Genomic DNA, 108,257 nt, shown 5'->3' with positions numbered 1-108,257 from the left:
ATTGGTGTGCCGTAAGCGCATATGTGCGCTTATGGAGTCGGAATGGTGTAGGAGTGAGCTCGAACGTTAGCTGTAAGCGCAACTATGCTCTTACAGCAGCCAAATAACCCGAATTGGTGTGCCGTAAGCGCATATGTGCGCTTATGGAGTCGGAATGGTGTAGGAGTGAGCTCGAACGTTAGCTGTAAGAGCAAGTATGCTCTTATAGCAGCTAAGTAACTTGAATTAGTGTGCTGTAAGCGCAAATATGCTCTTATGGAGTTGGATTGCCGTAAGAGTGAGCTCGAACGGAGGCTGTGATCGCACACATGCGTTCTTTTGTATGAGTATTGATACAGCCTGCTTAGAGTTAGCTCAGCTCATATCGTTAATGCTTTTTGTTCAATTGGCTCAGGATTTGATCCTGAATCTGATCGTCGTCTCTAATAATGCCGGCACCAGCCATCAGTATATAAATGATGCCGCCGAAGAACAAGGCGCTCAAGATGACAATGTAAGTCATGGGAACTCACTCCTTTCTGCATCTATTAGACTCGTTCCAGCGCTTCTGCGAAGGCGGAGATGCCAGAGGCGATCTCTTCTGCCTTAGGCTTTGCATAGCTGAAGCGAACGTATCCGGGCTCGGAGCCATACACACTTCCGGGAACAAAAACAACGCCTCGTTTGATTGCTTCCTCAAGCAATTTGCCGTCATCAGCGGGATGTTTGATCCTGCACCATATATTCAAGCCCCCAACGGGAGGGGAAAAGGTGATTTTCTCCTGCAAGCTATCGGTTAAAGCGTCTACCATAAAACGTTGTTTTTGGTTCAGTGATTCTCGCAGCATCTGGAGATGAATATCGAACTCCCCTGAGGAGAGAAGCCTCTCAGCTGTCCATTGCGCTACGATACTGAGGCCGAAATCCATCTGCTGCCGAGCATCGGATAATCGCTCGACGACGGATTGTGGCGCTACCAGCCATCCGATTCTAAGTCCAGAAGCGGCTATTTTGGACAGAGAGCCGATGTACAGCACAATGCCGTCTTGATCCATCGCTTTGAGCGGTGCAGGAACAATGCCTTGGAAGCCCGTCAGACTGAACGGATCATCTTCCACGATTGGAATGCGAAGCTCTGCGGCAATGGCCAGCACCCTTTTCTTTTTGACATCGCTGAGCGTCGTGCCAGTCGGGTTCTGGAAGTTAGGATTCAAGAAAACCATTCGGATGCGATGTTTGCGGTACAAGGCAATGATGTCCTCGGGATCGATTCCGTCCGAGTGGACGGGCAGCCGGAATATGCGCAAGCCTGCGGATTGAAACATCGGCAAGGAATACGTATAGGATGGGTCCTCGATCGCGACGGCATCGCCAGGCGACAACAGGCATTGTGTAATGAGATATAAAGACTGCTGCGAGCCGGATGTTACAAGCATAGAGGACTCTGATGTACGTATGCCTTGATCTCGCAGCAATCTGCCCGCAATCGCTTGTCGCAGCGTGAGAAAGCCCTGTGGATCATCATAGCCGAGATGCTCACCGAATGATTCCTCACGCAGTATACGGCTGACGATCTGATTAGGGAATAAATCAGACGATAGCTCACCGCTTGCGAAGTTGATTATGGCTGATTCATACTGTGTAACTTCCCTGATTCTTCGCATGAGTGGAAGATTGGGAAGAAAGGTACCGCCATCTGTATATAAGCGCCAATTCGGCGTATGCACCTGAGAAACGCCCCACTTGGTCATGCTGACGCGAGTGCCGCTGCCAACTACGCTTTCCACTAAGCCTGAAGCACGCAGCTCTTCATAGGCTTGCATAACAGTGCTACGATTGACGCCAAGCTGCTCCGCAAGCTTGCGCTCAGAGGGCAGAGAACTGCCTGGAGGGAGCTGCGCGTACGAAATGCCGCGTTCGATATGATCAACGATTTGCTGGTACAAGGGTATCGGGGCAGAACGATCTGGCTTCCACATATCCGGTTCATCCTTTTTTGCTGAAAATTGATTATTGAGTTGCTAACTTAACGGTAACGGACTTCGCTGTGCTTGTACAGAACCAATTGGAAGGAATCCAGCCCATCCAATTCTGGAACAAACGAAATGCTGAGCTATGTGTTATGATGGATTGAAATAGACAAGCAACTGAGCTGCGAGAGGAGATCTACTTATGATGTACGAGCATATTGTTTCCTTCAAATTCAAGGAAGAGTTGTCACAGAATAAAGAAGCTGAGCTTCTAGATGCTCTGTTCGCCCTGCAAGCACAGATTCCAGGCATCGTCCAATTGACGGCAGGCCGTAACGAGACGTTGGAAACGGGCAACATTCAAGGCTATATGCTGGGACTTCGTGTAACCTTTAGCGATCAGCAGTCATTGCAGGATTACGGACCTCATCCCGCACACCAAAGCTTTGTGGCGATGCTTGATGGGCTGATTGATAATGTGATTGTCATTGATTACGAAATCGGGTAATGAAAGCAAGGACGTCCGGTTCCAGAAAATGATGCAGACAGGGTGAATCAAATGGCGGAAAAGGAAGAACTGGTGCGGTTCGGAGTCTCTTTCCCAGCACCTCTGATCGTTCAATTCGATCGGTATATTGATGAACAGGGCTATACGAATCGTTCGGAAGCCATTCGAGATATGGCAAGGCGAGCATTGCTGGAGCCTTCCCGCATGAGTGGACAGGAGCATGTGGCGGGTACGATCGTACTCGTCTATGATCACCATGTCAGCGATTTGCCAATTGTGTTAATGGAAGTACAGCATCGTTTTCACCATGACATTATTTCGAACATGCATGTTCATTTGAATCATGATCAATGCTTAGAGGTCATCGTAGTAAGAGGCGAGCTGATGCGGCTGCGTGAGCTCCATCAGCAGATTCAGGCGCAGAAGGGCGTTATTTATGCAGACCTGTCTGTAACCTATGCGGATAAGCATGATGTTACTAAGGAGCATAAGCATACCTAAGGATCATATATTGCGGCGGAATAGGCTCTGCTGCAAGTTGGCTGTTCGATGGAGATTACCTTGCAGTTCGGGAACGGACTTGCGAGGTAGTCTCTATTGTTTTGTCTATCGTTCGAATTCTATTATGAATGGATGATATTCAGCCGGAAACGTGTTACAATATCCCATATTCGTGTTACTAAACATGACATTCCGGGAGGTCCTCATGGGAAAACGTTTCGTTGGCATTATTTATGCAGCTCTTATTCTAATCATTGCAGCAGGCTGCAGTACGACAAAGCCGGATATCAGTACGACCAAAAGTGATTCGCTCATCGTGGCCATTGGATCGGAGCCTGATACCGGCTTCGACCCGACAAAAGGCTGGGGGCGCTATGGTTCTCCGCTCTTTCAGAGTACGCTGCTAAAGAGGGATGACGATTTGAAAATCGAAGGTGATCTGGCGACGAGCTATGAAGTAAGCGAGGATGGCAAAACATGGACGGTGAAGCTTCGCTCCGATGTTACATTCTCTGATGGAGAGCGGCTAACGTCGGAGGACGTAAAGTTTACATTTGATACGTCTGCGAGCAATGGCTCTGCTATTGATCTAACGAATCTTGCGAGTGTATCTGCCGGCCCTGATGAGGTCGTTTTCCAGCTCAAAGAACCGCAATCAACGTTTATCTATTATTTAATTACAACGGGTATTGTACCTAAGCATGCTTATAGCGCAACTTATGCTGAACAGCCGATCGGATCTGGTCCTTTCACATTTGTACAGTGGGATCGCGGCCAGCAGCTAATCGTGGAAGCGAATGAGACGTATTATGGGAGCAAGCCTTCATTCAAGAAGCTGACCTTTCTATTCTTGAACGAGGATGCAGCCTTCGCTGCGGCTAAAGCGGGCAGTGTTGATGTTGCTTATATCCCGTCAGCATTCAGTAAGCAGCAAGTGGCAGGCATGCGGCTTGAAGCGGTGAAGTCCGTTGATAACCGCGGCATTGCTTTCCCTTATGTCTCAACTGGAGGTCAAACCGATAAAGGCTATCCAATCGGCAATGACGTTACTGCCGACAAAGCGATTAGGCTTGCGATAAATACGGTGATTGATCGTGAGAAGCTGGTCGAAGGTGTGTTGGAGGGTCATGGTTCACCTGCCTATACCGCAAACGATGGTCTGCCTTGGTGGAACGAGGACACGAAGTTCCCAGATCATGATGCTAAAGCTGCCGCCACTATTCTACAGGCTGGCGGTTGGTCTGACAGCGATAAGGACGGTGTTGTAGAGAAGGACGGACTTAAAGCTGAATTCACTCTTTTATATCCTGCAGGAGACGTGACTAGACAGTCGCTTGCACTCGCAGCGTCCGAGATGGTGAAGGAAGCAGGTATTCAAATCAACGTAGAGGGCAAGAGCTGGGATGAACTGGAGACGCTCATGCATGCAAATGCTGTAATGCTCGGATGGGGCAGTCATGATCCGCTTGAAATGTACAATTTGTATAGCAGTGATTTCGGTGGCGTGGATTATTATAATACAGGGTATTACAGCAATCCCGCGGTGGATGAGTGGTTTGAGAAGGCACTCAATGCCCGTACGGAAGAGGAAGCGATCGGCTTCTGGACGAAAGCGCAATGGGATGGTCAAACCGGACTCAGCGCGAAAGGGGATGCGCCTTGGGCTTGGCTGGTGAATATCGACCATCTCTACCTCGTAAAGGATGGGCTCGATATTGGCAAGCAGCGCATTCAGCCGCATGGTCATGGTTGGCCGGTAACGGATAACATTGCAAGCTGGAGCTGGAAATAGCAGCAGAAAGAGGTTCATGCATGTTGCAAAGGTTGGCAGTCTTTACGGGTAAAAAAATAATACGCTTGTTTCTGCTGCTAGCCACAGTAAGCATCATCACCTTCGCCCTTGTTGCGATGTCACCGATTGATCCTGTGCAATCGTACATCGGTGCCGATGTGATGCGTGTCGGAACAGAGCAAAGGGCGGAGATTGCCGCATATTGGGGACTCGACAAGCCGTTCGCTGAACGCTTCATAAAGTGGGCAGGAGCTATGCTTCAAGGGGATATGGGAACCTCCATGATCTACCGCGAGTCTGTTACTAAGATCATTGCAGAACGATTCATACATTCTGCCTTGCTGATGGCCTTCGCATGGAGCTTATCAGGTGTCATTGGATTCGCGGCAGGTGTTGTTGCAGCGCTGAAGAGAGGCTCTTGGATTGATCGCGCGATTACAAGCTATTGCTATACGCTCGCCTCAACGCCAGCATTTTGGGTAGGGCTGCTGCTCATGATGGTTTTTGCTGTCTGGTTAGGCTGGCTGCCGATTGGTCTCGGCGTGCCTGCGGGCATGCTCGCGGGCACCGTTACAGCAGCCGATTATATCAAGCATATGATTTTACCCGGCGTCACGCTTAGTGTAGTAGGCATCGCACCTATTGCGCTGCATACAAGGCAGAAGCTGATTGAAGTTATGGACAGCGATTATATATTGTTCGCAAGAGCAAGGGGAGAGAGCGGAGCAAGCTTGTTTTTCAGACATGCCCTGCGCAATATTGCGCTGCCAGCTATTACCCTTCAATTCGCATCTTTCGGTGAATTGTTCGGAGGCGCTGTGCTCGCAGAGCAGGTGTTTTCTTATCCGGGACTCGGTCAAGCGACTGTAGAGGCTGGGCTGAGAGGCGATGTGCCGCTGCTGATGGGACTGGTGCTGTGCAGCACGCTGTTTGTGTTCACAGGCAATGCCTTGGCAGATTTCTTCTACCAAATGGTTGATCCAAGGCTAAGGCTTCAGAAGGAGGCTCAGAGATGAATAGAACCTCTACATTATATCATGATCGAAGGCACCGACGCTGGAATGAACGGAGCCGTACATTCATCTCTGCGATCTTAGCTTTAATTCTACTTGCAAGCATAGGTATCGGCAGTTGGCTCTTAGGCAGTTCGGGCCTCTCTGTCCAGCTTGAGAACCGTAATCTAGCACCTTCCTTCCTGCATCTATTCGGGACGGACTGGCTCGGCAGAGATATGCTGTCTCGTACGGTGAAGGGCTTATGGCTGAGCATTCGCGTTGGCCTGCTAGGCGCGGCATGCAGTGTAATCATCGCTGCCGCAATGGGATTAATGGCTGCGACGCTGGGCCAAACTGCTGATCGTATCATCAGCTGGCTCATTGATGTTTTTCTAAGCGTGCCTCATCTAGTAATGCTCATTCTGATTGCCTTCGTCTGCGGAGGCGGTCTCAAGGGCATCGCAATTGGCATTATGCTCACGCATTGGCCAAGTCTAGCACGAATTATTCGGGCAGAAGCACTGCAGTTGATGTCAACGGATTACGTGCTCGTAGCAAGAAAGCTGGGGAGCTCCCGCTTCACCATAGCGATGCGCCATTTGGCGCCGCATTTGCTGCCGCAGCTGCTCGTTGGGCTGCTTGTGCTGTTTCCGCATGCCGTGCTGCATGAGGCGGCCATTACGTTCCTCGGACTTGGCATGTCGCCGCATCAGCCTGCGATTGGCATCATTTTATCAGAATCGATGCGTTATTTATCTACTGGCATGTGGTGGCTTGCTGTATTCCCAGGGTTAGGTCTGCTCTTAACCGTCCGCGCATTCGACAAGCTGGGCAATCATTTGCGTCAGCTTGTTGATCCTAGGCATACCCATTTGTAACATGCACTGATTCACGTAGCAAAGCTTAATGGAAAGGAGGAGACTCAATGCCGCTATTAGAGGTACAGCAATTATCGATTGCATTCCAGCAGTATACCAAGGGCAGCAGGCAGCAAATGGTTACTGTCATGGAGGAGCTGGATTTGGCGATTAATGAAGGTGAGATTGTTGCAGTTGTAGGCGCAAGCGGCTCCGGGAAAAGTTTGCTTGCCCATGCAATTATGGGTATTTTACCTGCGAATGCCTATATATCCGGAAGCATACGCTACAACGGCGAGCAGCTGGACGAAGCCAAGCTGAAGTCATTGCGCGGGAGTGAGATTGCACTGGTCCCGCAGTCGGTGAGCTACTTAAACCCGCTCATTCGAGTGGGCAAGCAGCTTCAGACGAATAAGGACAGCATAGAACAGCACAGCGAGCGAAAAGGACTATTTGAGCGTTTTCGACTTGGCGAGCATGTTGCACGGTTATTTCCTTTCCAGCTCTCGGGCGGCATGGCGCGCAAGGTGCTCGTATCAACCGCGGCGCTTAGCCGTACGCGACTTATTATTGCAGATGAGCCGACGCCGGGCATGCATCCGGATGATGTTGCGGAAGCGCTCAAGCAATTCAAGCAGCTAGCGGCCGAGGGATGCGCCGTATTGTTAATCACGCATGATATAGAGGCGGCCATTCGTATTGCAGATAAGGTAGCTGTATGCTACGCCGGATCGATTATTGAAATCGCACCTGCAAGTGATTTCTCAGGCGCGGGCAATGAATTGAGGCATCCTTACAGTCAAGCCTTATGGCGAGCATTGCCGCAGAACGGATTTATTCCGATTAGTGGGACACAGCCATCCATGGGTCTTGGTTTGCAGGGCTGCTTGTTCGCTGATCGCTGCAATAGAGCAGTCGATGCATGTAAAGTGAGTCGGCAAGAGTCCAGACAAATAAGAAGCGGAATCGTGAGGTGTATGCATGCAACTTGAAGGAAGAGCATTAAGCTGGCGATACGGGAATGGACCATGGCTGTTCCAAAACTATTCGATTACGATTCAGCCAGGTGAGGTTGTCGGATTAATAGGACCAAGCGGCTGTGGTAAAACAACACTCGGAAGGCTGCTGGCGGGCTATTCGAAGCCGCTGACAGGTGAAGTTAAAGTGCCAGGTAGAGCTCGAAATCATACCGGCTATGACCCTGTCCAATTGATATTCCAGCATCCAGAACGAGCGGTTAATCCAAGATGGCGAATGGCCAAGACGTTGACTGAGGGCTGGTCTCCGGATACCGAATTGCTTGAATCGCTTGGTATAAAAGAAGAATGGCTGCAGCGTTATCCCAATGAGCTGTCGGGGGGAGAGCTGCAGCGCTGCTGCATAGCTAGAGCACTCGGTCCAAATACGCAATTTCTAATCGCGGATGAAATGACAACGATGCTCGATGCCGTAACACAAGCTCAGATCTGGCATACTGTTCTGCATCATGCAAGCGTTCGCCAAATCGGCTTGCTGGTCATCAGCCACGATCATGCGCTTGTAAGCCGAATTTGTACACGCACCCTTACTTTCGGTTGAATGCCGCGGCGGAGTGAGCCGCTGCGGCAACTGATTCCTACATTAATCCTGCTTCTCCACTAGCCGTCTCAGCTTTGCTTCGGTCGAAGTTTCTGGCGCTGGCGTATACACGCTGCATCTCAAATCCGCGTTGCCCTGAACCTGGAACGACGTCAGGTGAAACAGCATTTTCCCCGCCTTCGCATGACGGAACTCCAGCAAGACATCGGGCGCTGAGCTTACCTGACTTTGCTCCCATAGGTATTGAAACTCAGGATGGCTGTCCTTCATTTCCTCAATAAATCGTTCGTACCAATCATCCTGTACATATTGACCATAGTAAGCGCGGAAAATAGCAAGAAACCCGCCTACGAAATGCTCCCAATTGCCGGCTAGCCGTCGCAGTTCCTTTCGTGCGAACAACAGCTTGATCATATTGCGCTGCTCGGCAGGAAGAGAGTCGAAATCCATAAACACATGCGAAGCCGCCGCGTTCCAGCCGACGATCTGACAGCGCCGATCCGAAATAATCGTAGGACAGAATCTGAGCTCCTGCAAAATATGCTTCAAAGAGGGGGAAAGCTCGAATTGCTCCTCGGCCGCATGAGACGCCATATGGCTGGTTTCCATGGCTAACGCATATAAATATTTTCGCTCATCCTCATTCATCTGCAATGCTCCCGCAACACATTCGAGCACCGAGCTGGACACCTTGATATCTCTACCTTGCTCCAGCCACGTATACCAGGTTGAACTGACGCCGGCAAGCTGCGCTACCTCTTCACGTCGCAGGCCAGGTGTTCTTCGGCGCGAGCCGGAGGGGAAGCCTAGAGCCTCTGGAGACAGCTTCGCGCGTTTTGACTTTAAAAACGCGGATAGCGCTTGCAGCCGTGTTTCTTGGTTTATCATCGAGAGCAGCCTCGCTTTCACGTTATAGTAGTACTTATTATACTAGTATAACTGACAACTTGTAATAGGATATTAACTATGACAAACTACTATTTAACAAGCAGAAACGAAGGAGGAAATGGCATGGAGCGAGTCGTCATAACAGGAATGGGCGTTATATCTCCGCTTGGAAATGATGTTGAGTCATTCTGGAGAGGTTTAATTAATGGCGTATCTGGTATTTCACAGATTGATGCCTTTGATACGAGCAAGCATAAATCAAAAATCGGAGGTATCGTGCGAGATTTTAATGCGGAGGCGCTATTCGGCCGAAAAGATGCCCGCAGAATGGATCGCTTCAGCCAATTCGCCGTAGCTGCAGCCGAGCAGGCGCTCGCAGACGCTGCGCTGTCTATGACAGATACAGACCGCGAGCGCGTAGGCGTTTACGTTGGATCGGGAATAGGCGGAATTCAAACCCTGCTGGAGCAAGCATCAGTCTTGCATGAACGAGGACCTGATCGTGTAAGTCCAACGCTAGTTCCAATGATGATCGCCAATATGGCCGCTGCTATGATTAGTATCAGACTTGGCACACAAGGACCATCCATGGCGCCAGTGACGGCTTGTTCAATAGGCAATACAGCGATAGGCGAAGCCTGGAGGCTCATTCGCTCTGGCAGTGCGGATGTTGTCATCGCCGGCGGCTCAGAAGCGGCGATTACCGATATTTCGCTGGCAAGCTTCAGTAATGCGACCTCTGTATCGACACGGAATGACCAGCCGAATGAGGCCAGCCGTCCATTCGATGCTGGACGTGATGGATTTGTTATGGCAGAAGGAGCGGGTATTCTAGTTTTGGAATCTCTATCTCACGCACAGCGTAGAGGGGCGCGTATACACGCTGAGGTTATCGGATACGGTGCGAGCTCTGATGCCTATCATATGGTCGCGACACATCCAGAGGGTACAGGTGCTTATCAAGCGATGAGAACAGCACTGCGTGAAGCAGGTATTGAGCCAGATGAGATCGATTTGATCAGCGCACATGCAACAAGCACCGAAATTGGTGATCGTTCGGAGACCGCCGCGATCAAGAAACTGTTCGGTGAACGGGCTTACCGCATTCCGGTGACAGCGAACAAATCGATGACCGGTCATATGCTGGGAGCGGCCGGCGGTGCTGAAGCCATCGCATTAGTGAAAAGCATGCAGGAGGGCATTGTTCCTCCGACTATTAATCAGCATGAGCCTGACCCGATATGCGATTTGGATTATGTGCCGAATAAGGCGCGAGAGATGAATGTCGATATTGGAATGTCCAATTCATTCGGCTTCGGCGGTCATAATGCGGTCATTATTTTGAAAAAATATACAGAATAAAAGCATTGGAATAAGCAGTTTGATTATTCTTCAATCGGACATAGCCTGGCTCTGGATGATGCGGAGAAACTGTTTTTAGAATAAACCTATAATAGACCGCCGCAGTGGAGCACTTCAAACGGCTTCTGCGGCGGTCTGTTTTTATAGTAACGTTTCACCATCGACAGCAGAGGGTAAAAGGTACGTAACCTATGTAGGCGTAGGCGATAAGGCTTGCTGCAACCGGAAGATTAGTAAGCCAGGCCTATTCAAATGAGAGAAGAAGGTGCGCGTATGGCTAGACATAACCGCTTTATCCGTTGGTGTATCACGATTATATTAATGCTCATTATTGTTTACTTGGGGTCGCGTGTCGATTTTATATTCAGGCCAATATTCTCGTTGTTCAGCATGATTATTATCCCACTGATGCTGGCGAGTTTTTTCTATTATTTGCTGAGGCCTCTAGTCAATGTGATGGAACGCCACAAGGTTAACCGGACCTTGGCTGTTTTGCTTATTTATTTGGCTTTCGCCGTCATCACGGTAGGCTTCAGCATCATTGTCTGGCCTTCATTGCGCACCCAATTGGTGAACTTAGTTGAGAATGCACCAAGCTTATTCACTACCTTGAGCGAGCAGGTAGCTGAGCTTGAGCATAACGGCTTCATCTCAACGTTTCTGCCGGAGAATTCGAATCCACTCTCCAAGCTGACTGAATATTTGAATCGGGGCTTTACACTTCTAACCGATTATTTATCAGGCATGTTTACGTTTTTTTCTAATTTCGCGATTGTATTAATTACATTCCCTATCTTATTATTCTACATGCTGAAGGAAGGCGGAAAGTTCGGAGAGCAGATTGTCCGCTTTATTCCGAAGCGGTTTCGAAGTGACGGGACTGAGGTGATGGGGGATATTGACCATATGCTCAGCAATTTCATTGTGGGTCGAGTGATTGTGAATGTTGCGCTCGGCATACTGATGTATATCGGATTCCTATTTATTGATTTGCCCTATGCCTTGTTACTGACGGTTGTTGCCGTTATTCTGAACTTTATTCCTTTCATCGGATCATTCCTGTCTTCCGTACCAATCGTTATCATTGGTTTTATTGAGTCACCTTCAATTGCGATCTGGTCGATTGTTATTATTACGATTGCTCAGCAAATTCAAGATAATCTGGTCGCCCCTTATGTGTTCGGCAAGCAGCTTGATATTCATCCGCTGACAACCATTATATTGGTTCTCGTCGGTGGTGATATTGCGGGAATATTAGGTATTCTGCTCATTATACCGGTCTATATGATTCTAAAAATCATATATCGCAAGGTGTATGATCTGTTTTTCAGAGAGCAATGGGAAAATGCCTAACATAAATATGACATAAAGGATGCGTATTGCGGCTTCAGTTGGTATAATGAATTCGGCTAAGGCTAATATAGCGAAAGTACGGTGGCTGGAAGATCATGGGGACTAATGGGTTGCAAGGAAAACGAATCGTTATTGCCGGTTCACGGAAAACCGATGAGATGAGTTTAATTATAGAAAAGCAGGGCGGTATTCCAATTACACGTTCTCTGCAAGGTTTAACTATGTTCGAGGAGGAACAGCTTGAGGAGCCTCTGCGGACATTTGCGGCTGATGGAGCAGACTGGGTCATTCTGACGACAGGTATGGGATCAGACAGCTTGGTTGGGGCTGCGGATAAGTTAAGCATCGGTGATGCGGTAAGAGAAAGATTGTCTGAGGCTAGCATTGCGACAAGGGGCTACAAAACATCTGCCTTTATGAAGCGAGCTGGACTGAAGGCAATCGTCAGTGACGATGACGGCACGATGCATGGGCTAATGGGGAATTTGGATAAGTTCGACTTTACAGGTCAGCGAGTATGGATTCAACTGCATGGTGAACCAGCTCCGGAGCTGGTTCGTTTCTTAGAGGAGAAAGGCGCTGCTGCTGTCGTTTCGGTGCTGCCTTATAGACATGTCCCGCCTGAATCAGATACGTTAGCTTTATTAATGAAAGAACTCTTCGATGCAGCAGTGGATACGATTTGCTTCACCACGGCTGTACAAGTGCATTATTTGTTCCGGCATGCTGCACAATCGGGCACCAAGGAGCAATTGCTTGAAATCTTCGAGAATCACGTTGTTGCGGCAGCTGTCGGCAAGGTTACGGCTGAAGCGCTGAGCGAATACGGTGTTAAACGTATCGTTGTGCCAGAAATCGAACGAATGGGTGCTCTTATCATCGAGATCGTTCGTTATTATGAGCAGTTGTAAAGGCTGTTTTTGCAGCATAAGAGACTTATGTAAGCAATAAAAAATGATGAAAGCCTTTCCTTTTTAATAAGGAAAGGCTTTCATTTGTATATGGATATTTTGATTGACTGCTGTTCAAAAGGCTGATTATAATAGCTTTATATATAATTAGTTAAGCTAACTTACTAATTAGGAGGGGTGTTATTTAGAGGTATGCAAAAAGGAGATTCGCAATATATAAGAGGGTTAAATGACCAATTTATATTGGATATTATTTTTCGTCAAGGGCGAATATCAAGAGCGGAGGTCAGCCGGATCGCGGAGCTAAGCAAGCCAACGGTATCGACGTCGGTTCAAAGACTAATGGATAAGGCATTAATAAAGGAAGTAGGCCGAGGGGAGAATGCACAGGGACGCAAAGCGACGATGCTTGAATTTAATTATTCTGCTTATTTCATTTGCGGTATTGAATTGAACGATCGCCTAGCACGCATAGCGTTCTCACGTCCAGACGGTTCACTGCTCGATTATGAGGAGCTCGAATTAAATCAGATGCAGCCAGAGCTGTTTTTGCAAGTATTGCGTGAGAAGGTAGAGTGGATGGTTTCCCGGCATGGTGCGGATTGGAGCAAAGTTCCTTATGTTTCTGTCGCACTTCCCGCAGTCATCGTTCCTGAGTCAGGAGAAGCGTCACTAATCGTAACGGATTTAGCGGCGTATGAGCATGCTTTCTCCCGAGAGTCGCTTGAACGAACGTTTCCAGCTCATGTACTGATCGAGAACGATGTTAATTTAGCGACAATGGCTGAGAAAAGCAGCGGAGCAGCTGCTCGAAATTCTCATTTCGTTTACTTGTCCATAGGCTCTGGCGTTGGTGCTGGACTGGTGATGAATGGATATTTGGTCAGAGGTCTCGGCGGTGCAGCAGGTGAAATTGGGCATATGAGGCTGGGTAGAGAGGGTCGCGTTGAAGAGCTATTGTCTTCGGAAGGCTTGCTTAAGCTTGCAGCGAAACAGTTAATGGACAACGAACAGCCGTCTATGCTTCGCGGACATACTACGCTGACAACTGTTAGGCTATTCGATGCTGCCCGATTCGGCGACGAAGCGGCTCTCTCGATTATCGCAAGCTATTGTGAGCAGCTTGCGATGGCCATTCATAATTTAACGACCATTCTGGCACCAGAGCTGATCGTTCTAGGAGGTGAGATTGGGCAGCATGCGGATGTGTTGATTCCGGTGCTGGAGAAGCTGGTAGACCCGCTATTCCCGATCCGACCAGTACTTACTGGTTCAGCTCTGGGCGAAACGGCAGTGGCGTTGGGTGCTGTCAACATCGCTGTGACAAAAGCTTATGAGCAAATCAGAAATGAAATAGGACAACTATAAATAGAAAACATACAAATAGAGAAAACATGATGGGGTCAAGCCAATATACAGAAAAGGAAGATCAACTTCATGGATAAGTCATTGGCGTTGGATTCGCCGGTTGTTAAAGGAGAGGCGAGAGCTGTACTGTTAAAGCTTCGCATGCTGTACTTATTTACAGGATTAGCAGGAGGAATGTTCAACCCGTATTTAACCACCTTGTTTGTACACCAAGGCATGTCAGCCGGTGATGTTGGCGTTATGATGGCAATAGGAACGTTATTATCGATTATCGTTCAACCGATATGGGGGCTGATGGTGGATCGATTCCGTCAGACGAAGCTTGTGCTTATTCTCAGCATTTCAGTGCCGTCTATTCTTGGCTATTTCTATAGTGTCAAACTATTTGCCATTATGGTGCTGGTCTATACGATTTCAATTATATTTCAAGTGACACAGAGCCCAATCGCTGACTCTTACGCGGTTACGGCAGCACGGAACGCCTGTACCTCTTACGGCACGATTCGCAGCTTAGGAAGCTTGGGGACGGCACTTGGAGGATATGCCGGCGGGCTTTATTTATCACATTTCGAGATTACGCAATTATGGATGCCATTCCTCTTGTTTAGTACGGCAGGTGCGATCACTGTATTATCCATTGCAGGTCAATCCGAAAATTATAAGTCGGCGGTATCACTGTCCGAAGGATTCAAGAAACTGCTCAGCAACCGCAATTTTGTTATTTTTCTAGTTGCCTGTTTTTTTGTGAATCAAACGTTGACGGCATATAACTCTTTTTTCGTGTTATCTTTTCAACAAGCTGGGGGAAGCTATTCTATGGTGGGAGTGGCACTGCTATTAGCATCCATGACCAATGTTCCTTCTATGCTGCTAGCCGCCAAGGTAGTGGGCAGAATTGGGCGCGAAAAAACACTTGTACTCGCAGCGCTTGCTTATGCACTTCGCTGGGCGATTCAGTGGCTGTTTCCAATACCCTCGGTCATGATCGGTATTCAAGCTTTGCATGGCTTGTCCTTCGGTTTGTTTTATGTGGCCGCTGTTGAGTATGTAGCAGCAGCATCTGGCAAACAGATGCAGGCAACGGGGCAAAGCTTGTTTAACATGGTTTTTGTCGGCTTAGGCGGAATTGTCGGCAATCTGTTGAACGGTTATCTATTCCATGCAGGTGGACCCGAAATGATGTATTTGGCGTGTACAATCAGTGCCTTAATCGGGGTAGTCATGCTATATTGGGTGAATAAGAGAGCGAGCAGTCTCGTTTAATGGCTTCGATTGGTTCATTTGATGACCTTGCGGCTGGCCGCTCTCGATTGATGAAAGAGTCGGCGCGGGGGGATGAGATGAGAAGGAATTGGTCTAGCAGGATGATGTTTTCTTATTTCCCCATATTTTTATTGACGGTTTCAATACTTATTTTCTTATCCTTTCTTATCGTAGGTGAGCTATCCCGCTCGGAGACGAAAAAAGCGAATGAAATCTCAACAGGGTATATCGTCGATACGGTGCAGCGTTCACTTGTCGAAATAGAACTTTCGGTGCTCCAGGAGATGGAGACGAATAAGGTGTATGACGATTTTTTGAGCGGCTTCAATCAGGCGGAGGACAGCAGCAGATTGTACGATACGGTTCAAGAAATGAAAGGCATGCTGGATCGGAATAACTTAATTGACTCGATTTATTTGTACCGTGCGCTAGATGAGAAGGTGTTGACATCAAGTGGTTTGAAGGCGCTGGATTTATTCGCAGACCGCAAATTTCTGGAGCAAGCCTTGCTTGACCACAAATCGTCCAGTTGGAGTGCAGTTCGCCCCTTTCAGCAAAAAAACGCTGATGCCTCCATCCGGGTCATCAGTATGTATAAGCTGCTGCCGATCCCATTCGGCGCCGAAGGAATCGTTGTCGTTAATATTAATATGCATGGCATTGAGCGCATGATAGACGATATGACGAACAATCAAATATCGTTTATGCGAATCGTCAATGAAAAAGGCGGTTTGGTTTATGCGGCACACGGTGAACAAGAGCTGAATAGTGATGTGTTAACACGCATTCGTTCGGAGAATACGGGTTGGGTTTTTGAGAGCGGCATTCGGGCAGGACAGCTGTTCGCTTGGGTATCTGTCGTGTCATATATATGGATAATTGTGGGTATAATAACGGTGTTGCTAGGCACCATATATATCATATACATTACACGGAAAAATTACCGGCCGATTCAAGTGATGATGAATCGGATTCAGGCGCTGCAAATCCAAGGAGGAAATGTAGCGGCGAACAGCGAGCTGGTCGTCATTGATCACGCATTAGAGAAGCTGATCGAGCAGACGATGCACTATGAGCAGCAGCATCATGAGAATTTACTCGTACAGCGAAGGCAGCTATTTCTAGATTTGTTAGAGGGTGAAAGGCTCGCCTCATTAGCGGACAGATTGCTTCAATTAGAAGCGATGCCGATTGAGCCGGGCAAGCTGGTGTTTATAGCTGCAGAAATCAATCAATATGGGGATTTCCGCAAAAACTATTCGCTAAAGGATCAGAACATGCTGAAATTTACGCTCATGAACCTATTCCAAGAGTTTACGGAGGAGGATATGATGCACAGCTGGTCCGAATGGATTAGCGGAAGCCGAATGGGCGTCATTATCGCATGGGATCATACTTCGAGCGTGAACAAAGAAACACTCAGAACGCTTGCAGATAATGGACTTAGGTGGGTTAGCGACAATTTGGGGCTTTCACTGGCGATTGGCGTTGGCGCTATTGTTGACGACTGGGAGACCATTCCGGTATCCTGCCAAGCGGCGAATGCAGCTCTGCAGCACAAGCTGTCGCTCGGACAGGATATGGTTGTCATGAGTGAGGAGCTTCCTGACAAAACAGCGATGCAATCCTATAAGTATTTGCAAGTATTCAGTGAAATTGTACGTGACTTCCGAGTTGCGGATGAGAGCTGGCGTACGAAGCTCGATAGCGTGTTCGAATCCTTCCAGAAGGATTCTATGAAGGACGAGCAGATTCGAATGCTGCTGCAAGCACTGATGCAGATGCTGGAGCGGGAAATCGGAGATTTATCGGATAATATTCGCAAATCGTTCGATGGAACGAGCATGCGTTTCTATGAAGCAGAGCTAGAAGAGACATCTACTTTATCCCAAGTACGAGAAGTTCAGCTCAACTGGCTGACTGAGCTATATCGGATCTATGTATCCGTGAATGAAACCAAAAGCTATCGCGCCATGATTAGCGAAATGAAAGTTTATATTGAAGAAAATTTCGCAAATCCGGATTTGTCACTAAAGCATTTGAGTGATCGGTTCCAAATCTCCGGCAAATATGCGAGTTATTTGTTCAAGGAAGAGTTCGATATGAAATTTATTGATTTCCTTATGCAGCTTAGAGTGCAAAGAGCGGAATACCTGCTTGCAGGAAGCAGTAGTCCCATTCAAGATATTGCGCTTCAGGTAGGGTATGCTAACTCCATTACGTTCGGAAGGGTATTCAAACGAATCGTTGGTGTCACACCAGGTGATTATCGCAAGCTCAAGATGAAACCGGAGCAATAAAGCTAACATGAATATAAATAAAACGTCCGTGAAAATACCTGAAAAGGTAGGTCAACGGACGTTTTTCTTTGTAAAGGTATATGAAAATCGTTTGCTTTTGCGAAAATCGTTTATAATGTCAGGTAAAATTACATAAAAACACAGAAATTTCGATGCGAATCTAGTTTATTGTTCGTTTTTCGAGTTTCATGTAATAATAGGTGACATCAAGACGCTGCGGTGAAGGTTGCAGAAGTCGATGATACAAATACTCATATAGAGAAGGGTTTGGGTGAATGGTTATGGAGAGAAACCGTTTTGGAAAGTTGGCACGTATGGGAGTCGCGGTTACAGTAATCTCTAGCGTATTATTAACGGCTTGTTCATCTAAGAATGAATCGCCAAGCGCAGAAGGCGGCAACGCCGCAAGTAAGCCTTCTACATTAAAAGTAGAGCTGTTCGATCGCGGCAATACACCAGCAGGCTATACGATTACGAATAGCTATTTGACGAACTTGGTGAAAGAAAGATTCAGTGTACCAAACAACATCGATGTTCAATTCGTACCCGTTCCTCGTTCGGAAGAAATTCAGAAGCTTAATGTATTGATGGCTAGCGGAACGGAAGTGCCGGATATTGTGTTCACCTATGACTCTGGAACTTTCAATCGATATGCTGAGCAAGGCGGTCTGACAGAACTGACGGATCTAATTAATGAGTATGGACCTAATTTAAAGAAGTTTCTAGGCGAGGATACACTAGCTTACGGACAATATAACGGAGAACAATTCGCTGTTCCTGGAAGACGTCTCGTTCTAGGCAAATATGCTTCCTATGTCCGTCAGGACTGGTTGGATAAACTGGGGTTGCCAGCACCACAAAACAGCGATCAGCTTTACGATACTTTGAAAGCATTCAAGGAGAAAGACCCTGGCAACACAGGTGGCAAAGTGATTCCACTAGGCATGACCATTGCTTCTGCGCAATATGAGCCGCTATTGTGGTCGTTCATCGAGCCGCTTACAGAAGAGCAAAAATATACATTGACGCAACAGCTTGGTTCCAATGACTTCCCGACTCTGCTGCCGGGTTTCAAGAACGCGCTGCAATATATGAATAAGCTATACAATGAAGGCTTGATCAGTAAGGATTTCGGCCTTGATAAAGATAAGAAGCAGCTTTGGGAAGATGTACAAAGCGGACGTGTAGGCTTCTATAGTGAAGATGCGGGAGAGCTGTACTTTACACAAAACAATACGTACAAGAACCTGCAAACAAATGTCCCGGGTGCGGTTATGACTCCACTGGATGCATTCGCAAATTCGGAAGGCAAGTTCGCTAAGCCAACGTATGCGCCGAACGGGATGTATGTCATGATTCCGAAATCAAGCACACATGCAGTTGAAGCGATCAAATATTTGGATTGGATGGCATCGGGCACGAATTTGTTCGACATCCAGTTCGGTATTGAAGGCGAAAACTTTACGCTCGTAGACGGTGTTCCAATTGTTAAACCAGACGCTGCACAGGAAGCGATCGACAAAATTTACAATTTCGGAGACTTTGCTGTAATCGTTAACGGTAAATTTGCCGGTGATGACAAGAAAAACACGGATGCTTATATTGCACAGACGCCTACAGAATATCAAGCAGCAATGCGTAAATCGGTTGAGATTTCGAACACAGATCCGATTGCACCTGTTCGCTTCGACCATCCAATCGCTGCAGAATCGAAATATGGCAATGGTTTGGCTGACAAGTTCCAAGAGTTCATCGTGAAAGCGACGATGGTGAAAACCGATCAGTTCGAGGCTACTTACACTGCGATGATGAAGGATTACATGGCTAGCGGTGGGCAAGCAATCTTGGACGAGCGTATTGAAGCATACAAAAAAATGAGCTCGAAATAACAAACGTAATGCATCTTGCGAGGTGGAAGGGATGAGCCGATCATTCCTTCCGGCCACGTATTTCAGTAACAAGGAGGATTAGTGGCCATGAGAAACATGTATTTGAAAAGAAATTGGCATCTCTATATTTTGTTGGTATTTCCACTAGCTTATTTTTTCCTGTTCAAATATGGTCCTATGTACGGTGTTCAGATCGCATTCAAAGACTTTAATTTCTTCCAAGGCATTTCCGGAAGTAAGTGGATTGGGTTTGAAGCATTTAGGGAAGTGTTCCAGAATCAAGATTTTTTCGATGCGCTGCGTAATACCATCCTTTTGAATTTTCTCGATCTGCTCATTTCCTTCCCGGCTCCGCTTCTGCTAGCCATTATGCTGTATGAGCTGAAAGCGGCTTGGTTTAAGAAAATGGCGCAAACGGTATTATATATTCCACACTTTATATCGTGGGTTATTATTGGCGGTATTGTGCTGCAAGTATTCGGGACACAATCAGGGTTCATTAATAATCTGCTTGAAGCGATGGGGCTTGGCCAAATTCCGTTTCTGACGGATAAGAAGTATTGGTTGTTTACTTATCTGGCAGTAGGTGTCTGGCAAAGTGCGGGTTGGGGTACGATTCTCTACTTAGCCGCACTTACTGGTATTAATAAAGAGCTGTTCGAGGCTGCAGAGGTCGACGGCGCGAATCGTTTCAAACGAATTTGGCATATTTCCATTCCTGGTTTGAAGACAACGATTGCAACGCTGCTTATTATCAGCCTCGGCAATATGATTTCAATCGGCTTTGATCGACCATTTATTATTGGTAATGTCGCCGTTCGAGATTATTCGGATGTGCTAAGTACATTCGTATATCGGATCGGGATGGAGTCTGGTCAAATAACGCTGGCTACAGCGGTTGGCTTATTCCAAGCACTTGTAGGATTGATCTTCCTGTTAGGCGCCAACTATGCTTCGAAGAAGCTGGCAGATGAAAGTATTATTTAATACAGCTTGAGGAGAATGGAGGAAAACCAACATGAGTGAACGTTCTTCAAACCGTATAATAGATACGGCTAATATTATTTTTATTATCGTTACGATGCTGCTATGTTTAGCGCCATTTATACACATTATTGCGATTTCCTTGAGCTCGAACAGACCGATCATGTCTGGGGAAGTATCCTTCTTCCCAGTAGAGCTTACCTTCGAGGCATACAGCAAGGTATTCTCGGATATGTCGATGATTCGTTCACTTGGCTTTACAGTTGCACTGACTGTATTGTCCACTGTATTATCAATGATAATGACGATTGCAGTTGCTTATCCGCTTTCGAAGAAGGAGCTCAAGGGCCGTAAGCTGTTTATGCTCATTATCGTTATTACGATGTTTTTCACAGGCGGTATGATTCCAGAGTATATCCTGGTTCGTGATTTCCACTTGCTTGACAGCATGTGGGCGCTCATATTGCCAGGTTTGATCAGTCCGTTCTATATGATCATTCTTATTTCATTCTTCAATAATATTCCGAAAAGTTTGGAAGAAGCGGCAGGCATTGACGGCAGCAGCCATCTAGGTACCTTGTTCCGAATTATTCTTCCGTTATCACTGCCAGTTATGGCAACACTCAGCTTGTTCTATGCGGTAGGTCGTTGGAATGGTTTCCAAGATGCGCTTATGTACATTACGAGTCCAGAGCTTTATCCGCTGCAGCTTAAGCTGTATCAGATGATACAGCAGAACCAAGTGCATGATCTTATGCAGATGGAAGGCATGACAGCCGCAACCGTGCTGCCTGAGAGTTTGAAAGCAGCCAGCGTCATCTTCTCGACGCTTCCAATTCTAATTGTTTATCCGTGGCTGCAGCGCTACTTTATTAGCGGAGTTATGGTCGGCGCGGTTAAAGGCTAACACGTAGAGAGAGGTGTCACTTGAATGAGCCAGAGCATGCTGAGCCAGCTTTCTGAGCAGGCAAAGTATTTGGTAGATCAATCCATGGCCCATATGGACCAACTATATGATAAAGATGCTGGTATGCTTAGAGATGTTGAGGAGTCCCAGCGGCATAATACTCGCGGAAGCGGTCATTATGCGGTAGGCTTGCTGCTTCGCAATGAGCCGGGCGATCTGGAGCGGGCCTGCATATTGATAGGCAAGGTTCTAGATATGCAGTTCGACGATCCGGATGAAATTTATCATGGAACATTCCGCGCCGCGCCGGAGGCAGCACTGCCATGGAAAGGAACGCTTCCTTGGAAAGAACTTGGAGCGGGCATTGGCTATACAGCGGATGAAAAGGTACTCTCACCCGTATGGAAAACCTACGATCCGAACTGGCGGGAGTTTATTGCCTGTACGTTCGCGGTTATACTGGAGCAATTCGAGGAACTGCTGCCTGCAGAGCTGGTAGGACGGATGGATGCCTCGATGGAGAAGGCAATCGTGGGCTCCATTGAGCGCAGATTGTCAGGTGCGATTCCGATGAACTCTAACATCGAGCTCATGCATATTTTCGTCACGCATTATTTCGGCCACCGACTTCGCAACAAGAACTGGCTCGTGCATGCATCGCAAGAAGCGATCGCCTTTCATTCTGCATTCATGGAATACGGCTCGCTCGCGGAATTCAATACAACGACCTATTATGGCGTTGATATTACCGTTCTCGGATTATGGCGCAAGTACGCGAAGTCAGATGAGATGAAGCGCATCGGAAGCGAATTAGAGAAAGGGCTGTGGGAGAGTATCGCGCTCTTCTATAATCCGTATTTGCAAAATTTATCGGGTCCGTTCGCGCGCGCATACGAAATGGAGATGCTCGGCCATAGCTCGATGGGTGTTTTCCTCTACCTTGTGCTTGGCAAAGGTTATGAGTACCTCGCAGCGATTAACTGTGAATCTGAGCATGATCCGATTATTGCACTTGTCGGTGTAAACGTACCTGAATATGTGAAGCCTTTATTAGAGACATTCCAAGAAAATAGACTGGCTGTAGCTAAATTTCGCGAGCTGTGCGAGCGGGATCTGCCCGAAGAACAAGGACATATTTGTACAGCGAAGGCATGGATAGAGAAGGATCTTATGCTTGGTGCCATGTCCGGCAGCAAAAACACGAATGGCCAAATGCATCCAGCTACGATTCACTGGTGTACGCAAAACGGACAAAAGTATTATTTGCGGCTGCTTAAACGTGATTCTGGCGGACACTGGAACACACACTCCAGAGGCATCACGTTCGAAGCAAATGTGAGAGAGAATGAGCTTGACGTTCAGGTAAGCCTGCAGACGCAGCAAGCGACTGACATTTATTTCGAAATTAGCGGCGGACCTCTTGATGTGAATGATGTAACAGCAGAGAAGTGGTCACTGCCAGGTCTCTCTCTTCAGGTGGATTCGAACGCTCAAGCGCCTGTCATCCAGCAAGTCGGGTCTATGATTGAGGTTGTTTATGCCCATCAGCCTGATCGGTCAGATAGCCAAATGAGCTTCAAGCTGTCGGTTGTTGGCAGATAAATAAGCAAAAGCCTGCAAGCCAGTTCTGCTATTAAAGCAGACTGAATTGCAGGCTTTTTGTGTTTTTTAACAGGTTGATCATGGTTTTACCCTCATCTACAGCATATGATCCAGATGCTCAAGAGGTCTGACGAGATTATGCTTCATAAGCCGGGCAGCCTCCTCCGCGTTGCGCGATTCAAGAGCGTTTATGATCGCCTCATGGTCTTCGGCTGCTGCCTTCGATTCCCAATTCGGACGTTTGAAAAAAATATATTTATACCGCCTAATATGCATTTGCAGGGATGAGCAGAACGTCGAAATATGCTGGTTGTTCGCGATATGCAGAATGGTTTCATGAAATTCCTCATCCAATTCCATTGCTTCGTACAGCTGTTCCTTCTTCACGCTTTCACCGAAACCTGCATTAATAGCCCGCAGCTGCTTGATATGCTCAGGTTGAATATTTGCTGCAGCCAGTTCTGCTGCCAAAGCCTGAAGCGCTGTAAGCGGTGCATAAAGTTTAATAATATCTTCCTTCTCGAGCGTCGTAACTCGAGTCTCTTTGCCTGGAAAGGTCTCAATTAATCCTTGAACCTCAAGCAGTTGAAAAGCTTCCCTGATCGGTGTGCGGCTGACGCCAAGCGCTTCGGACAACTCGGAATCGTTAAGCTTCTCCCCCGGCTGCAGCGTGCCGTCAATAATCCATTTCTGCAGTTGGCTGAGCGTACGCTCTTTGGCGGAGAGTCTGGCAGGGGAGGTATAGTCTGTTGGAATAGGCAACGAAAGACACTCCTTTATAATGGCTGAACCTAATAATTAGAAGGGGAAATGACTATATCTAATATATCGCAACATAGGTGAATGGCGCAATCAGAGGTATCAGTAAAACAACGGTTGCTTTTAATGGCATAAGGAAATATAATATGCGATATATCACATATCGCAATTGTTTACTTCATGAAAAGGAGCAAAAATGATGTCTAGCCGTCAAGCCTCTCTATCTGTGTCACCGTCCGTCATGAAAACGATTTATCCTTTATTGTTTGCGATCAGCTTCGTGCATTTGATTAATGATACGATTCAATCGGTCGTTCCCGCCTTATTTCCAATTTTGAAGGATTCTCTCTCGTTAAGCTTTGCACAAATTGGCCTCATTTCGTTAATGATTAATTTGACTGCCGCTCTGTTGCAGCCTGTAGTTGGTATTTTATCCGATTCCCATCCTAAGCCAATGCTTCTGCCGATCGGCATGCTGTTCACGCTGGGAGGTGTGGCGGCGCTTGCTTATGCAAGTGAATTCTGGATTGTGATGATTGCTGTTATGTTTATCGGAGTCGGATCAGCTGTTTTTCACCCAGCTTCAGCGCGTGTTTCATATTTGGCCTCTGGAGAGAGGAAAGGAACGGGACAGTCGATCTTTCAATTCGGCGGCAATATCGGGCAATCGCTTGCACCTGTAATGACAGCACTGCTATTCGTACACACAGGCCAGCGCGGAGTCATTTGGTTTGCCTTGGCCGTAATGATCGGCATCGTCATTCAGTTCAACGTCGCCAAGTGGTATGGAGGGCAGCTTGCGCTTGAGCCTTCGAGAAATGTGAGACAAGCGGTTAAGGCTGTCTCAGAGCTGCAGGTATCGACCGGGAAAGTGATATTTGCAATTACGATTCTAATGATTCTTGTTTTTTCGAAAAACGTGTATATTGCAGCGATCAGCAGCTACTATTCGTTCTATGCGATTGCTCATTTCGGTCTATCCGTCAGCGGGGCACAAATCGTGTTGTTCGTGTTCCTTGCAGCGAATGTTATCGGTCTGCTCCTTGGTGGTATGCTTGCGGATAGGTTTAGCCGGCGCAGCTTAATCTGGTTCTCGATACTCGGAACAGCACCGTTTGCGCTGCTGCTTCCATACGCCAATTTAACTTTTTCGATTATATTGATCTTCTTTGCAGGTCTCATTCTGGCTTCTGCATTTTCCGTTATATTGGTCTATGCGAATGAATTGCTGCCAGGCAGAGTAGGGCTTGTATCGGGCGTTTTTTTCGGAATGGCATTCGGACTTGCTGGCATTGGTTCTGCTGTTCTTGGCAATTTGGCAGATGAAATGGGCATTGAATTTGTTATTCGCTGTACCTCCTATTTGCCTTTGCTCGGTATGCTGACCATTCTGCTGCCTTCGGACCGGAAGAGCCGGTCAAGCAAGTAAGCCGTGTGGAAATTATCTATTGGACAATTTCCGCGTTGTCCTCGCCCACATACAATAAGGGGGAGAGCCTAATCGGTGCGGAGGGGGAGTAGCGCGGTGAGTAAGCGGACTTTAATGGTCGTATCGCTTGTCATTTACGTATTGCTAGCCGTCTTGTTCGTGATCTTGTCTATTCTTCATTAAACACATAATCAAGCAAGGGCTGCCTCCGGGAGTAGAATGTTCTACTGGAGGCAGCCCTTGCTTATTCGAACTGGTTAAGTGGTGCAGGTTTTACTTGTGCCAGCTTCGTTTTGCGATAGTCCTTAGGTACGACACCTTTCGATTCGCGGAAGATGCGAGAAAACGTTTTGTAGGAGCCATAGCCTACCTCGAGCGCAATCTCTGCAACACTCATTTCGGTAGAGACAAGCAGGCTGCAAGCATGTCTGAGCCGCAAATCATGAAGGAAGTGGACAAAGGTTTGTCCGGTTGTCTGCTTGATCACCTCACTGATTCGTGAAGTGCTGAGCGAGAATCGGCTGGCTAGATCAGAGAGCGCGAGCTCATCCTGATAATGGCGGTGAATATAGTGGATAATGGGCCATATTGAAGCGCTTGAGCGTGAAGCGAGCAGGGAGGAACTGGCGGCTGGCGAAGCGCTGCGCCGATACCGGTCAAATAGGATAAGAATTTCTTTGAGCTTAATATGGAGCATTGTGCGGCGCCAGGGCTCCTTGCTCTGGTATTCTTGATACATCTCCTCTATGAGGCGGCTCATCCGCTCCATGTCTTCTCCACTAAGTTGTATAAAAGGAGGCCATGCGTTCTGCTCGTTCAAGCCCAGTAGGCCGTCCTCTTGTCCAGGCTCCATGAGCAGGTCCATGCTGAACATACAGTTATAGAGAACGAGCGTGCTGCCGGGTTCGGTGAACAGCTCATGCACCTGATAAGGCAATACGAACGTAAACGTGCCGGGAAGCATTTGATGCCTTGTTTCATTAATCGCTTCCGAGCCCCTGCCTTCTATCACAAATGAAAACTCTAGGAAATCATGGCGATGCGGCCGATAACCATGGTATAGGCGGTTCATGCTGATATGGAGGGGTGATGCTGTATTCATATTTGGATACGTTTTCAAATAATCAGGAATAATGGTCATCTGTGGATTAATTCCTCCGAAAAACTGAGACTTTTACCGAAAAACAAGCACGATTTCTTATCCCGTTTATTCTATCATAAATAAAGAGATCAAGCGCTTACTGAACGAGTGGATGCTTGAATTATCGTAATTGGTTTTTCACTACTTTCGCAGGAGGTTTCCCAATGACAACGGATAATAAAATAAGAATTGGTATAATCGGTGCAGGCAATATTGGAAATGTGCATGCAAGTGAGTTCTCAAAGCTGGGCGAAGAGTGTGTGATTACTGCCGTGACTGACCTTGATTTGACGCGTGCTGAACAGACGGCTAATAAGTATGGGATTAAGCATGTGGCGGCTTCAAATGAGGAGCTAATTCAGAGCCCAGATATTGATGCGATCATTATCGGCGTGCCGAATCAATTTCATGCACCGCTCGCTATACAAGCTTTGGCAGCCGGCAAGCATGTCCTACTAGAGAAGCCTATGGCGATTAACAGTGCTGCTGCGCGTGACATTCTAAGAGCAAGCGAAGCATCCGACCGCGTGCTGATGGTTGCTCATCAGATGCGCTGGGAGTCTGTAGCTATGCAGATTAAGGAGCAAATTGAGCGCGGTGAGCTTGGTCGCATTTATTCGGCCAAAACAGGCTGGTACCGCCGAAAAGGCATACCGGGCTGGGGCACATGGTTCACTCAGATGGACCAATCTGGTGGAGGTCCGCTTATCGATATTGGCGTACATATGCTAGATCTTGCGTTATACTTAATGGGCAACCCCAAACCGGTGTCCGTCTATGGCTCTACCTATGCTGAGTTCGGCCCAAGCCGCAAAGGAATTGGCTCATGGGGAACTCCGGATTGGGATGGTACTTATGATGTCGAGGATCTGGCAACCGCATTGATCAAAATGGAAGACGGCAGTACGCTATCGCTTGAAGTAAGCTGGGCTGTCCATATGGAAACGGATAACTCTCCATTCATTCATATCATGGGTTCTGAGGGCGGAGCAAGCTACAGTGGATCAGAAGGCAAGCTGCTTACGGAGAAGTTCGATCGTCCTATTGAAAGCGTTGTAACCAAAGCAGACCCTGATGAAGGAGAACGTGCAAGATTAAGCCGTCACTTCTTGTCATGTATTCGAGAAGGCAAACAGCCGATAACGACGGTGCTGTCTGGATTTACAAACAACCTTGTGCTGGATGCCATCTATGAATCCTCCCGCACAGGCAATGAAGTGAAGCTGAATTGGAATGGAAACGAATAACAGAATAGACAAGGAGGCATTCACATGCTTAGAGGGTTAACTGGAGCAGGACTTGGTCGTATAGAAAGCGATGAGCAATTAATTGCGCTTGCCGGAGCAAACGGATTTCAAGCTGTAGACTTGGATGCAGCATCGCTTATTGAACGTCATGGCGTGGAACAAGCGCGGGAGCTGCTAGCAAGTAACGGCGTAGTCATCGGATCAATCGGATTGCCTGTGGAGTGGCGGACGACGGAAGAGGCATTTCTGGCCGACTTGGAGAAACTGGCAGGATCGGCGGCAGCCGCAGCCGCACTAGGCTGTACAAGCTGCTGCACCTATATATTGCCGTCAACCGATTTGAAGGCTGCACGATTTATGGCACTTGCGACGCGCAGGCTGCGTACATGTGCGCAGGTGCTTGGTGCATATGGCATTCGGCTTGGACTAGAATTCGTTGGCCCTCATCATCTGCGGACTCGCTGGGCGAACCCGTTTATATGGACACTTGAGGAAACGCTGGAGTGGATTGAGGCTATTGGCGAGAGCAATGTAGGACTGCTGTTCGATGCCTACCACTGGTATACGAATGAGCTGACGACTGCAGATATTGAAGCACTACGTGCCGACCAGATCGTTCACGTTCATATTAATGACGCTCCGGACGTTCCGGTTGCAGAGGCGCTGGATAACGGACGCCTTTATCCAGGCGAGGGTGTCATTAATTTGGCGGGTTTCCTTCGTTCCCTGAGCAAAATAGGCTACAAAGGTACCGTCTCGCAGGAAATATTAACACAAGAAGCGCCTAATGAAACGCCGGAGGAGCTCGTATTGCGCTCCAAAGCTGGATTCGACAAAGTATTCAGTGCTGCGGGACTTTAAGGTCTAATCTTCTATTAAGAGCGCGCTGGAAAGCCGCTGTAAGCATGAACGGATCGGAAAACCTCATAGAAGGATACGTTAAGAAACGTGTTCGTCTAGCGGCCCTTTCAAATCATGCTTGCAGCGGCTTTTGACGTACATATGATGGGCAAGCGCTAATTATGATATGAATTTTATTGAAATCTAATGGGTACTGTACGTGAGGTATTTTCCGTTATGATGGATACTAACTGTTTCAACAATAAGTCACTTCAATAGACATAACAGGAGATTAATAATATGAGCAACGGATCTGAGAAGATACAAGCCTTGCAGCTTTGGTATAAACAGCCAGCCTCAAGATGGGAAGAAGCATTGCCGATCGGCAATGGTCGAATGGGCGGGATGGTATTCGGCGGGGTTCGCCAGGAACGTGTCCAACTGAATGAAGATACGCTATGGTCAGGTTTCCCACGAGATACGAACAATTACGAGGCATTGCGTTATTTGAGACAGTCACGCGAATTGATTAAGGAAAAGCGCTTTGCTGAAGCAGAGCGGCTGATAGAGGCTAGAATGCTCGGCAGGAATACGGAGTCCTACCAGCCAATGGGCGATTGGTTCGTAGAGCAGCGATTTGCGCAAGGGGAAGAACAACCTGAAGACTACATTCGCGAGCTTGATATCGATGCGGGATTGACGGCAGTACGTTTCCGTGTAGGCCAAACAACGTTCAAACGTGAGCTGTTTGCATGTACGCCGGATCAAGTCCTTTGCGCAAAATATGAAGCGGATGGCGACCAACGACTGTATTTAACGGCGTCACTTCAAGCATCGGTACCATTCACGCTTAGCTCTGCAGAGGGGAATGCCATTATCATGCATGGCCGCTGTCCGAGCCATGTTGCGGACAATTACTTGGGCGATCATCCGAAAGCCGTTCAGTATGAGAGTGATCGGGGCATTCAGTATCAGACTAAACTGCAGGTGAAGATAGACGGCGGAGAAGTATTTGTTAACGATGAGTATCAGCTTGTCATTCAAGGTGCGAGTTCGGTCGTGTTTCTGCTGAGCGCTGCGACCGGTTTCGAACGATATGACCGTGAGCCTTCACAAGATGCAGCGAAGCTTAGTAAGCAGAACGATCGTGTGCTTACGGCGGCATTATTGCTTGGTTATGAACAGCTTCGCAAACGCCATATCGATGATCATCGCAAGCTGTTTCGCCGTGTGTCTATCGACCTAGGTCAGACGAGCAATGCGCAGCTGCCGACTGATGTGCGGCTGGAAGCTTACAAGCAAGGCGAACAAGATCCGCAGCTAGAAGCGCTGTACTTCCAGTACGGCCGCTATTTGCTCATGGCAAGCTCGCGTCCGGGCACGCAGCCTGCTAATCTGCAGGGCATATGGAATGACCGGATTCAGCCGCCTTGGAACAGTGATTATACAACGAATATTAATACACAAATGAATTATTGGCCGGCCGAGCTTGGCAATCTGAGCGAATGTCATCAACCGCTACTGAAGCTGATCGAGGAGCTTAGTGTGACGGGGTCACGAACAGCAGCTATTCATTATAACAGTTCAGGCTGGGTTGCCCATCATAATGTTGATTTGTGGCGAACGGCAACGCCTACTGCAGGCCATCCAAGCTGGGCATTCTGGCCAATGGGCGGCGTATGGCTTACGCAGCATCTCTGGGAGCATTACTTGTACAATCCGGACATTGACTTTCTACGAGATAAAGCTTTTCCGCTCATGAAGGGGGCTGCATTATTCTGTTTGGATTTCTTGCAAGAGAATAAAGAAGGCCTTCTGATGACTGTGCCTTCGACTTCTCCGGAGAACAAGTTTCTGACGGCTGACGGCGAAGTGAGCAGCGTTGCCGAATCCTCAGCGATGGATATTACATTAATTGGAGAGTTGTTCGACCATTGTATTAGTGCGGCGGGCTTACTGCAGCAAGATGAGCCTTTCGCTCAACGCATTGCTGCAGCCATGCTCAAGCTTCCTAAGCTGAAGGTTGGGCCTAACGGGTTGCTGCAGGAGTGGAACGAGCACTTCGAGGAGCATGAGCCGGGACACCGCCATGTCTCGCACTTGTACGGTTTATACCCTGGTACATCGATTAACGAAGCTGCAACACCTGACCTTGTCGAAGCAAGCAGGCGGTCGCTTGATAGCCGAATTAGGAGCGGAGGCGGACATACGGGCTGGAGCTGCGCCTGGCTGATCAACTTATACGCACGGCTTGGGGATGCGGAAGCATCTTACCGCTTTATCCATACGCTTCTAGCACGTTCTACACATCCAAACTTGTTTGATGATCATCCGCCGTTCCAAATTGATGGCAACTTTGGCGGAACGGCAGGCATTGGTGAGCTGCTTCTGCAAAGTCATCTGGACAGTATCGTCTTGCTGCCCGCGCTTCCGGCTGCTTGGCCGACTGGATCTGTGAAAGGTCTTAAAGCAAGGGGCGGCTTCATAGTGGATCTGGACTGGGCAGACGGCAAGCTGGTGTCTGGCCGGATTCAATCAACACACGGTGAGCCATGCCGACTACAGGCAGGCAGCCGAATTAACGTTCAATTATCTGACGGCAACTTAATTGACCCGACAAAGCGATTCCAGACAAAAAAATCTGAATGGTACAGCATCGTTGTTGCACATACAGAAGGAGCGAAATAATAATGAATGCACGTACAACCTATCCTTTCCAGAACATTGCACTTCCAATTGAAGAACGGGTAACCGATCTCGTATCCAGGTTTACGCTGGATGAGAAAATTGACTCGATGGTTCAATACCAGCCGGAAATTGAACGGCTAGGTGTGAAGCCATATAAGCATGGTACAGAAGCTGCTCACGGAATGGCTTGGCTTGGTGAAGCTACAACCTTCCCTCAGCCTATTGGCCTTGGCTGTACATGGAATCAGGTGCTGCTGAAGGAAGTTGGCTCCGTCATTGGAGATGAGGCTCGCGTCTATTTCCAGCGCAATCCGGCAATCAACGGTTTGACGTTGTGGGCGCCTACCGTCGATATGGAGCGTGACCCGCGCTGGGGACGGACAGAAGAGGCATACGGCGAGGACCCTAAGCTTACCGGCGAGCTTACGGCTTCGCTCGTTCAGGGTATTCAAGGTGATCATCCGCTTTATTTCAAAGCGGTTGCGACGTTGAAGCATTTTATCGGCAATAACAATGAAATTAATCGGGGCAGCTGCTCAGCGAGCATCGATCCCCGCAATATGAAGGAATATTATCAAGCGGCGTTCAAGCCGGCTTTCGTTAAGGGCGGCGCGCATTCTATGATGACCTCTTACAATTCCGTTAACGGAACTCCGACGATTCTTCATGAGGATGTAAACAAAGTCGTCAAAGAAGAATGGGGCATGAACGGCTTTATCGTAAGCGATGCAGGCGATCTGCTTGGAATCGTAAACGATCATCATTATTATGAATCCTATAAAGAGGCGGTAGCGCATTCGATTAAAGCTGGCATTGACAGCATTACCGACGATAAGGAGATATCATGCGCTGCTATTCGTGAAGCGCTCGCAGAGGGACTGTTAACCGAACAGCATCTAGACAAAGCGTTGATTAATACCTTCCGCGTTCGTTTTCGCTTAGGTGAATTCGATCCTGCAGAACAGAATCCGTATGCAGATACGCCAGAGTCGAAGCTTTGTGCACCTGAGCATGGGGCGCTGTCGCTGCAAGCAGCTCGCGAATCAATCGTGCTGCTGAAGAACGAGAACAAAGCATTACCGCTAACTAAGGAAAAGCTAAATCATGTGGCTGTAATTGGTCCGCTGGCCGACGTCGTATATCGTGACTGGTATTCAGGATCACTGCCTTACAAAGTAACGCCGATTGAAGGGATTAAGAGCAAGCTGGCTGGAAAAACGGTTACGTTCAGCAGTGGGAATGACCGAATTGTGCTAAGAAGCGCGGCGAACGGGCAACCATTGAGCGCAGATGCGAATAACGAAAACCGGCTGCAGGCAACTGGACCCGATGCTGCTGGCGATATTTTCGAATTAACGGATTGGGGCTGGGGCAGTTACACGCTTGAGAGTGAAGCAACGGGCAAGCTGCTGACGAGCGTCGATGATAGGAATGTAGCTGCGGCGGCAGACGAAGCATTCGGATGGCATGTGAAGGAAGTGTTCAAGCTCGATGAGCAGGAAAACGACCAATTCGCAATCCGTACTTGGGACGGCAAGCTGGTTAGCGCTGCGAATGGAGGACTGGATTCACTCCGAATTACGGAATCAAATACGATAGGTGCGAGTGAGCTATTCACGAAAAATATCGTTGTAGACGGTCTTGCAGAAGCGGTAGCTGCGGCCAAAGCTGCCGAATCGGCAATCGTCGTTGTTGGTAATAATCCGCTAATTAACGGTAAGGAAGAGATAGACCGCCCAAGTCTCGATCTCGCTGCATCACAGAACGCTTTGATCAGCGCTGTATTTGCGGCGAATCCGAATACCGTTGTTGTCGTTGTCGGCAGCTATCCTTTTACGTTGAATGCCATTAACGAGCAGATTCCAGCGATTATCTATTTGTCGCATGCAGGACAGGAACTGGGCAATGCTGTTGCGGATGTACTGTTCGGTGATTATTCACCTGCAGGTCGCTTGAATATGACTTGGTACAAATCAGCGGATCAGCTGACGGACTTGATGGATTATGACATTCTCAAGGGTAAAAGAACGTATCTGTATTTCGATGGCGAGCCTTTGTATTCGTTCGGCCATGGCCTCAGCTACGCTTCCTTCGCGTATAGCTCGCTGGAAATTATAAATAAGGCAACAAGCCTTGAAGGAAGTGTCACAGCTAGCCTTCAAGTGACGAATACATCAGATATTACCGCTGATGAGGTCGTTCAGCTCTATGTAAGGATAGAGGGCTCAAGGGTAGAGCGACCGCTCAAGAAGCTGGTTGGCTTTACGCGGATTACGCTGCAGGCAGGGGAGACGCAACGCGTTGAGCTTGTTGTACCTGCAGAAGAGCTTGCGCTATGGGATGTTACACGAGATCGCTTCTGCCTGGAGACAGCTGATTATACATTCCATGCAGGTAGTTCCTCTTCTGACGTGAAATCTTCTGCTACGATTAGAATAACCGGAGAGACGATTCCTTTGCGGAACCTGTCGGAGCACACACGAGCTGAAAACTATGATGATTATGCCCATGTTTATTTGGATGAAAGCAAGGAAGGCGGCACAGCGGTACGGCTGGTGCAAACGGAGGGCTGGATCAAATTCGTAGACATTGATTGGTCGAACGGATCATCTGAATTCGAGGCCCGTGTGAGCGGGGGTGAACAAGGTGGCGAAATCAGTATCCAAATCGGAGCTGATGACTCCGTCATTATCGGTTCTTGCTCGGTAAGTGAGAGTCTGGAGCAGGAGTGGCAAACAGTGAGAATAGAGCTGCCGACCATTCAATCAAAAGGTGATTTGATGATTACACTGCGAGGAAGCGTAAAGCTGAGCGGCTTCCGCATACACTAAGTGAATGGTGTCATTGAATAGTAGCTGCATCAAAGCTGAAAAGCGGTGATGCAGCTTTTTTGTACAGATTAGCAGGTTGCAATTTTGGAGCACATTCATTATTCTTGAACATAGCATTTCAACTTGGTGGAGGGGAACGTCATGGCGAGTGGAATAGAACTGAATTTATATAATGATTGGATTGAAACGGTGAAGGAGGTTTTTCGCGGCTCCTCACATACGCTGCCTGACGATTTAACGGGCCTGGATATCGCCGTGGCTTATTTTCTCCAAACCGCGCAATCCGAACAAGAAGCAGAAGTACTGGCGGAGCAGAACAGAGAGCGCTTCATGACAATGGAGAAAGCGATAAAGGATAATTTCGCCACCGTTATTCTTCCGGATATACGCAGCCGAACGGGCTATACGGAGGATCAGTTCGAATTTAAGTGGGTTTATAATCAAGGTGAGCATATTATAGAAGTGAACTCTGAATACCGAATTCCGCTCTGAGATAGGGCGGTTTTTTTGTACGTGTACAGAAAATAAAGTAGTGGGCTATCGCGGCTTTATTTAGCTGACAGATCGTTTAATGCAACTCTCTATGTTTCAAAACGTAAGTATTTAAAGATTTTTTGATAACTCAACTAAAGAGAGAAATGATTATCTCTGACTATATTCACATGTGAGGTGTAACGGTGTCATCCATATTGCTAATGATTTTTTCTATTAATTTTGCTTTTCTACTTTTGCACGAAATGGACGCAATAAGGGCTAAGGAATGGAGAATGTTCATAATCCTAAAAGATATGGAAGATAAACGAGCATTCCGAGTATTTACAATTTTGCATCTACCGCTATATTCTTTTTTATTGTTTTCATTTGTAAGTCAACAGATCTTATCTTTCGTAATAATAGATCTATTTTTAATTCTTCACTCTATCGTTCATTTTTTCTTTGAGAAGCACCCGAATAATGATTTCAAGAACTTGTATTCAAGATTAATGATATATCCAATGGGCTTTTTGGGTGTGTTACATCTTCTGGGATTAATCTATTTATGATAAGTATGGAGAATTAACAGGTCTGAGCCCTCTTGCATAACGTCTCCCGATTCTCTGTTTTTTTAACCTGCTGTAGGTGTTCATTCAGTATCAATTGGAATGAGGGAAACGTTTGAAGCATCTCACAGAGTATCGCAAGGTTCAATCAATCGCTAAAGATACAATAGCCGAGTTGAAAAAAGGGATCAAAGCTGGTATTTCTGAAAGAGAAATCATGTTTAAAGCCGAAGAGATTATGCGAAGTAAAGGGATAGAGAATTTTTGGTACTACGATATTGGGGCCTTTGTCCATGTTGGAAAGAGAACGATTATTTCGGAATCGGGCAAGCAGTATACACCTTCGGAAATTGTTGTCGGTCGGAATGATATTATAACCGTGGATCTTAGCCCAGAGCTAGACAACTATTGGGGCGATTACGCCCGAACGATAATCGTCATGGATGGAAATACAATTGATGATGACAGTATAGAGAATGCTATCGAATTCTCGCAGGGGATCAATACAGGAAAGGAACTTCATAGGGCATTTATCGAATTTATAAAACCTGATATGACGTTTGAGAAAGTTTATTTACATATGAATGCGGTCATTCATCATCTTGGATATAGTAATCTCGATTTTTCTGGAAATTTAGGTCATTCGATAGCGTTCAATAAAGATCAAAGAAAGTATTTTGAGCTGGGGAACGAGACTAAACTGAGCGAAGTTTCTTACTTTACTTTTGAACCACATGTGAAACAAAGGGACGGAGTGTACGGATATAAAAGAGAGGATATTTATTACTTCCAAAATGGAAATGCTGTGGCTCTATAATGGCGAATAATGGGCGTGCTTGGTACGCTAGATGCTCATGGGATTTATGAAAAGTATGGATTTATGAGAAATACTAAACGTTTTATGAATAGAAGACCACGCTAACAAATGGATTAATATTTGAATGAGACTGCTATGTCCTCCTGACCTATTTTTAAATATCGGATGTAGGTTCCACAAGAGGGGGATTCCAGGAAAGCATATCGTAAAGAACCCACATTGCTTCTTTATTGATTATTGAAATTTTAAAATGATGTTCACCTGACGCTGCATCTCTACTTCCATTAAACGAGAACTGGACAGAGTATCTTTCGTAGTCCTCTACATTTTTATTCTCCGTAGGTTCTCCCTCCATGTATTTGGCATAATTTTTTTTCCTTTGAGCAGCCTCTTCTGGCGTTTCTTCACCTACGGGCTTGTACACATCTTTTTCAGTCCAGTTATTTTCTTTCAGAACATTATTCCAGTATTGTTCATTTAGTTTTACGGCTTGTTCAAAGGTAATTTCTTTGCCGGAGCTCTTCTCTATCCACGTTGTACTACCTTCGGGTGCCGGTATTTTAGTCCATTCATATTTGACCTGTTCCCATGCCTTTTCACCGAAAAACGCAATAACTTGATCGTGGTGGTATTTAAAATGATGAGTAAAATCTAAGTCTTCTTTTTGAGCCTCTTTAAGATCATCAGAAGATATAGCTCCAGCATTAGGACCTGCCTCTGTATTGCCTGCAACAGTATTTGGCCATCGTTCATTCATTTTGGAATACTGCTCCTGCTGCATGAGTGAAATATAAGTTTCTATCACTTCGTGCCTAGGATCTTTCTCTGTAGGTGTTTCACTAACTGAGGCTGTAGGTTGTATAGGATGAATCGTACTGACTTGAACAGCATGATTAAAAAAAGAGAATAATACGGCTGAAATAACGACTATAATTAAGGCAAGTAGGGCGGTTGTTTTAAAAGTCAACTTTTTCATACAATCACCTCGTTAAATAAATGAATTACGGATTACCTGTTTTCGTGATTGAAAAGAGTTTTCATAACTAACATTTACAATATCTCGAATACCCAAATTCTTGTTCACAGCAGCAAACTGATTGAAACTTCCTTATATTATTCAAAATACCAATTTTTATATACGATTGTAAATATGATTATCTACCTAATTAAATTTCGTAGAGTACAAGGATTATCGGTGAAAAAGGAACTTATATGTCAATCTCGAATATCTAAAGTAATCAGATAGAAGAAAATTTGATGATAGTCGGGAGAGCGATACGATGATAAAAGGTTTCGGGGGTATATTTTGGAGAACAAAAAATCTTGAAGCTGTGAAAAAATGGTACAGTGAGGTGCTGCAAATTGAAATAGGCAATTGGAACGGCACTTCTATAAAACCTCAAGAAGGAAATGAGACAATTTTGTCATTCTTTACAGAGGATGACCATTACTTTCCAACAGAACAACAAGTAATGTTGAATTTCCAAGTATATAATCTGAATGAAACGATTAAGCATCTGGAACATATAGGTGTACCTCTTGCAAAGAAAAAAGAAGCAACCGAATATGGAGCCTTTATTTGGATTGAAGATCCTGATGGTCGTCTAGTTGAGCTTTGGGAGAAATAACGAATATAAGCGGGATGTCTAATTTCTACATGATAAAATTATGAATAAATCCTGTATGAATAGATGAATACCCGCTTTATAATATAGGATGCTTCAAACTTGTGATGATAAGTAAACGCTTTCCTTGGTGAAGGAGGAGCAGCCTATATGATGAAGAGCATCAGAGCGCTTGCACTTAGAATGGACAATATTCGTATTAAAAAAAAGCTGATTATTTCTTTTATTCTTGTCGTGTTTGTGCCTGTGTTAATTGTAGGCGTTTTCCTGACGGTTGCTTTTCGCCAAAACGTGCTCGATCAAGCAACGCAGCAAATTACGAACAACGTAGAAAGAGTGAAGAAGCAGACGTTCGACATTATTCGCATGCCCATCGAAATTTCTGATAAACTGCTCGTCGATAGTCGTTTAACGAATACGGTAAACACGCAGTATAACTCTGCTTTTGAAGTCGTTAAGGCTTTCTGGGACTATCGCGATTTTCGGGATTATATCCAACTGTACAGCGAGATTTATAATATCCGGTTCTATACGACGAATATGACGATATTGGACAATTGGGAGTTTCTCAAGGTTACAAATAAGATCAAACAGGAGCCTTGGTACCAGTCAGCGCTGAAGGAAGACGGCATACATTGGAGTTATATTGCAGATGAAACGAAGAACAATCGCAAGTATTTGAGCTTGATTCGGAAGATTACGTTTCCAACCTACCGGACAAACGGCATACTGGTCATTGGCGTGAGCCAAGATGAACTAAACGCGATGATCAGTCAAGAGCCATTTGATACGATGATTATTGATGACAACGGTTATATGATTGCTGCAAAAAACCCGGAATGGATCGGTAAAAATATTAATGAATTGGACTTCACGAGCCAATTGACGGATAAGGCAGCGGGAACCTACGAATTCAAATATGAAGGAAAGCCTTCCAAAATCGTCATCGAAGACCTCTTACCGAGCTCCAGTCGGAATGGCCTTAAGATCGTTTCTGTGTTTACGATCGAAAGCATCGTAAGCGGAGCTAACCGAATCAGTCTTCTGGGATTCGGCATTATCATGTTAAGCCTTGTTATTGCGTTTATTCTGATTTATATTTTCTCTACTATTTTAGCGAAGCGCATGCTTGTCCTCAATAAAGACTTGAACAAGGTGGCGATGGGTGACCTGAACGTCATATCTCATGTAACTGGCAGTGACGAGATAGGCATACTATCGAAGCAATTCAATAATATGGTCGTCAGCATTCGCGGCTTGATGGATGAGGTGTCAGAATCACACAAGCAACAGGCGCAGCTCCAATTGAGGCAGAAAGAAATCAAGCTGAAGATGATGGCCAGTCAAATCAATCCTCATTTCTTATTCAATGCGCTCGAATCGATTCGAATGAAGGCGCATATTAAAGGTGAAGCGGAAATATCTTCGATCGTTCGTATGCTTGGCAAAATGATTCGCCGTAACCTAGAGATTGGTACGCGGAAGATTGCCTTGAAGGACGAGCTAGAGATCGTTCGCTGCTACTTGGAAATTCAGAAGTTCAGATACGGCAATGACCGGTTGACCTTTCGACTGGAAGTTGACCCGATTGGACAGGAAATTGAGGTGCCACCGCTGATTATTCAGCCACTCATTGAGAATGCAGTCGTGCATGGGCTTGATAATATTGCGGAAGGCGGCTTTGTCTTGCTAACGACACAGGTAATTGATCACAAGCTGCGGGTTGAGGTGGCCGACAATGGAGCTGGAATTAGTGAGGAGAAACTTGAGCAGATTAATGCTTCACTTCACGATATGGAAGAACATGATGAGTATCGGATCGGTCTCCGCAATGTTCATCAACGACTCGTCATGATATATGGGGAAGGTACAGGCTTGACTTTGAAAAGCGAGCTTGGTGCCGGTACTCGTATCACTTTAGAAATTCCGATAGGAGGTCATCCTTTTGCATAGAGTATTGATTGTAGACGATGAACCAATGATCAGAGAAGGACTTCAAACCTTGGTCGACTGGAATAAACATGGCTTCTCGGTCGTAGGAACAGCTTCGAACGGCCGTGAGGCAGTAGAGAAACATACAGCGCTCGCGCCAGATTTGATCTTAATCGACATTCGGATGCCGGGCATGGACGGGCTTCAAGCCATTGAGGAAATTAGAAGAACGGATAGTGTCTGTCATTTTTTAATATTAAGTGGTTACGCAGAATTTAATTATGCCAAGCAAGCGATTGCACATAATGTAGACGGATATATATTAAAACCAATTGACGAGGATGAGTTGGAGAGCTATGTGGAGCGGATTGCAAGCCAGCTCGTCAGCCGCTCCGAACAGAGACAGACCTCCGAGCAGACAACGGTTCTGCTGCGTGAAGAGATGCTGCAGCAGCTTGCTTCCGGCAAGCTTGATTCAGACACGACACATAGCAGTGAGCTCAAAGTATTGCTGGGAGAACCAGGGAAGTATTATCAGATGCTACTGATTGAGCTTTACAGCAGAGAGCATTCCTTGACGATGAATGCAACGCTGAGGAAGAAGCTGGCTGATCGAATTACGCAGAAGCAGATTGGCTGGGCCTTCTCGGCCGAGCCATACGTAGGCTTGCTATTAAAGGATTATTTGCTTCAGAATGGCTCGCGCGATCAAATGAAGCAGTGGATTGAAGAATGCTGCGGGCCTAAGGTTAGGTTTGCAGCTGTTGCAACCGAGCCTGTCCGAGAGCCGAATGAACTTCTTGACGCTATTCCAGCTGTGAGAAGTTTGTTGAAGCGGCGTTTCATGCTGCAAGGACAGCAAATTCATTTGGCAGGTAAAGCAGATGAGGGAACAGTACAAACCTCTGAAAACAGGGAAAATCTATCTATCGAGACACTAGCCCAGAAGCTCTATTACAGGATTGATATTGGCAATAATGATGGAGTGGATAAAGCGATCCAAGATGCATCTGATCAAATATGTGCATATGATGCTTCTGAGCAATTCATCAAGTCTAGCTGGGCTCAATTGCTGACGATCGTACTGAATAAGGTAGCCTTATCCAATCCCCAGATCTCTATGCAGGAGGATCTGTCTATGATTACGGCGCTTTATCTGGCTCATCATAATCAAGAAATGCTCGTTCAGCTTAAGCTGCGTCTGACTGAATTAACGGAGAAAATTGGGAAGTCCGACAGTCTATCCGTGATGAAACAAATGACAGACTTTATCGAACGTCACTATAGCGAGAATATTAAACTGGAGACGCTGGCTGAATTGTTTAACTATAACAGCGGCTATTTGGGGAAAATGTTCAAAAACTATACAGGTGAGCATTTCAACACCTATCTGGATCAAATACGCATTCAACATGCGATTGAGCTGCTACAGGAGGGCCTGAAAGTTCATCAGGTATCAGAACGGGTAGGATATGCGAACGTAGATTATTTCCATAGTAAATTCAAAAAGTATAAAGGGGTTTCACCATCGTCCTTTAAGAGCATAGCCAGCAAGTCTGTCTCTGATTAGCGTTGGTATCGCCTTATTCCACATCTATAAACAATTTTGCGCCTATATCTATGCTTCCCGTCTGGAAGTGATAGATATAGGCGCTTTTGTTTATAATTTAGGTAACCGATGGTTATGAAAGCGCTTGAAAGTACTTATTTTGATATGATTTTAGAACTAATTTAGTGGGTGCAAGCAGGTAGAGCAGATCGTTTATGATAAGTACAGATAAGAGAGGGTAAGCTACAGAAACAAAGAGATGCTTACGAAAGATGTTTTTGCTCGGAGCAAAAACAATAGGAGGAGCAGCGATGAAACCGCTAACAGAAGGTAGTCCGCAAACAGGTTTGACAAGCAAGAAGAATAGATTTTGGTACAAAGCTTTTCAACAGCGCTACTTGTACTTAATGTCGTTGCCGTTCGTCATCTGGATCTTCATATTCAGTTACGTGCCGGTATGGGGATGGTTGACCGCATTTCAAAACTACAAACCGAAAAACGGTATATTCGATCAAAAATGGGTTGGACTAGATAATTTCATAGAGCTTTTCCAGGACGAGCGGTTTTATGTTGTTCTGCGTAATACGCTGGCAATGAGTACAATGGGGTTAGTTGTTGGATTCACAATTCCGGTCATATTCGCACTCTTGCTGAATGAGATGAGAGGACAATTCTTCAAACGTTCCGTCCAAACGATTTCTTACTTGCCTCACTTTGTTTCATGGGTTGTTGTTGCCGGACTTATAACCAAGATGCTGTCTACCGATGGCGGCGCAGTCAATCAATTGCTTATGTATTTGAACATTATTGACACTCCGATTCAATTCATGGCGAAGGGTGAATTGTTCTGGGGTATCGTTACTTTGTCTGATTTATGGAAAGAGATGGGCTGGAACTCGATCATATTCCTTGCAGCCATGTCAGGAATTGACCCTGAGCTCTATGAGGCTTCTACGGTCGACGGCGCAGGACGCTTCCGCAAAATGTGGCATATTACGCTTCCTGGCATTCGTACAACCTTTATGGTGCTTTTCATCCTCTCCATTGGACATTTGATCAGTATTGGCTTCGAGAAGCAATTCCTACTTGGCAATCCACTCGTGTCTGATTACTCAGAGGTTCTCGATTTATATGCGCTTAAGTACGGTATTCAGTTGAGTCGATATTCGTATGGTACGGCAATCGGCATATTCAACTCCATCGTCAGCATTCTGCTCGTGTTTATCGCGAACGGCATATACAAACGAGTCACCAAAGAATCAATCATATAGGAGGAACAGCATATGCAAGGAACGATGAGAAGAAGTACTAGCGATAAAATATTTGACGCTTTCATTTACATTTTTATGGCTATTGTTGCTATAGTGACGTTATATCCTTTCCTTAACGTACTAGCGATTTCATTCAATGATTCGGTAGATACGGTAAGGGGCGGGATTACGATATTCCCTCGTGAATTTACGCTCAAAAACTATGAAACGATATTTGGTTTCGAAGGGCTGCTAGTCGGCTTCAAAAACTCTGTGCTGCGTACGGTAATCGGTACGGCAATCGGCGTATTATCCGCTTCGATGATGGCTTATACGCTTAGTCGTCCTGATTTCCAGTCAAGAAGATGGATGTCTATCGGATTCGCTCTTACGATGTACTTCTCAGGGGGACTGATCCCAGGCTTCCTACTCATGAAGAGCTTAGGCTTGATGAGCACGTTCGCCGTATACATCATCCCTGCGCTTCTAAGTGTTTGGAATGTGTTCGTTGTCCGTTCCTATATTGACGGGCTTCCTTATGCCCTGCAGGAATCTGCCAAAATCGACGGTGCGAATGACTGGACGATTTTCTGGAAGGTCATTCTTCCGCTATGCCAGCCGGTTCTCGCAACCATTGCGTTGTTTATAGCAGTTAGTCATTGGAATGCATGGTTTGATACTTATTTGTATAATAATCGCAATCCAGAGAACACGACGCTTCAATACGAGCTAATGAAGGTGCTGCAGTCCACACAATCAGGAAACAACTACCGTGATCCGAATGCACAACAAGCGATTGCTTCGGTTTCACCAGAATCGATTAAGATGGCGATCACAATTGTAGTTACCATACCGATTCTCATGGTATATCCGTTTCTTCAGAAGTATTTCGTGAAAGGTATGACGCTTGGAGCTGTAAAAAGCTAACGATAGTAATAGCAGGTTTCCTGTTATATACATGAACATTATGCAACAGAAAAAAAGGGAGGCTTTCCGGTAATGAAAAGAAAGATGCAAATGGCACTATGCCTGATGTTGGCACTCGTATTCGTATTCGTCACAGCTTGTGGCAACTCGAACAGTGAAGGTAACACAAACAAAGGTACAACGAATGAGCCAACGAATGCTGCTAACGAAGAGGCAGCGGTTGAACCAATTACGATCCGAGTAGCATCCGGCGACGTCAATGCGAACTGGGATGATATGCAATCCGAAACAGGTAAATTCCTTCTAGAAAAAACAGGAATCACGATGAAACAGGAATTTCCTGTAGGTGGTACGGATGAAGAAATGTTCGCACTTATGGTTGCAAGCGACGAATTCCCAGACCTAGTTATGCCGAAAGGCAGTGCTGGTAAATTGGTTGATGCCGGCGCATTGATCGACCTTCGTCCACTAATCGAGGAGCACGGCCCGAACATCAAAAAAGTGTACGGCGAATATTTAAACCGTCTTCGCTGGAGCGAAGATGACGATGCGATCTATACGCTTCCTTCTGGCGGCGTAGGCCAAACGTACTTTGAAGCAGGCGGCGGTTTCCAATTGCAGCATCAAGTGCTTGAAGCAGCCGGTTACCCAGAAATCAAAACGGTTCAAGATTATGAAGCAGCGATCAAAGCTTATATTGAGAAAAACCCGACAACAGCTGACGGCCAACCAACAATCGGTATGTCGCTTAATGGCGGTGAATGGCAAATTCTGATTTCCGTAACGAACCCTGCATTCTATGCAACAGGCGCTCCGGATGATGGCGAATTCTATGTAAACCAAGATACACATGAAGCGATTATGCACTACCAGCGTCCAGAAGAAAGAGAATACTTCCGTTGGTTGAACCACATGAACGATATCGGCTTGCTTGACAAAGAAAGCTTCGTTCAGAAATACGACCAATACAAAGCAAAAGTCGCTTCTGGCCGCGTTCTTGGTCTCGTTGATCAAAACTGGGATTATGGCGATGCGGAAAATGCACTGAAAGCTGCTGGAAACTTCAAAGCAACTTATGCGCGTTTCCCTGTAACATTGAATGACACGTTCCAAGATCACTCCTTCCAAGGAACTGGCTACATTGCCGGTTATGGTATTGGTATTACAAAGGATGCGCAAGATCCTGTTCGGTTAATCAAATTCCTTGATTACCTTGCTTCGGATGAAGGTCAAGTGCTTGTTAACTGGGGTATCGAAGGCAAGCATTACAACGTAGTAGATGGCAAGCGTGTCATTCCTGAAGATGTTCAAGCACAGAAATCGAATGACAACAACACATTCAAGAAAACAACAGGCATTGGCAACTACTTGCTATCCGCTCGTTACGGCGATGGCGTGAAGGATCCTTCTGGAAACTACTACACAACAACGTTCCCAGAGCAAATCCAAACGGCTTATTCCGAAGAAGACAAAAAGACGCTTGCGAAATACAATGCAACGACGTATAAAGATCTGTGGCCTGCAGACGATGCATTCCCAGAGCGTAAGTACGGCGCTGCTTGGACGCTTCCATTCGAAACAGGCTCGCAAGCTAACGTTATTTTCCAAAAAACACAAGACATTATGAAAAAACGTATTCCAGAAGCTATTCTTGCGAAACCAGCAGACTTCGATAAAATATACGATGCATTCTTGAAAGACCTTGACAATGCTGGCGTAGAAAAATTGAATGCTGAGTTTACGAAAATGGTAAAAGATCGCGTAGCGCTTTGGTCCAAATAAGCTTAAAATAGCAGGAAAGGAGAGGGCTCATTTCATGGGCTCTCTTCCCTCGTTCTTATTATGTAAAGGTTGAGAGGAGAATGGAAACAACATGATACATAACAAACTTCCAAAAATATGGTATGGCGGCGACTACAATCCGGAGCAATGGGATGACGAAACGATGTCAGAGGATCTTCGCATGTTCAAGCTTGCCGATATTGATGTAGCAACGGTTAACGTTTTTTCGTGGGCACGTATACAACCGAGCGAGGAAACCTATGATTTCAGCGAGCTAGATCGCATCATCGACAGATTGCATGGTGACGGTATTTCGGTCTGCTTGGCAACGAGCACAGGCGCTCACCCTGCTTGGATGGCCAAAAGGTATCCGGATGTAACTCGTGTTGATTACGAAGGACGTAAGCGCAAGTTCGGCGGTCGCCACAACTCCTGCCCAAGCAGTCCGGCCTATCGTCAATACTCGAAGCTGATTGCAGGCAAGCTGGCAGAGCGTTACAAGGATCATCCAGCAATCGTGGCTTGGCATATATCCAACGAGTATGGCGGCTATTGCTATTGCGATAACTGCGCAGAGGCCTTCCACGTTTGGCTGCAGAATCGTTACGGTACGATTGAGCAGTTGAACAAAGCTTGGTATACAAGCTTCTGGGGACATACTTTCTATGATTGGGATGAGATTGTCCCGCCGAATGGGCTTAGTGAGGAGTGGGGAGGCAATCGCACCAATTTCCAAAGCATATCGCTGGATTACCGCAGATTCCAATCCGATGCCCTTCTTGACTGCTATTTGATAGAATTTGAAGAGATTAGGAAGCATTCTCAGGATATTCAAATAACGACTAATTTAATGGGGACTTACCCAGAGCTCGATTATTTCAAATGGGCGAAGCATCTGGACGTTGTGTCATGGGACAATTACCCTTCCATTGACACGCCTGTCAGCTTCACTGCCATGACGCATGCTCTGATGCGCGGCCTCAAAAGTGGACAACCTTTTATGCTTATGGAGCAAACGCCAAGTCAGCAGAACTGGCAGGCCTATAATGCCTTGAAGCGACCAGGCGTTATGCGTCTGTGGAGCTACCAAGCGGTTGCCCACGGCGCCGACACGGTATTGTTCTTCCAACTACGCCGCTCTATAGGCGCATGTGAGAAATACCACGGAGCGGTTATTGAGCATGTGGGTCATGAGCATACACGCGTATTCAGAGAATGCGCGGAGCTTGGCCGCGAGCTTACTCAGCTATCCGATAAGTTGCTCGATTCACGTATTGATGCGAAAGCTGCAATCGTTTTCGATTGGGAGAACCGCTGGGCTGTCGAGCTGTCAAGCGGTCCGAGCATTGCGCTTAAATACGTAGATGAAGTTCACAAATATTACGACGCTTTGTTTGAGTTGAATGTACAGACCGATATGATCAGTGTCGAGGAGCAGTTCGATCAGTATGATTTGGTCATTGCACCAGTTATGTACATGATTAAGCCTGGCTTTGCAGAGAAGGTTGAAGCATTCACTCGGCGCGGTGGTACATTCATTACTACTTTCTTCAGCGGTATTGTGAATGAGCATGATCTCGTTACAACAGGTGGATATCCTGGCAAGCTGCGTAAGGTTCTTGGTATTTGGGCGGAAGAAATCGATGCGCTGCTTCCAGGTCAGCACAATCAAATCGTTATGAAGAAGGCTAATGGAGCGCTTAGCGGAACGTACACGTGCAGCATGCTATGCGATTTGATTCATTCTGAGGGTGCAGAGGTTGTTGCGGAGTACGGCTCCGATTTCTACAAAGGCATGCCCGTTGTAACGGTCAACACATTCGGTAAGGGTGAGGCGTGGTATATCGCTTCAAGCCCAGACAAGCAGTTCCTGCAATCACTGCTTACCAATATAATTAAGGATAAAGGAATCGAGCCTCTTCTTGCCGCACCCAGCGGCGTAGAGGTTACCCGCAGAAGCAAGGACGGCAAATCCTACACGTTTATTCTGAACCACAATTCAGATGCTGCGGAGTTTCAGCTTGGAGCCCAGCCGCGCCCTGAGCTCCTCTCAGGCGAGCCTGTCAGCGGGACTTACAGCCTTGCTGCAAAAGGTGTCATGATTATTGAGGATTAATTTGGCCTTGCCTTCTGGAAAGACACGCTCCACTACTGGGTGTTTGGCATATGCTATAGATAAATGCCCGGTATGAGGGGAGCAGTGCTTGTGTCCAAAAAAAAGCAGCGTCAATTTATGAGCATACTCGTGCTTGTTCTGTACGTGTTGCTTGTTTTACTATTGTTTGCGATATTGATGTAAGAAGAGGATTGTCCTGAGCGAGCATAATCGCCATGGATAATCCTTTTTTTTGTTGGAATATTGCTACCTTCAATAACAAATAATGAACGAGAAGAATGTAGCGTGTAAACGGAACTCTACGCTTATGCGGTAAGGGAAGCCGTACTGGAAAAGGAGGTTGGTGCAGTGGCTACAAAAAGTAAGAGCCGTCACTCGTACAAGAAAATGGCGATGTCACCAAAGGAATATCAATCGTTCGCCAAAACGATGGAGCCCCCTAGATCGATTTGGAGCAATTGCTTGAAGGCATTTGTTTTTGGCGGAGCAATATGCGTGTTTGGACAAGCCATTCAAGAAATGTTTGTCCATTTGATGGGGATGAGTGAGACTGCGGCAAGCAACCCAACGGTTGCTACGCTCATTCTAATATCCGTTATTCTAACGAGCTTAGGTGTATATGACAAAATCGCTCAATGGGCAGGGGCAGGATCTGCTGTTCCCGTAACAGGGTTTGCGAATTCCATGTGTTCAGCGGCGTTGGAGCACCGAAGCGAAGGGCTTGTGTTAGGTGTTGGCGGCAATATGTTTAAGCTAGCCGGTTCCGTTATCGTATACGGAACGGTAGCAGCTTTCTTCGTCGGTATTGTCCATCTCATACTTGGTACTGGGGGTCAGTAATATGCTGCGAGGAAAACAATCCTGGTGGTTCGAGAAGCGTCCTGTCATCATCGGCGAAGCGACTGTAGTAGGTCCAGATGAGGGCGATGGGCCGCTGGCTGCTGACTTCGATCTCGTCCATCCTGAGCTTGATATGCAGCAAAAAAGCTGGGAAAAGGCCGAGCGGCTGTTGCTTGAACAAGCATCTGAATTTGCAATTCAGAATGCAGGCATTAAGCGCGATCAGCTTCAATTCTATATCGGCGGAGATTTAATGAACCAAATCATTAGTAACAGCTTCGCAGCTCGCTCGCTTGGCGTTCCTTATATCGGCGTATTCGGTGCATGCTCTACCTCGATGGAAACGCTGGCGCTTGCTTCATTGTTTGTAAATTCAGGATCAGCTACTCATGTACTTGCAGGAACCTGCAGCCATAATTGTACCGCAGAGAAGCAGTTCCGTTATCCAACGGAATATGGCTCGCAGAAGCCGCCAACAGCGCAGTATACGGTTACAGGTGCTGGAGCTGCAGTCGTTGCTGCTTCAGGAGACGGCCCGGTTGTGGAGTGCGCGACTATTGGCAAGGTTATTGATTTGGGCATTACTGATCCTTTCAATATGGGCGCCGCAATGGCACCGGCTGCTGTCGATACGATCCAAGCACATTTCAACGATACTGGCCGATCGCCAAGTGATTATGACCTCATCGTTACAGGTGATTTGGCTGGCGTGGGCCATCCTATTGCGAAAGAGCTGCTGCTGCAGAACGGTGTTCCCATGAATGATACGGTATTCAGCGATTGCGGCTTGATGGTATATGACGTGCAAAACCAGAAGGTTCAGGCAGGTGGCAGTGGCTGCGGGTGTTCGGCGGTCGTTACTTATGGACATTTGCTCAAAAGAATTAAAAAGGGGGAATTGAAACGAATTCTTGTCGTTGCAACCGGCGCTTTGTTATCTCCACTTTCATTCCAGCAAGGAGAAAGCATCCCCTGCATCGCACATGCGGTAGCCATTAGTGCAAAAGGAGGTTAAGCGGTTATGATTTTTTTATGGGCTTTTGTAGTTGGCGGAGGGATATGTGTGATCGGCCAGTTGATGTTCGACGTACTCAAGCTGACGCCAGCGCATACGATGTCGACGCTGGTTGTCATTGGAGCGATCGTGGATGGCTTCGATTTATATGAGCCGTTGGTGAAATTTGCAGGGGCAGGAGCCACTGTTCCAATTACGAGCTTTGGTAATGCGCTCGTACATGGTGCATTGACCGAGCTGCACGACCAAGGCTGGATTGGAGTGATCTCCGGCATATTCAAAGTGACGAGTGCCGGCATCTCGGCTGCCATCATATTTTCCTTTCTGGCAGCGCTGGTGGTTAGACCTAAAGGGTAGTTATTTTTGGAAAAGAGTTGGAGGATCCTGTGGGATCTTCCAATTTTTTTTGTAGTGAAAAAGTTTGTGTATGGCAAAGAAAGTACTGTAAAATAGTAGTGTTGAACATAAACATAAGCGTTATTTCGGGAGGTAATAGAATGGATATTCGTCCTGCAGACATGCAATTATGTGCTACTATTCTACGAAACTTAGAAACTTGTATTCTCGGCAAGCAGGAAGAAATAAAACGGCTGCTCATCGCTGTTATTGCAGGCGGACATGTTTTGCTGGAAGATGTGCCAGGCACAGGCAAGACACAGCTTGTAAAGGCGCTCGCCAAATCAATCGGTGGACAGTTCCGCCGCATCCAGTGCAATCCGGACTTATTGCCTACAGATATTACAGGCGTTTCTATTTATCATCCTAAACAAGAGTCTTTTATATTCCGTCCGGGTCCGGTAATGTCCAATATATTGCTGGCAGATGAAATTAACCGTGCAACGACGAAAACGCAATCAGCGCTGCTAGAAGCGATGGAAGAAGGACATGTGACAGTTGATGGTGATACGTATGAGCTTCCGCGTCCCTTCGTGCTGCTTGCCACTCAAAATCCGATTGAATTCGAAGGGACATACACGCTTCCGGAAGCTCAGCTCGACCGCTTTATGATGAAGCTGTCGCTAGGATATCCGAGTGAAGCTGATGAGCAGCGCATGGTGTTATCTAATGAAGGAATACATCCATCTGATCGCATTGAGCCGATGATTGATATTGCCGATATGATCCATATTCAAGATCAAGTGCTCAAGGTACATATCGATGATGCAGTAGGCAAATATTTGGTCAGCCTCATTAGAGGAACGAGAGAGCATGCGAATGTGATGCTTGGTGCGAGTCCCCGAGCGGCACTGGCTCTTGCGCGGGCAGCCAAAGCGAGCGCTTATATTCAGCAGCGTCATTTCGTAACGCCTGACGATGTTAAGGAGCTAGCGCCTTTTGTTCTCTCTCACAGACTCTTGCTTCGTACGGAAGCCCGAATGAACGGACTTAAAGCGGAGGATATCATCGAACAGGTGATTCAGTCCACGAAGGTTCCGGTTCGGCTAGAGCGTTAAACGGATGGCAGCGGCTAAATCGAAGAGGCTGCGCTGGCAGCTTGTTGCCGTTATTTATTTGACCAGTCTGTTTTATTTCTTATTCCAAGGCGGAAAAACCGCTTTTATGCTGTTTATGATTTTGAACTTATTGCTCGTTTATTTGGTGCTTGGCCGCTGGAGCGGTATTAATAGGGTATCAGGCAGTAGAACGTATTTGGTACCTGGCGCGAATGCGCTTGATCATAGCTTATCCGCGGGGAGTTCGCTGGAGGTCAATCTCACGATGAAAATTCCAGGCTACTATCCGCTTCCATATGTAATTGTGAGAGATCAGATGCAGCGTCATAATGGGCAGAAGCTGGCTTTCGAAACGTCCTTTGTTCCGAATTGGAAGCGCAGCGGCCAGGTCGCCTACCAGACGCCGCCTTTGCTTCGCGGCGAGTATCGATTCACGCACACGCAGTGCTTGTCTTATGATGTATTTGGTCTATTCGAGCATTCGGGACAATTCGGCACGGAAACGGTATTCAATGTGCTGCCTCAGACGGTAGCGCTAAGACAATGGAATGGTATTCAACGTGGCATTCGCGGGCCTTACTCTCATGCAATCGCGTCACGCTCTGCCAAGGAGACGACCCAAATCAACGGCGTTCGCGAATACTTGTATGGCGACCGCTTATCTCGTGTCCATTGGAATGCGACCGCTAAGACAGGCCAATGGAAATCCAAAGCCTTTGAGCGGGAATCACTGCCGCGAACTGTCGTTATACTGGATCGTTACGCTGGAGGATATGGTAGTGAACTTGCTGCTCGGTTCGAGCTTGCGGTATCTGCCGCTGCTTCGCTTCTGGAGAATGGGTTAAAGGACGACACGGCGATGGGTCTGCTGTCGATTGGGGAGAAGCTGACGATGATCAGCCCCAAATCGGGTATCGAGCAGCGTAATCTAATGATGAGACATTTGACCTTTGTCGATGCGGATGCTGTTCGTCCTTTGTATGCATCCCTTCAACAGGCAGATACCGTGTTAGAACCTGGCAGCTTTGCGGTGGTCGTAACACCTGATACAGGAGCCGATGTTGTCAGAAGCATGGAATGGCTGTCGCGGAAAGGCATTACCCCTTGCTTGCTCCATATATCATCTATGGTTGATCCGCTGAGCGGAAATACATCATGGAAGCATGTGCTGCGTGAGCACGGCTGGCCTGTCTTCGACATTCGTCAACTGCAAGAGCTCCCAGCCGCGTTAGAAGGGAGTGGTATCGCGTGAAGCCTTTCATGAAAGCGATCGGTACTTACTTATCGACAAATTGGTTCGATAAGGTCAGAGCTATCTTTATTGCCATCATTCTATCTAGTTCGATTACGATATTCGAAGGTTATTGGTGGGAGGAAACATTCACCATCGGATATGTGACACTTCTGGCAGCGGTCATTATTGACATTGTGCTGCCGCCAAACACAAGGCTTCTGAAGCTAGTACTCCAAGCTGCGGCAGCTATATTCGTAGCCGCTAACTTGGTGGAGATGGATTGGCTTATTGCGAAGCCTGAGAGCTGGCAAGACTGGATTTGGTGGATTCAGGCTCATGCTGTTCAATTGAATCCGTTTATATGGATTAGTGCTGCATTGCTGCTTCTCTATATCCTCTTTGGGATATGGACGACAACTCGCCTTAGAATGATTGGCTTCGTCGGCATGAACATTCTTATCTTGACGATCGGGGATTCCTTCACCCCGATTTGGCTCTGGGACGAGGTGGGAATGGTTGTATTTATCGGCTTGTTATGGCTAGTTGCAAGCCATCTGTCGCGACTTGAACGTGAGCATCCGAACAGTTGGAGAGAGCTGGCGGAATATCCGCTTCAATTAATAGTGCCAATTGCGCTTGTTCTTACCGTGCTGATGACGGCGGGGCTGAACATGCCATCCTTGTCTCCGCTGTTGCAGGATCCTTACACGATCTGGAAGGAAGCGAAGGGCGAGCAAGTGCAAGTTTTTCTTGGGGATAAGGGAACGGAATCGCTGACTCCAAGCAATAGCGGCAATGCGAGCTCCGGTTACAGCCGCAATGACGACGAGCTTGGCGGGGGATTTGAATTCGATTATTCGCCGATGATGACTGTTACAACCTCACATCGAAGCTATTGGCGCGGCGAAGCCAAGGCGATCTATACGGGAGCTGGCTGGCAGGATGTCGAAGTGGGTGAGACGCTTACTTCAGTAGTCAAAGGCGAGAACTTAGCTGTCATAGATACGCCTCCAACAGCAGGAGTTACCAAGATTGATCAAATCATTACGATGGTTCGCAAGGATACTTATCCTGTCCTATTCGGTGCTTCACCGATTACAACCTTGAATTGGGTGGACGATGATGAGGCCGCTCTGCTTTCGGGACTAAGATGGGAAGCAAGCTCCAGTGAGCTGCGATTACTGAACTGGTCAATGAAAAATCGTAAATATCCACAAACCTACTCCGTTACCTCTTCGGTCCCTGTTCTTGATGAGGAGCTGCTGCGTAAAGCAAAAGCAGGGTGGTCGGACGAGACTGAGGCGACAAGAAATGCCTTCTACCTGCAGCTTCCAAATCAGTTGCCCGAGCGAGTTAAACAGCTTGCAAGGGATGTAACAGCTGAAGCAACAAATGATTATGACAAAGCTAAGCTGCTTGAAACCTATTTGAGGCTTACGTATAACTACAATAATTTGCCCGATGAGTCTAGACTTACGGGCACATCGCTTGATTTTGTAGATCAGTTTTTATTTGAACTGAAAGAAGGCTATTGCGATTATTTCTCTACCGCTATGGCCGTAATGGCGCGGAGCTTGGATTTGCCGACTAGATGGGTGAAGGGCTTCGCACCAGGGGTGCTTCCGATCAGCGATTACGGTCCGCCTGGTGAAGTTATGGGTGAGGGTGTCAATCCAAACGGGTCAGGCACTTATACAGTTAGAAACTCTGACGCACATTCATGGGTGGAGATTTATTTCGAAGGTTTTGGCTGGATTCCATTCGAAGCTACTGCCGGCTTCACTTTTCCTTACACGATGGCAGTAGAAGAGGATGCAGCATTGCCTGAAGTCGATACGGAAGATACAGATGCAGCCGCGGTTGTGGAATCGAAAACATCCTCCCAATCAAAGCTGTGGACGTGGAGCGCGATTTCGCTTCTTGTGATTGCACTTGTGGTTTCAATCATTATGCGCCGCAATCAACTCGTATTGGCATGGCGGAAGTTCCGCCACGGCTCTTATACTTCGAATGACCGAATCGTTATCGAAACACAAAGACTTCTTCGGATTTGCAAGAAGCGCGGTATGGAGCGCGGAGAGCATGAGACGCTTAGAGAAGCGGTTAGCAGATGGTCGGAGAGCAGGAAACGACTTCGTGATGATTTCAAAGTGGTGCTGGATGGATTCGAGCAGGCCAAATACAGCCCTGCCATGGCAACCTCGGAAGAAGCGGATCGATTCGTAATCAAAGTGCGATCAATAATCGATCAATTAAAATAAGGTTAGCCGACGCTCGTATCGGAATGTAGCACATGATTACAGGATAGGCGAACGTGAAGTGATCGGCTGGGTTTTATCCTTTTTGCACAAATACCGCTGACCAGACAAATTGGCAGCGGTATTTTTTGCAACAAATTTGGTTTGTATGGTATAGTTTCGTAAGATAGCAAGCAGAAAGCAGAGGGATATCCATTATGTTTGAACGGCTGTTGCCGCATATGCGCGTTAATACAGTTTATGAAATTAATTTAGATGAGCTGCATGCAAGGGGCGTTCGCGGCATCATTACGGATTTGGATAATACGCTTGTCGGTGCCAAGGAGGCGTTAGCTACGCCTGAGCTTGTGCAGTGGCTTGATTATGTGCGCTCACGCGGCTTTCAGGTTGTAATCGTCTCGAATAACAATGAAACTCGTGTTGGGAAGTTCGCAGCACCGCTCAATATTCCTTATATTCATGCAGCGCGCAAGCCTGCCGCTAAGGCCTTTAAGAAGGCGCTCGGCGTCTTAGGTTTGCAAGCGGAGCATACAGTCGTCATCGGTGATCAGATGCTTACCGATGTGCTTGGCGGTAATCGGATGGGACTTTACACGATTCTCGTATTGCCGATTGCACCTGCGGATGAGGGGATAATGACAAGGGTAAATCGACGGATCGAACGGTTTGCATTGGTACGTTTGAGGAAAAAAGGGTTATGGTATGAGGGGGAAACAAAGTGATGGAACAACAGCTTAGTCAGACATCCGGTTCATGCGCGGGCTGCGGAGTGGCGCTTCAGGCTACTAGCTCTGATCTGCCGGGATATTTGCCGGAAGCGGCAATTGGGCGTGATCCTGTAATATGTCAAAGATGCTTTCGCATTCGCAATTACAATGAAGCATCATCCGTAGCGGTTGATCAGGATGACTTCTTAAAGCTGCTAGGCAGCATTGGCAATACGGACAGCCTGGTTGTACATATTGTCGATTTGTACGATTTTGAAGGCAGCTTGATCTCGGGATTGCAGCGATTCGTCGGCAATAACCCTGTTCTGCTTGTCGTGAATAAGATTGATCTGCTTCCGAAAGCGATGAACGTCAATCGGCTGCGGAACTGGGTACAGAAGCAAGCGAAGGAAGAAGGCTTACGTACGGTAGATGTCGTTCTTTGCAGCGCAAAGCGCAACATGGGCTTCGAACGTGTCATCGAGGCGCTTGAGCATTACCGCAATGGTCGTGATGTATATGTAGTCGGCGCGACAAACGTCGGCAAGTCAACGCTGATCAATCGACTTATCCGCGATTACAGTGATATGGAACGCGAGCTTACGACTTCTAGGTATCCGGGAACGACGCTTGATGCCGTTCATATCCCACTTGAGGATGGGAAAGCGATCATCGATACGCCAGGCATTGTATATGCTACTCGTATGACTGAAGTTGTACCACGGAGCTTCCTCGGCTCTTTATTGCCGGACAAGCCGATTAAACCGCTTGTGTACCAATTAAATTCAGGACAATCGCTATTTATTGGCAGCTTGGTTCGGTTCGATTTTGTTGAAGGGGACCGTCAATCGTTTACGTTCTACGTATCGAATGCGCTCAACATGCATCGGACGAAGCTGGAACGTGCGGATGAGCTTTACGCTGACCATCGCGGTCAATTGCTGGGTGGACCGTCACTTGAAGAGTTGGAGACGATTCCAGCTTGGACAAGGCATTCGCTGCGCGTCAAGCGTGGATTGAACAAGGATGTATTCATATCCGGACTCGGTTGGATTCAAGTCAACGGAACCGGCGGGGCTGTGATCGATATTTATGCGCCTAAAGGTGTTAAAGTGATGCTCCGTGACTCAATGATTTAACCATCAGGTTTTGGAAGGGGAATTCACTGTGACGAACGTGGGCGCAGGAAACCGAATTGACAGCAATACTCTTCTGTTTGGCGTAATCGGCAATCCAATTCGACATTCAAAATCACCGATTATGATGAACCGTGCCTTTCAGGAAACGGGAATTAACGGCGTATACACAGCGTTTCATGTGACGTCTGATCGAATCGCAGACTTCGCCGCAGGTGTTCGTGCTATGGGAATTCGGGGCGTGAATGTTACGATCCCTCATAAGCTGGACATTATGTCGGTGCTTGACGAGATTGATGCAAGCGCGCGGACTATTGGCGCGGTAAATACAATCGTTAATGAAGAAGGACGCCTTATTGGCTATAACACAGATGGCATCGGTTATGTTCGTTCTCTGAAGGAAGAGGCAGAGAGTGAACTTGCTGGTAAGAAAATCGTCGTCATTGGGGCAGGCGGTGCAGCTCGCGGGATCGTCTATGCGCTTGCAAACGAGAAGCCCGAACGCATTACGATTGCGAACCGCTCCGTAGAACGGGCGAGTGAGTTAGCTCGATCTCTGCAAGCGGAAGCTGATATACAAGCGATATCGAATGAAGAACTGCAAGCTGCCTGTGAGGAAGCAGATATTGTCATTAACACAACCTCCGTCGGCATGTTCCCGAACACGGAGGATACTCCGGTCGATGCCAGTTGGTTGAAACCAGATGCGGTTGCCAGCGATTTGATTTACAATCCTTTAAAAACGAAATTTCTGCGTGATGCCGAGGAGCATGGCTGCCGTATTCACGGAGGACTTGGCATGTTTATTTATCAAGGGGCCTATGCATTCGAATACTGGACGGGTCAGCCTGCTCCTGCAGCGGCGATGAGAGAAACAGTACTCGCTTCCTTGCAGCCATAGATATTTGTACCATTAAGATAGAAAATAGATGAAACATCGAGATGAAAGAAGGAACCATTCACATGCTTACAGGTAAACAAAAACGTTATTTAAGATCACTTGCTCATCATCTGACTCCTATATTTCAAGTAGGTAAAGGAGGCACCAATGACCACCTCGTTCGTCATATTGAGGAGGCAATCGAATCTCGCGAGCTTATCAAAGTTTCCGTGCTCAATAATTGCCTGGATGATCCGAGGGAAATTGGCGCTGAGGTTGCAACAGCAGCTGGAGCAGAACTTGTACAGGTTATTGGCAAAACAATCGTCCTCTATAAAGAATCCAAGGATAACAAGCAAATTGAGCTTCCAAAAGCTGCTCGCAAGTAAAAGCATGGGATAGATTGTTACTAGCTGTGCTCTATTGCTTCGGGAATGAAGTGATGAACCAGCCCAGCATACCAAGCGGGAGCAGCTGATTGCTGCTCTGAATGGGTATTTCATTCAAGGAGGCGTACGGTGAATGAGTAAGATTGGCATTATGGGGGGCACGTTTGATCCCATCCATATCGGGCATTTGATCGCTGCTGAAACAGCACGCGAGCAATGCGGCTTGCATGAGGTATGGTTTATTCCGTCTTACGGTCCTCCACTCAAAACAAACGAGCCAGGTGTTAGCGGATTACGGCGATACGAGATGGTTTGTGAAGCGGTAAGGAGCAATCCAGCATTCCGTGTCCTAGACCTTGAATTGCAGCGTGGCGGAATCAGCTACTCGTATGATACGATTCTGGAGCTTCAGAAGCGTAATCCGAAGGATTCCTTCTCATATATTATCGGTTCAGATCGCATCAATGACCTGCCGGCTTGGTATGAAATTGAGCAGCTAGCCGCGAAGGTATCCTTTATTGGTCTGGAACGTCCCGGTACGCCAATACAGCTGATGACATTACCGAATTATTTGCAGGAGCGAGTTACGCTCATACCGATGCCAGGGATTGCTATATCCTCGACAATGATTCGTAATAGGCTGCAAGGCGGGATGTCGGCGCAATATTTGGTACCAGATCCGGTGAATAGCTACATAAGGAGGTACAAGCTTTATGAATCGTGAGCAAATGATTGAGAAGGTAAAGGCCGAAATGCCGGAACGAAGATGGCTCCATACACAGGGCGTGATGGAGACGGCAATCATTCTTGCGAAGCGGTTTGGCGAAGATCCCTCTCGTGCAGAGCTTGCTGCCATTCTACATGATGTAGCTAAATATTGGCCGACAGAGCGGATGCAGCAGGTTATTCGGGAGCAGGGCTTGCCGTCCGAACTGCTTGTCTATGATAAAGAGTTATGGCATGCCCCTGTAGGAGCATGGGTAGCTGAGCATGAATTTGGAGTAGCTGATGCAGAGGTATTGGATGCCATTCGCTATCATACCTCAGGACGACGAAACATGACGAATCTGGAAAAAATAGTATGTTTGGCCGATTATATGGAGCCAGGTCGTGATTTCCCTGGTGTGAACGATATTCGCGAGTTAAGCGAGCAATTTCTCGATGAAGCTTTGCTGGCAGGTTTTAATTCTACGATATCCTTTCTAATTCAGAAAGGAAAACGAATATTCCCGCTAACAATAGAAGCACGAAATGGTTTATTAGAGTAGCAAATAACAGGAGGTTGAACGATGGCGGTACATTCGGATGAATTGCTTCAAATTACAGTTACAGCGGCAGAAGATAAAAAAGCGGTAAATGTTGTCGCATTAAATCTAAAAGAAATTTCCTTGGTGGCTGATTATTTCGTCATCTGCAGTGGTAACTCTGATACGCAAGTACAGGCGATTGCGACTGAGATCCGCAAGCAGGCGGAGAAGAGCGGTACGCGTGTTCGCGGTATCGAAGGTATGGATTCAGCTCGTTGGGTGTTGATCGATCTTGGTGATGTGATCGTTCACGTCTTCCATCGTGATGAGCGTGAGTACTATAATATCGAGCGGCTTTGGTCTGATGCGAAGGTTGTGGAGTTCGCATGAGCTTTGTAGCCGGTACGACCGAAACGCTAAGGGTTGACCGAGAGGTATCGCCTTACGGATATTTTCTGAGCAACGGGGAATCGGATGTGCTGATGCATTATACCGAGCTTGTAGGTTCGAAACCCAAAATCGGAGAGCAAGTAGAGGTTTTCTTATTTTTTGACTCCGAGGATCGTCTGGCAGCGACGATGAAGAAGCCGCTGCTGCAGCTTGGCGAGTTGGCCCGGTTGAAAGTCGCAGATGTACATCCAAGACTTGGATGTTTTCTGGAGATGGGTCTAGGCAGGCAGTTGCTGCTTCCCCTCTCTGAGCTTCCTGAGAGCATTGAATACCGTCCGCTTCCTGGGGATGAAGTATTCGTTGTGATGAAGCATGACAAGATCGGCAGGCTGGTTGCCAAAATCGCATTCGAAGAGGAGCTCTCCGAGCTTGTTTTCCCTGCTCCTAGCAGCTGGAACAACCAATGGGTTGAGGGCTGGGTAACGAAAACGCTGCAGCTAGGCTCATTCGTTATGATCGACGGGGGCGTAGTTGGCTTTGGGGTTTATGGGCTAATTCCTAGCGCCGAGCGTATACGGCCTCTTAGGCTTGGCGAGCGCGTTAGCGCCCGCATTACCTTTATTCGAGAAGACGGTAGAGCAAATCTCTCGATGGCACAGCGCAAGGAAGTAGGACGCTTAGAGGACGCAGATCGGATACTGGCTTTCATGAAAGAGAGACCAGGCGGAGGTATGCCTTACTCGGACGAAACCGACGCAGATATCATCAAACAGAAGTTCGGGATTAGCAAAGGCGCCTTCAAGCGCGCAATCGGTAAGCTTATGCGTGAGAGGCTCGTAACCCAGAAGGGAAGCTGGACTTATTTGGTGGATCAAGCTTCGGACTCTAACGCAGAGAAGTCAGACACGCCAGATACCGAGACTGAAGGAGCTGACGCGTAATGACACGCTCATACGGTCAGTTTGCTACCGTATATGATCAGCTTATGGAGGATATGCCTTATGCGGACTGGCTCGGTTTTGCGAGAGCGAGTTGGTCGCGCTACGGCATGCCGGCAAGCGTTGTAGATTTAGGCTGCGGTACAGGGAGCATCTCGATCCCGCTGGCACGCTCAGGCTTTCATGTTTACGGTATTGATCTATCTTCAGATATGTTGTCGGTGGCTCGCAGCAAGTGGGACGAAACGCCTCAGCTTGTGTTGAGGCCTCGCACGGGCTCGATCAGATGGCTTCAGCAGGATATGCGGGAATGGGAGCTTCAAGAGCCTGTGGATGCTGTTATATCGTTTTGTGATTGTTTGAATTACTTGACCGAGGAAGCGGATATAGAAGCAGCATTCCAAGCTACTTATTCAGGTTTGCGCAGCGGTGGGACCTTTCTCTTCGATATGCATCCTCCGAAGCAGCTCATTCGTTATGCGGAGGAGCAGCCGTTCGTACTGGATGAGCGGGATGTGGCCTACATATGGACTTGCGACTTTGAGGAGGAGCGCTGCGAGATTGAGCATCATCTGACCATCTTCTCGCGTGATCGTGATTCGAAGTTCCAACGATTCGAGGAAGCGCATGTGCAGCGCGCCTATGATCCAGATTGGATCGAAGCGGCATTGCGGCGTGCAGGCTTCCAGACGGTAGACCGGTATGCGGATTTCGAGCTTAAACCGGCTGATAACGAGTCCGAGCGCTTGTTTTTTGCAGCGGTCAAATAACGAGAGCATATGTATGGGACAATAGGGTCATTCTACAAGGCAGCATAGCTTGTAGAATGACCCTTTTTATGCTTCGTTTGTTTTGATTAAGCCATCTGTAATCAATCCGATGTGCGCAGTCGTCAGCTGGTTCGGAATTCTTGCTTATAAATCGCACTCACTTTCGCAAGAACTTTATGGCTTTGCTCAGCGAACATTAGCTTTGTCTTTTGACCTTTGACCAAGAAATCGCCAGCTTTTCCATGAGCTGCTCCATTATAGAGTAGTTCAGCACCTTTGCTCGGATGGGGGAAGAACAGCTTTATGATCGGTTTCAGATAAAAGGGAATGCCGGAGCTCTTGCCTTTGCGTATCGTGTTGTTCCCTCCGGGATCAACGCTCAGCAGTCTTATGCCTTCGCTAGCGAGCTTAGGAGCAAGCTCGAGAGACCACAATGAGAGAGCAAGCTTCGAGGCTGCATAGGGGCCGTATAGCTTCGTAAACTTTGCCGGACGTTCGAGTGTATCCGGATCAAATTGCTTGCGGAACATGAACGCATGGGAAGAGGTGTTGATTACGGTCTTCGGCGATCCCTTTAATAGGAGCTCCTTCAGCTCCATAAGTACAATATAGGGAGCTACCGTCTGCAGATCGAAATGCAGCTCGCGACCTTGTTTGGTGAACTGCAGTTCATTCATGCTCCCACCTGCATTGTTGAATAGAAGATCGATTTTCTGCTCTTTCTCTTTAATTGTATCTAAGGCTTGGCGCAAGCTGGCGAAATCGGACAGGTCTGCTTTGTAGATACGAAGCTTTCCTGAAGCGATCGATTCTCTCAGGTGAGGGTCATCTTCAGGGAATGCAGATCTTATTAGTGCGATGACCTGACAGTCTTCCTGCAGCAATCGCCTGGTCAATTCCAGCCCGATGCCATTGTTCGCACCTGTTATGAGAGCGATATGATCTTTGTGTAAGTTGTTCATAGTTTCTCCTCCATCTCTGTTGTCTACTCCGGATGTCGATCCGATGTGACCACTATATAATTTGGAGTCGACTCCAAGTCAAGCGACTTTTTGGGAGGTATTTATTTTTTGGTTTTAGAATGGGATAGTAGGTCTGAGTTTTCGAACAGGAGTTGACTTGGAGTTCGCTCCAAGTTGTATAATTGATGGACTGGACATGGAGGAGGTTGATTATTTCATGGCAACTATAGGCATGACGATCAAGGAAACGTCAGAGCAGGCAGGGCTATCAGAGGACACCATTCGTTATTATGAGAGAATAGGGCTGCTTCCACGTGCGGAGCGCAAAGAAAATCGGCATCGGGTGTACCGCGCCGAGGATGTGGAGACGATGAAGCTCATTACCTGCTTGAAGAAGACGGGCATGTCTTTGGAGGAGATGAAGCCATATCTGGATTTATCCATGCAAAACGATCTTTCGGCCTCGCCTGAGCTAATCGACATGATTCTATCCCATAAGCGTAAAATCGAGCAGCAAATGGTTGCTTTGCAGCAGATCGTCGATCTAATTGATACGCGGCTTGTACGGGGCCACTTTGCCCCTGAGAGTTGCACGCTGCCCAGCGAAGGGAAAAGAATGCCGGTCGCTCCCGCAAGCAAGCAGAGGCATTAATAGATATAAGGCTTAATCGCTAACTTGAGCTCGTCAGTCGATTGTGGACTTACGGGCTTTTACATGTCAGCCTCTCTACATCTAGTAGAAGACAGCTAGCCATCGTCGAAAATAATCACGCTCTGAACCTGATTGTAATATTTGATCAGAAGAGGTGACGTGAACGAGAAGTGCTATCGAATTCTTCAAATTGCAGGCTTGTATATATCTAGATCTTGTGTCTTGCTGTTCGGATTACTCTCGAAGTGCTTCCTTCAAACGGCTGTTCATGCCGGCCTCAGTTGAAGCTTTCCGAACGGAATCGAGCTTCATCTTTCTTATCAGCAGGGCTGTTTGATCACGTTCTCTCTCCAGCTTTTCGATGTATTCAAGCAGTTCAGGTACGGTATATCCTGCATCTTGGAACAGTTTTTCGAGTAGATCCCGGATCTTCGATTCGGAAGTATTCATAGGTAAAGGCACCTCCTAAAGAGCAATAAAATGTCACTATCCCATCATATCCGTATCTGTTAAAATAGTCGAGTGGCACAAAAAAGTAGATTAATATTTTCTCCATAATTTTCATTGACTACTCCTATATATTGATGTAGAATCAAAAACATCAACTACATATTGATGTAGATTGATGGATTCATTGATTACCCATGGTAAACCTTGAACCGGCGCGACTGACAGATTTGCTAGTCAGAAGCGCTTTTTGATTGCTTTTATTCAGTAAGGGAGCGAACGTGCCATGCTAGTTGTCTATGATTCCAAAACAGGTAATGTCAAGCGTTTCATCAAAAAATTGAATATGCGGGCAGTACCAATCGATGAGAAGGCAGCAATGGACGAGCCGTTCGTGCTAGTCACTTATACAACAGGGTTTGGTCAAGTTCCGGAGAAGGTTACTTCGTTTCTCGAGAACAACGCGGACATGCTCCGCGGCGTTTCTGCCAGCGGCAATCGGAACTGGGGAAGCGGGTTCGCTAAAAGCGCGGATACGATCTCAGAGCAGTATGCGGTTCCCGTGATTTTGAAGTTTGAGTTATCAGGTACGAATCAAGATACGCAACATTTTGTCGAAAGGGTGCGAACCATTGAAGCATATTGAATTGAATAATGAATTGATGCAGCGCGGCGCGGATGGATTTTATCAGCTGGAGAAGGATAAAGAGGCTGTAGCTGCATTTATGGAAGAAGTGGCCGAGAAGAGCGTGAAGTTCGACTCCCTCAAACATAAGCTAGACTACTTAATCGAGAACGATTATTACGATAATGTATACGAAAAATATACACATGAGCAGGTTGAGGCCGTATTTACGTTAACATCGAGCAGCGGCTTTGAATTTCAATCCTATATGGCAGCATCGAAGTTCTATAAGGACTATGCGATGAAGACCAACAACAAATTGCAATATTTGGAACAATACTCCGATCGCGTAGCAATCGTGGCACTTCATCTCGGACAGGGCGATGCAGCTAGAGCACTCCGCATTGCTGAAGCGATGATCGATCAGCGCTTGCAGCCTGCGACTCCTACCTTCCTTAACGCAGGCAAAAGCCGTCGTGGTGAGATGGTGTCCTGTTTCCTGCTTGAAATGGACGATTCCCTTAATTCCATCAACTATGTGCTTGGCACATGCATGCAGCTTTCCAAAATCGGCGGCGGTGTTGCCGTCAATCTCTCGAAGCTTCGTGGACGCGGCGAGCCTATCAAAGGCGTAGAAGGCGCAGCGAAAGGCATTATGCCTGTTCTTAAACTTATGGAGGATGCATTCTCCTACGCGGACCAGATGGGTCAGCGCAAAGGCTCAGGCGCAGGTTACTACAATATTTTCGGCTGGGACATTATTGAGTTCTTGGATTGCAAAAAAATTAATGCCGACGAGAAAACGCGTATTAAAACATTGTCGATCGGTCTTATAATCCCGAACAAGTTCTATGAGCTCGCTGCTCAGAACAAGCCGCTCTTTGTGTTTGGCCCGCATTCCGTACAGAAAGCATACGGCAAGCATCTCGATGATATGGATATGGACGAAATGTACGAGGAATTGCTCGCGAACGAGCTCGTAACACGTAAAAAAGTAATGAATGCACGTGACATGCTGACCAAAATCGCTTCGATTCAGCTAGAATCAGGCTACCCATACATTATGAATAAAACAAATGCCAACAGCGTACATGCGCTGAAGGATATCGGATCGATCAAAATGTCCAACCTGTGTACGGAAATTTTCCAACTGCAGGAGACTTCAGAAATAAAGGATTATGGTTTCGAAGACGTGATTCAACGCGATATCAGCTGCAACCTGGCTTCGCTCAATATCGTGAACGTGATGGAACATAAGAAAATAAAAGAATCCGTGCATGTCGGCATTGAAGCGTTGACTACGGTTAGCGATTTGTCTAATATCGACAATGCACCTGGCGTTCGCAAAGCGAATGAGGAGCTTCATTCTGTCGGTCTTGGTGCGATGAACTTGAACGGCTACCTCGCCAAAAACAAAATTGCATACGAAAGCGAAGAAGCAAAAGATTTCGCTGGTGTATTCTTTATGATGATGAACTATTATTCTCTTGAGCAAAGCATGGAGATTGCCAAAGAACGCGGTATCACGTTCAAGGATTTCGAGCGCTCTGAGTATGCAAAGGGAACTTATTTCACTCGTTATGTAGAAACGGATTATCGTCCTAAGACGGATCGCGTCAAGGAATTGTTCGAGGGTATGGACATTCCATCGCCAGAGGATTGGGCAGCGCTCAAGGTTAAAGTGCAAGAGCATGGTCTATTCCATGCATACCGCCTTGCCATTGCGCCGACTCAAAGCATCTCGTACATCCAGAATGCGACTTCAAGCGTAATGCCGATCGTTGAACATATCGAAACACGTACTTATGCGAACTCTACTACTTATTATCCAATGCCTTATTTGGCGCAAGAGAACTATTTCTACTACAAATCGGCTTACAATATTGATCAGTTCAAGCTCATTGATCTTATTGCTGAGATTGGGCAGCATATCGATCAAGGCATCTCATCCGTACTTCACGTTAATAGTAATGTGACTACGCGTGAGCTGGCACGATTCTATGTTTACGCTGCACAAAAAGGGCTCAAATCTCTCTATTACACAAGAACAAAGCGGCTCTCCGTTGAGGAGTGCACAAGCTGCGCTGTTTAAGTTCAAATATAGAGAATGCATAGCCTAAGGCTATGCATTCTCTATATTTCTCGGAATGAAACGCGTCGCGCCGCTAAGGATGGCGTCAGGCGTTTCTTCTTAAAATATAAGAATTTATAAGGTTATTCGCTTATAAAGGGCTTATATTTCACCGTCAAAGCTACTTCAGCGTCTTAAAGGACGCCGAAGGCGTTTTTGCTTGTAAATTTAATTGATGCTTACGTAGCAAAGAAGGAGCTCACCAAATGAAAGCAGTAAACTGGAACCGCCCGGATGACGATTTCACTCTAACATTCTGGCAGCAAAACCTTATGCAGTTTTGGACGGATGATGAAATTCCTCTGTCAGACGATAAAATGGACTGGATGGAAATGACCGACGCTGAGCGCATGCTTTACAAAAACGTGCTGGGCGGTCTAACCTTGCTGGATACGATTCAAGGCGGCATCGGTATGCCCAAAATTCTAGAGCATGTAGAAGGCTTGCAGCGCAAAGCAGTGCTTTCTTTCATGTCGATGATGGAACAGATTCATGCGAAATCGTACAGCAGCATCTTCACAACACTCGCTTCAGGGGAAGAGATCGACGAGATATTCCAATGGGTAGAAAGCAATGAGCAGCTGCAGAAGAAAGCAAACCTCATATCCTCTTGGTATTCGAATATCACAGGCCCGAAAGAGCTTTATAAGGCGATGGCGGCGTCTGTGTTCCTAGAAAGCTACCTGTTCTACAGTGGTTTCTTCTACCCGCTTTATCTGGCAGGCCAAGGTAAAATGACGAGCAGCGGCGAAATTATCGATTTGATTCTTCGTGATGAGAGCATCCACGGTTTGTACGTAGGCGTACTTGCGCAAGAACTGTTCGAAACGTTCAGTCCGGAGGAGCAAGCTCAGCTTCAAATCGAGTTGTACGCGCTTCTGGACGAGCTGTATGAGAATGAGCTAGTGTATACTGAGCATTTGTATACGCCTCTCGGTTTGACCGAAGAAGTGAATGTATACGTTCGTTACAATGCGAACAAGGCGCTTATGAACCTTGGTATGGAGCCTCATTTCCCTGAGGAGTCCGTCAATCCTATTGTATTTAATGGTATCAGCACACATACGAAGCAGCATGACTTCTTCTCCAAAAAAGGAAACGGTTATGTACGCACGGTCCACGTCGAGCCATTGAACGATGATGATTTTATATTCAACTTTTAATAAAGTATAAGCTTAATCAGTAAGCTATATTTGAATAGTTAGGCACAAATAACCCCCGTCGTTACAAGTCATCTTGTAGCTGCGGGGGTTCGTGTTTATTTTTCTTCTTCTGAATCTACAGATTGCTGAGGGGAATCGTCAATAGATGTTTGATCTTTTACATACTCGTCTTGATCACTGCCCCAGACATAATCATAGTTTGTGATATCTGGCTTGTATGCTGTTTCCTTCTGTTTATCAGTCATGAGATCAACTCCTTCCGTCTTAGTATGCGATCTCAAATCGTAAAATACTCTACCGAAGCCGTATGTGATAAGCGGATGTTTAAAATAGATTGATACTACAAATGGGGAATGTTACCATATTCCTCTCAAATCGTGCACGGAGGTAAAAGAAGTGATAAAAGTAGAGGGATTAGCGAAAGCCTATCATGTTGCAAAGCGTTCATCAGGCGTTAAAGAAGCGATGAAGGCTTTATTCAAGAGGGAATACAAGGTTGTGGAAGCGCTTAAAGATATTTCTTTTACAATTGAACCAGGTGAGATCGTCGGATACATCGGACCGAATGGGGCAGGCAAATCGACGACAATTAAAGTAATGAGCGGCATTCTAGTTCCCGACAGCGGCAGTTGTACAGTTATGGGATATACGCCGTGGGAGGACCGGGTCAATTATGTCAAGCATATCGGCGTCGTATTCGGCCAACGCTCTCAGCTATGGTGGGATGTGCCGGTTATCGATTCCTTCGATTTGCTTAGGGATATATACAAGGTGCCTGAGCAGGAATATCAAAGCACGTTAGCATTGCTAACGGAGACGCTAGAGCTGCAGGAAATCATTCAAATGCCAGTCAGACAGCTCAGCTTAGGTCAAAGAATGCGTTGTGAAATTGCAGCATCGCTGCTGCACAGCCCAAGCGTGCTCTTTCTTGACGAGCCGACGATTGGACTGGACGCGGTATCCAAAATTGCAGTGCGTCGCTTTATCCGTACGATTAATGAACAGAAGCGTGTCACTGTTATTCTAACTACACATGATATGAACGATATCGAGGCGCTTGCGAATCGCATCATTCTGATTGGGAAAGGAAAGCTGCTGTATGACGGCAGCTTGAGCGCCATCCGTGATCAGTTCGGTACGAAAAAAACGATGACGGTCGTATACAGTCATCATGCGAACCCTTTCCAAGTTGAGGGGGTTCATATTGAATCATGGTCGCCAGAGAGGGCGGTGCTTAGCGTAGACACGTCGGAGGTCGTGATCAGCGATGTGCTAATTCGGTTATCGCAGCAGGTTGAGCTGTTAGACGTAGCTATCGAAACGCTGCCAATTGAGGATATGATCGTTCAGCTCTATAAGGAGCATCAACTATAATGAAGGCTTATCTATCGGTATTTAGACTACGCTTAACCAATGTCATGCAATACCGCACGGCTGCGCTTGCCGGCGTTGTTACACAATTTTTCTGGGGCTTTATCATCATTATGGTGTTCGAAGCGTTCTACAGCAGTTCGGTTGTATCGCCGCCGATTTCATTAGAACAGCTTATCACGTACGTTTGGCTGCAGCAGGCATTCCTCGCATTTGTTATGCTTTGGTTTCGCGATAATGAGCTCTTCGAGCTGATCACAACGGGGAATATCGCTTATGAGCTTTGCCGGCCTAGCGGGATATACGGTTTGTGGTATGCAAAGCTGCTCGCTCAGCGGCTCGCAAGCGCTTTGCTAAGATGCCTGCCGATTCTTGGCGTTGCGCTGCTGCTGCCGGAGCCTTATCGACTGCCATTACCAGCGAACCCGCTTGCATTCCTAATGTTTATACTTGCACTGCTATTCGGATTATTTATGATGGTTTCACTGTCTATGCTCATGTATATCTCCGTATTCGTTACGTTATCTCCTGCCGGCTCGATGCTTATGTTCGCTGTGGTTGGTGAGTTTCTAGCGGGCATGGTTATTCCGGTACCGCTCATGCCGGAGTGGCTGCAGAGCATCGTGTACGTGCTGCCGTTTCGCTGGACAGCCGATTTCCCGTTCCGCGTTTATTCGGGTCATATTGGGCTAGAGGAAGCGGCTGTCGGTATCGCTATCCAGCTCATATGGTTGACTGCGTTAGTTGGAATCGGCAGATTCGCGATGGCCAAAGCATTACGTAACGTGGTTGTGAATGGAGGATAATAGCGATGAGATTATACAGCAAATATGTTGGCGTTTTATTTAAATCGCAAATGCAGTACCGGACCTCGTTCTGGCTGCTCGCACTTGGTCAGTTTCTCGTCCCGTTCTCTGTGTTCGCGGGACTGTACTTTTTATTTGCGCGTTTTGGACAGATTAAGGGTTGGGAATTTCATGAGGTCGCGCTCTGCTTCTCCATTATCCATATGTCATATGCGATCAGTGAATGCTTTGCTAGAGGTTTCGATTCCTTCTCTGTGCTGGTTGGAAATGGGGACTTTGATCGTGTTCTGGTGCGGCCGCGCAGCACGGTGCTGCAAGTGCTGGGTTCGAAATTTGAGTTTTCTCGTGTTGGCAAGCTTGCGCAAAGTATGATTGTCCTCGGCTGGGCGACTTCCCAATTGTCGACAGAATGGACGATACTAAAGGTGCTCGTCTTGGTCCTGATGATCGTAAGCGGCGTCTTCGTATTTACAGGTATATTCATGCTGGCGGCAACGATGTGCTTCTGGACGGTACAGGGACTTGAGATAGCCAACATATTTACAGATGGCGGAAGAGAGATGGCACAATACCCGCTCAATATCTATCAGAAGTGGGTGACGCGTTTTTTTACGTTCGTAATCCCATTTGGCTGCGTTAATTATTTGCCGCTGCTATATTTGCTGGACAAATCAACGGGCAATCCGCTGCCTTATATACTGGCTCCTCTCGCCGGCATCCTGTTTATTGCGCCATGCTTGCTCGTTTGGCATACAGGAGTACGTCATTACCGCTCAACGGGCTCTTAGAAATTGACGATTTGGTTACGATGGCAGGGAAAAGCGAAGCGGCGTGGAATGTTACCTTTAACGAGAAATGGAGCAGCAAAGGGGGAATTTTATTGTGAAATCGATAGCGATCCAAGAGCTGGCATCACAATTTTCGCTGGAGGTGCTAGCTGGCTTTGACCAGTTGGATAGGGAGATTGTGAAAGCCAGAGCATATCGCCCTGGACTTGAGTTCGTCGGTTATTTCGAGTTTTTTCCACAGGAGCATATTCAGATATTAGGAAAGAAAGAAATTACCTATCTGCACAGCTTGAGTGAGGAAGAGCGCAACCATCATATTGGCAACATCGTCAAATATCATCCACCTTGTTTTGTTGTGACTGCAGGCCAAGATGGCTTGAAATATTTGACAAAGTATTGTGAACAAGAAGGCATACCGCTGCTCCGAACAAATGTGGCGACGGCACAATTTCTAGGTATGCTTGACGCGTATCTGCTCAAAACACTAGCTCCGGAAATATCTATCCATGGCATCTGTTTGAATGTATCAGGAATTGGGATCTTACTGCGCGGCAAGTCTGGGATTGGGAAGAGTGAAACCGCCCATACACTCATAAGACGCGGCTCTAGACTCGTTGCGGATGATATTGTCGTGCTTAAAAAGCTCAGCTCGCGAACGCTGCTTGGTACGCATAATGAGAAAACCAAAGAGTTTCTAGCGCTGCGCAGCATTGGGCTGATCAATGTGGTGCGCTTATATGGCAGACAAGCCTTCCAGGATGAGACAAGGATTGTACTCGACATTGAGCTTGCCAAATGGCGTGATAATGAACTGAATAATGATTTGGAGCTGGAGCCCAAATTCACAGAATACATGGGTGTTCAAATTCCGCATATTGAAATTCAGCTGCAGCCAGGCAGAGATGTAGCTGGATTAATTGAAGCGGCGGCGAACAACTGGTATTTGAAGCAGCAGGGCTACAGTGCGATGGAGGAGTTTATGAAAAGGCTGGAGATGGAGTAGCTGTCATCATCCAGTTGCTTCTATGGAAGGTTCCGGAAGCATGATAATCATGTAAACAGCTATCCTAACGCTGGTAAAACATGATACACTATGAGCAGAGAAAGCTCATCCTAGCGTACAAGTCCTGACAGATTCGAAGGAGGAAATCGCGTGGAAAACTGCTCCATTGTAACAAAGCCGGCACTTCATTTGGCAGGCATCAGCTATTGCGGTCCTTACTCATCCTTTCCGGATGAAGCTATTAGGCTGCAAACCGAGTTTTTGACGCGCAAGCATGAGCTGAATGACGCAGTCAAATCAACGGTGCTTTACAGTCCGTATTTCGGCAATGAAGCATTCGCCACTTACTGGGCCTGTTATGAGGTTCAGCATCTGGAGGAGGTTCCTCCTGGTATGGTGCAGTTTACCATTCCGGAGCATCGCTACGCGATGGTCGCCAGCTCTAATAAACGAATAGGCGAAGGTTATGAACAGCTTCACGCTTGGATTAATGAGATGCAGCTAGAGAAGCAAGAAAACGCTGTTTCGCTGGAATTGTTTTATATTGACGAGCATCATTTGGAGGAAGAGCCGGTAGAGCTACTCATCCCTCTCAAAGGATAACCCATATAGAGTGCTTGCGCGCACTGGAGAAGAGCATGGCAATTATGCCGACGCTTCCGATCCTTTTGCGAAGGCAGGCACTTTTTTTAAAATATAGGAAGGCACATGATTTTGCCATACTTTCTGTATATTTTTTGGAATGAAACGTGCTGCGCCGCCAATGGACGGAGACAGCCATTTCACCTTGTTTGAAGGCCTAGAGAGAAGGGGAATGGGGAATGGAAAGACTGGATGAAAGCAAGGTCGCTGACAGGCGAAGCCAGTTCGTTCCCTTGCTGCTATATGGTTTGCTTGTTGGTACGATTAGCGGTGCGGCGCTTGGATTAGTTATGAAGCTATTTGGCGAAATCACAGGGACTGGTATCTATGTGCTGCTGCTGAATGTGGATTTTATCGCTTGGCTGCCGCATCCAATGACCGAGAGATTTGAATTTGTGCTTCATATGCTGGTGGCATTGCCAATTGGTATCCTATTTATAGCGATGCTGCGGGTCTGGACATCACCGCTTGGCGTGGGTCTAGGGATGGGGGCGGCAATTGCTTGCTGTACTTGGATTCCACTCACGCAGATGTCGGAGCGTACACCCTCTACGGCTGATCTCGCTGCCTTGTCATGGTGGATAGCTGGTCATCTTGTATACGGTGTTGTTCTTGCTGGCTTAGGCTTCATATGGATGATGAAAGGATGGGATAAACGATGAGTTTGGATATTTATTTCGTAGATGCGTTCACAAGCGAACGTTTTAAAGGGAACCCGGCCGTTATTTGTTTCTTAGAGGAGCCGCGCTCTGCTGCCTGGATGCAGCAGGTAGCGATGGAGATGAACCAATCGGAGACCGCATTCGTGGAGCCTGGAGAAGACGGCTTTGGCTTGCGCTGGTTTACGCCGATCGCAGAAGTCGATTTATGTGGTCATGCTACGCTGGCGGCTGCTCATATCATGTGGCAAACCGGCAGGGTACAGCCAGATGTGACGGTACGCTTCCATACAAAGAGCGGACTCTTGACTGCTCGGCGAAGCGGCGATTGGATCGAGATGGATTTTCCTGTAGAGACACCGTTAGCAGTTGTGGCGCCAGAAGAACTCATCCAAGGGCTTGGCCTCATTCCGCGGTTCGTTGGTCGTAACCGAATGGACTTTTTCACAGAGATTGATAGTGAGGAGACGCTGCGCGCATTGCAGCCTGATTTCAGCTTGTTAGCTAGATTGGATGCGCGGGGAATCATCGTCACGAGCCGAAGCACAGGCTCAGACATTGATTTCGTTTCGCGTGCATTTTATCCGGGAACGGGTATTGATGAGGATCCGGTCACAGGCTCTGCTCATTGCGCGCTTGCTCCATACTGGGCGAAGCGGCTAAGAAAAGAGGAGCTAACCGGCTACCAAGCTTCTGCACGAGGAGGTATTGTGAAGGTGAAGCCGGAGGGCGAGCGTGTTTATTTGTCGGGACAAGCTGTCACGGTATTAAAAGGTCAATTGGAGGAATAAACGAATGTTAGTGATGAAGCTTCCCAAGGAACAGAAAGAGCAGTTGACTGCAAGAATCCAGCACTATTTCGAGCTGGAGCGGTCGGAAACGATTGGTTCAATCGCGGCGGAGCAGCTGCTTGAATTCGTTATTCAAGAGATAGGCCCGCATCTGTACAACCATGCGATCAACGATGCACGAAAGGCGGTTCTTGAGCGGATGCAGACGCTTGAAGACGAGCTCTATGCGCTTGAGAAACCGATCATAGCGAAGCGATAGATACACAAGCAAATAGGCCTAGGAACCATTGCCTTAATCGAGTTGCCAAGCCGAAACAGACAGTTTGTCTAGGCTTTGGTGTTCGAAGATGAGTAGTCAGATATCCATCCCGATTCTATGTTTCATGGGGATGGATACTAACGTTTACTGCTTAAGCGAGTGATTTCTTGTTGGCTGAAGATGCTTTGAAAGCGGATACTTTGTTCTTCCCTGTCGTTTTGGACAGATACATCGCCTCGTCTGCCTGCTTGACCATTTCTTGTACGGCCTTGCTTTCTTTGGAGGTGCTGAAGCCCACGCTTATCGTAACCATCGTTTCCTGCTCCACTCTGCGGCGGATCGATTCCGCTACAATTTCTGGCTTCACTTGCTCGGTGCTGATGCAGCTGAGCAGTTCTTCCCCTCCATATCGTCCTGCTGATCCAATTCCGCTTGATTCCTCTTTAATAATATCTGCCACCTGTTTCAACACGCCATCAGCTTTGTGGTGACCATATGTATCGTTTAATTTCTTAAAGTTATCGATATCACAAAAAATAACAGCCATCGATTTGCTGCCTTGAAGAATTTGTTCGGCTTTGGTGTGGAAATGCCGACGATTATAGAGGCCGGTCAAGCCATCCGTAATGGAGGATTGATACGTATTCATGAGCCGCTCGATTACCCATTCAAAGAGCAATAAAAACAACAGTGTATAATAGACAATAGGCAGCAGCTGGCTTAGCGAAATCAGCCAAATTAATGAATCATGAAAAATATAAGCGTTCGAGAGCCGTGCCAGCTCACTTGCGAAAAATACGATTAAACTTGCGTAATATTTGGTGCTGAGATCTGCGCCTCTCGTGTCCAGCATGATCATAAGAACGACGAGCAATCCGTAAAAGTCGAGTAAAGGAAAGCTGAAGGCTTCCGGCCTTAGAGTCGTTTCCGTTGTAATGGGTGCTATAGCCAATTGTATGCCTGCAATGACAAGTGTGACCAAGCCCATAATGATAAAGGGTACGGCTTTCAGTTGAGCTGATCGATGAGTATATAATTTCATGAAAACAAAGTTTATAATAATAAAAGAAACGATCTGCATGATCGTGAAGCTGAGGTACACATAGGGCGATAACGACCAGCCTGGGTACGTAAGCACGACAAGCAGGCATTGCTTGATGATGATGAACGAGATGGCCGTAATAAGCAGGCGATGAGTTCGTTTGTTGCGATAGCTTACATAGAGCCTGACCGACATAAAGAGCATGAGAATGAGGATGACGATAACAGCAACTGATGAGAGAAGCTGACCGTTAGGGCCTGATAGCCATTGTGTAATTGACATGAGTTAACCACCGTTATCTAGTATAGGATGCAATAGCTTTACAGAAACATATGTTCTAATATATCATATTTTACGGCGTACGAATAGTTGGATATTGGTTTGAGGATCGACCTCGAAAGGATGAGACACATGAATATATTACAAGCGTTGTTTTTCCCACCGGAGCAGCCGGGCGGAGTTTCTTCCATGATCCCGTATATTCAAGATCGTTTTATTAAGCTGGGCTGGCAAATGGAGCTTTTCTCGCTGCCTAAGCGTGTACGCAGCAAAGGGCAGGAGGAGGTCGAGTTCGAGACCTTCGACCATACCGTATACAGCGGAAATATAATGGTAGACAAATATATACAAACCTATAAGGATTACGTATGGTGGACCAAAATGCGCATTAAGAAGCCATACGATATTATACATGCCCATCATCCGATTGCAGCTCTTGTCATGAAGCAGCTGTTTCCAGAAACACCGCTTGCTGTAACGATTCACTCGAGCTATGAGCGCGAGCTGATTCTGAACGGAAGAATCAAAGAGGGCGGACCTGAGCACCAGTTTCTAATGAGCATCTACGGTGAGCTGGAGGCGAAGGCCGATCATATGCTAACGGTATCGGAGTCGTTCCGCACCTATATTGCTCCCCACATTAAACATCCTGAGAAAATTAAGGTCATTCCAAACGGGTTTGACGAAAAACGGTTTAAGCCGATTTCACACGAGAATGCCGTTACTCAGCTCATTACCGTATGCAGGCTTGTACCTGCCAAGGGGCTTGATGTACTGCTGCATGCCTGTGCAGAATTGAAGCGCAAAGGCCACCCATTCGTTCTCCATATCATTGGCGATGGTCCGATACGTGAGGAGCTCGAGGCGCTGGCAGTTGAGCTGGATTTGTACGATGATATTATTTTTTATGGCTATATGCTCCATCCAGAGGAATTCATGCCATTCTTTGACGTATTTGTTCTGCCCTCGCGTGCTGAAGCCTTCGGCTCGGTGTTCGCAGAAGCGGCTCTATGCTGGCTGGCTCTTGTCGGTACGAATGTGGGCGGCATTGCTGAGCAAATTGAAGATGGCGTGAACGGTCTGCTCGTGCCTCCCGAGAATCCGGAAGCGCTCGCCGAGGCGCTGGAGAAGGTGGTCACAGATCCTTCTTATCGCTACCACTTAGCTAGAGCTGGCTCTGAGAAGGCTAAGAGAGTGTATTCCTTATCACGTGTCATCGCGCAGCTCAAAAAAGTGTACATTCACATGAAGCCGGAGTAACGGCTCATTCTACTGGAATAGGTGGGGTCGGAAGATGTCTGTACCGTTTCGTTTCCTTCATGCCGCCGACTTGCATTTGGATAGCCCCTTCCGGGGGCTTGCCAAAGCACCGGCTGCAGTAAAAGAGGCTCTAATGGATTCAACCTTTGCAGCACTGCGGGAGCTGACGCAAGTCGCGATTCAGAGTCAAGTCGATTTCATCGTACTAGCTGGCGATTTGTTCGATGAGGCGGATCGTTCGCTCCGCGCACAGCTCATGCTTCTGAAAGAGTGGGCAACACTTGAGGAGCATGGGATTGCCGTCTACGTTATTCATGGGAACCATGATCCTCTGAGCGGAGCAAGAGCAGAGCTCAAGCTGCCGTCCAATGTTTATATATTCGCAGCGAACAAGATGGAATATCGGCCGGCTTATCGTAGAAACGGTGAGCTGGCTGCCTTTGTTTACGGTAGATCCTACGGTACGCGAATCGTTACGGAGAACATGGCTGCTGCCTATCGAATCGAGCCGGAGGCTCCGTTCCATATTGCACTGCTGCATGGCAATGTAGATGGAAACGGCAGCCACGATCCTTATGCCCCGTGTGAGCTTCAGGAGCTTATTGGCGGGAAAGGCTTTGATTATTGGGCGCTGGGTCATATTCATCATCGACGTGTGCTGCATGAGTATCCGCATGTCGTGTACGCAGGAAATATACAGGGTAGAAATCCTCGTGAAACGGGTGCTAAGGGCTGTTTTATCATTGATGTAACGGAAGCCAAGGCTGTGGAGCTTGCATTCGTGCCGCTCGACAGTGTGAGATGGATGGAGCGCAGCATCTCCATCGCAGGAATCCGCACGGAGCAGGAACTGCTGCTGCAGCTTGAAGCGGAGCTGGATCAAGCGCTGGAGTATTCGGAAGGCAGAATGGTCATGCTGCGGCTAGTGATTAACGGTCGTGGACAGCTACATCAAAAGCTGACAGAGACGGCTGCCATCGGGGCGCTGCTAGAGCAATTGCAAGAGGGAAGGGCATTGTCTGTAGAGGAACCGTGGGTCTATGTTTATGGATTAGAGCTCCGAACTGGTGCTGAGCTTAACACGGAGGAGCTGTTAGCTGAGGACAGTTTCTCTGGCGAGCTGTACCGGATGAGCGCAGAGCTGTCAGAAGATAAACAGAAATGGCAGTCGTTCGCAAAGGAAGCAGTTGGCGGCATGGCGAGTCATGCGAAACTTGGAAGATTGCTGCGGAGCGAATGGGAGGAGCTTCCAAACCGCTGGCTGGAGCAGGCGAGAGAGCTGACGCTGGGCCTGCTGCAAGATGATGAGCGGGATAGCTGAACACCTAGGAGAAGCTGCACCGACTATCGACAGGAGGAGACACGGGTATGAAGCTATTGAAAGCTGAAATAGACGGGTTCGGACAGCTATATGGCAAACAAGTTTCACTCGATGCGCCGATTATTGTTGTATATGGACCAAATGAAGCTGGCAAAAGTACATTGTTCGGCTTCATTCGCTCGCTCCTATTCGGCTTCGCAAGAAGGACGCTGCCAAACGAGCGGCAGGAGCCGGTGAACGGGGGGAAACACGGCGGCCGACTGATTGTTCGGGGTACTGATGAGGCTGTATATATGATGGAGCGTTATGCGGTGGATGCTGCTGGCAAAGTAAAGCTGCGAAGGATAGCTGGCATAGATGGTTCAGATGAAACTCATCAGGAAAACGCAGTGCTAACTCAAGCTGAGTGGGAACGCGTTTATCTCGGAGGTGTGAGCGAGAAGCTATATAGGCAGTTATTCGCCATTACGCTGACGGAGCTGCAGGAGGTAGGGGCGTTATCTGGCGACGAGCTGGGACGTTACTTACATCAAGCAGGCTGGGATAACGGAAAAACAATTGCAGCCGCAGAGAAACGAATCGCACAGGAGATGGACCAGCTATTCAAGCCGCGCGGAACGGTTCAACAAATGAATCAGCAGTTGAAATCGCTTGAGCAGCTCGATATGGAGATGCGCAAGCGGCAGGATGCGATTCTCTCCTTTAATGCACTCACGATGGAAGCAGCCAGTACCGATGAGCGGCTTAACGGGCTTGAGCAGGAGCAGCCTGAGAAAGAGGCTCGTCTGATGCTGCTTAGCAAAGCGGTAACGTCGAGGCATTTATGGCTGCGGAAGCAGCAGCTGCTGTTTGAACGAGAAACAGTTGCTTATGCCGTTTCGATCACGGCGCATGAAGAGAAGAGCTGGGAGGAGCTGCTAAGACGCAGAGCTGCTCTTGCAGAGGAAGGCGAGAAGCAGAGACAAAAGGCGCTGCTGCTGGAGCTTCAGCTTGATACCACCGTGTATGATGAAGGGATTATTCGGTTAGCCGAGGAAACAGAGGCGATGCTTCAAGCATCGGAGAGCATACGTCTATTGAAGGAAACCGCTCCTGCTGTTGCGGCAGAGCTCAGCGAGCATGACGAGATGATTGCACGGCTGGTCAGCAGCATTGCGCCAGAGTGGACGGAGCGTCAGCTTCGGGAGCTTCATGTGACGGTTGCCGATCGTGATGATGTGCGAAACGAGAGACAGCAGGAGCTTGATTATACGCGGACGGATGAACGGATTGCGGCGGAGCTTGAGACGCTGAAGCAGCAGGAGCAGGAAGCGTCAATGGCGCTTGAAGAGGCGAGGTTAGCCGCCTCGCAGGATGTGCAGCGGCGAGAGCAGCTTAGCGGCAGCACCGGATTTGCGGTGCTGCCGCTAGCGCGAGATGCGCTGAAGGGGGCGTGGAACGCCCTGGACAGCGCGCTCCGCGAGTGGGAGCTCGAGCGGGCGCGCTCAGCCGGAGGCGCCGCTTCCGCAAGCGGCAGCGCTGCGGGCGGCAGGACGGCGGCAGCAGGGCGGGGCGGAGCCGCCCTGCTGTGGGCTGCAGCGGCAGGAGCGGGCGGAGCCGCGCTGGCGCTTGGGGCTGCCGCGCTCGCCGGGACTGGCGGCGGAGCGGGAATAGCTGCGCTGGCGCTGGCAGGTGCGGCGCTTGCGCTTGCTGTCGCTGCGCTGTTGCGGAAGCAGGGCGCAAGCGGGCGCGGTAGCCGATCATCCCGATCGAGTAGCAGTGATCTAAGGTCATTAAGTGAGCTGGAGCAGCGTGTGCAGCAGAGGCTTGCAGCCCTCGTGGCGAAGCCGCAGGAAGCGGCTGCGGCACTGCTTGCAGCCACGCCTTTCAGCTCGCCAGAGCATCTGCTCGCGGCAGAGCAAGCACGTACGCAGCTGCGCGCTGCCGTGGAAGAGAGCCTTGAGGCGCTGCTGCAAAGCGAGCGCCTCGACAGCAACTGCAGCGAGCTCGCCCGCCGCTTAGAGCGGCTGCGCGCGCACGCTGCGAGCCGCAGCGAGGCAGCCGCCGCCGCTGCGCAGAGCCGTCAAGCCGCCGCCCGGCAATGGGCCGGCTGGCTTGCAGCACGCTCGCTGCCGGCGGGGATGTCGCCGACAGCAGCGCTCGAAGCGTTCGAGCTTGCCGAGCAAGCCTTGCAGCGGCTGCAGCAATATGACCGCTTGACGGCGAGGCAAGCCGCCGCGGACAAGCAGCTTGCCGCATTCGCTGCGCAAGCGGCAGAGCTTTGCGGGCATCACGCAGAAGCGAAGGAGCAGCTCGCAGCTGATCCTGTGCTCGCACTGCGGCTGCTGCATGCCGAAATTCGTCGGCATGTGGCAGCCAGGCAAGAGGCGCGCGGCATAAAGGCGCGCCAAAATGAGCTGCATATTGCGCTGACAGCTGCAGAAGCGCAGCTTCAAGAAACCGCAGCTCAGATCGAGCTGCAGCTTGCCCAAGCGGGACTGTCGAACCAAGCGGAATATGAGCTGGCAATTGAGCATCGCCGCTCTCTACAAGAGCTTGAGCTCGAATTGTCAAGGCTTACGCTTGAGCTTACGGCAGGCATGTCTGATGATCGAGTTGCTGAGCTGGACAAGCTTTATGGGGCACATGACGAAGCGGAATTGCAGGCGCTGCTGTCCGATTCGAAAGTGGAAATTGCAGAGCTTACAAGACGCAGAAGCGAGCTTCTTGAGCAGAGGGGAAGACTGAGACAATTACTTGATCAGCTTCTTCGCGAGGACGAGCATCAGAGGCTGCTCTCCGAGAGAGAGATGACGGCTGCGAGCCTTGAGAAGGACGCGGAGCGTTATGCCGTGCTTGCAGTAAGCGCCGCGTTAATCGCTCAAACGAAACGTATTTATGAGGAAGAACGCCAGCCGGTTGTGCTGCGCAAAGCTTCTGATTTTATCGCTAAGCTGACCGAAGGCAAATATGTGCGGATACTGACGACACCAGGAGAGCCGGGTATTAGACTGGAATCTTCTGATCGGAGGATCATGGACAGCGGGATGCTGAGCAGGGGAACCGCAGAGCAGGTATATTTGGCTATGCGTCTTGCCTTGGCAGAGGAAGCAACACGCGAAGCTAAGCTTCCACTTATGCTCGATGATGTATTCGTTAACTTTGACCGTGAGAGACTGCTTGCAATCAGCCGCTTGCTTGCACAGCTGTCAGACGAACGTCAAATCATCATTATGACTTGTCATGAGCATGTTCGTGATGCCATCCTGCAAAACTGCAGCGATGCCCTACTCGTTCGCATGTAAACGAGGAAGGCATCGCTGTTTCGTAGCTGTAAGCCTACCTTGCTGATACACGCTTGCGAATGATGAGAATGAGCCAGCCGAAGCTAATGAGTCCGAATAGCGGATAAAGCGTTGAGAGAAGCATGCCGAAGCCGATTTGGCTGGCTACATAGCAGATTGCGAGAATAAGCAGGACGATTAAGCTCCTTGCCCATTTGAGCCGCTCTTGAAGCTGCAGAGTGAGCCCGTAGATGTCGGCAATGAGCGTGGTGAAAATTTCTGCGAAAATAATAAAAATATAAATAAATTGTACGCTAGGGCCGAGCTGACGAGCGATCCCGCCCATCGGGATGGCGAACTGCTGAATACCTGGCATATGCACGGATAGAGCAATATGTCCGGCAAGCAGCATAAAGCCGATGCCGATGCCGCCTACCCATGAGCCGGCTATGATTACCTTGCGATCGTTAATTTCAGCACCAAGCGGTACGAGCACCGCTTGTGACATGGAAAGGTTGAAGGCGGTATACAGAAAGGGCGAAGCCCATGCAGCCCAGATGGAATGATCACTCGCCAGCGTGATGAACTTGTCCGCGCCGGGAGTTCGGAAGGTATCGATCATAATAAGAACGGTAAAGAGCAGCATGATCGGAACCACGATCGCATTAACCGTCAAGATCGCATTCATTCCTTTGCGAAGCAAGAAATAACAGGCTGCTATCGTAATCAACAGACCGGACTGGTAAGAGATATTCCAATGCTCATAGAAGATCGTCCCTGCTCCTGCGAGCATAACGGCTGTAACACCTAGAAGAACGACGAGCATGAAATGGCTGATTATGCGCCCATATTTGTCACCGAATAACGCTTTGTTCAAATCTTCATACGATTTTGCCTTGATCTGGCTGGAAATAAGCATCATCTTGGTACCCAGCCAAATAAAGAGAACAGTAGTCAAAGCAATAGTGATAGAACCCCAATATCCGAACCTTGTGAAAAATTGTAAAATTTCTTGTCCGGTGGCAAAGCCTGCTCCTACGATTGTCCCCATGTAGGTGGAGGCGATTTGCAGCACCTTTCCTGTACGTTTCCACATCGTCTACCGTCCTCCGTTCGATGACCTCTTCTATTAAGAAGGTATGTAAGGCGAGGGACAGGCATGACTTATTTCAAAATTTTACGCTGCAAGGCTTGCAGTTGGGAGCACGATCATGTCTTTGTTAATCACGATTATTGTATTTATTGCAGCATTAACATTCATATTAATAAAGCCTAAGGGAATCAATGAGGCTTTTATCGCACTTGCAGGAGCTGCGCTCCTCTTCGCTGCCCAGCTGTTGAAGCCAGAGGATGCCGCCTACATTTGGGGCTTTGTATGGAATGCAACGTTTTCGCTGATTGGCATTATGCTGTTTACGTCATTGCTTGATTATAATGGTTTTTTTCGGTGGGCAGCCCTGCATATCGTCCACCGATTTCATCATCGACAGCTGTCGCTTTTCATCAGCTTGTCCTTGATGGCGGCACTCATTACCGTGTTTTTCAATAATGACGGGACTGTTCTCATTATGGTGCCTATTGTACTTGAAGTAACCGCATTGCTGAAGCTGTCTCGTAGCGAAAGACTGACGTTTCTAGTCGGGGTAGGCTTCATGGCTGATACAGCGAGCGCACCGCTAATGATGAGCAATCTAACGAACATTTTAACTGCTGATTTCTTCGATATATCCTTTAGCGAGTATGCTTCCCGCATGCTGCTGCCAGGATTAATCGCAATTGCGGCCACAGTCCTTGTATCAGTTATTTATTTCTGGGAGCCGATTAGGAAGGAAACGTCAAAAAGGCTGGCGCCGAATCTATTTCCTGATCCGTCAACAGCTATAGCTGACAAGCGATTGTTCTGGTTGTCTTGGCTCAACATCCTGCTTATGATAATCGGATATCTTGGCTCGGAGAGGATTGGCATTCCTGTTGCAGCGATTGCCCTTGGCTGCGCGGCGATCCAATGGATAGCCTCTGCATTAGCAGGCCGCGCACCTTTCAAAGAAACAGTATTGCGTGCACCTTGGTTAATCATTGTATTCGCATTATCGATGAATTTGATCGTCTATAGTCTTCATGTACATGGAGCAACAGCGTGGTTTCCGGAGGTTATTGAGCGTGCAGCGGAAAAAAACGAGATGGTCGGCATATTTGGATCAGGAATATTATTTGCGCTGCTTGCAGCAGCCATTAACAATTTGCCGGCTGTATTGATCTCATCTCTGGCTATCGAGCAGGTGAATGGCCCAGGTTATTTGCCTTACGCGAGCTTGCTCGGTACTTCAATTGGTGCAAAACTTACGCCTCTCGGGTCATTAGCTACCTTGCTGTGGATGCAGCTTGTCGCACAGGGCGGTATAAGAATCAGCTGGCGTGAGTATATGAAATACGGATTAATCCTTACTTTGCCAATATTGCTGCTCGCTTTATTTGGGCTGTGGCTGCTTGATTGGACAGAATAAGCAGGTTAGCTAAGGGCGAGCAGCTTAATGGATACAATCTCATTATGAACAGGATCGATATCTAGCTTGAGAAGCGAGTTCTTGGCTTCGTATGTAAGTAGATAGGCGGTTTGTTTACTCGGTTTGCCAAGTGCACGCAGCGCTCTCTCTGGATTGTCGCCAATCTGCAAACCACTAAGCCCTGCTGCAATGCTTGTGCCAAACACTTCAATGAATTGAACCGATTGATACGGGTTGATGCCGATTGCAAAACCTTCATATTCAAGGACGGTGATCGGCTCGCTTTCCTCGTCCAGCTTGTAGCTGTCTACTGGATTGCCGAACAGCTTCGTAACTGTAGAATCATGAGTCCCAATCGCAATGCCTTTAAGCAGTGGTTTATCGGCCTGCCATTCTGCATCCTCGCTTTCGGTTTTCACTGAAGCTTTGCTATCTTTCTCAGGACGAACGGTTGAGGTTTCAGCGCTTGAATCAGTGCTTGTATCTACGGCACTCAGCTTGGGCTCATCTGTGTTTGGCTCATTGTCTGCAGCCTCTGAATAAGTTTTCTGAGGCGAGTCATTCTGTTCACTATGAATAGATATCATGCTCGTTTCCGTTGCAGTAGGTTCTGGAGGCGCTGCATTCTGGCAGCCGGCTAGTACGATAATAAGTGCGGTGGCTGGTGCAAGTAACGCAGCATTTGTCGAATTTCTGAGATTAAAGTTCAAAGTATGAGCTCCTTTCCTGCATAACATGATAATCGGTATTTGTATGCTTTATTATAAGTGGATTTTGTAAGGACAATTTGCTTGAAGAGAGATCACATTAAAAAGTCGTTACTATATTAGACGTCATTCAGGTGGAAAAAGTTGCTCTTTTTTACCGAGGATTTGAAGTTATTCCTGTGAAATACTCCCGTTCAATCGGCATTTATGTATAAGCCTAATGTTAGGTTGCGCTTCTTGCCTGACCTATGGTACGTTATCAAAAAGGATTTTGGTGGAGGTAATGAAAGATGGAGAGTTTAAAAAAACGCATATTAGCAGAATCATCCGTATTATCGAGTAATGTACTGCGGATGGATGCTTTGATCAACCACCAGGTCGACCCTAAATTGACAATGGAAATGGGACAAGAATTTGCAAGACGCTTCGCGGAGGAAACGATCACAAAGGTCATCACCGTGGAATCCTCAGGCATTCCAGCAGCGTATGCAACAGCATTTACGCTAGGCGTGCCGCTCGTATTTGCTCGTCGGAAGAAAACGTTGATCGCTGACCCGGATGCTTATCTAGAGCGCGTACCTTCCTTCACGAAAGGGATGGTTACTGATATTATGGTATCCAAGCAGTTTCTAACGGCTGATGATCGGGTATTATTTATTGATGACATTATCGCAAACGGCGATGCTGCTCGTGGATTAATCAAAATTATTCAGCGCTCAGGCGCTGCATTAATCGGTCTTGGCGTCGTAGTTGAGAAGTCATTCCAAGCTGGAGGCAGAACACTTAGAGAGCAGGGAATTCGTGTGGAGCCGCTCGTCCGCATTTCATCGCTTGATAACGGTGAAATTCAATTTGAGTAGAATGTTCCAGTACAAATGCTCTTTTCCCATCCGGCATTATCGCTTATAATGATACAGAAGTGATTGAGGGGAGGCACAAGTTATGGGGGAAATGTCTGCAGAGTTTATGTATACGAAGTTAAGTGGCGCTAAAGTCCACTTTGAGCGTGCACTAGATTGTAAACATACGGAATTTGATGATTTGTATCCTTATATGATTGAGCATCCGCAGTTTTTCTGGTACAAGCGCTATGTGGCATGGTCGGAGCTATTAACGATCGTGAAGCTATGCGACGAGTTGTCTATTGAATGGCGGGAACAGTTTACTGACCGTCAGAGCGAATATATTGGCAAACGCGTAATGTCATCGCGAGTGCTTGATGAATGGTACGAGACCAATGATGCCAAAGAGCATGCCGGTTAGACGACATGCGGTTTCGGTGAACGGAACGTTCCGTTTATAGGTGAAAGATAACCTCAATGGTATGCGTAAGCATACATTGGGGTTTTTCATTAGATGGGAAGACGCGAATTGTATGGAAGGAGGAATAGGCATGATAAGCGAGGAGCAGCTGGATAAATTTCGAGTCAGCGGTGAAACGATCAGAGTGGTTAGAGATGCGATAGAAGCGAATGATGTACACGGCATCGTCGTCGCTTGGGATGATACTTCTGTGGTTATTCGTCGTCCTAGCCGGCGCGTTGTGAAGCTTAGCCGGTCGCACAGCTATGCACCAGTGGCAGATGAACGTATTAATCTGTTTGAGGAGTCTACATAGAATGGTGCAAGGAACAAGTCTCAGCCGGTTTAACGGTTGAGGCTTATTTCTACTTCAAATATAGGAAAACCTATTGTTAGGATACACATTCTCTCTATTTCTAGGAATGGAATGCTCCGTCCCTCCAGAGGACGACAATAGCCGTTACACGCTGACGTTCGGAAATAGTAGAATGAACAATAGATTCAAGTTCCGATGATCTTTCGAATACATGGCAGAGTTAAGTTGAAAGATCCCGCGTCATCCATGAGGCAATATTTGATTAACATGAGGAAGCGTAAGGCTTATCTGTGCATGCGCGGGACGTCGATACTCTGCCTGCATTTCTTCGGATGTTCCATATCATGGTATAATTACATGTACAATGGATGAAGGTGAATGACTGGGACAGCAGCGGGTACTCAATGAATCTGACTGGATAAGCTAGCATGTGGAGGGATTCGTATGATGCGCAAAATGGTTCTTCTTACATTACTTTTTACAATGATGGTTAACAGCGGCTATCTATTCCCTACTAAGGTTTTTGCTTGCAGCTGTATGGAGTTATCGATAGAGGAGAAAGTGGATATCGCTAGTACGATATTCAAGGGAACCTTAGTGAGTAAGGATACGCAAGGGGAAAATCAGTTCCGCATCGATAAGGTCTGGAAGGGAGATCCGGCTGAAGGCTATGTTTTTAGCGGAATTTTCGGTATGTGCGGGACGGAATTTGAAGAAGGAAATGATTATTTAGTGTATACATCGACTTCTAAAGGCGTTGAGTCTACTTCGATCTGCAGCGGAAATAAATTGATTGCTGATGCAGGCGAGGATATTCAAGCTTTAGATCGTTTATTCGATCCTAGTTCGAAAATGAGGTATACACCGTTTTTACTTTTCACCTTTGTCGTTGCAGGTGCGGTTTTATGGATGGTTATTTATAAGCGTAAGAAAACGTAATCGACATCATTCAGGCGACTTCTGGAATCTGTAAGACCAATTCAATCTCTCATATGGTATAATCTTACTATCAATAAAGTCTAAAAACCCTACTAATGATCTATTCTTTTACATATTACACACTCAAGGAGAATCATAAATGTCGATATTTAATTTGCTATTTGGTCAAAAGCGAACCATACAAAGTCCTACATTTATTAAGGATTTCTCAAAGGAAAATCATCACCTTTCTGCTCTCACAGAATTGCTTGCTAATGTTGAGGATGCTGAAAAGAAGGATAATATTGAAAAGGATATTAGGCTGCTTGCATATGGGCTTGATGGTGAAAACAATGTTTATTTCGAATTAAAACACTCGTTTTTACCTGTGCTTTGTCTTCATGATGTTAGATTGGAATATGGTGATTATGTTGCACAACTTGATTTTGTGATTATTTCAAATAAGTTTATATGTATTCTAGAAACCAAGAAATTAAGTGGCAATATCTCAATAGACGCTGACGGTAACTTTATTAGAACTATCAAGAACCGATATGGAAAGGAATATAAAGAAGGCATATACAGTCCTGTCACTCAGAATGCAAGACATGTAGATATTTTGAAACTTGTTCTCTCTAAGGAATTGAATATAAATAACATGCCGATTATCTCACTTATTGTGATGGCAAACCCTAAAACCATAATTAAGAAATACAAATGTCCGGCAGATATAGAAAAATCTCTTATTAAATATGATCAGATAAAATCAACTTTAGATAGATATCAAAATGATAAAACGAATGAATACGATCTTGCAGAGAAAGAAATGCACGCTATTGCTAATTTACTTGTAAAGCTAAATACTCCAATTGAAATGAATTTTATTGGTAAGTATCAGCTTTCGGAAGTAAACATGCAAAGAAAAGATGAAGTATTGCTTCGCGAACAACTGACAGCGTTCAGGTTAAAGACCTCTAGGGAAGAAAAAGTAAAAGCATATTTGATTTTTAATAATATTGAAATGGAAGATATTATAGCTAAATATCCCATGACAGAAGAAGAACTGCTAGAAGTAAAGGGATTTGGGAAGGTGAAAGTGGGGAAGTATGGCAAGGAGATTATAAGTATATTTAATTAACGCATTACGAGTGGAAAAGTGCAAAGGTTAATCAGGACAGATGAACAGGAGTTTCACGTGACTTGATTTGTAGGTTTCATCAAACAATAAATTTTAAAAGCGACTGTTCACCTTTGTTTTGAACTGCTCCCTGTCAAGTGGACAGTGAAAAAAACGGTTTGGTCTATCCTTCAGTTCAAGTACAAAGAACTGGGGATTATTTTCATAAAGCAATTCGGCGATACTCATGGGGAGACAAGCCGTTAAGTCGTTCCGTATATCGGTAGTATTTGTAGTATCGGATATAATTCCGTACATCTTCAAGAACTTCGTCGTAGGCATCGACTCACACGAGACATACTCGTAGTAAAAGCGTATGTCATCTTCAAACGATTGTATTCATGCGAGGTGAACTGGAAACCTCTTTACTTGAAATTAGGTACTGTTTGGTTGCCCCTCGTATGGAATACGTTCCGGATAGAACAGCTCTAATCGCAGCTTGTCTGAGCTTTCGCGTATAATTCCCAGACCCTGGATTCCTTTAATCCTTCAAAACCCGCTGCTTCATATTTCCTTATGCAATCTTTGACTGTTTCTGTGTCAATCCCCAGTTGTTTCACTTCATAATGAGGTTTTGAATCATGTCTCAGGCATCTTTTTACAACGTTTCGTTTTACATCTAATGAAATTGGACTCCTTTTCGACATGAAAAACAACTCCCATCTTGGTAGCAGTAGAAGTTTTGTTTTTTCTACTGTCTACAATTATGGGAGTATATCAATTTTTCAGTGGAGTGGTCGCTTTTTTGAGATGCTTCAATATTTACTATATCGCCGCTTTAAGAGGACTTGTTGTCCTCAAATGCTTTTACAATTTCTCGAATGCCATATTGATTGGCTAGCGGTGAAAAACCGAATAGATGCCATTCTCTGCCGCCGTTTTCTTCGCCAATAATAAAGACTTGATTATTTTTGACTGCCGTCATGTTTTTATACAAATTGCTGTTTAGCAGGTTTTCGTAGGTAGCTCTCGTTTCATCGCTTTCATCGAATAGTTGAAGTAGCAAATAGTCAGGATTATATTCCGGAATTTTTTCGAGCGAAATTTCGAGATAGGCTTCTCCTTGCGGATAGGCTGCTACAGGCTTCAAACCAAGCTCATGATGTAGAATTTCGCCACGAGGGCTTGTTTCTCCGACGATGGAGAATTGTTTTTCACGAACCATCATCATCATAAATGTATGGTCTCCCACAATGGTTTGAATCTTTTCTTTGGCAGCCGCTGCTGCTGAGTCGTAGTTGGCGATGGCTTGTTCAGCTGCTTCCTGCTTGTCCAGCACTCTTCCTAATTCATTCAACGTTAAGCGCCAGTTCTGATCCGGCAACATAATCGTTGGTGCTATTTTGGTCAGTGACTCATAGCCTTTCTCAATCATCCAATCTGATCCAATAATCAAATCAGGTTCCGTCGTTAATATTTTTTCGAAAGGCAGCTCTATTCCTCCGCCAAGCTTGATAACATCCTTAAAGCTATCTCCCAGATAAGTAGGGAATTCCGTGTGCTCGTTAAATGAGGCAACCGGAGTAATGTTCATAGCGAACAACAGCTCTCTGAATTCGATTGGCATACCAACTATTCGTTTAGGATCTGCCGGAATCGTAATATCGCCTTTCATTGTAGACACGACTCGTGTAGCGCCGCTCGCCGTATTTGTTGTAATCGTGGGAGAAGGCGATGTGCCTCCGATCATATTTCCATTCGTATTTGCGTCAGTCTGGCACGCAGTTAGAATGACGGTCAAGCATAGCAGCATGATGGCTGCCAGAGATGGTTTTGTACTACTGTGCATGGATAAAACGTCCTCTCTACTATGATGATAATAATTATCATTACCAATATAGCGGTGATTATCACCTGTAGCAATGGACAAATCGGACAGCAGAAATGGAGGATAAGACCATTCGTCTTGCTGCTGCTTTTGATTTCGGTAAGCAATCGGAGAGATACCTTTATGTTTTTTGAACATGCGCCCAAAATAATATTCATCAGAATAACCAACTGCTGCTGCAATATCAGGCAAAGAGGCTTCTGTCCGTAGAAGCAGTTCCTGGGCTTGATCCATTCGCAGCTGAATTAAATAATCGAGAGGGCTTTTTCCGATTTGTGTACGAAATAGTCTTGTAAAGCTTCTTACGTTGATGTTCCATCTGTCAGCCATTTCTTGAACTGTAATTGCTTCTTTGTAATGCTCATTCAAGTAACGGATCGTTTGTATAACGGGATTTGGCGTTGATACGATAGGTTTATTCTCTTCAAGCTCACTTAGTAGCTCATTAATGAACATATAGAATAATCCTTTAACTTGAAGCTGACCGCTTGCATTCGGCTGCCCCCAATGTTTATGCATCAGTTGAATCGTCGTGTACGTATTCAGCGAAGCCTTTGGATTTATGCAATAGGTAAGCCTAAACGGATTGCAACGAATCATTAACTGATCGAGCCTCCGATTAGAAGGGTTAGCGAGTTTGGCTTTATACAAAATCAGATAAAAGTCAAAGCTTTGCTCTGTAACTTGTATGTTCATGCGCATGCCTTTACCGGCATGCAGCAGATGCATTGGCTTCAGTTCGTATTCGACCTCATTGAGCAGAATACAAGCACCACCCCGTTCAGAAAACAAGAACCCGCTGGTCGGCAGATTGTAGCTCAAAAATGGTTCAGAATGCGTTAAATTGGTATAACGGATGTCTATTATTTTGACAAATGCCTCATTCCAGAGCAGGCTGTGGTCAACCCAGTTCATTGCTCTCACCTTATTGTCATGACGTATGAAATATAGCTTTATTGTAGGTAGTAAACATTAGCGGAGTCAATTAAATTTAAATAATTATGCGGTCGAATACAAGCGGTAAACGTTGCGTCCCGCTTGATATAACGAGGAGTGTAAGATGAACCGCAAGTCTGTAAGCACTTATAGCTAAGCTAGGGCATATAAACAGCTGCTCAAAATCAGCGCTTGAAAAATAGAATGATAGCTTTAATGGCTCCCTAAAATAAGTCCAATATCCGTCTCAATTAAAACGATGTTTATGATGTGAAGGTTCAAATATTTCTATATCGAAGGTGTAGTATATAGTAATATAGACATATTTAATACTGTATTTAGCAAGGTGGACAAACAATCTAGCTCGCAAAAGGATGGTACTTATTGAAAATTAAAAATAGCAACCAAATTCCTGTACGTTTTTTTGTAAATGATGAAATGAAGCTTGAGAAAAATGCCTTAGCTGAGCTTGATCAATTGTTGACCGTTAACGAGGCTGTTGAGACACTAAAACAGCACGATCCTGGCTATTTCTCGAACGAAAATGCTAAAATCGAAGAAGTTGCCATTACACCAGATTTTCATAAAGGAAGCGGAATTCCGATTGGCACAACGATATTCACGAAAGGTTTTGTTATTCCGCAAGCCGTTGGCAACGACATTAATTGTGGAATGCGCTTATACACGACTTCTTTGAAGGAAGATGACATTAGATCCAATCTGAGGCAGATTGAATCAGATATTCGTCATGTGTTTTTTGAAGGCGGCCGTCACATACCAATGACTCGAATTCAGCGCGAAGCCATTCTCAAAGAGGGACTAATAGGTATACTTGATTCTCAAAAAGCTATGAAGCAGAGTGGTTTATGGGAATTTTACGATCAGAAGCAGCAGGAGCAGGATCTCTCCAAGGTTAACCGCTTGGGATCGTTTATTACGAATAAAGTGGATGGATTGGATAGCTATTTAGGCAGCGAAACGGTATCTTATGACAGTCAGATTGGTTCAATCGGCGGGGGCAACCATTTTGTAGAGATTCAGAAGGTCGTGAATATTCGAAATCATGCTCTAGCGAGCGAATGGAATATTAAGCAGAATCAAGTTGTCGTAATGATTCATACGGGCTCCGTGTCTATCGGGCACCATGCTGGCCTAAACATTAAGGAAATGCTGAAGGGCATATATCCAGCTTCTTTGAAGCATCCTGCTAATGGCATTTATGTATTGCCACAATCCGAACAATACGCTTTAGAATGGGATCGCTACTGGAACCTGCTGCATAACGCGGCAAACTTTGCATTCGCTAATCGATTGTTTTTGGGACTTATGCTTCAGAAGTCTCTAGCTAGAAGCCTAAAGGAATTCGAATACAAGCTGCTCTATGACGCACCCCATAATTTTGTGTGGGAAGAAACCATAGATGGAACCTCAGGCTATATCCACCGTAAAGGTTCTTGTACGGCAAAGTCCGCGGAACAGATGGTGAATACGCCTTTCCAATATACGGGAGAACCGGTATTCATTCCAGGCTCTATGGGAGCAAAAAGCTATATTTTAGCAGGATTAGGCGATCGAGAGAGCTTATATAGCGCAAGTCATGGAGCGGGTAGGAGCCTATCGAGAGGCGATTCTGTGAAAGTGGATGATGCGCGGTTTAGGGAGTTTATATCTAAGTTCAACATTGTGACGCCAATTGATCCGAACCGGAATGATATTAAATCGCGACAGGATATTTTGAAGAAATGGGAAGAGGAACTGAAGAAAGAAGCCCCCTATGCGTATAAGGATATCAATGCCATCATTGAATCGCATGAGGAGCATGGTATGGCTCAAGTTGTAGCAGAGGTTGAGCCTATTTTAACCATTAAGGGATAATCAGAACAAAGGAGCGTACATCATGGATTCGATATTGTTTATTGCAACTTGGGCTATCATTGGAATATTTATCGGAGGCGTATACGTACTCATTAAAGCGAAATTTAAGAAATAAGAATCATTATGAGAAACGAAGCGTAACGAGAATGGCTAGGCCAAGAGGTCAAGCGTCGCAATTATAGGTTGTCATTCAAACTAGAACCCATCGCGATCCTTGTTAAATCAAGGTTTGTGATGGGTTTTTATTTCAGGCTTAGAACGTAATAGGAAGTAATGTCAATAAAGTGCAACAGAAATTGCTAATATACGAAATAGATTTCATGCTTCTGTATTCGATAGAATAGTAGCATATTAAAGAAAGGGGATTAAATAGGCACGAATATTGTAAACGCTTTATTGGATTTGCAGTTGATTTCTAATACTTTAGAATATCAAAAAGGAGACAAAATGATGAAGAAGAAACGGTTGCTGTCACTCGTATTAGCTTTGGCTGTCATGATGGAGCTCTTAATCGCTATTCCTAAACCGCAAGCAGCTAATGCCGCATTCACATCTAGTGACTTCCTAAAAACAGATGGGAAATTTATTAAAAAAAATTCCGGTACGGGGGATATTGTAAATCTCCGCGGAACCAATTTGGGTGGATGGCTAAGCTTTGAAGATTGGATGTCTCCAACAGGTGAATTCGCATTCGATCGAACCGGATGGACCGCCTCTTCATCAGTCAACAGCGCTAGTGCAGGTAATGCGATTGACGGAGACAATACGACAAGCTGGAATACGGGTGCTGGACAAGCAAGCGGGCAATGGTTCCAGGTGAATATGGGCTATGTCGGTTACTTCAACAGAATCTATGTGAATGCGGCAGGATTCAGCGGTGACTATCCCGTAAGCTATCAAGTACAGGTATCAAGTGACGCAGTATCTTGGAAGGACGTTGCGAGCGGCACGGGTAGTGTGCAAAACACAGTTATCCGCTTCACTCCACAGGTTGGACAATATATCCGCATTGTTCAAACTGGAACCAATGCTGCTAAATGGTGGTCAGTTGCCGAATTCAACGTGTTCTCTGATCCTACGATGAACAACAGCAGCTTTACGGCAACAGCCTCATCTACCGGTTCAGGAACTTCGACTGCTAATGCGCTAGATGGTGATGTAAATACTCGTTGGACGAGTGGAACAGCACAAGCCTATGGTCAATGGTTCCAGATCGATCTTGGTGCGGGGCAGGATGTTGCCAAGGTCGTCTTTGATGCCGGCCCTTCATCGGCTGGTGATTATCCACGCGGCTATGAGGTGCTTGGCTCTACAGATGGTGTCAATTGGACGAAATATGCAAGCGCTTACGGTAGTTCGCGTATTGTCGTTGCGGAATTCTGGTGGTCATCGTATATGCGCTATGTGCGGATCGCACAAACAGGGAGTAGTTCCAGTTGGTGGTCGATTGCAGATATTTCTCTCTTCTCCAGCAATGCATTGGAGCGGACGGGCTGGACAGTGACGGCGTCTTCAAGTGGTACTGGCGCTGGACCTAATAATGTGAAGGACGGGAGCATTAGCTCGCGCTGGACAACGGGCGCAGCACAAGCTAATGGTCAGTGGTTCCAAGTCGATATGGGCGCTAATATTCCATTTAACCAAATCATTCTTGATACAGAGAAAAATTCTACGTCAGAGCAGGACTATCCTCGCGGCTATACCGTTCAGGTATCGAAGGATGGGACGAATTGGTCAACGGTTGCGACCGGCCAAGGTAGACGTAAGGCAACACCTATTAATTTCCCTGCTGTCACGGCACGTTATGTGAAAATAACGCAAACGGGCAGCGCCACAAGCTGGTGGACAATTGGGGAAATGAATGTATATCTCAATAACGATGATCTCTCGATGAACTCGGCCTACAAGCAGCGTTTTGGTGCTGCAACGGCTGAAAGTCTCGTTACGACGCATCAGGATACATGGATTCAAACGAGCGATCTCGACAACATCGCAGATATGGGGTTGAACTTGATTCGTTTGCCAATTGGCTGGAATGAGCTGTTGAACGATAACGGAACATGGAAGTCCAATGCTTGGACCAAGATCGACTGGCTTATTAGCGAGGCAGCTTCTAGAAACCTCTATGTACTGCTTGATCTGCATATTCTGCCTGGCGGCAATTGTCCATTCGGCAGTTGCGGGCGTTTCGGACCGAACCCGAATGAATTCTGGACAAATACGACCTATCAGGATTGGGTCGTAGACATCTGGCAGCAGATAGCGACACGTTTCAAGAACAATCCGACTGTTGCGGGCTACGATTTGATGAATGAGCCGTTGATTGACTATGGCGAGGACACGGATGATGTAAACCAGAAATCGGATTATTACGACCGATTGTATGACGCTGTTCGGGCCATTGACCCTGATCATACGATTTATATCGCCGCGTTCTTCGATTGGGGCAATATAGCTGCACCGAGCACCAAAGGCTGGACCAATGTTATTTACGAAGTACATCCTTATGATATGCCGAACGGAAAAGATTGGAATGCGCAAAACGCATTGGTAGAGGATAAGCTCCAATCGATGGCGTCCAAGCAGCAAGAATGGGATATTCCTGTTTTGCTTGGCGAATATTCGCTCTACCATTATGACGATGTATGGTCGAAATGGATGGGCGGGCTTAATGCGATTCATGCCTCTTGGACGAATTGGACCTATAAGGTCAAAGGTGATATGAATGAAGGCGTAGGCGGATACTGGGGCTTGTACAATAGCAACTCGGCTCCTATTCCGGTCATCAATAATGATAATGCAGCGACGATAACCGCGAAGCTTCAACAGTTCGGAACGAGTAATTTCCAACCGAATACAAGCTTTATCAATACGGTCAAGAAATTCGCGAAGGGCGAGCCCTGGATGGCGACTGTTCCTCTTAATCAAACAGGCTGGACGGCAACAGCTTCATCTACCGAATCGGGAAGCTCTGCTTCGAATGCGCTCGATTGGAACACAGCGACTCGTTGGAGCAGCGGTAATGCGCAATCAAGCGGTCAATGGTTCCAAGTGAATATGGGTGCAAAGAAGGTGTTTGACCAGATTTCATTCGAAACAAAGTCTACCGATAAGTGGGATTATCCAAGAGGTTATCAGGTTCAGGTCTCTAACAACGGAACCACTTGGACGACTGTGAAGAGTGGTCAAGGCTTCGGATGGAAGCAAGCGATTACCTTTGAACCGCAATATGCTCAATATGTGCGTGTCGTACAAACGGGCAGCGGACCGGATTGGTGGTCGATCGCCGAGTTTCATGTATATTCGGAGCCGATGCTGAATAAAAGCAGTTGGACGGCGACGGCATCCTCATCTGATCCATCAGGTAATGTGCCGGCAAGAGCTATTGATGGAAGTCTAGCCACATGGTGGGCGAGCGGCGCATCGCAGGCGAATGGTCAATATTATCAAGTGGATTTCGGTAAGAACGAGACATTCAATCGCGTATTAATGGATGCGGATCCGAATGCGACTGATTATCCAAGAGGATACCAGATACAAGTATCAACCAATGGCACAGCTTGGTCGACGGTTGCGAGCGGCACCGGAAGCAGTGCTGCGGTTCTTGTCACTTTCGCACCACAGACTGCACGTTACCTAAAGGTTGTTCAAACAGGTACTGCATCCAACTGGTGGTCTATTTCTGAACTGAACGTGTACGGTGAGCTTGAGAAGAGCAGAACGGGCTGGACTGCTGCTGCATCTTCGACCGAATCAGGAAGCCTAGCTGCGAATGTACTGGATGGCAACACAACAAATCGTTGGAGCAGCGGGGCAGCTCAAGCAAGCGGTCAATCGTTCACAGTTGATATGGGCTCCAATCAGTGGATTAATCACATCGTTATGGATTCAGGCGCGAGTACGAGTGACTATGCGAGAGAGTTTACTGTGGAGATGTCCTATGACAACACCAATTGGAAGACTGTAGGCAACGGAGAAGGGACAGGAGCTGTCGTTACCTCAAACTTCCCATTATCAGAAGGTCGTTATATCAAGGTTACATTGAAGCAAAGCTCTGGCAGCTGGTGGTCCATCTCGGAGTTCAAGGCATACGAATAAGATTCAGTAAATATTATCTTAGATCCGAGAAGCCATCCCGTTTAGACATATTGCTGTCTCAGGGATGGCTTTTCCATTATAGGAGGCTGCCATGAAATTTATATATTCTAATCACCTATTGCGAAAATGTATTTCCATCGCGCTCATAAGCTGCATCGTTGTATCATTGGCATCGGTAATGCCTGCTCGTGTTTCAGCTGCATCACTTCCTTATCAAGATCCTACCCTTTCAATTAATGCCAGAGTTGCGGACCTTCTATCACGGATGACACTGGATGAGAAAGTGGGGCAGATGCTCCAAGTGGAGCGGTTATCCGCGTCTACAACTCAGGTGAAGGATCATTTAATCGGCTCTGTGCTAAGTGGAGGGGGCTCAACTCCGACACCGAATACACCGACTGCGTGGGCAGATACCATTGATGCGTTCCAGTATGCCGCGATGCAAACCCGTCTACAGATTCCAATTATATACGGGGTGGATGCGGTTCATGGTCATAATAACGTGTATGGAGCTACGATTTTTCCGCATAACGTAGGATTAGGTGCTACTAGAGATAGTGATTTAGTGAAGCGTATTGGCGCTGCAACGGCGAAGGAAGTAAGGACAACGGGCATACAATGGAACTTCTCTCCGTGCTTGTGCGCACCTCAAGATATTAGATGGGGAAGGACGTATGAAGGTTTCTCAGAGAATGCTTCATTAGTCAGTCAATTGGGCGTCGCTTATACACAAGGGTTACAGGGGCTTACGACAGACAGTGGTTTTCTGAAAGGGACGAAGGTAGCTGGCAGTATTAAGCATTGGGTTGGGGACGGCTCTACGACGAATGGCGATGATCAGGGTAATGTCACCTTGAGCGAGCAGGAGCTCGATCCTTACATTCAGCCTTATCGTGAGGCGATTGATGCAGGTGCGAGAACGGTCATGATCTCTCTCACAACGTGGAATAATATAAAGGCTCATGCGGATCACCATCTGATTACAGAAATGCTCAAGCAAGGTCTTAATTTTACAGGCATGGTCGTATCGGATTGGAATGGCACCTATTCGCTTGTCAACCAAGGGTACTATTCGAATTATTCCGATGCGCTCAAAGCAACCGTTAATGCGGGTATCGATATGTTTATGGAACCTGATAGCTGGCAGTCGTTCATCCCGACGCTCAAAAACCTAGTCAACACTGGTCAAGTTACTCAGGCTAGAATTGACGATGCTGTAAGCCGGATTCTGCGTGTTAAGTTCGAAGCGGGGATATTTGAAGCTCCCTACACGGATAGAAGTCTGATCAGCGGCGGCACTTTCGGTGGTGTGGAACACCGAGCGATTGCCCGAGAAGCTGTCCGTAAATCGGCGACGCTGCTCAAGAACGAAGGACATATTTTGCCATTGTCCAAAGCCTCAAAGGTATTCGTAGCCGGTACGAAGGCTAACAACATCGGTTATCAGTCCGGCGGCTGGACGATTACTTGGCAAGGCTCCCCAGGCAACATAACGCCAGGAACGACTATTCTACAGGGTATTCAAAGCGCTGCTACGAATTCAGCCAATGTAACATATTCTGCAGCGGGCACAGGAGCAGCTGGGAATGATGTTGCTATTGTTGTCATTGGAGAGTATCCTTCGGCCGAAATGGTCGGTGATGTTGGTCCAGGTCAGCCGCGAGCAGATTTGGAGCTCAGTACGGAGGATATTACATTGCTTAATAATGTGAAGAGCTCTGGCGTTCCGATGGTCGTAATCATGCTGTCCGGCAGGCCAATGATTGTAACCAACCAGCTTCCAGATTGGAAGGGATTCATTGCCGGCTGGCTTCCGGGCACAGAAGGAAATGGGCTTGCAGATGTGTTGTTCGGCGATTACGATTTCATAGGCAAGCTGCCGCTGACATGGCCTAGAAGCATGTCGCAAATTCCGAACAACTCGAAGGATTCTAACTATTCACCCTTATTTCCATACGGATTTGGTCTGAGTAGTTCCGCTATGCATACGAAGGATTCGGCTGGTGTCATTGAGGCTGAGAATCATAACGCTTCTTTCGGCGTTCAAACGGAAGCTGCGCTTGACAGTAATGGCGGTTTAAATGTCGGTTATATTGATGCGGGAGATTGGATGGACTACAGAATAAACGTCCCAGTCACTGGCACATACAAAGCTCGTCTCAGGGTGGCAAGCCAAACGGGTTCCGCTAATGCGATTCTTCTAAAGAATGGTTCTACAACACTCGCAACCTATTCCGTACCGAACACAGGCGGATGGCAGACATGGACGACGCTGTCGCAGAATGTCACACTTAGTGCAGGTGTTCAGACGCTTCGCCTGCAAGCTGCTGCAAGCGGTTGGAACTTGAACTGGCTGGAGCTTATTCCTACAACAGCTGTAACAAGTGGGAACTTGCTTGCGAATTCAAGTTTTGAAACAGGCAGTGCAGCGAGTTGGACCTCTTGGAATAATGGGACAAACGCCCAAAATGTAGATACGGACGCTCCACGCAGCGGTTCTTACAAAATGGTCTATTGGGCTGCTACTGCTTATCAGCAATTAACGAAACAGTCGCTGAGCGTTCCGAACGGCACTTACAAGCTAAGTGCGTGGGCAAGAAGCAGCGGCGGTCAAAAGAAGTTAAATCTGTTTGCCAAACAGACAGGTGCTGCTACTGAGCTTTCTGCGATTATCGCATCCAACGCAAGTGATGGCTGGACCAAGTATACGATCGACAATATCAAAATAACGAACGGCCAAATTGAAATTGGTGTCTGGGCGGATGCAAATGCAAACAATTGGGCTGTATTCGATGATTTCGAACTGGTTCCTGCAAATTTGTTGAGTAATGGCGGGCTTGAATGGGGAAATGCATCAGGGTGGACGGATTGGCATGGCGGACCGGCAGCACAGTTTATTGATAAAGATCAAACATTCAACGGCAGCTACAAACTGTCGCATTATGCCTCTTCCGCTTATACACAATTAACGAGCCAGAACGTGGCGGTTCCGAATGGAACCTACAAGTACAGCATATGGGTTCGATCAGGCGGCGGATTTAACGCCATTCAACTTGTGGCGAGAGGGTATGGAGGAACGGAATTGAATACGCAAATTACCGGATCAGTAGGCAATTGGACACAATACACGATTAACAGTATTCCAGTTACTAGTGGACAGGTTGAAGTTGGTGTTTGGTCTGACGGAAATGCGGGCAATTGGGCAGCATTTGATCATTTCGAGCTGACTAAACAATAATGGATAATTAATGAGCGTATGTATGCTGAAAAAGTCGCCTTGATGGCGGCTTTTTTGCTGAATCTGTGGCACTATGCATATAAGGATATCAATGTCATAATTAAATCGAATGAAGGATATGACAGATTATTTGCAGGAGGAACATTTATGACATGGAAATTAGAAAGTCCTGTGGAGATTCACAAAGAAGCACCATACACCTTTTATCTTCCAAGCGAATAGGTTCTTGAAAAACTAAGCGTTGGTGATCAGGTTAAGTTAATATTCATCACTGACGAGCTTCTATATAAGTTCACTAGCGTTGCATAAAACCTCCGAGTCACGAAAAAGTGAATATTCAGAAAATAAGTTTTCAGGGTGAAATGAAAAAGGTCGAACAGCTCTCAAAGGTAGTTCTTCCGTTTGGTTGAATTATACATTTATATACGTAGCTGTTCGTCTTTGCATTCAGCCCGCTTGATCAAACTTGGGTGTGCTTTCGCTGTCGTCCACGCGATGTTCGACTCGGCTTCTTCTTGAGTTGCCTGATCCAACTACCACACGGCTGCCATAATAGCTTAATAAGCCATCGTGTGAGTTGCAGCAAGCTGTGTTTCACTTTCGTTTCCAGCTTCACCAGCACGAGCAAACAGAATGCGATGAGTGCGATCCAAATCTGATTCGTAACGGCCTGTTCACTCGTCCCGTAAAAATGTTTGATCTGCAAATGCTACTTCATCCACTTGAAAAAGGTCTCAATGGCCCAGCGGCTGCGGTACATCTCACTAATTTCATCGCACGTCAAGTCGAAGCGGTTGGTCACCAGAAAAAGCAAGTTTCCTTGCGAGTCTTCGGTTTGAACCATTCGTAGGGCATGTTTCATCTTCTTCTGCTGGGAGGCCAATTCGCACGATGCAATCGGACGATACCAAGCTGTCTGCAGGCACACTCATCCCTCCAGAGGCTCGATGTGCGTGTTGCTCTTCAGGCGGGTCACAAAGAATATCTCATCCCTGCAGTAGCGGTCAAATAAAGTGTAGTCGATGTAGCCGCGATCAAAAATGTAGGTTACACCAGGCTCATGGACAAGTTCCTCCATTTGCGTGCGATCATTTTTCTTCGCTACGGTAACCGTGGCTTTCTCCGGAATGACCTCGTGCGTGTCCAGATAAGCCAGTCACATGTGGATTTTGATGCCTGCCTTCGTCTTGCGAAACTCGGCCCATTTGAATTTCTGCAGACAGAGTGTGACGGTGGTTGAGTCGATGATTTTGATCTTATGATGCTGAACGGTCGCACCTTGTCTGGCGAACACGCGTTTCGCGAGCAGCTCAAACACGCGTCGTAGAAGCTCGGGATCGACTTGTTTATGCTTGCGGCTGAGCTGTGCGGCCGAGATGGAAGTTTGCCCTAGCTCACGCTGCAATTCACCGCACAAAACATCGTCAGCTATGTGCTGCAGGCCTTTGCGATTTTGAAGCTGAGCAAGCAGAAACAGTTTGAGATAGGCTGTAGTCGTCAGCTTCTTTGCGTATTTATCCTGCTGGGCGTCCGCCACGGCGGTTGTAAACGTTTTCGTACAAATCGGCGCAAGCCATTTATCAAATGAAGAAAATAGCGTATGAATGTCCATGCTGATGTCCTTTTCAGTGGATTTATGGACAGGTCTACCTCTCCATTCCATTGTAAAGGATATTTTTATGTGCAAATACAAATAAACCAGAATCTTTTGAAGATTCAGAGAACATTAATGCAACGCTAGTGACCCAGAATATATTGTTTGTGCATTAAGGGCTAGGTTTGGTAAAGATGAAGATGATACGAGCGTTGATGAAGAGATACTAACCTTGTTTCCAGATGAAGCTTTTCCAGAGTATACGTCTTGGAAAATGGGACACTCGGATTTGGCGTACGAAATCAAGGAATGTTTGAAAGATATTTATAATATTGAATTGAAATAAGCGAATGAAATACAGGTTTAATTCCTAAAATTAGTACTTTCGGATTATTTTTGGTTACTTATATTGTCAAGTTATATATAATAAGATGAAAATGATAGAAATGAGGAGAAAGTCTTGAAATTTCTTAAAGTTTTAGGGTGGATTTTTATTCCTTTCATTATGATTTTGTTTACTTGGAAGAGGCTCAGTAGGAACATGAAGATTGTAGGTGTAACTTGGTCTGTTATTGCCCTGATTATTGCTATTACACCGAACAGCACAGAAGAAAAGTCATTAACCATAACGGCAGAAGCCGAAGCTACAATTGTACCAGCAGTTAAACAAGAGCTCAAGACTGTTGTAGACGAGAAGAAAATAAAAGAAGATAAAGAAAAAGAGGAAGCTAAAATAAAGCTAGCAGCTGAAAATAAGGCCAAAGCTGAACAGAAAGCCAAAGAAGAAAATAAAGTTGCAGTATTAGAATTTGAAAAAGGCGCTTATGCTTTGGAAGATGAAATAAAGCCATTCATTGAATATTACCAGAAAGCAATGGCTGGACTAGGCGATGGAAGTGTCGACATCTTTACAGCGTATGAAGCTACTGAAAAGGCAAGAGACGCTGCTAAGTATGTTCAATCTGAGTTTTATAGTTTAGCTGTACCAGAAAACCTCCCTAAAGATGTGAAAAAGATGTTAAATGAAGCGAAAAGCGATTTATCAACTGCTTATTATACAAAAAAAGAAGCATTTGAAATTATACTTAAATTTCTAGATGATCAAAAACCAAGTCATATGTCAAAATTCAAGGAAGAAATACAATTGTCTGATGCTTTTGTGATGAGTGGTGTTACTAAAATACTTGAAGCAAAAATAGCTGTAGGAATTGAGCTTGTGGAAACAGAATAGATTATGGAATGTTGTTTTGATCCAAGTTTAAATAGAATTCTGCTGAAAGTACTAAGCTGCATTTAGTATGAGGGTGCTGAATCTTGAGACGCAATGGGAAGGAGCCTAAGTAGCAGCTCCTTCTTTTTTATATCCAGTTCATTTGATCTGTTTCATCGTTATAGGCGTATTGTTTTATTCCTTTAAACAAATCAATGCTTATCTTCTTGAGTGCAAACGGATTATGGAATAACTTAAAGCTATAATGGTATCCCTTCTCTGTCAGAAGATCCTGAAGTGTTGCTACAGCACTGATTCGGGTGTTACGATGTGACTGGAACAATCCAGAAGCTTCAAAATGTCTCTCAGGCACGTTGGATAAATTAGAGCTATTTGTAGAAAAGACCAGTTTTTCTTCGCCGTACAACGCTTCTATAATGCCTGAATGATAGCTGTGAGTAATTGGAATCCTCATATTACCTGAAAAGATCAGTAGGTTAGTATTGTTCTTATCTAGTTGCTTATTAGCGGCATCTTTAATTGTCTTACGAATGCTAAGCGCATCATTACCACTCCACACAATGCTATCAGGCTCCTTGATAGGGGATTTTACTTCAACAAAGATATTGTCTGATTCAGTGTGAATTGTAAACTCGCCTTTAGTGTTGTTTTTGCCTTTGGGATGAAATGAGATTTTATGACCGTTGCTTTCAACACAATAAGCCGCCATTAGTTCATTTTTTGCTTGGAAGAAGGTACTCCAGACGTTCGACATTAATCGGTTGCGTAAATCATCATCCATTATCTCATGTTTAAACGCTACCTCAAGATACTTATCATATTCAACTTGCCTGATTAATGCCCCCTCATCAGTGGCAGTAAGGAAGTATGGGACACCTTCTGGTTTTTTCATTCTTGATAATTGCAATCTCAACTTATTTAAGTGCAATTCCCCATATAACCTAACGATATTATCCAACGTTTCAACTCCTTGGCAGGTAAAAACAAAGAAAAGCTAGTGTGTAAAGTATATAGCGTAATAGTCTTTTCAATAGCTTCATTGCGATTCTTTACCATTCTATTTGATATTTTTCATACGTAACGTTATAGGAAAGAATACTTATTGATACTGCTTTATTTGTCATAGATTGAGACATATTACCTATTATATCGTATAATTGCTGGAAGAGAAGGAAGTTTAAATGAAAGTTGGTGTACTACTTGAGGGGGAAATTCGCCTTTATGGATTACAAGCTGATTATTAAAATAATAGTAGCTATCCTATTCATACAACTCTCAATGAAGTTTTTATCCAATAATAACTATTGAGTAAGTGGAGGATTTACCATAGCAGGTGTATTCTTATTAATTCATGTACTTGAGCGCAGCTATAACAACGGAAAGAAAAATCAAAAATCAAACATGTTTAAATAAGAGTCTGATTTTATTCGGGGGAGCTGTTTTATGTTATGAAAGATTCAGAATTTAAAGATTGTTATGCCGGTGTGTTTGCAGAAAGTGGATTATGGATCAACTCTGAAAATGAATATATTGAAATATCTAGCATGGATTATGACTATAGGCTTAGAACAATTTCCCATCTGCTAAGTGCCCTCTATTTAATGAATAGAAGTGAATCTGCTTATACTGGCATTATTACGTTTAGTGGACGTTTTTCTGACGATCTTGCGAAAAAACTTAATGAATTAGGATGCAAAGTATCCGAGAGTAGCGCTGGTGAATACCAAATGAAAAAATTTGACTATTAAAACACGGATTTTAAAGGAGGACGTTGCGAACGAATCGTTATTATTTCACATTAAAAAATAGCAGTAGTATTCAGGAGTTTTATGAAGAATCGTTTAAGGTAATGGCAAGGAATATCAATAATGCAATATTGTTTTCAAGGTACAATGAAAAACTGATTTTAAAGGTGGTATTGAAATGTCAAATGGATCAAACATGCAAATTTTCAAAATAGGATACCCACCTATTAAGAGTGTTGATGGATATTGGATGAATTCAGATGGTGAGATGTTTGACATTAAAGAAGACATGTCAGAAAAACAAATTAAAGCTTGCGTTGACCTTTGCAAGAAACTGCAAAAAGATAAGTTGTACTGCACTGGAGATGATACAGAGGTATATAAAATACTTCAAAATAAAATTATCGACTTAGAGAAATATCTATAGGATATAAAACGGAGATATTATTACTTTAATGGGGGAACTCAAAAAATCCATCAAGATCACAAGCAAAAGCTTGGATGGCTACTGGATGGAAGGTTGTCGATGGCTGGAGCTTTGCATATGGCGAAGTAACTTTCTTACGAAAAGACGATAAATGATTAGTTTCACGAAGGTTAAAGCTGGTTGAAAACATCTAAAAGTGATTGGGCTATATGCGCTCCATATCTTGATCCTAAGAATAAGCAAGCTACTAAGACTAGATACGCCTTTTTATATTCATTGCCATATTACAGAAGAGTCAGTTCGTACCAAGGTTTTTGCGAAGTAACTTTATCAAATAATCATATTTCCTTAAAAGAATTGTGAGAAAATGAATACAGCATATTTATAATCTATATCCCACAAACAGATGAAGAAAAAAATCTGAGTCTTGATGTTACTTGGGTTAAAAAGACTAGGGTATTTACCGAATCATTAGAAATCAAAGAATTATCTGAATGGATTAGAATTATCGTAATAAAGGTTATTGAAATACATTTCAATCTGGTAAAACTTAAACGCTTAGTTCGATTTATTGATAGTTTGGAAAGAGGTATTGGGTATGAATGATAAGCTTATAAATCCTCAATGTAGGTGTGAGGAAATTGGTTGGAGTAGATTAACACGTGATGCTAGACTATTGCCAAAGATAAGGTTTTTACGTTTGGGTTAACTGTGATTGCTGAAGTTTGTACTAATTGTAGTCTAACTTTTTCTATGAGATTCGATGCTATTGATGACCTGATAAAAGGGTTGTTTTAAAGTGGATGGATTACATTCTTCATGCACTAAAGCGACAATTGAGAAAAATAGTAGAAGGTTTTTCGGAGGGTTCGGACGATGCATATGACAGAGCGTTCAGAAATCGGATTTTATGATGCCAATTGGAAAGAAGTACCGAAGGAACAAGCAACAGCCGTTATTATTCGCGAACTAGACGAAGCTGGCAACGTTGTGAATGTGGTAACGATGTTTAAGAGCTTACCGAATGTTTAAACTCTAAATCTTAAGGAGTGCTAAATGGATTCTCAAGAAAAGTTATCAGTTAAAGGCAAGTTATCTTATCAAGATTATATGGACTTTCAAGTACTGCACAATAAAAATAAGAACTTACTTCAATTTGTAAATTTATTTGTTATTTTTATGCTTACAGTTCTAATAGTATCATCGTTTAATGTGAGTGATTTGCCAATGTACATAGTAATAGGTTTAATGGTTAGCGGTTTATTTACTTTAGTTACTGCAATTTTTGCAACCATCAAATATAAAAATGTATTTAAGAGCGATAGGTTATTACAGAAGGAATATTCTTATTTTATTGGAAATGATGGAATTGGTATTGAATCCGAAGTTGGTAAATGGGAAATGAAATGGAGTGATGTTTATCAAGCTAAACAAAACCACAAACTTCATTCAATCTTAATTGCTAAAAATAAGGCATTGATTATTCCAAGATCATTTTTCGCAAACTCAGAACAGATAAAGGAATTTGAAACTTTGCTTCGGAATAATTTATCGGTTAAACAGTATAAAGTGAAATAGATAGAGATGTGATAACAAATTGAATAGTCAGTAACGACAAGTTGTTAAAATGAAAGTTTGCTTTTAATAGGAGGTCGGAAAAATTGAAGAAAAAACAGCGGAGATTTATAAGTGGTGAGAAGGTTGCCTTTCTGAACCCTATAGATGGAAACATGTCTGAAGGTGTTTTACGAAGATATTTAGAAATTGATGAAGATGAGGATCAGGAGGACTATCGAGTGCGGATAGAATGGGAAGGTAAAGAAATTGATACGTTTGAATATCATGTAAGTAAACTTAATTGAGGATCAATGGTCAATTGCATCCAATAATGAAATGGTATTCTATTGCGCTTAAAGGTCAAGTATAGTATTTGCAAAAGACATGATTAGCTAGCCTTTGACGAAATCATTCATATTCTAAAACTGTATCTAATGCTGTGCGAACGTAACGATTGCTCACAAAAAGCTTGAGAAGATTAGACGCTTTATACCGAAAGAGCTGATTGAGTTTCTACGAAGCCAATAGTGTAATGAAGGTGTATGATTTATGGAAGATATTGAAAACAAACGTTCCACTATCTATGAAGTGTGGCTGTAGCTCTAACGTAAATACTATATTGGTTTTAGAAAATACGATGAAGTTGGCAACGGTTAACGTTTAAATAATGCTTATGAGTTTTGCTAGAATAAAGAACGTTAAAATGAGTTTCTAAAACGATGGTTTATGATACATAATATTGGAACATCTAAAATTGTAAGAATACTGCTAATTTCAAGTTTAAAATGTATCAAAACCCATATCAAAATCAATGTATTTTTAAATACCGTTTAGTGATACGATTGTCCAAGACAGTAAACGGTGGAGGATGATAAAGTGATTTATGGGTACGCGAGGGTTTCAACAGTGGATCAGACAATGGACTTGCAGATTGATGCATTGAACAATTACGGAGTCCAGAAGATATTTCAGGAGAAGGCAAGCGGTGCTAAGGACAACAGAGAGCAATTGCAAATTGTTCTAGATATTCTATGTGTGGGTGATATGCTCGTAGTTTATAAACTGGATAGGCTAGCACGATCTACAATTAAATTAATTCAGGTGCTTGATGATATTCAGGGGAAAGGCGCTCATCTAGTTTCTGTTAATGATAACATTGACACTACAACCGCAGCTGGGAAAGCATTATTTGGAATGCTTGCAGTGTTTGCAGAGTTTGAACGCAACATCATTATAGAGCGTACACAGGCCGGTTTAAAGGCAGCAAGAGCAAGAGGTCGCGTAGGTGGTAGGCCATTGAGTGATCAGAACAAGGTTGCCAACGCATTGAAACTATACGATGCCGAAACTCATACAGCTAAGGAAATTGAAGAATTAACAGGAGTTAAAAGAGCCACGTTGTACAGAGCGATTAATAAACGTAAAGAGGTAGTAGAAGGATAAGCCTTCTAACTTTAGCTAAAAATCCTGTATTCAAATGTATGTTTAAACTGCAAGCGAAAGGGATGCAGGACAGTCATACAAAGATAACCTAATTCAGAAGATGAATACCGATCATATGCATGAGATGACGATTAGATATATCAAACACAGCCATGCTTAATAAAATAGCATGGCTTCATTAATATACGTAGACAAGCAAACATAGCCTTCATAAATAAAACTCCACTTTTAAAAGACATGTATCTTGAGGGTGGGGGGTACTTTCTACCTTTTGAATCAAAAGGCTTTTCCTAACAGAGGGTAGCACTTACAGAGTCAGACTAAAAAGAATCCAACGCACTCCACTCATCATATGGTACTATTTAACAAGTGTATAATTATGATATTCGATTTACGTAAGGAAGTTATATGAAACACTACATCTATTATATGTAAGTTTTCATATAGAATTTATATTCAAATTTCATTCAATTAATTTAGCGTAGTATAAAAGGAGGATCTTTTTGAAAACAACATTTAAACCGAAAGTTAACCCTAGTCGTGAATTTTTAGAAATTGCTTCAGATTTTTCAAATCCCTTAGATATTGTACGTGAAGCTCTATCAAATTCATTTGATGCAAAAGCATCAGAGATTTTTATTACATTTTCAATAACTACAGAACGTGGTGTCAAAAAACTTAAAATACTGCTTCGAGACAATGGCACAGGCATGGACTATAAGGGGATAGAGTCATTTTTTGATTTGGGTAACAGCTTACGAAAGGAGGTTAAGGATGAAGACCCTTTTCTAATTGGGGAAAAAGGGCATGGTACAAAGATTTATTTTAATTCTGAACGAATCGTAGTTGTTACAGGGACAAATGAAAAGAAATTCTCATGTTGCATGAATAATCCAATAGGATCTTTGTATGATGGCATTGTACCAGACGTTGAAGTCGAGGAAAGCCAAGAGAGATTCGAGGGTACTTTAATAGAAATAACAGGATATAATAATAATGAAAGGGACGTTTTTACACATGATCGCTTAAAAGACTACATATATTGGTTTACCAAATTCGGCTCGTTCGAAGGACAGTTTGGTGAGCATCCATATAATAATGTAACTCTACATTTACAAGGAATTGATCGAAGCACACATGAAATTTTAAGATTTGGTCATAAATTTCCAAACGAATCGGAGAGTTTAGATAAACTGTTGAACGATCATTTAACTGATGCACCTGACTATTTTGTGAAAAAATTTGTATTTGAAGGTAACCTTCGAAGATACCCTGATATAAAATATCAAGCTATTTGGTATATAGAAGGAAATAAAGCTAAACGGATCGTTAATAACATGTTAAAAAGAAGTGGTTATCAAGCTCCAAGTGGTGCATATACCGTTCAAGAGAGGTATGGAGTATGGTTAGCTAAAGACTACATACCTGTTCAGCAAAAAAATGAATGGATAAATAAGCGAGGTAGTGAATCAACAAAACTACATGCTTTTTTTAATTGTCAGGATCTTAGGTTAACGGCAAATCGAGGGTCTGTAGATAATACCTCAGGGGATATTCTAGAGGAAATAAAAAACACTATCAACGAACACTATACTAAAATTACGGAAAGTGACGATTGGGGAAACATGGAATGGCTTGAAGAACAATCACAAGCGTATC

General features: G+C 46.0%; 96 protein-coding genes and 2 pseudogenes (1 of these 98 running past the window's edge). 80 read left to right on the top strand and 18 right to left on the bottom strand.

Going from position 1 to position 108,257, the window contains the following annotated elements; all coding sequences use genetic code 11:
- Nucleotides 1-367 precede the first annotated feature (367 nt).
- Nucleotides 368-502 (bottom strand): hypothetical protein, encoded by a 135-nt coding sequence (locus FGT79_RS32230; protein ID WP_281285908.1) that lies wholly within the window; start codon nucleotides 500-502, stop codon nucleotides 368-370.
- 25 nt (nucleotides 503-527) lie between these two features.
- Nucleotides 528-1,958 carry a MocR-like pyridoxine biosynthesis transcription factor PdxR gene (pdxR, locus tag FGT79_RS07395; protein WP_138752067.1) on the bottom strand — a complete coding sequence of 477 codons (1,431 nt, stop codon included), beginning with the start codon at nucleotides 1,956-1,958 and terminating at the stop codon, nucleotides 528-530.
- Between the two features lie 193 nt (nucleotides 1,959-2,151).
- Between pdxR and FGT79_RS07390 the strand changes: the two genes are divergently transcribed.
- From FGT79_RS07390 to FGT79_RS07360, 7 genes are all read left to right on the top strand, one after another.
- Complete coding sequence (locus tag FGT79_RS07390) at nucleotides 2,152-2,457, top strand: Dabb family protein (protein WP_246096198.1); 306 nt, start codon at nucleotides 2,152-2,154, stop codon at nucleotides 2,455-2,457.
- A 51-nt stretch (nucleotides 2,458-2,508) separates the two neighbouring features.
- Nucleotides 2,509-2,958 carry a nickel-responsive transcriptional regulator NikR gene (gene nikR / locus FGT79_RS07385; RefSeq protein ID WP_138752066.1) on the top strand — a complete coding sequence of 150 codons (450 nt, stop codon included), beginning with the start codon at nucleotides 2,509-2,511 and terminating at the stop codon, nucleotides 2,956-2,958.
- Nucleotides 2,959-3,163: 205 nt separating this feature from the next.
- On the top strand, nucleotides 3,164-4,750 hold the full coding sequence (locus FGT79_RS07380; protein WP_138752065.1) for an ABC transporter substrate-binding protein: 1,587 nt from the start codon (nucleotides 3,164-3,166) through the stop codon (nucleotides 4,748-4,750).
- 20 nt (nucleotides 4,751-4,770) lie between these two features.
- Nucleotides 4,771-5,766: an ABC transporter permease gene (locus tag FGT79_RS07375; protein WP_138752064.1), complete on the top strand. Its 996-nt coding sequence runs from the start codon at nucleotides 4,771-4,773 to the stop codon at nucleotides 5,764-5,766.
- A complete protein-coding gene (locus tag FGT79_RS07370; protein ID WP_138752063.1) occupies nucleotides 5,763-6,623 on the top strand; it encodes an ABC transporter permease in 861 nt (286 codons plus the stop codon). Before FGT79_RS07375 ends, FGT79_RS07370 begins: the two co-directional genes overlap by 4 nt.
- Nucleotides 6,624-6,670: 47 nt before the next feature.
- Nucleotides 6,671-7,594 carry an oligopeptide/dipeptide ABC transporter ATP-binding protein gene (locus tag FGT79_RS07365; protein WP_138752062.1) on the top strand — a complete coding sequence of 308 codons (924 nt, stop codon included), beginning with the start codon at nucleotides 6,671-6,673 and terminating at the stop codon, nucleotides 7,592-7,594.
- Nucleotides 7,584-8,180, top strand: coding sequence for an ABC transporter ATP-binding protein (locus FGT79_RS07360; RefSeq protein ID WP_138752061.1), 597 nt, complete (start codon nucleotides 7,584-7,586; stop codon nucleotides 8,178-8,180). The genes FGT79_RS07365 and FGT79_RS07360 overlap by 11 nt, the downstream gene beginning before the upstream one ends.
- A 42-nt stretch (nucleotides 8,181-8,222) precedes the next feature.
- Here the strand turns inward: FGT79_RS07360 and FGT79_RS07355 are convergent, their stop codons facing one another.
- Nucleotides 8,223-9,065 carry a helix-turn-helix transcriptional regulator gene (locus tag FGT79_RS07355; RefSeq protein ID WP_138752972.1) on the bottom strand — a complete coding sequence of 281 codons (843 nt, stop codon included), beginning with the start codon at nucleotides 9,063-9,065 and terminating at the stop codon, nucleotides 8,223-8,225.
- A 126-nt stretch (nucleotides 9,066-9,191) separates the two neighbouring features.
- Between FGT79_RS07355 and fabF the strand changes: the two genes are divergently transcribed.
- The 10 genes from fabF (at nucleotide 9,192) to FGT79_RS07305 (ending at nucleotide 23,007) form a co-directional block, all read left to right on the top strand.
- A complete protein-coding gene (fabF, locus tag FGT79_RS07350; RefSeq protein WP_138752060.1) occupies nucleotides 9,192-10,430 on the top strand; it encodes a beta-ketoacyl-ACP synthase II in 1,239 nt (412 codons plus the stop codon).
- A 273-nt stretch (nucleotides 10,431-10,703) separates the two neighbouring features.
- Entirely contained in the window at nucleotides 10,704-11,783 is a 1,080-nt protein-coding gene (locus tag FGT79_RS07345) for an AI-2E family transporter (protein ID WP_138752059.1), read from the top strand.
- A 95-nt stretch (nucleotides 11,784-11,878) separates the two neighbouring features.
- On the top strand, nucleotides 11,879-12,694 hold the full coding sequence (locus FGT79_RS07340) for a uroporphyrinogen-III synthase (protein ID WP_138752058.1): 816 nt from the start codon (nucleotides 11,879-11,881) through the stop codon (nucleotides 12,692-12,694).
- A 192-nt stretch (nucleotides 12,695-12,886) separates the two neighbouring features.
- Nucleotides 12,887-14,062: an ROK family transcriptional regulator gene (locus tag FGT79_RS07335; RefSeq protein WP_138752057.1), complete on the top strand. Its 1,176-nt coding sequence runs from the start codon at nucleotides 12,887-12,889 to the stop codon at nucleotides 14,060-14,062.
- Between the two features lie 69 nt (nucleotides 14,063-14,131).
- Nucleotides 14,132-15,325, top strand: coding sequence for an MFS transporter (locus tag FGT79_RS07330; RefSeq protein ID WP_138752056.1), 1,194 nt, complete (start codon nucleotides 14,132-14,134; stop codon nucleotides 15,323-15,325).
- Nucleotides 15,325-17,625, top strand: a complete 2,301-nt coding sequence (locus FGT79_RS07325) for a helix-turn-helix domain-containing protein (RefSeq protein ID WP_246096197.1) — start codon at nucleotides 15,325-15,327, stop codon at nucleotides 17,623-17,625. The genes FGT79_RS07330 and FGT79_RS07325 overlap by 1 nt, the downstream gene beginning before the upstream one ends.
- Before the next feature lie 275 nt (nucleotides 17,626-17,900).
- On the top strand, nucleotides 17,901-19,514 hold the full coding sequence (locus FGT79_RS07320) for an extracellular solute-binding protein (RefSeq protein WP_425464988.1): 1,614 nt from the start codon (nucleotides 17,901-17,903) through the stop codon (nucleotides 19,512-19,514).
- An 87-nt stretch (nucleotides 19,515-19,601) separates the two neighbouring features.
- On the top strand, nucleotides 19,602-20,501 hold the full coding sequence (locus FGT79_RS07315; RefSeq protein WP_138752055.1) for an ABC transporter permease: 900 nt from the start codon (nucleotides 19,602-19,604) through the stop codon (nucleotides 20,499-20,501).
- Nucleotides 20,502-20,532: 31 nt separating this feature from the next.
- On the top strand, nucleotides 20,533-21,405 hold the full coding sequence (locus tag FGT79_RS07310) for a carbohydrate ABC transporter permease (protein ID WP_138752054.1): 873 nt from the start codon (nucleotides 20,533-20,535) through the stop codon (nucleotides 21,403-21,405).
- A 24-nt stretch (nucleotides 21,406-21,429) separates the two neighbouring features.
- Nucleotides 21,430-23,007: a hypothetical protein gene (locus FGT79_RS07305; protein ID WP_138752053.1), complete on the top strand. Its 1,578-nt coding sequence runs from the start codon at nucleotides 21,430-21,432 to the stop codon at nucleotides 23,005-23,007.
- Nucleotides 23,008-23,103: 96 nt separating this feature from the next.
- On the opposite strand, the gene FGT79_RS07300 is transcribed toward FGT79_RS07305, so the two are convergent.
- Nucleotides 23,104-23,769, bottom strand: a complete 666-nt coding sequence (locus FGT79_RS07300) for a GntR family transcriptional regulator (RefSeq protein ID WP_138752052.1) — start codon at nucleotides 23,767-23,769, stop codon at nucleotides 23,104-23,106.
- 193 nt (nucleotides 23,770-23,962) lie between these two features.
- Here FGT79_RS07300 and FGT79_RS07295 point away from each other — a divergent pair, with 193 nt between their 5' ends.
- Nucleotides 23,963-25,195: an MFS transporter gene (locus tag FGT79_RS07295; protein ID WP_342778462.1), complete on the top strand. Its 1,233-nt coding sequence runs from the start codon at nucleotides 23,963-23,965 to the stop codon at nucleotides 25,193-25,195.
- 244 nt (nucleotides 25,196-25,439) lie between these two features.
- On the opposite strand, the gene FGT79_RS07290 is transcribed toward FGT79_RS07295, so the two are convergent.
- Nucleotides 25,440-26,336 (bottom strand): AraC family transcriptional regulator, encoded by an 897-nt coding sequence (locus tag FGT79_RS07290; RefSeq protein ID WP_138752051.1) that lies wholly within the window; start codon nucleotides 26,334-26,336, stop codon nucleotides 25,440-25,442.
- Nucleotides 26,337-26,500: 164 nt separating this feature from the next.
- On the opposite strand from FGT79_RS07290, the gene FGT79_RS07285 reads away from it, so the two are divergent.
- The 7 genes from FGT79_RS07285 (at nucleotide 26,501) to FGT79_RS07255 (ending at nucleotide 35,799) form a co-directional block, all read left to right on the top strand.
- Nucleotides 26,501-27,583, top strand: a complete 1,083-nt coding sequence (locus FGT79_RS07285) for a Gfo/Idh/MocA family protein (RefSeq protein ID WP_138752050.1) — start codon at nucleotides 26,501-26,503, stop codon at nucleotides 27,581-27,583.
- A 24-nt stretch (nucleotides 27,584-27,607) separates the two neighbouring features.
- Nucleotides 27,608-28,444: a sugar phosphate isomerase/epimerase family protein gene (locus tag FGT79_RS07280; protein ID WP_138752049.1), complete on the top strand. Its 837-nt coding sequence runs from the start codon at nucleotides 27,608-27,610 to the stop codon at nucleotides 28,442-28,444.
- Between the two features lie 279 nt (nucleotides 28,445-28,723).
- A complete protein-coding gene (locus tag FGT79_RS07275) occupies nucleotides 28,724-31,111 on the top strand; it encodes a glycoside hydrolase family 95 protein (RefSeq protein ID WP_138752048.1) in 2,388 nt (795 codons plus the stop codon).
- Nucleotides 31,112-31,113: 2 nt separating this feature from the next.
- Entirely contained in the window at nucleotides 31,114-33,942 is a 2,829-nt protein-coding gene (locus FGT79_RS07270; RefSeq protein WP_138752047.1) for a glycoside hydrolase family 3 C-terminal domain-containing protein, read from the top strand.
- Nucleotides 33,943-34,083: 141 nt separating this feature from the next.
- Nucleotides 34,084-34,434 (top strand): hypothetical protein, encoded by a 351-nt coding sequence (locus FGT79_RS07265; protein WP_138752046.1) that lies wholly within the window; start codon nucleotides 34,084-34,086, stop codon nucleotides 34,432-34,434.
- A 203-nt stretch (nucleotides 34,435-34,637) separates the two neighbouring features.
- Complete coding sequence (locus FGT79_RS32375; RefSeq protein WP_342778478.1) at nucleotides 34,638-34,985, top strand: DUF6713 family protein; 348 nt, start codon at nucleotides 34,638-34,640, stop codon at nucleotides 34,983-34,985.
- A 112-nt stretch (nucleotides 34,986-35,097) separates the two neighbouring features.
- On the top strand, nucleotides 35,098-35,799 hold the full coding sequence (locus FGT79_RS07255) for a M24 family metallopeptidase (protein WP_138752044.1): 702 nt from the start codon (nucleotides 35,098-35,100) through the stop codon (nucleotides 35,797-35,799).
- A gap of 154 nt (nucleotides 35,800-35,953) precedes the next feature.
- Here the strand turns inward: FGT79_RS07255 and FGT79_RS07250 are convergent, their stop codons facing one another.
- Nucleotides 35,954-36,775: a hypothetical protein gene (locus tag FGT79_RS07250; RefSeq protein ID WP_138752043.1), complete on the bottom strand. Its 822-nt coding sequence runs from the start codon at nucleotides 36,773-36,775 to the stop codon at nucleotides 35,954-35,956.
- Between the two features lie 304 nt (nucleotides 36,776-37,079).
- Here FGT79_RS07250 and FGT79_RS07245 point away from each other — a divergent pair, with 304 nt between their 5' ends.
- The 22 genes from FGT79_RS07245 (at nucleotide 37,080) to FGT79_RS07140 (ending at nucleotide 60,238) form a co-directional block, all read left to right on the top strand.
- Complete coding sequence (locus FGT79_RS07245) at nucleotides 37,080-37,427, top strand: VOC family protein (RefSeq protein ID WP_138752042.1); 348 nt, start codon at nucleotides 37,080-37,082, stop codon at nucleotides 37,425-37,427.
- 147 nt (nucleotides 37,428-37,574) lie between these two features.
- A complete protein-coding gene (locus FGT79_RS07240) occupies nucleotides 37,575-39,377 on the top strand; it encodes a sensor histidine kinase (RefSeq protein ID WP_246096195.1) in 1,803 nt (600 codons plus the stop codon).
- Nucleotides 39,370-40,926, top strand: coding sequence for a response regulator transcription factor (locus FGT79_RS07235; RefSeq protein WP_138752041.1), 1,557 nt, complete (start codon nucleotides 39,370-39,372; stop codon nucleotides 40,924-40,926). Before FGT79_RS07240 ends, FGT79_RS07235 begins: the two co-directional genes overlap by 8 nt.
- Nucleotides 40,927-41,216: 290 nt before the next feature.
- Entirely contained in the window at nucleotides 41,217-42,176 is a 960-nt protein-coding gene (locus FGT79_RS07230; RefSeq protein ID WP_138752040.1) for an ABC transporter permease, read from the top strand.
- A 12-nt stretch (nucleotides 42,177-42,188) separates the two neighbouring features.
- Nucleotides 42,189-43,082, top strand: coding sequence for a carbohydrate ABC transporter permease (locus tag FGT79_RS07225; protein ID WP_138752039.1), 894 nt, complete (start codon nucleotides 42,189-42,191; stop codon nucleotides 43,080-43,082).
- Between the two features lie 72 nt (nucleotides 43,083-43,154).
- The gene (locus tag FGT79_RS07220; RefSeq protein WP_138752038.1) at nucleotides 43,155-44,864 is read left to right on the top strand and encodes an ABC transporter substrate-binding protein; all 1,710 of its coding nucleotides are present in this window, start codon (nucleotides 43,155-43,157) and stop codon (nucleotides 44,862-44,864) included.
- Between the two features lie 91 nt (nucleotides 44,865-44,955).
- Nucleotides 44,956-46,980 (top strand): beta-galactosidase, encoded by a 2,025-nt coding sequence (locus tag FGT79_RS07215; protein WP_138752037.1) that lies wholly within the window; start codon nucleotides 44,956-44,958, stop codon nucleotides 46,978-46,980.
- A 387-nt stretch (nucleotides 46,981-47,367) separates the two neighbouring features.
- A complete protein-coding gene (spoVAC, locus tag FGT79_RS07210; protein ID WP_138752967.1) occupies nucleotides 47,368-47,820 on the top strand; it encodes a stage V sporulation protein AC in 453 nt (150 codons plus the stop codon).
- Between the two features lies 1 nt (nucleotide 47,821).
- Nucleotides 47,822-48,835 carry a stage V sporulation protein AD gene (spoVAD, locus tag FGT79_RS07205; protein WP_138752036.1) on the top strand — a complete coding sequence of 338 codons (1,014 nt, stop codon included), beginning with the start codon at nucleotides 47,822-47,824 and terminating at the stop codon, nucleotides 48,833-48,835.
- Nucleotides 48,836-48,841: 6 nt separating this feature from the next.
- Nucleotides 48,842-49,192 carry a stage V sporulation protein AE gene (spoVAE, locus tag FGT79_RS07200; RefSeq protein ID WP_138752035.1) on the top strand — a complete coding sequence of 117 codons (351 nt, stop codon included), beginning with the start codon at nucleotides 48,842-48,844 and terminating at the stop codon, nucleotides 49,190-49,192.
- Between the two features lie 140 nt (nucleotides 49,193-49,332).
- Nucleotides 49,333-50,289, top strand: a complete 957-nt coding sequence (locus FGT79_RS07195) for an AAA family ATPase (RefSeq protein WP_138752034.1) — start codon at nucleotides 49,333-49,335, stop codon at nucleotides 50,287-50,289.
- A 4-nt stretch (nucleotides 50,290-50,293) separates the two neighbouring features.
- A complete protein-coding gene (locus tag FGT79_RS07190) occupies nucleotides 50,294-51,541 on the top strand; it encodes a DUF58 domain-containing protein (protein WP_138752033.1) in 1,248 nt (415 codons plus the stop codon).
- Nucleotides 51,538-53,784, top strand: a complete 2,247-nt coding sequence (locus FGT79_RS07185; protein WP_138752032.1) for a DUF4129 domain-containing transglutaminase family protein — start codon at nucleotides 51,538-51,540, stop codon at nucleotides 53,782-53,784. Before FGT79_RS07190 ends, FGT79_RS07185 begins: the two co-directional genes overlap by 4 nt.
- 194 nt (nucleotides 53,785-53,978) lie before the next feature.
- Nucleotides 53,979-54,503, top strand: a complete 525-nt coding sequence (locus tag FGT79_RS07180; protein ID WP_138752031.1) for a YqeG family HAD IIIA-type phosphatase — start codon at nucleotides 53,979-53,981, stop codon at nucleotides 54,501-54,503.
- Nucleotides 54,503-55,627, top strand: a complete 1,125-nt coding sequence (gene yqeH / locus FGT79_RS07175) for a ribosome biogenesis GTPase YqeH (RefSeq protein WP_138752966.1) — start codon at nucleotides 54,503-54,505, stop codon at nucleotides 55,625-55,627. The genes FGT79_RS07180 and yqeH overlap by 1 nt, the downstream gene beginning before the upstream one ends.
- Nucleotides 55,628-55,655: 28 nt before the next feature.
- Nucleotides 55,656-56,525 (top strand): shikimate dehydrogenase, encoded by an 870-nt coding sequence (gene aroE / locus FGT79_RS07170; protein ID WP_425464987.1) that lies wholly within the window; start codon nucleotides 55,656-55,658, stop codon nucleotides 56,523-56,525.
- A 62-nt stretch (nucleotides 56,526-56,587) separates the two neighbouring features.
- A complete protein-coding gene (gene yhbY / locus FGT79_RS07165; protein WP_138752030.1) occupies nucleotides 56,588-56,893 on the top strand; it encodes a ribosome assembly RNA-binding protein YhbY in 306 nt (101 codons plus the stop codon).
- A gap of 133 nt (nucleotides 56,894-57,026) precedes the next feature.
- Nucleotides 57,027-57,617 (top strand): nicotinate-nucleotide adenylyltransferase, encoded by a 591-nt coding sequence (gene nadD, locus FGT79_RS07160; protein ID WP_138752029.1) that lies wholly within the window; start codon nucleotides 57,027-57,029, stop codon nucleotides 57,615-57,617.
- Nucleotides 57,607-58,161: a bis(5'-nucleosyl)-tetraphosphatase (symmetrical) YqeK gene (gene yqeK, locus FGT79_RS07155; protein ID WP_138752028.1), complete on the top strand. Its 555-nt coding sequence runs from the start codon at nucleotides 57,607-57,609 to the stop codon at nucleotides 58,159-58,161. Before nadD ends, yqeK begins: the two co-directional genes overlap by 11 nt.
- Before the next feature lie 21 nt (nucleotides 58,162-58,182).
- Nucleotides 58,183-58,530 (top strand): ribosome silencing factor, encoded by a 348-nt coding sequence (rsfS, locus tag FGT79_RS07150; protein WP_138752027.1) that lies wholly within the window; start codon nucleotides 58,183-58,185, stop codon nucleotides 58,528-58,530.
- A complete protein-coding gene (locus FGT79_RS07145) occupies nucleotides 58,527-59,471 on the top strand; it encodes a CvfB family protein (RefSeq protein ID WP_138752026.1) in 945 nt (314 codons plus the stop codon). Before rsfS ends, FGT79_RS07145 begins: the two co-directional genes overlap by 4 nt.
- Complete coding sequence (locus FGT79_RS07140) at nucleotides 59,471-60,238, top strand: class I SAM-dependent DNA methyltransferase (RefSeq protein ID WP_138752025.1); 768 nt, start codon at nucleotides 59,471-59,473, stop codon at nucleotides 60,236-60,238. Before FGT79_RS07145 ends, FGT79_RS07140 begins: the two co-directional genes overlap by 1 nt.
- A gap of 122 nt (nucleotides 60,239-60,360) precedes the next feature.
- Here the strand turns inward: FGT79_RS07140 and FGT79_RS07135 are convergent, their stop codons facing one another.
- Nucleotides 60,361-61,200, bottom strand: coding sequence for an SDR family NAD(P)-dependent oxidoreductase (locus FGT79_RS07135; protein ID WP_138752024.1), 840 nt, complete (start codon nucleotides 61,198-61,200; stop codon nucleotides 60,361-60,363).
- A gap of 217 nt (nucleotides 61,201-61,417) precedes the next feature.
- Here FGT79_RS07135 and FGT79_RS07130 point away from each other — a divergent pair, with 217 nt between their 5' ends.
- Entirely contained in the window at nucleotides 61,418-61,852 is a 435-nt protein-coding gene (locus FGT79_RS07130; protein ID WP_138752023.1) for a MerR family transcriptional regulator, read from the top strand.
- A 234-nt stretch (nucleotides 61,853-62,086) separates the two neighbouring features.
- On the opposite strand, the gene FGT79_RS07125 is transcribed toward FGT79_RS07130, so the two are convergent.
- Complete coding sequence (locus FGT79_RS07125) at nucleotides 62,087-62,302, bottom strand: hypothetical protein (RefSeq protein WP_138752022.1); 216 nt, start codon at nucleotides 62,300-62,302, stop codon at nucleotides 62,087-62,089.
- 283 nt (nucleotides 62,303-62,585) lie between these two features.
- Between FGT79_RS07125 and nrdI the strand changes: the two genes are divergently transcribed.
- From nrdI to nrdF, 3 genes are all read left to right on the top strand, one after another.
- Nucleotides 62,586-62,945, top strand: a complete 360-nt coding sequence (nrdI, locus tag FGT79_RS07120; RefSeq protein WP_138752021.1) for a class Ib ribonucleoside-diphosphate reductase assembly flavoprotein NrdI — start codon at nucleotides 62,586-62,588, stop codon at nucleotides 62,943-62,945.
- Nucleotides 62,932-65,016, top strand: a complete 2,085-nt coding sequence (gene nrdE, locus FGT79_RS07115) for a class 1b ribonucleoside-diphosphate reductase subunit alpha (RefSeq protein ID WP_138752020.1) — start codon at nucleotides 62,932-62,934, stop codon at nucleotides 65,014-65,016. Before nrdI ends, nrdE begins: the two co-directional genes overlap by 14 nt.
- 245 nt (nucleotides 65,017-65,261) lie before the next feature.
- Nucleotides 65,262-66,218, top strand: coding sequence for a class 1b ribonucleoside-diphosphate reductase subunit beta (nrdF, locus tag FGT79_RS07110; protein WP_138752019.1), 957 nt, complete (start codon nucleotides 65,262-65,264; stop codon nucleotides 66,216-66,218).
- 95 nt (nucleotides 66,219-66,313) lie between these two features.
- Here the strand turns inward: nrdF and FGT79_RS31020 are convergent, their stop codons facing one another.
- A complete protein-coding gene (locus FGT79_RS31020; protein WP_171056110.1) occupies nucleotides 66,314-66,463 on the bottom strand; it encodes a hypothetical protein in 150 nt (49 codons plus the stop codon).
- Between the two features lie 151 nt (nucleotides 66,464-66,614).
- Between FGT79_RS31020 and FGT79_RS07105 the strand changes: the two genes are divergently transcribed.
- The 8 genes from FGT79_RS07105 to FGT79_RS07065 all read left to right on the top strand — a co-directional run bounded on the left by FGT79_RS07105 (nucleotide 66,615) and on the right by FGT79_RS07065 (nucleotide 72,537).
- Nucleotides 66,615-67,592, top strand: coding sequence for an ABC transporter ATP-binding protein (locus FGT79_RS07105; protein ID WP_246096192.1), 978 nt, complete (start codon nucleotides 66,615-66,617; stop codon nucleotides 67,590-67,592).
- Nucleotides 67,592-68,395 (top strand): ABC transporter permease, encoded by an 804-nt coding sequence (locus FGT79_RS07100; protein WP_138752018.1) that lies wholly within the window; start codon nucleotides 67,592-67,594, stop codon nucleotides 68,393-68,395. The genes FGT79_RS07105 and FGT79_RS07100 overlap by 1 nt, the downstream gene beginning before the upstream one ends.
- Before the next feature lie 5 nt (nucleotides 68,396-68,400).
- Nucleotides 68,401-69,183, top strand: coding sequence for an ABC transporter permease (locus FGT79_RS07095; protein WP_138752017.1), 783 nt, complete (start codon nucleotides 68,401-68,403; stop codon nucleotides 69,181-69,183).
- A 94-nt stretch (nucleotides 69,184-69,277) separates the two neighbouring features.
- Complete coding sequence (gene hprK, locus FGT79_RS07090; RefSeq protein ID WP_138752016.1) at nucleotides 69,278-70,186, top strand: HPr(Ser) kinase/phosphatase; 909 nt, start codon at nucleotides 69,278-69,280, stop codon at nucleotides 70,184-70,186.
- Nucleotides 70,187-70,336: 150 nt separating this feature from the next.
- Entirely contained in the window at nucleotides 70,337-70,789 is a 453-nt protein-coding gene (locus tag FGT79_RS07080; RefSeq protein WP_138752015.1) for a GyrI-like domain-containing protein, read from the top strand.
- Nucleotides 70,790-71,007: 218 nt separating this feature from the next.
- The gene (locus tag FGT79_RS07075) at nucleotides 71,008-71,490 is read left to right on the top strand and encodes a hypothetical protein (protein WP_138752014.1); all 483 of its coding nucleotides are present in this window, start codon (nucleotides 71,008-71,010) and stop codon (nucleotides 71,488-71,490) included.
- The gene (locus FGT79_RS07070; protein WP_138752013.1) at nucleotides 71,487-72,278 is read left to right on the top strand and encodes a PhzF family phenazine biosynthesis protein; all 792 of its coding nucleotides are present in this window, start codon (nucleotides 71,487-71,489) and stop codon (nucleotides 72,276-72,278) included. The genes FGT79_RS07075 and FGT79_RS07070 overlap by 4 nt, the downstream gene beginning before the upstream one ends.
- A 4-nt stretch (nucleotides 72,279-72,282) precedes the next feature.
- Nucleotides 72,283-72,537, top strand: a complete 255-nt coding sequence (locus FGT79_RS07065) for a DUF2164 domain-containing protein (protein ID WP_138752012.1) — start codon at nucleotides 72,283-72,285, stop codon at nucleotides 72,535-72,537.
- 151 nt (nucleotides 72,538-72,688) lie between these two features.
- On the opposite strand, the gene FGT79_RS07060 is transcribed toward FGT79_RS07065, so the two are convergent.
- Nucleotides 72,689-73,861: a GGDEF domain-containing protein gene (locus FGT79_RS07060; protein WP_138752011.1), complete on the bottom strand. Its 1,173-nt coding sequence runs from the start codon at nucleotides 73,859-73,861 to the stop codon at nucleotides 72,689-72,691.
- A gap of 129 nt (nucleotides 73,862-73,990) precedes the next feature.
- Between FGT79_RS07060 and FGT79_RS07055 the strand changes: the two genes are divergently transcribed.
- From FGT79_RS07055 to FGT79_RS07045, 3 genes are read left to right on the top strand one after another with little or no spacing between them, the layout of a single operon-like run.
- The gene (locus FGT79_RS07055) at nucleotides 73,991-75,118 is read left to right on the top strand and encodes a glycosyltransferase family 4 protein (protein WP_138752010.1); all 1,128 of its coding nucleotides are present in this window, start codon (nucleotides 73,991-73,993) and stop codon (nucleotides 75,116-75,118) included.
- Nucleotides 75,119-75,152: 34 nt separating this feature from the next.
- Nucleotides 75,153-76,439 carry a metallophosphoesterase family protein gene (locus tag FGT79_RS07050; protein WP_138752009.1) on the top strand — a complete coding sequence of 429 codons (1,287 nt, stop codon included), beginning with the start codon at nucleotides 75,153-75,155 and terminating at the stop codon, nucleotides 76,437-76,439.
- A 47-nt stretch (nucleotides 76,440-76,486) separates the two neighbouring features.
- A complete protein-coding gene (locus FGT79_RS07045) occupies nucleotides 76,487-79,723 on the top strand; it encodes an AAA family ATPase (RefSeq protein ID WP_138752008.1) in 3,237 nt (1,078 codons plus the stop codon).
- A 34-nt stretch (nucleotides 79,724-79,757) separates the two neighbouring features.
- On the opposite strand, the gene FGT79_RS07040 is transcribed toward FGT79_RS07045, so the two are convergent.
- Nucleotides 79,758-80,798, bottom strand: a complete 1,041-nt coding sequence (locus tag FGT79_RS07040) for a YkvI family membrane protein (protein WP_138752007.1) — start codon at nucleotides 80,796-80,798, stop codon at nucleotides 79,758-79,760.
- 115 nt (nucleotides 80,799-80,913) lie between these two features.
- On the opposite strand from FGT79_RS07040, the gene FGT79_RS07035 reads away from it, so the two are divergent.
- On the top strand, nucleotides 80,914-82,206 hold the full coding sequence (locus FGT79_RS07035) for an ArsB/NhaD family transporter (protein ID WP_138752006.1): 1,293 nt from the start codon (nucleotides 80,914-80,916) through the stop codon (nucleotides 82,204-82,206).
- Nucleotides 82,207-82,211: 5 nt separating this feature from the next.
- Here the strand turns inward: FGT79_RS07035 and FGT79_RS07030 are convergent, their stop codons facing one another.
- Nucleotides 82,212-82,916, bottom strand: coding sequence for a hypothetical protein (locus FGT79_RS07030; protein WP_138752005.1), 705 nt, complete (start codon nucleotides 82,914-82,916; stop codon nucleotides 82,212-82,214).
- Between the two features lie 287 nt (nucleotides 82,917-83,203).
- Here FGT79_RS07030 and FGT79_RS07025 point away from each other — a divergent pair, with 287 nt between their 5' ends.
- From FGT79_RS07025 to FGT79_RS07005, 5 genes are all read left to right on the top strand, one after another.
- Nucleotides 83,204-83,773: a xanthine phosphoribosyltransferase gene (locus FGT79_RS07025; protein ID WP_138752004.1), complete on the top strand. Its 570-nt coding sequence runs from the start codon at nucleotides 83,204-83,206 to the stop codon at nucleotides 83,771-83,773.
- An 82-nt stretch (nucleotides 83,774-83,855) separates the two neighbouring features.
- The gene (locus tag FGT79_RS07020; RefSeq protein WP_138752003.1) at nucleotides 83,856-84,176 is read left to right on the top strand and encodes a hypothetical protein; all 321 of its coding nucleotides are present in this window, start codon (nucleotides 83,856-83,858) and stop codon (nucleotides 84,174-84,176) included.
- 130 nt (nucleotides 84,177-84,306) lie between these two features.
- Nucleotides 84,307-84,531 (top strand): hypothetical protein, encoded by a 225-nt coding sequence (locus FGT79_RS07015; protein ID WP_138752002.1) that lies wholly within the window; start codon nucleotides 84,307-84,309, stop codon nucleotides 84,529-84,531.
- A gap of 444 nt (nucleotides 84,532-84,975) precedes the next feature.
- Entirely contained in the window at nucleotides 84,976-85,470 is a 495-nt protein-coding gene (locus FGT79_RS07010) for a hypothetical protein (RefSeq protein WP_138752001.1), read from the top strand.
- A gap of 139 nt (nucleotides 85,471-85,609) precedes the next feature.
- Nucleotides 85,610-86,587 (top strand): NERD domain-containing protein, encoded by a 978-nt coding sequence (locus FGT79_RS07005; protein ID WP_138752000.1) that lies wholly within the window; start codon nucleotides 85,610-85,612, stop codon nucleotides 86,585-86,587.
- Between the two features lie 202 nt (nucleotides 86,588-86,789).
- On the opposite strand, the pseudogene FGT79_RS32515 reads toward FGT79_RS07005, so the two are convergent.
- Nucleotides 86,790-86,888 (bottom strand): annotated as a pseudogene (locus tag FGT79_RS32515) (hypothetical protein); the annotation flags it as partial.
- 516 nt (nucleotides 86,889-87,404) lie between these two features.
- Complete coding sequence (locus FGT79_RS06995) at nucleotides 87,405-89,369, bottom strand: AraC family transcriptional regulator (protein ID WP_138751999.1); 1,965 nt, start codon at nucleotides 89,367-89,369, stop codon at nucleotides 87,405-87,407.
- Nucleotides 89,370-89,774: 405 nt separating this feature from the next.
- Here FGT79_RS06995 and FGT79_RS06990 point away from each other — a divergent pair, with 405 nt between their 5' ends.
- From FGT79_RS06990 to FGT79_RS31810, 4 genes are all read left to right on the top strand, one after another.
- Nucleotides 89,775-91,265, top strand: coding sequence for an RtcB family protein (locus FGT79_RS06990; RefSeq protein ID WP_246096190.1), 1,491 nt, complete (start codon nucleotides 89,775-89,777; stop codon nucleotides 91,263-91,265).
- Nucleotides 91,266-91,712: 447 nt separating this feature from the next.
- Nucleotides 91,713-95,363, top strand: coding sequence for a discoidin domain-containing protein (locus FGT79_RS06985; RefSeq protein WP_212758519.1), 3,651 nt, complete (start codon nucleotides 91,713-91,715; stop codon nucleotides 95,361-95,363).
- A gap of 91 nt (nucleotides 95,364-95,454) precedes the next feature.
- Nucleotides 95,455-98,601, top strand: a complete 3,147-nt coding sequence (locus FGT79_RS31595) for a glycoside hydrolase family 3 N-terminal domain-containing protein (RefSeq protein WP_138751998.1) — start codon at nucleotides 95,455-95,457, stop codon at nucleotides 98,599-98,601.
- Between the two features lie 18 nt (nucleotides 98,602-98,619).
- A complete protein-coding gene (locus tag FGT79_RS31810) occupies nucleotides 98,620-98,823 on the top strand; it encodes a hypothetical protein (protein WP_246096189.1) in 204 nt (67 codons plus the stop codon).
- Nucleotides 98,824-99,061: 238 nt separating this feature from the next.
- On the opposite strand, the gene FGT79_RS06970 is transcribed toward FGT79_RS31810, so the two are convergent.
- The 3 genes and pseudogenes from FGT79_RS06970 to FGT79_RS06955 form a co-directional block, all read right to left on the bottom strand.
- The gene (locus FGT79_RS06970; protein WP_138751997.1) at nucleotides 99,062-99,307 is read right to left on the bottom strand and encodes a hypothetical protein; all 246 of its coding nucleotides are present in this window, start codon (nucleotides 99,305-99,307) and stop codon (nucleotides 99,062-99,064) included.
- A 3-nt stretch (nucleotides 99,308-99,310) separates the two neighbouring features.
- Nucleotides 99,311-99,748, bottom strand: a pseudogene (locus FGT79_RS31805) (transposase).
- A gap of 9 nt (nucleotides 99,749-99,757) precedes the next feature.
- A complete protein-coding gene (locus FGT79_RS06955; protein ID WP_171056109.1) occupies nucleotides 99,758-100,213 on the bottom strand; it encodes a DUF4372 domain-containing protein in 456 nt (151 codons plus the stop codon).
- Between the two features lie 523 nt (nucleotides 100,214-100,736).
- On the opposite strand from FGT79_RS06955, the gene FGT79_RS06950 reads away from it, so the two are divergent.
- A complete protein-coding gene (locus FGT79_RS06950; protein WP_138751994.1) occupies nucleotides 100,737-101,426 on the top strand; it encodes a hypothetical protein in 690 nt (229 codons plus the stop codon).
- Nucleotides 101,427-101,553: 127 nt separating this feature from the next.
- Here the strand turns inward: FGT79_RS06950 and FGT79_RS06945 are convergent, their stop codons facing one another.
- Nucleotides 101,554-102,384: a hypothetical protein gene (locus tag FGT79_RS06945; RefSeq protein ID WP_138751993.1), complete on the bottom strand. Its 831-nt coding sequence runs from the start codon at nucleotides 102,382-102,384 to the stop codon at nucleotides 101,554-101,556.
- A 490-nt stretch (nucleotides 102,385-102,874) separates the two neighbouring features.
- Between FGT79_RS06945 and FGT79_RS06940 the strand changes: the two genes are divergently transcribed.
- From FGT79_RS06940 to FGT79_RS06915, 7 genes are all read left to right on the top strand, one after another.
- Nucleotides 102,875-103,174, top strand: a complete 300-nt coding sequence (locus FGT79_RS06940) for a hypothetical protein (RefSeq protein ID WP_138751992.1) — start codon at nucleotides 102,875-102,877, stop codon at nucleotides 103,172-103,174.
- Between the two features lie 175 nt (nucleotides 103,175-103,349).
- Nucleotides 103,350-103,598 (top strand): hypothetical protein, encoded by a 249-nt coding sequence (locus FGT79_RS06935; protein WP_138751991.1) that lies wholly within the window; start codon nucleotides 103,350-103,352, stop codon nucleotides 103,596-103,598.
- Between the two features lie 876 nt (nucleotides 103,599-104,474).
- Complete coding sequence (locus FGT79_RS31005; protein ID WP_171056108.1) at nucleotides 104,475-104,630, top strand: hypothetical protein; 156 nt, start codon at nucleotides 104,475-104,477, stop codon at nucleotides 104,628-104,630.
- 24 nt (nucleotides 104,631-104,654) lie between these two features.
- Nucleotides 104,655-105,176, top strand: coding sequence for a YcxB family protein (locus tag FGT79_RS06930; protein ID WP_138751990.1), 522 nt, complete (start codon nucleotides 104,655-104,657; stop codon nucleotides 105,174-105,176).
- Nucleotides 105,177-105,259: 83 nt separating this feature from the next.
- On the top strand, nucleotides 105,260-105,460 hold the full coding sequence (locus FGT79_RS06925) for a hypothetical protein (protein WP_138751989.1): 201 nt from the start codon (nucleotides 105,260-105,262) through the stop codon (nucleotides 105,458-105,460).
- 571 nt (nucleotides 105,461-106,031) lie between these two features.
- Complete coding sequence (locus FGT79_RS06920) at nucleotides 106,032-106,598, top strand: recombinase family protein (protein ID WP_138751988.1); 567 nt, start codon at nucleotides 106,032-106,034, stop codon at nucleotides 106,596-106,598.
- 503 nt (nucleotides 106,599-107,101) lie between these two features.
- On the top strand, nucleotides 107,102-108,257 hold the 5' portion of the coding sequence (locus tag FGT79_RS06915; protein ID WP_138751987.1) for an ATP-binding protein. The gene runs 536 nt beyond the window's last position; only the first 1,156 of its 1,692 coding nucleotides appear in the window; it begins with the start codon at nucleotides 107,102-107,104; its stop codon lies beyond the right edge, outside the window.

This window comes from Paenibacillus sinopodophylli (assembly GCF_005930355.1).
GTDB classification, from domain to species: domain Bacteria; phylum Bacillota; class Bacilli; order Paenibacillales; family Paenibacillaceae; genus Pristimantibacillus; species Pristimantibacillus sinopodophylli.
This window is presented reverse-complemented; position numbering and strand designations above follow the sequence as displayed.

Bases quoted from the DNA above. Each gene is read 5' to 3' on its own strand.
- FGT79_RS32230 (WP_281285908.1), bottom strand. From the start codon at position 502: ATGACTTACATTGTCATCTTGAGCGCCTTGTTCTTCGGCGGCATCATT.
- pdxR (WP_138752067.1), bottom strand. From the start codon at position 1,958: ATGTGGAAGCCAGATCGTTCTGCCCCGATACCCTTGTACCAGCAAATC.
- FGT79_RS07390 (WP_246096198.1), top strand. From the start codon at position 2,152: ATGATGTACGAGCATATTGTTTCCTTCAAATTCAAGGAAGAGTTGTCA.
- nikR (WP_138752066.1), top strand. From the start codon at position 2,509: ATGGCGGAAAAGGAAGAACTGGTGCGGTTCGGAGTCTCTTTCCCAGCA.
- FGT79_RS07380 (WP_138752065.1), top strand. From the start codon at position 3,164: ATGGGAAAACGTTTCGTTGGCATTATTTATGCAGCTCTTATTCTAATC.
- FGT79_RS07375 (WP_138752064.1), top strand. From the start codon at position 4,771: ATGTTGCAAAGGTTGGCAGTCTTTACGGGTAAAAAAATAATACGCTTG.
- FGT79_RS07370 (WP_138752063.1), top strand. From the start codon at position 5,763: ATGAATAGAACCTCTACATTATATCATGATCGAAGGCACCGACGCTGG.
- FGT79_RS07365 (WP_138752062.1), top strand. From the start codon at position 6,671: ATGCCGCTATTAGAGGTACAGCAATTATCGATTGCATTCCAGCAGTAT.
- FGT79_RS07360 (WP_138752061.1), top strand. From the start codon at position 7,584: ATGCAACTTGAAGGAAGAGCATTAAGCTGGCGATACGGGAATGGACCA.
- fabF (WP_138752060.1), top strand. From the start codon at position 9,192: ATGGAGCGAGTCGTCATAACAGGAATGGGCGTTATATCTCCGCTTGGA.
- FGT79_RS07345 (WP_138752059.1), top strand. From the start codon at position 10,704: ATGGCTAGACATAACCGCTTTATCCGTTGGTGTATCACGATTATATTA.
- FGT79_RS07340 (WP_138752058.1), top strand. From the start codon at position 11,879: ATGGGGACTAATGGGTTGCAAGGAAAACGAATCGTTATTGCCGGTTCA.
- FGT79_RS07335 (WP_138752057.1), top strand. From the start codon at position 12,887: ATGCAAAAAGGAGATTCGCAATATATAAGAGGGTTAAATGACCAATTT.
- FGT79_RS07330 (WP_138752056.1), top strand. From the start codon at position 14,132: ATGGATAAGTCATTGGCGTTGGATTCGCCGGTTGTTAAAGGAGAGGCG.
- FGT79_RS07325 (WP_246096197.1), top strand. From the start codon at position 15,325: ATGGCTTCGATTGGTTCATTTGATGACCTTGCGGCTGGCCGCTCTCGA.
- FGT79_RS07320 (WP_425464988.1), top strand. From the start codon at position 17,901: ATGGTTATGGAGAGAAACCGTTTTGGAAAGTTGGCACGTATGGGAGTC.
- FGT79_RS07315 (WP_138752055.1), top strand. From the start codon at position 19,602: ATGAGAAACATGTATTTGAAAAGAAATTGGCATCTCTATATTTTGTTG.
- FGT79_RS07310 (WP_138752054.1), top strand. From the start codon at position 20,533: ATGAGTGAACGTTCTTCAAACCGTATAATAGATACGGCTAATATTATT.
- FGT79_RS07305 (WP_138752053.1), top strand. From the start codon at position 21,430: ATGAGCCAGAGCATGCTGAGCCAGCTTTCTGAGCAGGCAAAGTATTTG.
- FGT79_RS07295 (WP_342778462.1), top strand. From the start codon at position 23,963: ATGATGTCTAGCCGTCAAGCCTCTCTATCTGTGTCACCGTCCGTCATG.
- FGT79_RS07290 (WP_138752051.1), bottom strand. From the start codon at position 26,336: ATGACCATTATTCCTGATTATTTGAAAACGTATCCAAATATGAATACA.
- FGT79_RS07285 (WP_138752050.1), top strand. From the start codon at position 26,501: ATGACAACGGATAATAAAATAAGAATTGGTATAATCGGTGCAGGCAAT.
- FGT79_RS07280 (WP_138752049.1), top strand. From the start codon at position 27,608: ATGCTTAGAGGGTTAACTGGAGCAGGACTTGGTCGTATAGAAAGCGAT.
- FGT79_RS07275 (WP_138752048.1), top strand. From the start codon at position 28,724: ATGAGCAACGGATCTGAGAAGATACAAGCCTTGCAGCTTTGGTATAAA.
- FGT79_RS07270 (WP_138752047.1), top strand. From the start codon at position 31,114: ATGAATGCACGTACAACCTATCCTTTCCAGAACATTGCACTTCCAATT.
- FGT79_RS07265 (WP_138752046.1), top strand. From the start codon at position 34,084: ATGGCGAGTGGAATAGAACTGAATTTATATAATGATTGGATTGAAACG.
- FGT79_RS32375 (WP_342778478.1), top strand. From the start codon at position 34,638: ATGATTTTTTCTATTAATTTTGCTTTTCTACTTTTGCACGAAATGGAC.
- FGT79_RS07250 (WP_138752043.1), bottom strand. From the start codon at position 36,775: ATGAAAAAGTTGACTTTTAAAACAACCGCCCTACTTGCCTTAATTATA.
- FGT79_RS07245 (WP_138752042.1), top strand. From the start codon at position 37,080: ATGATAAAAGGTTTCGGGGGTATATTTTGGAGAACAAAAAATCTTGAA.
- FGT79_RS07240 (WP_246096195.1), top strand. From the start codon at position 37,575: ATGATGAAGAGCATCAGAGCGCTTGCACTTAGAATGGACAATATTCGT.
- FGT79_RS07230 (WP_138752040.1), top strand. From the start codon at position 41,217: ATGAAACCGCTAACAGAAGGTAGTCCGCAAACAGGTTTGACAAGCAAG.
- FGT79_RS07225 (WP_138752039.1), top strand. From the start codon at position 42,189: ATGCAAGGAACGATGAGAAGAAGTACTAGCGATAAAATATTTGACGCT.
- FGT79_RS07220 (WP_138752038.1), top strand. From the start codon at position 43,155: ATGAAAAGAAAGATGCAAATGGCACTATGCCTGATGTTGGCACTCGTA.
- FGT79_RS07215 (WP_138752037.1), top strand. From the start codon at position 44,956: ATGATACATAACAAACTTCCAAAAATATGGTATGGCGGCGACTACAAT.
- spoVAC (WP_138752967.1), top strand. From the start codon at position 47,368: ATGGCGATGTCACCAAAGGAATATCAATCGTTCGCCAAAACGATGGAG.
- spoVAD (WP_138752036.1), top strand. From the start codon at position 47,822: ATGCTGCGAGGAAAACAATCCTGGTGGTTCGAGAAGCGTCCTGTCATC.
- spoVAE (WP_138752035.1), top strand. From the start codon at position 48,842: ATGATTTTTTTATGGGCTTTTGTAGTTGGCGGAGGGATATGTGTGATC.
- FGT79_RS07195 (WP_138752034.1), top strand. From the start codon at position 49,333: ATGGATATTCGTCCTGCAGACATGCAATTATGTGCTACTATTCTACGA.
- FGT79_RS07190 (WP_138752033.1), top strand. From the start codon at position 50,294: ATGGCAGCGGCTAAATCGAAGAGGCTGCGCTGGCAGCTTGTTGCCGTT.
- FGT79_RS07180 (WP_138752031.1), top strand. From the start codon at position 53,979: ATGTTTGAACGGCTGTTGCCGCATATGCGCGTTAATACAGTTTATGAA.
- yqeH (WP_138752966.1), top strand. From the start codon at position 54,503: ATGGAACAACAGCTTAGTCAGACATCCGGTTCATGCGCGGGCTGCGGA.
- yhbY (WP_138752030.1), top strand. From the start codon at position 56,588: ATGCTTACAGGTAAACAAAAACGTTATTTAAGATCACTTGCTCATCAT.
- nadD (WP_138752029.1), top strand. From the start codon at position 57,027: ATGAGTAAGATTGGCATTATGGGGGGCACGTTTGATCCCATCCATATC.
- yqeK (WP_138752028.1), top strand. From the start codon at position 57,607: ATGAATCGTGAGCAAATGATTGAGAAGGTAAAGGCCGAAATGCCGGAA.
- rsfS (WP_138752027.1), top strand. From the start codon at position 58,183: ATGGCGGTACATTCGGATGAATTGCTTCAAATTACAGTTACAGCGGCA.
- FGT79_RS07145 (WP_138752026.1), top strand. From the start codon at position 58,527: ATGAGCTTTGTAGCCGGTACGACCGAAACGCTAAGGGTTGACCGAGAG.
- FGT79_RS07140 (WP_138752025.1), top strand. From the start codon at position 59,471: ATGACACGCTCATACGGTCAGTTTGCTACCGTATATGATCAGCTTATG.
- FGT79_RS07135 (WP_138752024.1), bottom strand. From the start codon at position 61,200: ATGAACAACTTACACAAAGATCATATCGCTCTCATAACAGGTGCGAAC.
- FGT79_RS07130 (WP_138752023.1), top strand. From the start codon at position 61,418: ATGGCAACTATAGGCATGACGATCAAGGAAACGTCAGAGCAGGCAGGG.
- FGT79_RS07125 (WP_138752022.1), bottom strand. From the start codon at position 62,302: ATGAATACTTCCGAATCGAAGATCCGGGATCTACTCGAAAAACTGTTC.
- nrdI (WP_138752021.1), top strand. From the start codon at position 62,586: ATGCTAGTTGTCTATGATTCCAAAACAGGTAATGTCAAGCGTTTCATC.
- nrdF (WP_138752019.1), top strand. From the start codon at position 65,262: ATGAAAGCAGTAAACTGGAACCGCCCGGATGACGATTTCACTCTAACA.
- FGT79_RS31020 (WP_171056110.1), bottom strand. From the start codon at position 66,463: ATGACTGATAAACAGAAGGAAACAGCATACAAGCCAGATATCACAAAC.
- FGT79_RS07100 (WP_138752018.1), top strand. From the start codon at position 67,592: ATGAAGGCTTATCTATCGGTATTTAGACTACGCTTAACCAATGTCATG.
- FGT79_RS07095 (WP_138752017.1), top strand. From the start codon at position 68,401: ATGAGATTATACAGCAAATATGTTGGCGTTTTATTTAAATCGCAAATG.
- FGT79_RS07075 (WP_138752014.1), top strand. From the start codon at position 71,008: ATGGAAAGACTGGATGAAAGCAAGGTCGCTGACAGGCGAAGCCAGTTC.
- FGT79_RS07070 (WP_138752013.1), top strand. From the start codon at position 71,487: ATGAGTTTGGATATTTATTTCGTAGATGCGTTCACAAGCGAACGTTTT.
- FGT79_RS07065 (WP_138752012.1), top strand. From the start codon at position 72,283: ATGTTAGTGATGAAGCTTCCCAAGGAACAGAAAGAGCAGTTGACTGCA.
- FGT79_RS07060 (WP_138752011.1), bottom strand. From the start codon at position 73,861: ATGTCAATTACACAATGGCTATCAGGCCCTAACGGTCAGCTTCTCTCA.
- FGT79_RS07055 (WP_138752010.1), top strand. From the start codon at position 73,991: ATGAATATATTACAAGCGTTGTTTTTCCCACCGGAGCAGCCGGGCGGA.
- FGT79_RS07050 (WP_138752009.1), top strand. From the start codon at position 75,153: ATGTCTGTACCGTTTCGTTTCCTTCATGCCGCCGACTTGCATTTGGAT.
- FGT79_RS07045 (WP_138752008.1), top strand. From the start codon at position 76,487: ATGAAGCTATTGAAAGCTGAAATAGACGGGTTCGGACAGCTATATGGC.
- FGT79_RS07040 (WP_138752007.1), bottom strand. From the start codon at position 80,798: ATGTGGAAACGTACAGGAAAGGTGCTGCAAATCGCCTCCACCTACATG.
- FGT79_RS07035 (WP_138752006.1), top strand. From the start codon at position 80,914: ATGTCTTTGTTAATCACGATTATTGTATTTATTGCAGCATTAACATTC.
- FGT79_RS07025 (WP_138752004.1), top strand. From the start codon at position 83,204: ATGGAGAGTTTAAAAAAACGCATATTAGCAGAATCATCCGTATTATCG.
- FGT79_RS07020 (WP_138752003.1), top strand. From the start codon at position 83,856: ATGGGGGAAATGTCTGCAGAGTTTATGTATACGAAGTTAAGTGGCGCT.
- FGT79_RS07015 (WP_138752002.1), top strand. From the start codon at position 84,307: ATGATAAGCGAGGAGCAGCTGGATAAATTTCGAGTCAGCGGTGAAACG.
- FGT79_RS07010 (WP_138752001.1), top strand. From the start codon at position 84,976: ATGATGCGCAAAATGGTTCTTCTTACATTACTTTTTACAATGATGGTT.
- FGT79_RS07005 (WP_138752000.1), top strand. From the start codon at position 85,610: ATGTCGATATTTAATTTGCTATTTGGTCAAAAGCGAACCATACAAAGT.
- FGT79_RS06995 (WP_138751999.1), bottom strand. From the start codon at position 89,369: ATGAACTGGGTTGACCACAGCCTGCTCTGGAATGAGGCATTTGTCAAA.
- FGT79_RS06985 (WP_212758519.1), top strand. From the start codon at position 91,713: ATGATGAAGAAGAAACGGTTGCTGTCACTCGTATTAGCTTTGGCTGTC.
- FGT79_RS31595 (WP_138751998.1), top strand. From the start codon at position 95,455: ATGAAATTTATATATTCTAATCACCTATTGCGAAAATGTATTTCCATC.
- FGT79_RS31810 (WP_246096189.1), top strand. From the start codon at position 98,620: ATGTATGCTGAAAAAGTCGCCTTGATGGCGGCTTTTTTGCTGAATCTG.
- FGT79_RS06955 (WP_171056109.1), bottom strand. From the start codon at position 100,213: ATGGACATTCATACGCTATTTTCTTCATTTGATAAATGGCTTGCGCCG.
- FGT79_RS06950 (WP_138751994.1), top strand. From the start codon at position 100,737: ATGAAGATTGTAGGTGTAACTTGGTCTGTTATTGCCCTGATTATTGCT.
- FGT79_RS06940 (WP_138751992.1), top strand. From the start codon at position 102,875: ATGAAAGATTCAGAATTTAAAGATTGTTATGCCGGTGTGTTTGCAGAA.
- FGT79_RS06935 (WP_138751991.1), top strand. From the start codon at position 103,350: ATGTCAAATGGATCAAACATGCAAATTTTCAAAATAGGATACCCACCT.
- FGT79_RS31005 (WP_171056108.1), top strand. From the start codon at position 104,475: ATGCATATGACAGAGCGTTCAGAAATCGGATTTTATGATGCCAATTGG.
- FGT79_RS06930 (WP_138751990.1), top strand. From the start codon at position 104,655: ATGGATTCTCAAGAAAAGTTATCAGTTAAAGGCAAGTTATCTTATCAA.